This window comes from Lachnoclostridium phytofermentans ISDg, assembly GCF_000018685.1.
Taxonomy (GTDB): Bacteria; Bacillota; Clostridia; order Lachnospirales; family Lachnospiraceae; genus Lachnoclostridium; species Lachnoclostridium phytofermentans.
The window spans coordinates 2,122,473-2,237,815 of the sequence record NC_010001.1; the positions used below are offsets into that span (position 1 = coordinate 2,122,473).

The following is a 115,343-nucleotide window of genomic DNA, read 5'->3' on the forward strand; positions in this document are numbered from 1 at the left end:
CACCTCAAGAGGATGGTGATTTAGTTCTTAAAACAGTCAATGATTATATAAAGGATAAAATTGGGGTCATAATAAAAATTAAGTATATTGGATGGGTGGATTATAATCATAAAACACAGCTAGTTATCAATGCCGGAGAGCCTTTTGATTTAATGTTTACGAGTTCATGGGCGAATGATTTTTCACAGAATGCACAAAAAGGTGCTTTTTTGTCGTTGGATGATTTACTACCTGTATATGGAAAGGAGATGCTTCAGAATATTGACTTAAGGTTTTGGGAAGCCGCAGAGGTACATGGAAAGATTTATGCAGTACCGAGTGAAAAAGAGATTGTAAATATGCCAATGTGGACATTTACCAAAGAGTATGTTGACAAATATCAAATTCCGTATGAAAAGCTTCATACGTTAGAAGATTTAGAACCATGGTTAAAATTAATAAAAGAGAATGAACCAGATGTTATTCCGCTATATTTAACCAAAGATTTCTGCCCTCCGATTTATATGGATGAAATTATATATCCATTAGGCATTGAGTATTCCTATGATACGAATAATCTAATTGTTAGTAATTTGTTTGAAACAGAAACCATGAAATCAACCTTAAGAACACTTCGAGAGTATTATTTAAAAAAATATATTAATTGGAATGCAGCCACAATCTCAGATGATAAAACCGTGAAGCGCTTTGTAACGAAGGGTGATGGGCAGCCATATGCGGATCGAATTTGGTCAAGAAACCTTGGTTATGAAGTAGTGACAAGTACGATCATGGAAACAAAAATTTCTAATTATTCGGCACGTGGTGCCATGACAGCGATCTCAAGAACATCAAAGCACCCAGAAAAAGCAATCCAATTTTTAAATCTATTAAACACCGATGAGTATTTGCGTAATTTGATTAATTATGGAATAGAAGGTGTACATTACGATAAAGTAAATGCTAGTGATGATGAATTAAGAAGTGTCGAAGGTTCGGATCATGTTTATCCATTTAAAATTAGATATAATAATGACAATATGAAACGTTATGATGTTCCTTATTGGGTGCAAGGTGGTCTATTTAATACTTATGTTCCTGAGGGAGAACCTCTTGATAAATGGCAGAAGTTCAGAGAATTAAATAAGAATGCAGAGACAGCACCAACGTTCGGCTTTGATTTTGATTCAGATGCTGTGAGCTCTCAAATAGAGAAAATTAAAAGCGTAATGAATGAATTTGTTCCGCCACTTTATACCGGTAGTGTAGAACCGGATGATATTTTACCTAAATTGCAACAAAAACTAAAAGAAAATGGAATAGATAAAATACAAGAAGAGATTCAAATTCAATTAGATGAATGGAAGATGAACGGACAATAGGCTTTTCATATTTCATGTGGAAATGCCAAGGCTATGGATTCCAAAGTAGCTATCAATAATCAAAAAACAACAAGAATATCGCTTGTTTTCATATTTTGAAATGATTATGATGGTATTATAAAGGAGCGATACCATATGCAATTTAATATGAGACATAAAATGAAGTTATTGAAGTCCGGCTCAAAAGTAGATCTTTTTTTGGAACGACAACTTGGCAGTAAGCTGTTTACATATAAAAAGATTTTTACTATGTTAATTCCACTGATATTGGATTCATTCTTCATAAATGTAATCATTTTACTGACAACTGCTATGATTAGTTCTTCCAGTCAAGAATCTGTTTCAGCAGTTAGTATGATAAACCCATTGTCTCTGATAATGTGGTCTATTTTTAGTGCAATTTCCGTGGGCGGTACAGTAATTGTTGCACAGTATAAGGGGAGTGGTAATGAAGCAAAAATCCGAGAAGCTGCAGGGCAGGTCATGCTGGCAACATTTTTGGTGGCGATTGCTTCTTGCATAATACTGGTAGCATTTTCAGACGTACTGGTGCGGCGGATGTTTGGTGCGGCTGATCCAATTGTTATCAATAAAGCACGTGGTTATCTTATTGGTGTAGCCATATCACAGATATTTCTTTCTGTTTATATGGGGGCATTTGCGATATTTCGTGGCATGGGTGCGACAAAGATATGTTTGTGGTTAACGATTATTATTAATGTGATACATTTGTTAGCAAGCATGTTGTTTTTGAATGTTATGCATCTTGATATCTTTGGAACAACGCTTTCGCTTAATATAGCACGACTCATTGGTAGTGTGGTAGCAGTCTGGTTATTAATGTATCCCAAGAGTATATTACGAATCTATCCTCGTAATATTTTTAGAATCAACAGACCGATTTTAAATTCGGTGTTCAAACTTGGAATTCCATTTGCACTTGAGCAAGTATTTTTTAACGCTGGGAGCATGATAGTACAAACCTACATCGTGAGCCTAGGTACAATATACATAGCAGCAAATGCCATTGCAAATTCAGCATTTTCTATTCTATATTCTGCAGGACTTGGTGTGGGTACATTAGCGACTACCATTGTGGGACAATGCATAGGTGCTGATGACGATTCATTAGCACGACATTACGGTATGATAATGGTTAGGCTTGGAACTGTAATCTCAATAGTTTCAATCATTGTACTATTTCCGTTGATGCCGATAATATTAAATTTGTATCAGGCACCGGAAGAAACGCTTTCTATAATTAATAAACTATTGCTTATCGCTATAATCCCTATGCCGTTTTTTTGGTCATATTCCTATGTAATGCCATGTGTACTTCGATCAACTGGGGATGCAACGTTTAGTTCATTGGTTTCTCTGATTACTATGTGGAGTGTCCGTGTAGGTCTTGGTTATATATTTACAATCAAACTTGGCTTTGGTGTACAAGGCGTTTGGATCTGCATGGGATTTGAATGGGTGGTACGGGCTCTGATTTTTTATTTACGATATCGATCGGGTGTATGGTTGTTAAAAAAAGTGATAAAATGAAAAAAATATCTTACTTAAAGGGATGTTCTGATCCATGCACTACAAAACTGTTTTGCAGATACGCTGGAAGGATATCATTTAGTAGAGATGCGTTTCTATATTATGACAGATTTACAGGAAATATCATGACAGGAGAATAATAATGCAGTATGAAGCAAAAAAGCCAGAGGAATATTTGGATTTACTGGAGAATGATTGGAGAAAAGAGAGGTTATTAGATATCAGACGTATAATTTTGGAATATGCTCCTGAGCTGGTAGAAAGCATTCATTATAAAATGTTAAGCTATGGCAATGAGTTAATAAAAGTCTTTTATTTGAATGCACAAAAATCTTATGTTAGTTTATATGTAGGTACAATAGAAAAAGTAGAGAATTCAGATATATTACTGGAGAAATTTAGTTACGGAAAAGGCTGTATTCGTATAAAAAAATCCATTGATATTTCAAATACCGGACTGGAAACTTTTATCAAACAGACGATTGATATATGGAGAGCAGGCGGTGACACATCATGTTACTAACCTGCACGAAGTTCTCCAATAATGACAGATAATGGGAAATGATGGGCTTACAGCGATCATTTTGGACAGATTAAGTTGATATAAAAAGCAGAAAGTTATACTATTATAGTATAGATAGTATCACTTTCACACAACGAAAAGTGTAAGCTAGTACCTAGGATTGATGATAAGAATAGGAGGGTATAGTGTTGAGGAAACTACAAATCATTTTATTATTATTGCTTCTGATTACATTATCTGCGTGTTCAAGCAAACATAAGTCAGGTAACAACTATTATTTATCAATTACGATTCCTAGGGAGGATGAAAATTCCTCTGTAGAAAGTGGCATCTCTATTAGTAGTTATACTTACGACTTAAGCACAGGGGAAATGGAGGAAACCGATACAACGATTGATTACACCTCTCAATATGCGTTAGGTGTTTATAGCAAAGAACATAATAGCATCTATTATTCGGAAAGAGTCTATAATGAAGCAGGGAATTATGGAGATGAATTATTCTCTTATAATTTAGATTCAAAAGAGACAAAACAGCTAACAACGAGTCTATTTGCCATCAATGATATTATTCCTACTACGGATAAAATTTATTTGATAGCAAAAAAACGACGGACAAGAGAATTGCATATCATGTATTATTCTCTTACAGAAAACAAGTTAATAGAACCGAATTTAGATTCAGATTTCAATTTTGCTTTAATTTCCTATGATGCTGTTAGTGATTCCTTGTTTGGTGTTGCTTTTTTAAAAAGCGAGGATGAGAAAGCAATGGATATAGCGAATACAAATCAGACGACGTTTATTCCTCCAGACTATTATATTTACGATTTTAGTAAGGATTTTTTAAATCCATCCTTGATAGTAAAGACAGATAAAAAGTTAATCCGAAGATTTTGCTACTCTAATGAGTATGGACTATTTTTTACTGAGGCAGATCGATCCATCAATGATGATAATGTTGAATACGCTAGCTATACATGGGATATCAAAGACCAGAAATTAAAACCTGAAAAAAATATTGATGAGTTAATGTATATCGGAGATACCCTTTGTGCCTATCAAGATGCACTTTATTTTCGAGGAGTTGGTTCAGATGATACCTGGGGAATCTATCAATACAATAGAAAGACAGAAGAAGTGAAACGTATTTTTTCTCCAGAAGAAGGGTTTATGAATGGATTCGTAATGCTATCTGAGTAATAATATTTTAGAAGATAATTAAATTGATTGCTGGCTCAAATTATTCTATGTATTTAGTGATAAATGATTTGTTCTAATCAATAATAAAATTTTGACATAATCTAAGAGAAAGACAAAGGTCATTGGGACGATTTTGTTAGGGGAGAACTAAAATGTTGAGAATTATTAAAAAAATATCGATTTTAATCTTTTGTTGTTTAATCATATTTTTTGTGATTGCAGTAATATATCATCATATCATGCTAAAAATTGAAAAGGATAAAATAACGCATGTTGGAACATCGGTTGAAGTTGATGGTTATAACATGAATGTATATGTTGAAGGTAAGAAATCAGATACGGAGGCTACAATCGTATTGTTATCCGGATCAGGTGTGGCTTCTCCTATATTTGATTACAAAATACTTCTATTGTAGAAAAAATAAAGGAATTTATGAAAAACTAGTAATTACTTCGTTCTTCTCTACCGCTACTACATGATATGAATGACTGCATTTGGGGAAAAAAATGATGATAAGGTCTTACCATATTTAAGAGGTATCTTTTTTTGTATCCTTAAGGCATGTGAAACCCACAATTTTTTCTGAAAAAGAAAAACAGATAAAATATAAATAGTTCGCTCTAAGCTAAACAAAAGCTTAAGGCGGACTTATTTTTATATATAAATAAAAATGAGATATCATGAACTACCTTTGACTTTAAAACGTACAAAATCAATACTTATAAATCGCACAATTGGCAAATTGAAAAAGAAATAATGGACGATAAGAGGGTATATTATCTAATGAATTATAGCAGAATACTAATAATTTAGTTGGAAACAATATCCTTGGAGGTGTTTACATTATGATATCACGTAAATCAGTCATAACTTTCGGTATGGTAGCGATCCCGATTGGGATGTACACGACCACAACGGACAATGACATCCGTTTCAATCAGCTTCATAAAGAAGATAATAGCCGTATTCGATATAAGAAGACCTGTGCACACTGTGGTAAGGAGGTTAAAACGGAGGACATTGTAAAGGGCTACGAGTATGATGATGACAAGTATGTTGTCATCACAGATGAGGAGATTGAAAAAATCAAGACAGAAAAAGAAAAATCCATTCAGATTCTACACTTCGCACAATTAAACCAGATTTCCCCCGTTTACTATGAAAAAACCTATCAGGCTGTACCTGAGACAGGGGGTGAAAAAGCCTTCGAGTTGCTCCGCTCCGCACTGATGGCAGAACAGAAAATAGCTATAGGTAAGACTGTTATGGGTACAAAGGACACACTAATGGCGATTATCCCTCGGGAGGATGGTATCCTTATTTCCACGATGTTTTATGCTGATGACATCAAAGCGATTCAAAAACAGTATACGAAGCCTGAGGTAAACGAACAGGAGTTTAATATGGCTAAATTGTTGATCAACTCCATGGATACACCTTTTGATCCATCGAAATATAAAGATGAATATCAGGAGAGACTGCGCTCCCTTATTGAGACAAAAATTTCTGGTAAGGAGATTGTCGCCGCAGAACCAGAAAGTGCCGGTAAAGTAATTGACCTCATGGAAGCTCTCAAAGCCAGTGTGGAGAAAGCACAGAAAGACAAGGAAACGGCGTGATTTTATGACTACAAAACTAAATGAGTACAACCAAAAAAGGAACTTTGAAAGAACCTTAGAGCCGGAAGGAAAAACAGAAGATTCTGAAGAAAGTCTAAGATTTGTCATCCAGCACCATATGGCCCGTAAAGAGCACTATGATTTTCGACTGGAATGGAATGAAGTTCTTTTGAGTTGGGCAGTACCTAAGGGACCATCTTTTGATACACATGATAAGAGGCTCGCCGTACAGGTGGAAGACCATCCTCTGGAATATAGGAACTTTGAGGGAACTATTCCAAAAGGGGAGTACGGCGGTGGAGTAGTCATGCTCTGGGATGAAGGCTTTTGGGAACCTCAAGGAAATGTCGAGGAAGGACTCCGTGAAGGCATGCTGAAATTTGTTCTGAAAGGAAAGCGGCTTAAGGGAAAGTGGGCCTTGGTCCGGCTGAAAGCAAAGGCCAGTGAAGCAAAGGATAACTGGCTTTTACTGAAAGAAAAAGATGAGTATGTTAAAAATACGGATGGGATATCCGAATTTATCACCAGTATCAGAACTGGACGCACCATGAAGGAAATCGAAGAAGGGGAAGAAGAAAAAATCATGAGAAACCCCTTCCATATGGTGGATGCTCAGCTCGCCAAATTAGTTAATACGGTCCCTGAGGGTGAGGACTGGCTCTATGAGTTGAAATATGATGGCTATCGAATTATTGCGTTTGTGGAAGGAAACAGTGTACGTCTAATCACCAGAAATGGTAATGACTATATGAGGCGGTTTCATGATGTTGCCACTTCGCTTATTGACCTTGCTGCTGGAAGGGCGATGGTACTGGATGGAGAAATGGTAGTTACAGACCCATCGGGCAAAACAGATTTCCAGGCTCTGCAAAACTATATGAAGAATCCCAAGGGCCAAAATCTAACGTATATTGTTTTTGATCTTCTTGCACTTAATGGTGCGGATCTTCGAGGACAACCTTTGATTCATAGAAAAGAAATGCTTGAAGCTTTGATGAAGGATGCCCCTAAAAACCTCTACTATAGTCGATATGTTAGAGGGAACGGAAAGGAAAGCTTTGCGGTAGCCTGTGCGTCAGATATGGAAGGAATCGTAGGTAAAAAAGCCGATTCCATCTACAGCGGAACCAGGAATGGTGACTGGATTAAACTCAAATGTGATAAAAGACAGGAATTTGTCATTGGAGGATATACACTTTCCGACAAAAAGGTATGGGGAATAAGTTCTCTTCTCCTTGGCGTCTATGAAGGTGAGGAATTGGTCTTTGCCGGACGTGCCGGTACTGGGCTAAGTGAGTCTGATATGAAAACTCTTGAGGAAAAATTTGAGAACATAAAGAGGATGGCCCCGGTTTTTAAAACTGCACCTAGTCCTAAGTCTAATGAAAAGATTACATGGCTTGAGCCAAAGCTGGTTGCGGAAATCAAATTTGCTGAATGGACGAAAGACAATCTATTAAGACAGGCAAGCTTTAAAGGTATACGAACAGATAAGGATCCTATGGATATAAAAAGGGAAAAGCCGGAGGAGGAAATACAGTCCCAATCCTCTGAAAAAGAAGTGGAGAAACCAATGGGAGTAAATGCAAACAGTATTATTATCGAAGGAATTAAAATTTCCAATCCGGATAAAGTGATGTTTGATGACCCTGTAATCACAAAGTTAGATGTGGTTCAGTATTATGAAAAGGTTTCGGAGCTTATGCTGCCGTATGTGAGTCACAGGGTTCTCAGCATTGTACGCTGTCCCAAAGGAGTTTCACAGACATGCTTTTATAAGAAGCATCCCGGTGCGGGAAGCAAAGGGATTATTACAATTCCCATTACTACCAGCAGTGGGGAGACAGAAGATTACTTCTATATTGAGAATATTTCAGGGCTTATCTCTGAAGTGCAGATGGGTACACTAGAATTTCATACCTGGGGAAGCCGTATCGATGAGCTTGAAAAGCCTGATGTGATGGTATTTGATTTGGATCCGGATGAAGGAATGGATCTAAGCCAGGTCCGCCAGGGAGTACTGGATGTTAGAAGTATTCTTAACGAACTTTGTTTGAACTCGTATCTCAAGACCAGTGGCGGCAAAGGATATCATGTAGTAGTCCCTTTAAAACCGGTTGTTAATTGGAATGTGTTTAACGATTTTGCAAGGCGGGTTGCCGAAGTTATGGAGAAGAAGTGGCCTGACAGATACACAAGTAATGTCAGAAAGGCTAAGCGTACAGATAAGATATTTATTGATTGGATTCGAAATGGTAGAGGCGCTACAAGTGTCGCTCCCTATTCCGTAAGGGCGAGGAAAGGTGCAAGGGTTTCCATGCCTATTGCATGGGAGGAACTTGACACAGTTGCTCCCGACGGCATCACTATGGCGGATGCACTTTTGAGGTTAAACGGCAAAGACCCTTGGAAAGATTTTTTCCAGAATAATCAGATGCTTAAATAACATCTCTTTATAGTAAGTAATATCTTAATCATGATTATACAGGATAATTCAAAGGCATCAAGATAGCAATATTTTGATGTCTTTGTTTTTTGACTTTTCGATAGTTCAAAAGAGAGCATACTGCTTTGTAGCTAAACAGCGTAACTCGCGTTAAATTTCCTAAAAATGTAGGTTTGTCTATTTTATAACGTTCGTTGTCAATGGTTACACCTGGTGCTATAATCATTGAGGCTTTATATCAATGATGCATTGAGTTGTTAATCAAGCTATTACCTTATGCATATTGATTTTTTGCTATTATCATTATAGGTACTCAAATAACTTAAGTAAGGTGACGTAAAATGAATGCAATCACAGTATTAATCGTTTTCCCTCTTTTAGCGGCCCTGTTGATATTCCTTACAAAGAATAACACAGTAAGAGACATGCTTGTACGCATTGGTGCCGTAATTACCGCTGTACTGACATTAGCGGTGGTAGTACTTTATTTTAATGACGGAATATCGTTCAATTATCCTCATGAGGAAATTATGGATTACATAATGGTCTTTGTTGAGATTGCGGTAGCGATTTTTGTTATTACAATCGGTTTCAAGAATAAAAAGTATCTGGTATCTGTTTTTTCTTTGACTCAAACATCAATGATTCTGTGGTTTGAATTTACCCAAAAGAATGGAATTGAAGTTGAGCATGCCTTTATTCTTGATAAGCTTTCAGCTATCATGATTCTGATTATTGGAATCGTAGGAAGTATGATTGCACTGTATGCAGTAGGCTATATGAAAGCATATCATGAGCATCATACGGATATTCCGGTAAGAAAGAACTTTTTCTTATCCATTCTGTTTTTATTCCTGTCCGCCATGTTTGGACTGGTATTAAGTAATAATCTTACATATTTATATTTCTGTTGGGAGGTTACTACATTATGTTCCTTCTTATTAATTGGATACACTAAAACACCTGAAGCAAAGAACAATGCGTTCCGCGCACTTGTTTATAACCTTGGTGGTGGTCTAGCCTTTGCTTTGGCAATTGTATATATAGGAATGAAATTTAGCGTCTTGGAGTTATCAACTCTTGTTGCCATGAAGCCGGAGGTAGCAGTACTTATTCCCGTATTTCTGCTTTCAATAGCCGCACTGACTAAGTCAGCACAGCTACCTTTCTCAAGTTGGCTGTTAGGTGCCATGGTTGCTCCTACACCTTCTTCCGCCTTATTGCATTCTGCAACAATGGTGAAGGCAGGTGTATATCTTGTCATCCGTTTGGCTCCGTTACTTGGTGACTCCGCTGTCGGACGTGTTGTAACTCTTGTCGGAGGTGTTACCTTCCTAGCTTGTTCCCTGATGGCAATCACCCAAAGCGATGCAAAGAAGATTCTAGCATATTCAACGATTGCCAACCTTGGTCTAATCGTAATATGTGCAAGTATTGGTACGCAGGAATCCCTATGGGCTGCTATTTTGCTTATCATCTTCCATGCGGTATCCAAATCCCTGCTGTTTATTACGGTAGGTTCTGTTGAGCACCAGATTGGCAGCCGTAATGTTGAGGATATGGGTTTACTGTTCCGTGTATCTGATAAGCTTGCTGTTTATATGATAATTGGTATTGCCGGAATGTTCTTGGCTCCGTTTGGTATGTTGATTTCCAAATGGGTGGCGATGAAGGCTTTTATGGATTCAAATAATATAGTAATCGTTATCATGCTTGCATACGGTAGTGCTGCTACACTATTTTACTGGACAAAATGGATGGGTAAATTGGTAACCAGAGCAAGAGTGAAAAAACATCATGAGAAGCATGAGTTTAGTTTGGATGAGCACATCCCGATTTTTATTCAGGCTGCCCTTGTTGTGATTTCCTGCTTTACCTTCCCATTAATATCAAAATACGCTTTAGTTCCATATTTAACTCAGCTATTCCATAAGGAAGCCCTAATTCCGATTGGTACTAGCGATGTTAAGATTATGCTATTTATGCTTAGTATGCTGATTATTCTTCCTATCGGCTTTATTCCAATCTATCGCGGAACAAAGCGCAGAAAGGTACTTGTTTATATGGCAGGAGCAAATACCGGAGATAATGAAAGCTTCCGTGATTCCTTAGGGAATACTACAAAGGTTGACCTTCGTAACTGGTACATGGAAGGAATATTTGGTGTAAAGAGATTAACTCTTTGGGGTAATCTGATTTCAATCGGTCTTCTGTGTGCCGGTGTAATTCTACTAATTGGAGGCTTGGCTGCATAATGGTTATTCTATTAGGTATATTGTTTATTATTTTAGCTCCGCTGGTTGGCGGTCTTTTGACAGGGATTGACCGTGTTATCACTGCAAGATTGCAGGGAAGGCAAGGGCCGCCTGTATTACAGCCTTTTTACGATGTATTCAAGCTAATTCAAAAGGAATCTATTCAAGTGAATTCCTTACATCGTTTTTATGTATATTTATCCTTGGTATTTGTAGTATTTACCTCCGGGATATTACTGGTTGGTGGAGATATGCTGTTGGCTGTTTTCGCCCTGACCTTAGGCACCGTATTTTTTGTTCTGGGAGGTTACTCCACCAGATCCCCATACAGTACCATTGGTGCAGAGCGTGAGTTGCTTCAGATTATGTCTTATGAACCCATGGTATTATTAACTTGTGTAAGCCTTTATTATGTGAAAGGTAGCTTTTTTGTAAAAAATATTATTGCCAAAGATGTTCCTGCAATTATTTATCTTCCGGGCGTATTCATTGGATTAATTTATATCATTACCATTAAGCTTAGAAAATCACCCTTTGATCTTAGTACGTCACATCATGGACATCAGGAAATCGTTAAGGGCATTACCACAGAGTATTCCGGCAGAGATCTTGCAGTAATTGAGATTACCCACTGGTATGAGGTTATCATTACATTGACCTTGGTATTTGTATTCTTTGCGACCTCCTCAGTGCTTAGTCGCGTACTTGCAGTAGTTGCTTGCTTAGTCGTATATTTTCTTGAGATTGTCATTGACAATGCTTTTGCACGCTATAAGTGGCAGCAAACCCTAAAATATTCATGGATTGTTACTGGTGTTCTGACAACACTAAACCTGATCGTATTGTCCTTCTTCCACTGATTTGCAGTAGAAAATACGGAATGTAGTATCCATTAACTTGATATGTGCATTGTCTCATAACGAGACATTAGCAATGCAGAAATGAGGAAAACTATGAAGTTTGTAAAAAAATCACCTTGGATTATACATTATGACGGATCCAGCTGTAATGGGTGCGATATCGAGGTTCTTGCCTGTCTGACACCTTTGTATGACGTGGAACGTTTTGGAATTATTAATACAGGTAATCCAAAGCATGCCGACATATTATTAATTACCGGTAGCGTAAATGAGCAGAATATTCCTGTAGTTAAGCAAATATATGAGCAGATGGCAGAACCGAAAATTGTTGTGGCAGTAGGAATTTGTGCAAATTCCGGTGGCATCTTCGCAGAGTGCTATAATGTATCCGGGGGAGTAGATAAGGTGCTGCCTGTTGATGTTTATGTACCTGGTTGCGCAGCAAGACCAGAGGCAATCATTGATGGTGTCGTAAAAGGTCTTGCTATACTGGAAGAGAAACAAAAGTATGCAAGAAAGAAAAATTGAGTCTACGTAATCTGTGACTTAATTTTAACATTGAAATCAGAGAGGAAAAGTTATGGGTCTACATACTATTCAACCAATTGAAACGAAGGAATTGTTATCCGAGACACTGCGTCTTAAGAGTGAAGGATACCGCATCGTTGCTATTTCCGCTACCGGTCTAGCGGGCGGAGCCACGGAGCTTTCCTATTCCTTTGATAAGAACTATGATTTAGTAAGCTTGAGATTTATTGCAAATGCAGAAGACGAGTTATCGAGCATCAGTTTAATTTATTCTCCTGCTTTTCTATATGAAAATGAGATTAAAGAACTTTTTGGCGTAAACATTGTAAATATCTCAGTTGATTATAATAATAATTTTTATACAATACCGGTGGAGACACCGTTTAAGAAGGCAGGTGAGGAATAATGGGAAAGAGAACAGTAGTACCCTTTGGTCCTCAGCATCCGGTACTTCCGGAGCCAATTCATCTGGATTTGGTACTTGAGGATGAAACCGTTGTTGAAGCAATTCCTAGAATTGGATATATCCACAGAGGCCTAGAAAAGCTGGTTGAGAAGAAGGATTTTATGCAGTATACCTATGTAGCTGAGCGTATCTGCGGTATCTGCTCTTTCATGCACGGAATGGGTTATTGTATGACAATCGAAAGCATCATGAATGTGGAAATTCCTGAAAGAGCGAAGTTCTTACGTACGATTTGGGCTGAGCTTTCTCGTATGCACAGCCATACCCTGTGGCTTGGTTTGCTTGCCGATGCTTTTGGCTTTGAAAGCTTGTTTATGCATTCCTGGAAGATTAGAGAACAGATTCTTGATATCTTTGAGGAAACCACAGGCGGAAGAGTTATCTTTTCCGTATGTGATGTGGGTGGTGTAAGAAAGGATATCAATGCAGAGACACTTACCAAGATTGTCACCATTTTAAATAAGGTAGAGAAAGAGTTAAAGGAACTTACAGATGTATTCCTTAATGATTCCTCTGTAAAGAGCCGTACCAAGGGTGTCGGTGTACTAACCAAGGAACAGGCCTATGATTTAGGTGCTGCTGGTCCTATGGCAAGAGCCAGCGGTGTTGAAGCTGATATGAGATGCCAGGGTTATGCGGCATATGACAAGCTAAAGTTTAAACCGATCATTGATACAGCAGGTGACAGCTACGCTAGAACTTCTGTAAGAATCGGGGAGATATTCCAGTCAATTGACTTAATTAGACAATGTGTAGAATTAATACCAGAAGGTGATATCAAGGTAAAGGTTACCGGAAATCCGTCTGGTGAGTATTTTACTCGTATAGAACAACCGCGTGGGGAGGTAGTGTATTATGCAAAGGCAAATGGTTCTAAATTTCTTGATCGCTTAAGAGTTAGAACACCTACCTTTGCAAATGTTCCTTCGTTGTTGGAGACACTCAAAGGCTGTGACCTTGCCGATGTGCCGATTTTAGTTCTGACCATCGATCCTTGTATCAGCTGTACAGAGCGCTAAGAGCGCAGCGTGAAAATGATATTTCACGCATTAAGATTGTGCCTGTGTAATCAAAGCGTGCAAGAACGCTTGGCACAATTTTAAAAGGTATTGAAATATACCATGATAGGAGAAATTATATGTCTGTATTTAGTATGACAAAAACACTTTTTAAGAATTTGTTTCATGGACCCTATACGGTGCTTTATCCCATTAAGGCAAAGGATAAATTTGATCGTACCAGAGGTAAGATTGAAATTTCAATTGATGATTGCATCTTTTGCAGTATGTGTCAGAGAAGATGTCCTACCGGAGCACTTACGGTAGATAAGGCAAAATCATCCTGGAGTATTGAGCGCTTTTCCTGTATCCAGTGCGGTTATTGTACCGAGGTATGCCCGAAGAAATGTCTTCATATGGATAACCAATACACAACACCATCAGAAAATAAGATAAGGGATGAGTTTGTAAAATGCACGAATACCCAATCACTCAGCGAATAATTGAAGTAGCAGATAGCTATGCCAGGGAGAATAACGCGGATGAGGTTAAGATAATTAACCTTGTTGTAGGAGATTATTCCGGTTATGTGGCAAGTTCCATCGAGCTGTATTTTGATATTATCGCGGAAAGCAGCCGGTGTGCCAAGGCAAAGCTTCATATTGAACGTGTCACACCAAAGTTAAAATGTAACAAATGTGGTGAGTACTTCGAGAGAAAACCATTTTCCTTTGAATGTCCAACCTGTCAAGGGGAAGGAAGTCCAACGGAGATCGGACAGGAATTTTATATTCGGTCTATTGAGGTATAGATAGCTTTATGTCGCCAATGGCGATGGAAATGGAGTAATGTATGTCAGAAAACAGAGAAATTGAAATCATGGAATCAGTCTATGACAAAAACGATGAAGTAGCATCAAAAATTAATGCAGAGTTAACCGGAAAGAATATTTATGCCATTAACGTCATGGGAGCTCCTGGCGTAGGCAAGACCACCTCCTTAATCCAGATCATAAAGAGACTGGATGGAATCACCCCTTATGTCATTGAAGGCGATATTGAAGCGGACTTTGATACCAAGACACTTCAGTCCCTTGGTGTAAAAACGGTTCAGATCAATACCGGCGGTGCTTGCCATCTTGATTCTCCTTTAATCGGAAAAGCTGTGGAGGAACTAAAGGTGGATAACGGTGTTCTGTTCATTGAAAATATCGGTAACCTTGTTTGCCCTGCTGAATTTATGATTGGCGAGCATGCAAAGATGCTGATATCCACAGTAACAGAGGGCAGCGATAAACCATATAAATATCCACTTGCCTTTGAAAAAGCAAACATTATTATTTTAAATAAATGTGATTTATTACCCTATGTGGACTTTGACGAAGAATTCTTTATGAAGGGTGTCAGAGCATTGAATAAAACTGCTCCTGTGATTAAAGTGTCCGGTAAGACGGAAGAAGGATATGATGAAGTAGTAGCATGGATAAAGGAAAGAGTAAAATAATAGCATATCGAATCAAGGTATATGGAATGGTGCAAGGGGTTGGTTTCCGACCCCTTGTTTATTATATTGCAAAAAAACATCATATAAAGGGCTATGTCAGAAATGTTGGTGGCTATGTGGAAATCATGGCGGTCTCTTCAGCTGCGGATTTTTTGTATTTTATCACCGAGTTGCAGATGGATCATGGAAATGGTAGTGAAATCGTGAAGCTGGATATAGAAACGTTATCCGCGAATGTAGAATCAGTGAATAATGTTTCGATGGAGAATGAATCGATGGAGAATGTATCCCATACTACTGAAGCTTATGAGGATTTTGTCATAATCCATAGTGAGAGCAGTGAGGAGATTTCCATCCTTCCACCGGATCTTCCTGTGTGTCCTAATTGTCAAAGAGAGCTTAATGATCCAGCAAACAAACGATACCATAATCCTTTTATCAGCTGTGTTGCCTGTGGGCCGCGCTATACCATCATAGAAGAATTACCCTATGACAGGGACAATACAACGATGGTGGATTACAGGCTGTGCGAGGACTGTTACGAGGAATACACCTCCCCAGATAGCAGGAGACATCATGCCCAGACCATATCCTGCAATGATTGCGGACCATACCTGATCTTACAGGATAATACAGACCTAATCTTACAGGATAATACAGACCTAAATAAAAATAATAAGCATATTTTGAAAGACAGTCTGGGTCCAATTGCTGAAGATAACCACAGATTAATCAATCAGCAAGCCCTTCATCAAGCGGCTGAAATAATTAAGAGTGGCGGAATTCTTGCTGTAAAGGGCATTGGCGGGTATCATTTTGTGTGCTCACCCTTTAAAGAAGAAGCTGTGGTTAATCTAAGAAGACTGAAAGGCCGGGAAGAAAAGCCTTTTGCCGTGATGTTTGAAACCATAGACAGTATCAGGGAATATTGCAATGTGTCAGAAGAGGAAGAGAAGCTTCTTATGACAAAGGCAAGGCCGATTGTGTTGTTGTATATGCACAGGGATGTGATGGCACCTTCGACAAATAAGGGTAGCATCTATTGCGGTACATTTTTACCTTATACCCCATTGCAGATCTTATTAACAAGAGATTGCGGACCCTTAATTATGACCAGTGGTAATATCTCAGGATCGCCAATTATCCGTGAGGATGAGAAGATGCTTAGTTTACGGTCCCCTTATCTTCAGGGAGTGCTTTATAATACCAGAAGAATTGTGCGCTCCGTGGATGATTCTGTGGCAAAGATCATTGATCATAAGCCGCAGCTGATTCGCCGAAGCCGTGGCTTTGTACCATATCCCGTGTTTCTTCCATTAGAAGAGAAAAAAGCTTCCCCTGTGATTTTTGCCGCCGGCGGGGATTTGAAGGCAGCTTACTGTCTGTATAAAAAAGGCGCGGCAGTGGTATCACAGTATTTTGGTGATCTGGAAGAAGAGAGTGTTCTTAAAGAGTATATCCATTCCAGGGAGGATGTATCAGGATTATTAAAGATGAAGCCTACGTTAGCCGTATGTGATATGCATCCGAACTATCATTCCGCACATTATGCCGAAGCTCTTGGATTGCCACTTTTTAAAGTACAGCATCACCACGCCCATATTGCATCTGTCATGGCTGAGCATGGTTTAAATGACAAGGTAATCGGTATTGCCTTTGACGGTACCGGATATGGAACGGACGGTAACATCTGGGGTGGCGAGTTCCTGGTCTGTGAGGGTGCACAGTTTACTAGGGCGGCACACCTTTCCTATACCCAGGTTCTTGGTGGTGACCAGTCCATGAAGGATGCGAGGAAAACTGCCACTTGTTATCTGTTGAAATCAGGTCTTGAGGGATACATTACAGATGAGCGGACAGAGGTGATAAGAGCAGCTCTTGAACATAAGGTTAATACGGTTTTGACCTCAAGTATGGGACGTCTTTTTGATGCGGTAGCCTCTCTGCTTGATATCGGACAAGTCAATCGCTATGAAGGAGAATGTGCTGCCAATCTGGAACGAGAAGCTGTATTAGCAATAAGAGAAAATATTAAGGGGACAGAACTTACCTTTGCAATTACTCCAAAAGGTGAGATAATAGAGGTGGATTCGGATCCGCTGTTAAGAGCAATCTGTGAGCAGAAAGCAGTGACAGATGCAAGAGCTCTAGCTTTAGGCTTTCATTATGCAGTCGCAGATATGATACTTAACGTATGTCTACGCCTTCGGGAGCGGTATCATACGGACCGGATCGCCATTAGCGGTGGGGTGTTCCAGAATTCTGTATTAACGGAGCAAACTTGCAGGCTACTTAGAGAGAATGGTTTTACCGTATATTATAATCTTGCAGTTCCGCCAAACGACGGCTGTATCAGTCTCGGTCAGACGTATGTGGGCTTAATGCAATATCAGGATATGAAATAGAATAGTTGTCGTAATCAGGTGATTGACCGTAAAGGTCATAAAAGAAAGGTGAATTTAGCTATGTGTGTTGCAGTACCCGGTAAAGTGGTTGAAATTAACGGTGATATCGCCAAAATCAATATTATGAATAATATAACAGAAGCAAATATTAAACTGGTATCCGTAGAGCTAGGGGATTATGTACTGATCCATGCCGGTTGTGTCCTTGAGGTAATGAAGAAAGAAGCAGCTAAGGAGATACTTGATATTTTTGAGGAATTAGGAGAGACATTAATTGAAAACTCTTGAGCAGATAAAAGATGAATTGAAAAATTATGACGGCAGGCCGGTTAAGATCATGGAAGTATGCGGAACTCATACGGGCAGTATCTTTAAGCACGGGTTACGTTGCTTGCTGTCACCGAAGATACAATTAATATCGGGCCCAGGATGTCCTGTCTGTGTTACCAATGCTGCTTATATTGATAAATTGGTTGACTATTCCTTACAGGAAGGGCATTGTGTGTTGACCTTTGGTGATATGATGAAGGTAAAGGGCAGTCATATGTCCTTAACAGAAGCGAAGGCACTTGGAGGAAAGGTTGACATTCTTTATTCCCCACTGTCGGCAGTTAAATTAGCGATGGATAATCCGGGGACACAGTTTATATTTGCAGCGGTAGGATTTGAGACAACAACTCCTATCTATGCATTAATTATGGATGAATTGATAAAGAATAATATACATAATTTAAGGCTGTTAACTTCAGTAAAGACGATTATCCCTGCCTTGGAATTCATCTGTGAAAATGAAAAGGAAATTGATGCATTTTTATGCCCCGGACATGTTAGTGTAATTATCGGCAGTGATGCTTATGATAGTCTTTCGAAAAAATATCACAAACCCTGTGTCATCGCTGGCTTTGAAGGTGAACACATTCTTGGTGCTGTATATGAGATTATAAGCCAGATTAAGCACCAGAGCTTTAGCGTTAAGAATCTCTACACCAGTGTAGTAAGTGGAGAAGGGAATATAAAGGCACAGGAGTTGGTAAATCAATATTTTGAAGTAGTGGATGATGACTGGAGAGAGATTGGGGTGATACCAGGATCTGCACTTCGGTTAAAGAAGGATTACGAGAAATATGATGCAGGAAGCCTACTGGAAGCCTATGTATCCGTCGGACCAAAGTGCTGCCGTTGCAGTGACGTTATCCTAGGCCGGATTCAACCAGTAGAATGCCCGTTATTCAGTAAGGTATGTTCTCCCCTCAATGCCATTGGGCCTTGTATGGTATCGGTGGAAGGTGCCTGTGGAATCTGGTATAAAAACAGAGGGTAATCTGTTTCTAATTTATGGTGCGGACAGATAGTGGTACAGATGGATTCAGGAAGAAAAGATCAGATAAAAAAGGTGGCAAGAGAATGAAAATAAATATGTCTTATGGTAGTGGCGGGGTTCAAACTAGTAATCTGATCCACGATATCTTTTTAAAGCATTTTAACAATTCCATATTGAACCGATTGGAGGATTCCGCAGTTCTTAATGTATCTGGTAAAATTGCTTATACAACGGATTCCTTTGTGGTAACGCCTATGTTCTTCAAGGGCGGTGACATCGGTAAATTGGCAGTCTGCGGTACGGTCAACGATCTGACCATGATGGGAGCGATTCCGAAGTATCTGACCTGCGGATTCATATTAGAAGAGGGTACGGAAATTGAGACTGTGGAGCGGATTGCAGAGTCTATGGCAAGGGCAGCAAAGGAAGCAAAGGTGAAAATTGTTGCTGGTGATACCAAGGTAATCGAAGGTAAGGGCGGTGTATATATTAATACATCCGGAATTGGTGAGATCGCCGTAAATGGGGTAAGTGTGTCAGCTTGTAAGGAGGGGGACGCAATTCTTCTCTCTGGAAATCTTGGCGAGCACCATGCAGCAATCATGTCAGAGCGCATGGGAATACAAAATGAGATTTCTAGCGACTGTGCACCGTTAACAGGAATTCTAAACAAATTCATCAAAGAAGGGATAAAGGTTCATTTCATGAGAGATGTGACTAGAGGCGGACTTGCCACCATCTTAAATGAGATAACCGACAGCTCGAACTGTGGTGTCGAAATTGAAGAAACAGCACTGCCCATCAGTAATGAGATACGCGGCTTTTGTGATATCCTTGGGCTGGATCCATTATATATGGCTAATGAAGGCAAGATGATCGCCGTAGTTCCTGGAAAACAGGCAGAGAAGGCTCTGGAGGCCATGAGAAGTAGCGTCTATGGTAAGAATGCGGCAATCATCGGCAGAATAACAGAAGGAAAAAGTGTTACCATGAAGACCACTTTACAGGGAACCCGAAGAATTGATGTTCTTTACGGAGAAGGTCTGCCGAGAATATGCTAGATCAAGGGTAGGAACCATTGGCCATCCGATCACGCAGGAATAACTGCAAAATATTATCGACGCATCAATGCAATTATTTGCTAATAAGGGTTATCTTGCTATCACGATGAAAGACATTTGTGATAGCTGCGGCTTGAGCAGAGATGGGCTATATCGTCATTTTTTATCAACCAAAGAGGTCTTTATAGCTGAAAACAATTTCCATAATATGCATGAAGTGATGAAATCGGCGAACCCGATACTGGAAATAGTAGATTACCACGCAAAACTACTCCTTCACGAGTATTTTAAATTGTTAATGCATTATTAGGCTGAAAGGATTTAGCCGAGCTTTTATTTTGCTCATTATACTGGTCAATGAGGAAAGAAAGTCGAAGCAGGAAAAGCGTATTAATGTCTGAAAGGTCAACCTGGCTTAATTCAGTGATACGATTTAAACGGTAGACAAGTGAATTTCGGTGAATAAATAAACTTTCTGAAGTTAATTTAATGTTACATCCCTTATTTATGAAGACACATAAGGTCTTATACAGCTGGGAACTGTTTTCATGGTCATACTGACGGAGAACTGCCAGAGCAGGATGGCAGAACCGTCCTAATTTATCGGGATTCTTTGCTTCCGAAAACAAATCAAAAATCTGATAATTTTGATAGTGGTATACCAAACCTTCCGGGTTTAATTTATGACCCAACTTTAATGCAGCATGGGCTTGTTCATAATGGCTTACAAAGTTTTCAATACAAGCAAAAGAATTACTGATTCCAATTCGTATGTGTTCCTTTTTTGAAAAGCATTTCAATAGTTCTAGTAACATTAAATTCATTTCAGTATCTTCCTTTAACGGAATTACCGCCACAATACCGTTTTTATGATAAGTAACATGGGTACCGGGAATCTGTATTTTCAGATTCTTGCATACAGAGCTTTTTAAGTACTGTAGTCCAAGATATTTTGTAGGACGAATGAATAGAACCAGCATTTTGTCAGGAAAATGTAGTTCTGCCAGTCTTGGCATGATATCCTTTTCAGGCGCACCAATCAGCATATCATATAATAATTCATGATAAAGGCTGTTTTTTTCAAAAAGGTTAGGTGTATAGTACGCTATGGTGTAGCTAATAACATGGCTTATTATGCTTAGCATTTCAAAATGGTAAGGAAGAAAATTGTTCTCTCCTTCAATCATCAATAAGAACCCAATCTGAGTTTGATTATGAAAAACTTTACTGCTTAACTTACGGTAAGGGGATTTGATGCAGGTAACTTCAACAGCGGCTGTAGTCTGAGAAGCGTTACGTATAGATTTCAATTCTTTTACTTCACTAATAAATTCATAGCAGCAGTATCCCTGTTTCGTATTCTCTTTCCAAAGAGGATCGAGGACAGGGACAGAAGTAGAACTGGCAATGATTTTAAAGTTCATATCACAGAATAGTAAAGAATTTCCAAGCCTTACAGAGGCAGCATCAATAACGGCTTCAATGTTATGGGTTTTATCTGCGAGAGCAGTAAGTTCCTCAAAAATTCCAATCCCTTTACGAGTCGTTTCAATCAAAGCTTTTGCATCGTTGAATATAGTAAATAAAGAGTCTTCCGATACTAAAGCAATATTACCCACAGTGGAAAGGGGAGGCGCTGCAAGATCCGTGCGAGCAATTATGCATTGATATGGAACCGACACAGCGTTTGTTAATTGTTTGTCATAACCAAAGTAAAGAGTAGTCCTAATCGCATTATCATGTTTATTATCAATCAAAGCAACATCCTGTATTTCTAAATCTTCCCCTTGGGATAGGATATCAATTGAATATTCTTCTGAAATTCTTTCTATTAACTTCGTAAATGTCATATTTTTCCCCATTTCTGCGATGATCTGTATAAAATATAGTTTTACTATAGTGCACGATAAACAAATTGTCAAATATTTATCATTCATAATACACGTTGTCGAATTACTGATTTTAACGTATTCTTATGGCATTATAAAGGTTATAGCTTAATGCAGATTATTTCTTATATAAGAACATAATAGGAGGAAAAAGATGTATAACAAATTATTTGAAGTGGGAAGCATTGGAAAGGTAACTATTAAGAATCGTTTGGTCATGTCACCAATGGGATGTGGACTTGCCAATCTTGATGGGACACCGTCTGAAGACATGATTGAATTTTATGAAGCGAGAGCAATTGGCGGTGCAGGAATCATTATACCAGAGATTACCCGTATCAATGATGTGCATGGAGCAGGGCTTATGAGGCAGCTGTCCGTCACAAAAGACAGTCATATCGGTCCACTGGCTGAACTTGCGAAAGCAGTACATAAGCATGGTAGCAAGATATTTATACAGTTGCATCATCCTGGACGTGAAACGGTGTCTGCACTTCTTGGCGGACAGCCAGTAGTTGCACCGTCCCCTATTCCTTGTAAATTAGTAAAACAGGAGACACGTGCACTTACCATAGATGAAATAAAAGAATTGATTTCGCAGTTTATCGCAGGTGCAGTAAGAGTTAAAAAAGCAGGTTGTGACGGCGTAGAATTACACGCAGCACATGGATATCTGTTGCATCAGTTTCTGTCTCCTTATACAAATAAAAGAGAAGACGAATACGGCGGAAGTTTTGAAAATCGCCTAAGGATTATTATTGAAATTATCAATGGAATTCGGAAAGAATGTGGTCCTGATTTCCCAATAGGTATTCGATTAAGTGTAGAAGAATTTTTAGATAAGACAGGTGTAACAGAAGAGTATATCCATATTCAGGATGGTGTAAAAATTGCCATGGCTTTAGAGCAGGCAGGTATTGACTTTCTTGATATCAGCTGCGGATTATATGAAACAGGTATGACCTGTATTGAACCTATTTCTTTTCCACAGGGTTGGAGACATGACATGCTTTTAGCAGTAAAAAGTCATTTAAAAATTCCAGTCATCGGTGTATCTGTATTTAGAGACCCTGCAGTAGCGGAAAAATTCCTGGAAGAAGGTGTAGTAGATTTTATTTCCATGGGACGTTCTTGGAATGCCGATGAAGAGTGGGGTAAAAAAGTACTGGAAGGAAGAGAAAAAGAATTACGCAAATGCATCTCTTGCCTACGTTGCTTTGAAAGTCTGAATGAATATAATGCTGCCGGTATACCGCCGGAATGTGCACTAAACCCAAGATATGCAAGAGAACGGAAATATGGGAACCTTGTTCACGATACCAAAGGACACACTGCAGTAGTTGTTGGCGGTGGGCCAGCAGGAATGTGTGCAGCACAAACCCTTGCCCTCCGTGGTGTAAAAGTAACTTTGCTTGACCGTCAAAGTGAACTTGGAGGAACTGTTAATCTGGCTAAGAAACCACCGTTAAAAGAACGTATGCAGTGGATTGCTGATTACTATAACGGTGAATTTAAGCGTATTGGAGTAGAAGTAAAGTTAAATACGGAAGCAACTGCAGATATGATTATGGAATATAAACCAGATGCAGTAATTCTTGCTACAGGCTCTAACTCCATTATTCCTGGGAAAATTCCTGGTATAATGGGCAACAACGTATTTACGGTGGAATCGGTACTGTCAGGTAAATCAGCATTAAAAGGGGAAAAAGTAGCTGTTATCGGTGCAGGACTTACAGGACTAGAGACTGCAGAATATCTTTTTGAAGAGGGAAATCAGGTTACCATTATTGATATGCTTGACAAGCCTGCCCCCAATGCAAACCATACCAATGTAGCTGATGTCTGTGGCCGCTTGGCTAAATCCGGTGTAGAATATTTGCTAGGACATTCTTTAAAAGAGATAAAAACGGATAGTATTTTATTGGAGAGATTGGAAGACCATGCAGAAGTAAATGTATCTGCAGATGCAGTCGTACTTTCTCTTGGATTTAGACCGGATCAATCTTTGGTTTCTGAATTAGAAGCAAAGGGTGTAGAGGTGAAAGTAATAGGAAGTGCCATAAAAGATGGAACTATCGCTCCTGCAGTACGTACAGGTTATGAAGTAGGAAGGGATTTATTTACGGAAAAACAAAAAGCTCCAAGCTTTCTAACGTCCAAAGAGGAAATACAAAACTTCGGTAAGATATCTCTCATGGATAATCAGGAGGGACTCTACATCAGCTATCTTACTGACCCGGCAGCAATTGCAAAGATACTGCCTCCACCATTGAAACCATTTTCTATGCCGGTGGTTACCTTATCCATCTGTCATGTTAATAATCCATCATTTGCAGATGACTACTATGAAGCAATTTTGGGAGTTTATGCAACCTATGGTAAGTCACTTGGATTATATACGATGGGGCTGGTACTTGGCGGACCAGGAGCCGAGATGGCAGTACAATGCGGCCGTGATAATGGCAGTATTCCAAAGAAACTGGGAGGAGAATTTGTCATCCGAAGAAATGGTGATACGGTAACAGCAGGAGTAACCAGAAGAGGAACACAGCTTGTAGAAGCAACCATGAAATTAGGTGAGTATAATAATCCTCTGGCGGCTGCTCTCTATCAATTACCTGCAGCAGGTAAGCAGACATTTGGAGGCGGTTTCTATTTCCATTTTGATCGTATGCCGGATGAAAACGGAGTATCTCATTTCCTAAACGGAGCATTGCTTATGAATCAATGTGAATATAATTATCAATCATGGGAACCAGGAAATGTTGCGCTCAATTTAAAATCAAGCATTGATGACCCATGGGCAGAGCTACCGGTTAACACCATAATAGGTGGTGCTTATTCAAAGAACAGTTTGTTAGTACACAAACTTAATTTAGTAGAAAAGTTAGAAGCCAATGATGTAATTCCATATTTGTTAACCGGACGCTATGACCGTACGGCATTTATGGAAACAGGTCGTATTTAATTCAATAATTGGAGATATTATTTGTAGTCTCTATTAAAAGAAAGGATATATACAAATGGAAAAACTGTTTGATCTAACTGGAAAAGTAGCTGTAGTAACAGGAGCAAGTTCAGGGCTTGGAGCAGATGCGGCACTTGCCTATGCAAAAGCTGGAGCAGATGTTGCATTACTGGCAAGACGTATAGAAAAGCTTAATGAAGTAAAAGCAGAAATTGAGAAAATAGGAAGAAAGGTAGTTGCAGTTGGATGTGATGTTACAAATGAGGAAAGTGTAAAAACAGCGATGCAAACTGTGATTGATACCTTCGGCCACATTGATATTTTGCTAAATAATGCAGGAATTGCTGTTCGTGGTGGAGTAGACAGTATGTCAGTGGAGGATTGGGATAAATCCTATGATACAAATGTGAAGGGAATCTTTTTAGCAAGCAAATATGTAGTTCCACAAATGAAGGAAAGAGGCTATGGTAAAATTATTAATATCGCATCCGTAAATGCAGTAGTTGCGGATAAGTTTGATGCATTTATCAGACATTCCTATAATTCCTCCAAAGCTGCAGTGGTTGGCTTAACAAGAGGAATGGCAGCTTCCTATGCAAGATATGGTATCACAGTGAATGCCATTGGACCAGCACTTTTTGAGAGTGAAATGACGAGTGATACCTTATTTAAGTCAGAAGAATTTTTGAACAAATATAATACAATGAACCCAGCAGGACGTCCGGGAAGAAAAGGGGAATTAAATGGTACGGTTCTCTATCTTTCCAGTGATAGCTCCAGTTATGTTCAAGGCCAGTTCATAATCGTAGATGGTGGCGGAGCCCTTGTATAGAATTAGTATTTTAATTGGTAGTAGAACAGTTTAAGTTAGTTGATAGTCAGAAATTTATAAAATCATGGTTTAATTAATGATTAAAAGTGCCCGGAACCTTTGATTCTGGGTACTTTTTTGCCCGTTTTCATTGGTCGAAAACGGGGAGTTGGAGATAAAACTAAACGGGGATTTTTAAATTAGATGTTAATTTTTCGGATGACAGAATAATGTTATGCCTTTATAATCCAATATTGTAAAGAGTTAAAAAATTTAACCAGAAAACTTATGTTACAATAAATGAAAGAATGAAAAAGAGGTACCTAGCAATGATTAAGGATGAAAATAAAAAGCATCAGTATTATCAGGCGTTATTGAATAAAGATTCAAAGTATGATGGGATATTTTTTGCCGGTATTAGAACAACAGGTGTATTTTGTCATGCTACTTGCCCGGCCAAAAAACCAAGATATGAAAACTGTACTTTCTATGAGACAGCTGAAGAGGCTTTATTAGCAGGATATCGTCCGTGTAAAAGATGTAACCCTTTATTTTATCCTCAAGAGTTATCCCCATTGGTAAAACAAATGGTTTCACTAGTAGAAAAAAATCCAGAGAAGAAATGGAGAGATTCTGATTTTGCTGAACTTGGGATTCATTCTGCAACTGCCAGAAGGCAATTTAAGCAGAAGTATGGGATGACCTTTGTTCAATACGCCAGAGCAAGAAGAATGGGAATTGCTATGAAGACTATACGTACTGGTGAGAAAATTATTAATGCTCAAATAGATGTGGGATATGATTCTTCTAGTGGATTTCATGATGCATTTTCAAAGATTATGGGAAGAACACCGAAAAAATCTAATGAGTTTAAAATACTGTATGCTGATTGGGTTGATACAAAACTTGGGCCTATGATGAGTATTGCAGATGAAAAATATCTTTATTTACTTGAATTTGTTGATCGTCGTGGATTAGAAAGAGAGGTAGAACGCTTGCGAAACCGTCTAAATGCTTCTATAATACCAGGGAAAACCAACATTTCTAATTGTATTAAAGAGGAATTAAATCAGTATTTTGATAATAAACTTCTTAAGTTTGAAACACCGGTCATGCTTTTGGGGTCTGACTTTCAAAAGAAAGTCTGGGGAGAATTGGTGAAGATAAATATGGGTGAGACTAAGAGCTATAAAGATATGGCTATATCGATTGGCAACGCAAAATCTGTACGTGCTGTTGGTAATGCAAATGGTGCGAATCAATTAGCTCTTATTATTCCATGTCATAGAGTGATACAAAGTGATGGTTCACTTGGTGGGTATGGTGGAGGTATAGAACGGAAAAAATGGTTACTTAATCATGAAAATCAGAATAGAAACTTCTAATAACCAATGGAAAGCTCATGAATAAAAAGTTTGATGTTTTTAATTGATACTTTCATAAAATCATTTCATAGACATAATAGTTGCTATAATTTAAAATGAAAGTGTCATAAAAAAGCAAAAGGTCATGCTACTTATGCAACATAGACTTATTGCATATAACAGCTGCTGAAATCTTATTTTTCACATGCAGTTTCTGCAATATAGTCACGCATCACTTGAAAGATATGTCCTTTTGGAACTCTCATCATAAAATAATAAATAAATGGAGATAACTTATGGAACTAATTATATCAGGATACGGAGCAAAAACAGCGGATACCATCAAGGGCTTTATCTTGGAGGAAGATGGGGCATTTCATGAGAACTGGAAGGACAGCCTGGAGAATCCAAGCTTCGTATGCCAAGTAGACGGATATCTGTTTACTGTGACAGAAAATGATGGTGCGGTCATCTATCTTTACGGTCGAGAAGGACAGGGCTATCAACTATTGGATCAGAAGAGGATAGACGGTAGTGCACTTTGTCATATTACTTATTCCCCAAAGAACAAAGCGTTGTTTGGAGCTTGCTATGGCACTGGTACTTTATTTGCCGTTAGGGTGGAGTCAGGTCACTTTGGTGATATTCTTCATCACGAGATTCAGCAGGAAGGTACTGCACGGACCCGTGCTCATTGTGTCCTGTTAAATCATATGGAAGACAGGCTGGTTACGGTAAATATTGCATTGAATCGTATATTTATCTACGCAATAAATCAAGGTTACCTGACCTTGGAGCGAAGTATAAAGGCTCCGGAAGGCAGTGGACCAAGGCATGCCTTATTCTCTGAGGATGAGTCATATCTTTATGTAATCACAGAATATTCCAATGAGATATTTGTGTATGACTTAATGGATGAGGACAGACTGGTTCAGAGAATTTCAACCTTAACTAGCCAATTTAACGGCATAAGTTACTGCTCTACCCTTTGTTTCTCCCAAAATAATGCCTATCTGTATGCGGCTAACCGCGGAGCGGAGACCATTGCGCTGTTTTCAGTTAGTAGTGATGGAAGGTTAAGCTATCTTGAAGAATATGATTGTGGAGGACAGAATCCAAGACATATGATACTCTCAGAGGATGGCAAGAAGTTATTGGTATGTAACCAGAATTCCCATCAGGTAATCTGCTTTCAACTGGATACAGAACAAGGCAGTATAATTGGAAAGCTTGGAAGTCAGGATTTCACTTCTCCTAGCGGTATTCTTGAAGTTAAAAGATAGGAGTTATAAGAGTAGATATAAGATAAAGGAAGTGGCAATATGTGTCACTTCCTTTGTTGTTTATAAGTTGAAATTTAATAAGCATCATCAATGTTCATAATTGATACTTTTATTATATCATTTCCTTGTATTGCATGAAAATTCAGTATTGACGGCTGAAAATTTTAGTTTTATACTAATAGGAAAATAATTACATATTAGTAATATGTATGAAAGCATTGGAAAATCAGCAAAAGCTTTCGTTTATGACATTTTTCGTTAGGAATAGCGATGAAATATTATTCATAACTTCACAAAATACGCATTACAGTAAAGTCTTTTTGTACGGACGACGGAATACAATAGGAAAAGCAGTCTATTAGATGGGGTATTTTCGTAAACTAATTTGTTTATATAGAGGTCGTTCAAGTTAGTTGAAAGTATAATAAGGAGGGTAGATATCATTAGAAGAGGTTATCAAACACAAAGGATATCATCGTTGGCCATCTGGCCAGAAGCATTAGCACTAAAGAAAATCCCCAAAATCGAAAAAGGAGGTATTGATGAATGAAGAATAAGAGTATGAAACGTATGCTGAGCCTGTTAGTCAGCATACTGATGATCTTCGGATCAATCTGGTTGACGCCGGGAGTGGCAAGTGCGGCGGATATTGGTTCTCAGAAGCTGCAGACCTCAGAGGCAAATAGTGCTTATCAGGAAAAGAATCTAAACGGTATGCCCGTTGTGGATAATAAGAACTTTACGAGTGACAAAACACAGATTACAGCTAAACTGAGTACAGAACAATTTAATCTCAGTGATGAAGAAGTCGACTATGTAAACAAGCTGGCAGACTCTTTGCAAACACCGGTCGGTGCGGTTGGATTTACGGACCTTGGTTCCACAAACTCACAAAACGTTATCGTACAGTTTGATGTGCTGCCAAGCAGAATACTGAATATATACAATAAAATACATAACATAAAAGGCATAAACAGCGAAGCAACAGCGGCAGCATCACTGTCAAAGTTCAAAACGTCGCTTAAAAACTCAGGCATTAGCGTTAAATTCGGTTATGAATTCCACGACGTATTTAACGGTGTCGCTGTTACGATGCCAGCAAACATGATTGAAAAAGTCGCTAAGCTACCTGGTGTTTACTCTGTATCTCCGGACTATATGATGTATGCAGCAGACGACTCGAATGGATATGTTAATTTTAACGGCGTCGGTATGCAGGAAAGCCGCGAGGTGCTTCGTTCAGCAGAGCTTAACGATATGGGATTTGACGGCAAGGGCATCAAAGTAGGTGTTCTTGACACCGGTATTGATTACAACCACCCAGATCTGAAAGACAACTATAGGGGCGGACACGATTACGTCGGTGGGGCAGTAGCAAAAGTGGATTCGTCGGGTAATGTCAGCTTTATTGTTCCGGTCAGTGAAGACAACGATCCGATGGAAACAACTTATAAAGACTGGCAAGCTGCAGCTGCGGCTAATGGAACTACACTCTGCCCGGAAGTCAGCGCAAAGGGTAGTGAATATTATACAAGCCACGGTTCGCATGTCAGCGGCACAGTTGCGGCGGATGGTCAGAACACATCGTCTCCGTTTAATACATTAGGTATCGCTCCGAAGGCAGACCTGTATGTATACAGAGTGTTGGGACCTTACGGTTCCGGCCCGTCTTCGGGTATTATAGCCGCTATTAACCAGTCTGTTATTGATGGCATGCAGGTCATTAACCTGTCGCTTGGTGCTAATCAAAATACAGCTTACGGCGCGGACGTAATTGCGCTTAATAACGCATGTATCGCGGGTACAATCGTATGTGTATCAGCGGGTAACAACGCCGAGCCAAACAACACTCCTCCACGTCTTGGCTTATCGCTTGGTACACCAGGCACGGCTTACCTTCCAATTACCGTAGCAGCTTCAAACTACGGCGGTGGTGCAACAACATTTTATATGGATGCAGTTGCAAATTCATCTGCGAACGTGACAGCATCAGTTCCGTTTAATGTAGTTGGTCGAGACGTTACGAATGTATTCGCGGATAACCAGATTACAGCGGCAAACCTAAACTATGTGGATGGCCTAGGATACCAGTATACACTTGTTGTCGGACCGATGACTGGCAAGCTACCTGGTCCTACCCAGCTTGTGCAGCTGCAGGCGCTCGCGGACAACAGCCTAAAGGGGCAGATTCTTGTTGTTAAACGAGGTTCTCTGACCTTTACGGATCTTCCGCCGCAGGCCAAACGCCTTGGCGCGGGAGCAATCTTAATTATTGACAAAGATGCAGAGGAAGGCTTCATCTCTGGCATTACCATCGGTGGAGAAAAGATAAATCACCTACCGGTTCTCTCTACAACACACCAAGCGGGGGACGCGTTAGCTGCTTCCTATAATGCAGCAGTAGTATCATCTGTACCGGCTTATATCCGGATCGGCAATATGTCAAAGGTGCAGCTTGATAAGACACCAGCAAGCTTTAGCTCAATTGGTCCTGTTACCGAAACCGCTGGCATTAAGCCTGATATCATCGCTCCGGGTGTTGACATCATGTCGACCCAGCCAGCTTTTATTACGAATGCTGATCACAACAGTATCGACTATTCCTACGCGTATGCGCGTATGAACGGAACCTCGATGTCCTGTCCACATATGACTGGTATCAGTGTTTTGATGCGTCAGGCTTTCCCGAATGCCAGCGTCGCTGAAATTAAGGCTCGTTTGATGAACACAGCTGATCCGACGCTCATTACTTCTGGTGTTCCGGCTACGCCACAGGCCAGCGTATTTGAAGTTGGAGCAGGCTTTGTGAATCCGTACCGTGCTATTGTAACCGACACCTCGACCTATGTGACGGTGCAGGATGACATCCCTGGACAGAAGTCTGGCGAGATCCTCGTGAATCAGACGCTATCGTCCTTGAGTTTCGGTACTATTAAGCCAAGTTCAACAACAACCGTTAATTCCAGAATACTACCTGTGACCGTCCACAATACTTCTGTGAACGAACAGACTTACTATATCACCGGTGTTTATAACGACCATACCGGATATTCGCGTTCGAGCGTGGATGGCGTAACGATTAGTTGCACATCGACCGATGTTACAGTACCAGCGGGTCAGACCGGAACATTCGAAGTTTATACAACGGTTCCTGTGAACTGCCCGAAAGGTTACTATGAAGGCTATGTACATGTAACCTCGAATAGCGGTAACGATTATGTGCTTCCATTTGCATTTGCTACCGGCGATGCGCCGAAGCCATTTATAATCGATGACGCTTGGATTATTAAGCCTGTCATTACGGCAAACACGAATACAAACATCCGTTGCACAACCTACTCGAACACAACACCGTTCGCTTTGGCTTATGAGGGTGATTATCCGGGCGGTGCAATGGACATTTTGCTACTTGACTTAAATGACACACCGATTGGCTACTTTGGTACCTACTCCGGTATGGGCAAGGGAGACGGTACAGCGAAGCTTTACATGAACGCAATCACATACCAGTGTTATCCAATCGATAAGGATGGCAACATCGGAACGAAACAGAACATTCCAGAAGGAGCGTATCATATAGCTTTCGCGGATTCGGATTACTATTACCCATTCGGTGGGCTAGTTGTAGACAACCAAAGACCAGTTCTAACGTTTAACCCGACTCCAAACTATGAGTATAGCAATGGTGCAACTACAGTTCACATCACAGGTAGAATCTGGAGCCACGCTGGCCAGCTGCTTGTTGACAATAAGATTACTAGCGATAATTTGGCTGGCAGTCCGCTGATTGGACAGGAACTTAACGGTTTAATCATCGGCAGCACAATTTATCAATACTGCGACAAAGACGGTTACTTCGATATTCCGCTGAATCCTTCAACAGCTAGCAAGACCGGTATCCAGACATCTACCGCTTACGCACAGGACTACTATGCGATAACGTACTACTCACTGTTAGGCTCAGTAGTCTCCACAAAGACTGGTAACAACCGCACAAACGGAACGGTTAATTTTAACTACACGCAGTCTCCAGTATTGAGCGCTGTCGCAGCAACAAATAGCACTGCTGAAGTGAAACTCAGCTACAATCCGAGACTAATTGCTCCGGTTGCGGACGACTTTAAGGTACAATATTCCGTTAACGGCGGCGCATTTACCGATCTGATGACGACATCGTTTAACTATACCGCAGCAACCGCGATAGCAAACTTCACATTCGCTCCGTTCCCAGTTATATCGGAGGAGCAGAGAATTGTTGTCAGCGTTAGCTACAAGGGTGGCACAGCTGTGGAAGCAGCGGGGGTTGTTGTGCCAGCTGCTAAACTTGTCGGATTAACAGGTGATAATGGCTCGTTAATTGCTACACTTGATATGGTTCCGACTGATGGAACAGCATATCCGTTCGAGGTATCCTACACGATTAACGGTGGAGATAGACAGCTACTTGGTAACGCAACCTATCAAAATGATGGTACGGCAACATTTAACTTTACGCCGTTCGAGAAATCTTCAATCGCACAGAATATTGTAGTTTATGTCAATTACAAAGACACAGAGCTGAGTTATTCGTTCGGCCTCACAGTGGGTATGGGCACACTTGTACTTAATTACAACCTGTACCAGAATAAGAGCATATCAGCGAATGAATTTACAACTAGCGGCATGAAGTTCTTCCAGACTGGTAACTTTTTTGAATGTACGAAGATCAACGTAGCTGAAGCGAAGACCGAGTACGGTTACCATGGCTTATTGATGGCAGGCCCACATAGTGATCAGGTTGGTACATTCACAGCAAAAATCGATGAGCAAAACAATCTTACGTTTACTTATTACCTATATGATGGCTTAAAGACAACCGATACAGTTACTTTTGTTTATTCGTCAACTTTATTCACCTCGAAGAATCAGGGGCAGTTGTACAAGGATTATGCGAATACAATCCAGATACAAGAGAAAGGTGCTTCGACCGGTACGTTCATAGTCAATAATGTTACCGGTACTGAGTTCTATGTATACCTGAGAAGTGCGAACTCATCTGGAACCACGAAGGTTCTCGCACCGCCAGATCCGAATAAGGTCATTACACTGCAGCTTACGAACGATCTGACACCGCAGACTCTTTCGTTTACCTATGGCTCTACGTTAACACAGGTCATTCCAGCTGGCACCTACATGCTGGAGGGGTATGGTACAGTAGTTGTAACGCTCGATGGGGTTACGTATGTGGAGTATAATGTGAAGTAATGCTTGTAGAGTACTATAAGGCGTGTTTTATACTGACTACTAAAGAATGTATAAACAATCGGAGGCTGTTTGTGAGAATTGGCCTCCGGTTGCGTTTATAATTTTGCGTTTAAAATTCAACCGGATGTAGTTGCTTTTTGAAGACCAGACCCGATTGAGGAGGAATATTATGAAAAAAGTATTCGTATTATTCATGTGCATGTTTTTAGCCAGTTTTTTTTGTTCATGTTCTGTTAAAATTCGGAGCAATAGTAAGGAAGATGAAAGTGCTATGAAAGAAGATAACAGCATTGACTATCAAGAGAATAACTCATCTGATAATTTACAAATAAATCAGAAAAATCATCTATCAGAAGATAAGAAAGCAGAGCCTGTATTGGCTCAAGTTAAAGTGTATGAAGGCTTATATTTTGATGAAAGATATTACTCACAAGTGGGTATACCAGATTATGAATCCACCTTTATTTATCATGCTATTTATACCAGTAATATAACTGATACTTCTTTTGATTTTAAAATAGTAGAAATAGAATATTCAACTAAAAATGAAAAAGAAATTATTCCTATTAACACAGCTTACTTTATTGAAGATGGCAAACGAGCTGTCTATTATGGTGATAATCAAACCTTGTATTTTATATTTGATGATGATCAAATAGATCCTACAATTGGTTGTATGACTATTTCAGGATATGATCTATTAGAAGATACCAAATACATTAACAATCAAATACCAGGACATGAGGCTGGATAGATTTTAATAAATGATAGTTTAATAAGGGAAGTGACAATATATGTCACTTCCCTAGTAATTTATGTTACTGAAATCTGGTCTACAGTAATGTATATTGGAAATAGTTAAATTGAGGTTAGATGCGCTAACCAAGAAAATGGGGAAAGGGGCGGATATTGCTCCTTTCCCCATACCTTAATGGAGTTAATAATGCTTAGTTAAGTCTTACAGCATATATGTCATAAGGGTCAGTTTCATTTCCAAGCTTCACGTCAGGAACGGTTTTAACTGGGAGATATACGTCGAGAAGTTTATTATCTTCTCTGACATCCATAAGTTTATTGTCGACCTTGACATCCTCGAGCTTATTGTCAGTCTTGGCGTCCGCAAGAGTTATGTCGGTCTTTATATTATCGAGATATTTGTTAACTTGTTTACCTATTACGGTAAGTGTCTCGCCTAAGTTCACATCAGTAGTCTTGGATGAAACAACATCTACATACTTTGTTTGCTGGCCAATGTCATTACCACTAAGAATCACGGTGTATTTACCCGGAGTCAGTTGTGGAATGGAAAGCTCGGCATTGTTTTGGATTTTGCTTGTATAAACCAGAGTACCACTTGCATTTTTAACGACTATATCAAATTCAGCATCGTAGGCATCGGTTACGAGTTTCCTTGATACTTCTTTAGTCTCAACAAGTCTGTAGTTGCCGTATACGGTGTTAACCAACTTGTAGTCGCCGTACATAGTATTAACCAACTTGTCCTTTATAAAAAGTGGTTGCCTCTTTTATTGTGGAGTTGGGGTTCTCCGTTTTCAGCCTCGTTGATTACGCACAACGTGGTTAAGCGCATCATCTTCGGTTTTTGGTCTACAACAATATTTCTATCTTTATCTTCCATTCCGTGGCGATATCAGTTAATTATGGGTCGTGCTGAGAAATGGGAAATAATTACATTGTTAATTATGGGGTAATATTATTTATAAGTCAACAATTATAAAAACCTGAATTATTCATAAATTTGATATTTATCTTGCTATATAACCAAATATCCGCTTAGTTCGTGATGCTTGAAGCGAAATTTCTCAGATAGAGTGAATTTTAATTGTCTTTTTAAAATTTTATATGCTAAACTAAATATACAAAATAAGGATAACACCTATGAAATGAATTTGATAACTTTTTCAGAAGGAGTAAATTATGCTTAGATCGGAAAAATTAGAGAAAGTAAAAAAGGCTACACTTGCAATGCAACGCTGGCCTTGGGAGCAGGGGGTAGTAGCACAAGCATTCTTCGAGGCTGGCGATATTGAAATGGCCACTCTTATGGCTAGAGAAGCAGTGACCAATCAATGTAAAGATGGAAGACTCGGAATGAAGTATGAAAGAGGAGCAGCTACCGATCCTGCAGCAAACGGAGAGGTAGTGTTGCGTGCAGCTGAAATTACAGGAGAGGAAATTTTCAAGACTGCAGTTCAAAAAATGCTTAATTATCTGCTTTACAGGGCTCCAAAATCGAAAGACGGTATAATTTATCACAACGAGAATGAGGGCAAAATATGGGTTGATTCTTTCTATATGGCACCACCATTTTTAGCGGTAGCAGGATATCCCAAAGAAGCTGTAAAACAGATAGAAGGTTATAGAAAATATTTATGGAATAACGAAAAGATGCTTTATGCTCACCAGTGGGATGATAACCTTGGTCTATTTTCTCGTGAACTCCACTGGGGAGTAGGAAACGGTTGGGCAGCAGCCGGTATCGTCAGAGTATTAATAGCCTTGCCTGAGAAAATGCAAACTGAGAAAAGTAATCTAATAGAGTATTTAAAGGAAATAATAGATGGTTGCCTGGCTCACCAATGTGAAAATGGTTTGTTTCATGATATTGTAGACGATCCCTCAACATTTATTGATTCAAATCTAGCTCAAATGCTCAGTTATTCAATCTACAGGAGTGTTAAAAATGGCTGGTTAAATACAGAGTATATTGAATATGCTGACAAAATGCGAGAAGCTGCATGTCTAAGGGTGGATCAGAATGGCCTAATTCAAGGCTCCTGCGGAGTACCTGATTTTAACGCCCCAGCAACGGCACCAGAAATTCAGGCGTTTTATATTCTAATGGAGGCTGCTTATGATGACTATTACATGTCTTGAAGTGAAGGAGATTTCATGGATAATATGAACAATATAGAAAATGTAAAAAAAGCAATATTCAAATTCAGATAATCTAAATATAAGAATAACAATACATATAAAATACAGTATAAATATCAAATAAATAGATAAAAGCAATAAAACACGCCCAGCTCGGACGTGTTTTTCTTATACTAAATAATCCTAAAATTCTAATTCATTATCCGTATTTCGCAGCAGGTTGGTATTGGTGAGTCCGTATCAAAGGCCTGGCAGGCATCATGCTAATAATCGAGCTTTCGGTCAATCCTTCGAAGATTTTTATACTTGTTGCAATCAAGAATTTGTCTTTTCATTAACTTTTTATTTTACGATTTTTTTATACATTATTTTTATTTATGATTATATTTTATTTTTATTTTTTATTTTTCCTATTGACCTACAGTTAGGTGTAGGGTCTATACTTGCCGTAACGAAGAAAAAAGGAGAGTGAGTTTATGAAAGTGATAGCTATTAATGGTAGTCCCCGTAAAAATGGTAATACTAGTGAGGCACTGAGGATTATGGCAGATGAGTTGGAGGAGCAGGGCATAGAAGTTGAAACCATTCAAATTGGTCAACTAAATATTCATGGGTGCATTGGCTGTGGATACTGTTGGACTTCCGAAGAAAATCAATGTGTTTTTAAAGATGACATTGTCAATGAGGTTGCAAAAAAGATGAGAGAGGCAGATGGCTTTATTCTTGCATCCCCAACGTATTATGCAGGAATAGCAGGAACAATGAAGTCTTTTCTAGACAGAGCATTTTATACAAGTTCAGATTATTTTAAATATAAAGTTGCAACTTCCATTTCAGTTGTAAGACGTGCTGGTGGTGTAGATGTAGTACATCAGCTTAATAACTATCTTAACTTAGCTCAGACAGTTATGCCGCCGTCTCAATACTGGACAATAGCATATGGCTTGGAAAAAGGAGAAGTTCATCAGGATGACGAAGGTATTCAAACCATTCGTAAAAATGCAAGATTAATGGCTTGGCTTCTTAAGACAATTGACGCAGGAAAAGAAAAGATTCCTGTTCCGGTAGAAGAAGAGCGTGTTATGACACATTTTATACGATAATAAAATGTAGATAAAAACAATGATAAATGATAATAAATCAATAATAAATCATTACTAAAGTGATATTAAAAAATAATAAAATGACAATAAATCAGAAAGGATAATAATATGAAAGAAAATTTTTACACATTAAGCAACAACTATAAGATTCCGAACATAGGATTCGGTACATTTCGGACACCTAGTGGAGAAGAAACAGAGCAGTCTGTATTAAATGCAATCAAGGCAGGATATAGACATATTGATTGCGCTGCTGCTTATGGAAATGAAAAAAGTGTTGGTGATGCTATACGTAAATCCGGAGTGGGACGCGAAGAATTATTTGTAACAAGTAAGTTATGGAATGATGAAAAAGGATATGAAAAGACGATAACAGCTTTTAATAGAACCTTAGAGGATTTACAGCTTGATTATTTGGATTTATACCTTATTCACTGGCCTATTGCAAAAGCATCCAAGAATAACTGGCAGGAAGCTAACAGCGATAGTTGGAGAGCATTCGAGGAACTCTATAACCAGGGTAAAATAAAAGCAATTGGAGTTAGTAATTTTCTTCCACATCATTTTGAACCATTGTTGGCAACTGCCAAGATAAAGCCGATGGTAAATCAAATTGAATTCCATCCTGGAATGTTGCAAGAGGAAACCATAGCGTTTTGTAAGCAACACAATATTTTAGCGGAAGCATGGGCTCCATTTTCAAACGGACAGATTTTGAATCATCCGGTATTAAATGAAATTGCAGATCAATATAAAAAATCTGTAGCTCAGCTTAGTTTACGCTGGATTATTCAAAAGGGAATTGTTCCACTACCAAAGTCTGTTACACCAGAGAGAATTAAAAATAATCTTGAGGTATTTGACTTTGAAATCAGTGCACAAGATGTCCTAAAGATTGATGGACTAACCGATTGTGAAAGTTCGGGGCTTCATCCGGACAAAGTAGATTTCTAAGATTATCTGATATCTATCACTGTTAAGAAAATTTTTGCTTATACTATTGAATCAGTGAATAGGAAGAACATGAATTGAGTGCATTTCTTGAACAAGGGATTGCACTCTATTCTTGTCAATATGATTAAACTTTAAAATTAAACAAAAATTAACATATCATCTTTTGACTGTATGCATGAGTATGGTCAACAATTTGATGTTGTTTTTCCTCAATTGCAAGTAGCACGTGATGATATGCAGAACAATGCATCTACCAGGCGATTGATATCTTCATAGTTGTTAAACAGTCCGATCGAAGCTCTGACAATACCGTAACCTTCACCGCTTCGAAAGAGAGAAAACGCCTGTTCATCCGTAAGACCAAGCAAATCTTGAACATATAGATTAGCCCCACTTGTACCCGATGCTATATCAATGCCGTGCCCATATCCAAGCTTGTATGCAAGCGTTTGGTATGACATATTCTTAAGATTGAATGCAACAAACGGGACTCGTGTATTGTTATAAACGTCGCTATACAGAATGAGATTCGGAATTTGACATAGGCGTCTTATAAGGTGTCGGTATAGACCGCGTTCCCATTCTTCAACATTCTCCATGCCAATTTCATTTAGAAAACGGATTGTCTCGCCCATAGATATGATGCCAAGGAAGTCGGGGTATCCAGCCTCATACCTTTCTGGAGAACCCTTATATATGATCTTTGAACTGCTTACAAATTCAGTAATACCGGATCCGAACATCAATGGTTTATAGTGATCTAAAAATTCCTTGTCACCCACCAGAACGCCACCAGACTGCCCTGTGTAAAACTTATGGCCGTCAAATGATATAAAATCAATATGGGAGGTATCGTCATGAGGCTTCATGGTAAAGCTCTTGTGCTGTACAAGTTGTACTGCGTCAACGAGTATCTTAGCTCCATAACTATGGGCTAATACAGCCATGTCATATTCGGGTCGCGTTCATAATAAACCTGGCTGAGAATGTTTATGGCGGAAGTAGTGTTAGAGGTGTAGATAACAGTGTCCAGAGATGGGTTGGCACCGGAAAAGTCTATTACGATATCTCTGACCTCGTTATATTTTTCTGTGAGTTGAGCTGATAAAGCATTGAGTTCATTACCATATGAATAAATAGGAAGGGTTTCGCATAACTCTTGAATGGCCGGTTTAGCCACCAAAGGAGTCGCGGCATTATTCAAATACACCCTGTTTGTAATGCCACAGTGAGTACTTATTGGTGTATCAGTTCCAAAAAAATAGTCACGTAGATTGGATACCATAAAGTTGATTCTCCTTTGATACATACTCTTTTATAATATGATTCTTCTATAAGAAATGACACCCAATGGTAAGCTATGAGTAATGATGAACGTTTTTCTTGTTTACTTGACAACAATATGTAACCATGCTATTATAATATTGTTTACTAGGAAACAATAGGGAGATATAAAATGGAACGAGAAATACTTCAACAGTTTACGCAGCTTTATAACAATCAAAACATACTTAGCGATCTTATAAATAGTGGTTTAAATTCACGATATAGTAATTCAGAATTGCATTGTATTGAAGCTATCGGAAAGCTTGAACGTCCAAATGGAACGCAACTAGCTACGCTTCTTTCTATGACTCGAGGTGCAGTTACAAAACTGGCTAAACGCTTGTTACAGGATGGCCTTATTGAACGTTATATTCTTCCTGATAATAAAAAAGAAATTTACTATCGATTGACCTCTACAGGAGAAGTTCTGTATAAGGAACATGAGGTTGCTCATACAAAATGGGAAGAACGAGATATTGTCTTTTTATATTCTGTTCCAATAAAGGAACAACAAGTAATATTAGACTTTCTACAAAAATTTAATAACTATCTCCAAGCCAAAATACAGGAGGAATCGCTATGAAATACGACTTAACAATACAAGTGGATATGTGTTTAATGGAGCAATGGCTTTCCACACAAGAAAACCGCCATTTAGCCACAGGACATGTGGGTACACATTTAGATACCTATGAGAAAAGTGTTATACCACTTGATTACATTACATGCCCAGGTATTCTTTGGGATATATCAAATATTGCAGAAAATCGTGAAATTGCCCTTTCTGATATTGAGGATTTAAACATACCAGAAAATGCATTTCTTCTAATACGCACCGGTCGAAGTGAGAGAGAGAAGTATGGTACAGTTGATTATTTTCGAGAACATCCGCAATTATCTAACGAGTTGATACAGTGGCTTTCTAATAAACCACTTCGTTTTTTAGGAATTGATTGTTCAGGAATACGCCGTGGAAAAGAGCATGAGCCTGCTGACAGATTGCTAGAGAAGCATGGCATCTTCGTTATCGAGAACCTTAGTGGTCTTAATCAATTATTAGATGCTGATGTCTTTCAGGTCTATACTCTTTGGTTTGATGATCCTGTTGCTACTGGATTACGATGCAAAGTGGTGGCTGATATTGGTGAAAAATAAATTTTAAATTTTTTGTGGCAACGACTGAAACATGCTCGGCGTGATGCCTGGTAATGAATCGTTTGAAGTGACAATGTATTGTATGCAGCAGAAAAACAATCATATATTCGATATTGAAGGATGATGAAACGTAAACAAACTGAGGCCCTTTGAGAAGTGGCCTCAGTTTGTGTTTGCGTGCATTTGCGTGTAATAAGTTAGAATTTGATGTAAGCACGGAAGAAGGGTAGATACGCTAGATAAGAAAATATGGTATAGCGTAAATATTATTTATGCTCACCAATGAGATGATGGCCTTGGTCGCGTTATTTAGATATCTATAAAATTGATCAATGCATTCATTGCTGGTGTAAGTGCTTTTCCCCTATGACATATTAACTGTCTCCATATAGAAATTGGAAAATCTCGGTTGGAAATTGGTAGAATTGATTTTTGAGCTAGCTCTTTTTCTACGACAAACTCAGGGATAAATCCAATACCAAAAGAGTTTAAGATAAGTTCTTTAATTACTTGGACATTCCCAATTTCATAGGTGGGAATTATAAATTCATCATGCTCTGCTATTAGATCATCTAATTTCTTTCGATAACTGATGTTTTCCTCCGTAAGATAAATAGGATATTGTTTTATATCAGATATGGTAACATTAGCTTTACCAGCAAGAGGGTGCTTGGAAGATATATAAAAATTAGTGTTGATAGCAGATTCTTTTAATATAACAAAATCAGGGCGCTGCATTTTAAAATCCAGAGTAAATAACATATCTACCTCATTATGAGTAAGTAAAGTAAACAATTCTGATGTCACCCCAGTTTTTATAACTATTTTTACTTTAGGGTAGTGTTTTTGGAAATCACTTAGTATTTTCGGAAAAATTGATGTACAAATGGAATCAGCCATTGCAATACGTATGGTACCAGCGATATCATCGGTACATCCATTTAGCTGAGAGTGTAAGTCTTCGGTTAAAAGTTGGATATTTTGAGTGTACTGTAGAAATATTACACCATTAGCAGTAAGTTCAATTTTATGACCAATGCGGTCAAAAAGCAAATGCCCTAACTCTTTTTCTAAATTAGAAATTTGTGTAGAGACAGCTGACTGTGAATAACCTAGCTCGGAAGCAGCTAATGAAAAGCTTTTGAGTTCTGAGACTTTTATAAATGTTTGTATATTCTTAAAATCCATTTTACCCTCCAATCAATATCAAAAATATTGATGATATTATCTATATTATCAATTATATTAATTCACTTTATTATGATATAGTAATGAAAGAAGAAATTCAATATCAAAATATGTAGAGGTGGGACTTATCAAAAAAGAGAGGGAAGCAAAGTCAAATATAAATGGATCGTTTGGCAGCAAATGGGGTTTTATTATAGCGTGTGTTGGATCTGCAGTAGGATTGGGTAATATCTGGCTTTTTCCATATCGATTGGGGCAATATGGAGGAGCAGCATTTTTAATACCATATCTATTGTTTGTTTTTTTATTTGGTTATGTTGGCTTATCAGCAGAGTTTGCAATAGGAAGGAAGGCGCAAACTGGTACTCTTGGAGCATATGATGTTTGCTGGAATAAATCAAAGTATAGCAAAGTAGGAAAAACATTAGGGTGGATTCCTCTAATCGGTTCTCTTGGAATTGCAACAGGATACGCAATTATAATTGGATGGGTGTTGAGATCTTTATTTGGATCTGTAACGGGAACTTTATTTAATACTTCAAGTGCGAATTATTTTTCACAGGCAACTGGAAATTTTGGTAGCGTAATATGGCATATTGCTATTTTAGGAATTACCATTTTTATATTATTTACAGATTCTGTAGCTAGAATTGAGAAAGTAAGTAAAGTATTAATGCCTGTTTTTTACTTACTCTTTGCTTTCTTAGCAATAAGGGTATTATTATTACCAGGTTCTGTAGAAGGATATAAGTTTCTTTTTATCCCAAAATGGGAGTCGCTATTGCATATTGATACATGGATTATGGCTATGGGACAGGCATTTTTCTCGCTGTCAATTACAGGATCTGGTATGATTGTTTATGGCGCTTATCTTGGAAAAAAAGAGGATATCGTGAATGCTTCATTGCAGACATCAATATTTGATACTTTAGCAGCTTTATTATCTGCACTTGTTATTATGCCAGCTGTATTTTCATTTGGAATTGAACCAACTGCAGGACCTTCACTTATGTTTTTGGTAATGCCAGACATTTTTAGACAGATTGCATTTGGAAAGATATTAGCATGTATCTTCTTTATTTCAGTGCTTGTAGCAGGAATTACTTCATTAATCAACATGTTTGAGGCAGTTATTGAAAGTTTTCAGCACAAATATAAGATTTCTAGAAATATAGCGGCCTTCATTAGTATCTTAATTTCATTTGCTATAGGTGTATTTTTAGAAAATGAATTGAGTGTCGGTAATTTTATGGATTTCATTACAATTTTAGTAGTACCATTCGGTGCAGTATTTGGTGCAATATCAATCTATTATATCTTGGGTAAAAATAAGATTGAAGAAGAATTAAATTGTGGAAGAAAGAAAAAATTACCAAAGATGTATTCAGTAGTAGCAAGATATGTGTATGTTCCTATCACTATTTTGATTTTTATATTAGGTATTATTTACAAGGGAATAGGTTAAATAGTAACACTGTTAAGAATGGAATTGTAGTGTTTCATTACTCAAATCATTAAAAGGTAAAGAATTTTTACCAATGCAACTATAGATCTAAAACAAAAAAAATATAATCAGTTTAAGCCCTTGAGTATATGTATAATACCCGAGGGCTTTTGCATCAAGAAATATTATTAATTGTATTACAAACATTTCTTATCCAAATCAACTAGCTATATCCAAGAGTTCAGAAATGTTACGTATGGTGTATTTCGCATAGGTACATGTAACGTTTTTGTCATGTTGATAATAACAAGAATCAATTCCAGCATTAATAGCTCCTTGTACATCAGAGGTAGGACTATCGCCTACCATGATTATTGATGTATTATTGACTTCACCTATGTTTTTGAAGCAGAAGTCAAAGAAATAAGGGGAAGGTTTTTCATGTTCTATCTTTTCAGATATAAAATGTCCATCAAATAAGTCGATGATTCCAGCATTTGTTAAGCGTTTTATTTGTGTTGAATAGACACCGTTAGAAGCTGAATAAATTCTTTTCCCCTTTTTTTTCAGCTCTGTTAATGTGAATTTTGCATTGGGAATGAGAGCGGAAGAATTATCAAGGTGAAACCTATATAATTTTTCCATCTTCCTGCCATCAACATTCATACCATAAAGTTTAAAAAACTCGCTGAAGCGCGTATTGAGAACAATTTCTTTGGATATCTTTCCTTGCTCGAGGCTTTTCCATAAAGATTGGTTTATTTTTTTATACTCCTGTAATAACTCATCCTTATATTCTAGCCCTGTTGCTTCAATGATTTTTCTGAAGCTATCTCTTTCAGCAGCATCAAAATCTAAAATAGTATTGTCTAAATCCATTAAAATGATATTATACATAATTTACAACTCCTTCTATAAACGTTTTTTGAGAAAATAATAGGAAAAACCCATTAATCGGGACAGTAGAAAAAAGCTAATAATAGTCCCTTCCCTTATATAGAGATTATGCTTGGTCACTAAAGTGAGTAATAAAGTGCTAAGCAGAAAGAAAATATCAAATCGCATTCGAACAGTCGTTAGTTTATGTTTAAGCTTTTCACCTAATGCAATACATAAACTTTCAAGTGGAAACTGAATGATTTCCATAGCCAAGATTGCACCTAAACTAAGAGAAGCTAAACTAAGCCCGAACAGAAATGTCAATACTCTTAAAAAATAGGATTGTATTATCAAATGGTCAAAAAGAAAATAAACAAATAAATTAACAAGATAACCATTTGCTATAGTTGCTACGATTTGAACAATATCACGGCGGTTCATATGGGTTCTTCTAATAATAAGATAGAGAATAAAAAATAACATATTTAATAAGTTAAGTATGGTCCCAATCTCTAATTTAAAAATCTCTGCTAAAATCAAAGCGAACGCATTCAGCATACTTTGACCAATACCTGCCTTGATTTGCAGAGAAATGCCTAAGCTAAGCATCAGAAATGCTGATACTGAGTATAAAGTTTTTTTCATATTTTGTGGTTTCATTTTTCACCTCGGATAATTTATTTTCTTCTTGCTACATAAATGTTATAATAAAAAAAGATAATTTGATATGAGAAATATCATATATGGGAGAAAAAAATAATGATTTTTAATAATGAAATACCCTCGATACTATTGGAAAATGGAATGAAAAAGACTTTTAACGAAGGCAGTAATATTTATAAAGTAAACAGTAGTGTAACACATTGCTATTTCATATTATCGGGCACCGTTAAAATTTATATTGATCATAAAAACGGCAGGCGCTCAATCCTTGATTTTTTTGGAAGTAATGACTGGTTGGGTGAGCTTTCTTTGTTCTGTAACGAAGCAGAAATAAAAGAAAATAAAGTTCTTCAAGATGTCGAATGCTTGGAATTTGATAAGGATGAATTACAAAAACTATGCAAAGAAAATGCAAAAGTTTCATTTTATTTTGCTTCCTATATTGCCAATAAATTATTAGCAAGAAGCTATAGAATGAGCGAGAGCTTGAATTATTCTCTGGATATCAGGCTTGCTTCCTTCGTTATTCAACATCAGCAGAAGGGTATATATAGTATTCCCCACACAGATGTCTCTGAATACATGAATGTTAGTTACCGCCATGTGCTGTACGTCATGAAGCAATTTTGTGAGTTGGAAATATTAACAAAAGAAAAGGGGAAAGGATATATCATTTCTGATATAGAAAAATTGAAGCGAATACAGGATAAATAAAAAACTATTAGCCCAATAAGGTGAGTTTTTATCCCATAGGCTCTATAGGGATAACTCAAAAAAGTTGAAATGTTATTTCTTGATCCTGCTTGAAATTTATAGATCAACTCGTTTACTGGTAAAAATAAACTATATATTGAAAATAATGTAAATTATTTATTGACAATTGACCTGTTACTAATTAATATATAACTAATGTTATATAACATATGTAATGAATAGGAGGGTTTGTATGCCACCCCAAAAAAAGATAAGTAAAGAGGATATTGAAGAAGCTGCTTTTCTAATTGCTAAAGAAGAAGGATTTTCGGGAATTACCGCGCGAAATGTGGCGAAACACCTTGGGTGTTCGGTTGCTCCAATTTATGTAAATTTTACAACGATTGATGTTCTGATTGAAGCTGTTATAGTACGTGTTTTTGCCATTTCCGATGAGCTGCTGGCGAAACAAAAGGGACAATATGCATTTGAAAATGTTGGGAAAGCCAGTTTAGCGTTTGCACGAGAATATCCGGTTTTTTTTCGTGAACTGATAATGCAACCAAATCCATATATGGATTCGTATGATGCAGTTGAAAAAAAAATACTTGAACAATTGGCTGAGGCTGAGTCGATGAGTGGTTGGACTCTTGAAGAAAGAAGGAATCTGTTGTTAAGAATGAGGATCTTTCAAACTGGCTTGTCGGTTATGATAGCTAACGGACATATTCCATCTTGGCTGGATGACAAAGCAGTGGAAGCGGTGCTGTTTGAAACAGGAAGGGATCTTTTATGTATTCAAAAAATGAAACGGGAGGGGAATATAAAAAATGAATAAGATCATCATTATTGGTGGAGGTATAGCTGGATTGAGTGCAGGTATTTTTGCCCAGAGGAATGGATTTGAAAGTATAATTTTGGAGAAGAACCAAACTTTAGGCGGGGAATGTACCGGCTGGGATCGTCAAGGCTATCACATTGATGGATGTATTCATTGGCTGGTTGGGACTAAAAAAGGAACTCCGATTCACGATCTTTGGACAGCTGTAGGTGCCCTGGATGGGGTTGAAATCTACAATCCTGAAAGCTTTCTGGCTTTTGAACATGAAAGTGGTGTCACAGTACATTTGTATCGTGACCTTGACCGACTGAAATCTAGTTGGGTAGAAATATCACCTCAGGACGAGGATTCTATTAATCATTTTTGCAAAACCATAAAGCAGCTGCACTCTTATGAAATACCAGTTGAAAAACCAAATGATTTGATGGGATTAGGGGAAAAAATCAAATTCATGATTTCAATGAAGGACGTCGGTATGATAATGCAGAAGTTTGGTAAGATGAACTTAAAGGAGTATGCTAAAACCTTTAAGCACCCGGCGTTGAGGGAGATACTTTCTTCCTTTTTACCAGATGGCCACAGTGCCTTGTCAGTTTTCTTTGCATTGGCATCTTTTACAAAAGGTCAAGCTTCTATTCCTTATGGAGGTTCCAAAAAATTTGCACTTCGTATGGTAGAGCGTTATCTAAGCTTAGGTGGTACCATAGAAACCTCTTGTGAAGCCACTGAGTTGAGCATCGACCGCAATAAGGCTGACCGTGTGATTTGCAGCAATGGTAAGAGCTTTGAAGCTGATTATTTTATTGCTGCCTGCGATGCCCATTTGCTCTATAATGGATTGTTAAAGGGAAAGTATCCTGATCCTGAATTTGAAAAACGATATAATAATCCCATAGACTATCCGTTAGGTTCAGAAATCCATATAGCAATAGGTTATGAAGGCGCAATGGATGATATTCCGAGAACTCTGCGCTTTCCTGTTACTCCAATTAAGATTAATGAATCAACGATAGATTTTTTAACAATGACTCATTATAACTATGAGCCAGACTTTGCTCCCGATGGAGGTACCCTGATTGCCTGTAGTATTAACCAATTCCATACAGATTTTGATAAGTGGCATGCTCTTACTAAAGATTCCAACTCCTATGAATGCGAAAAAGCGAGAATTGGTAATGAGGTCGTCCGAGCAATTGAAATACGCTTTCCTCAGATGAAGGGAAAACTCAAGTTGCTTGATGTGGCTACTCCGAAAACATTTGAACGGTACTGTAACGCTTATCGGGGTGCTTTCATGTCATTCTTACCTACGATTAATGGAAGGATGATGTCCCACACAGGAAAAATCAAAGGGTTGCAAAATATCTTTTTAAGCGGTCAATGGCTCCAACCGCCTGGCGGATTGCCTGTGGCATTGATTACTGGAAAATACACAATTATGCGGCTTTGTAAAATAAAAAAACAGCCGTTCAGAAATATCGCGTGAGCTCTGTTTATTGTTCCGTGTTATATACATGACAATTGCTAGATTGATTTGTGAGGGAATTTGAGAATATGAGAAGTGAGGTTTGATATTAATGGAGCAATATATAGCATTTCTTCGGGGAATTAATGTTGGAGGAAAAAACAAAATATCTATGCCTGAATTAAAAGAAGTATTTGAACAAAACGGATTTAATGATGTGTTAACCTATATTAACAGTGGTAATATCATTTTTTCCAGTTGTAATGATGATGAAAATAAGCTGAAAGAGGAGTGTGAAGCATTAATTACACGCCGGTTTCAACTGGAAATACCTGTTTCAATCATATCGGTAAGAGATTTATCGGCAGCGTATGATCATGCTCCTTCATGGTGGGGGCAGGATAAGGATTCAAAGCATAATGCTATTTTTATAATTCCGCCAGTAACAGTGGAAAAAGTATTTGAGGAAGTAGGAGAAATAAAACCTGAATATGAAACAGTTGCATATTTTGGGAGGGTTGTTTTTTGGTCTGCACCTCTAAATACTTTTTCAAGAACTCGTTGGTCAAAGATTGTTGGCTCGTCTTTGTATAATAGCATAACCATCAGAAATTCAAACACTGTTATAAAGCTGTTACAGCTTGCAAAATTATAGAAGAAAATAAAAAACCAAAGTTATCAAGAAAATCCACCGAAAGTTTCTTTATCTACATTAAACAACGAAAAGAAGTAAGTCTTGCGATGGAATTAATGTTGACATAAAATTACAGTTGGTATTATGATGATATCATCAACAAATCACTATCATATAAAGAATTAAAAATCGAGTGTGATGAAATGCCAGAAAGGTCATAGGATTTTAAAGTTATTCAGATTTAACTCAAACTGGTCTATTATTTCTGAGTGAGAGGAGAAATTTATATGAGATTAATAAATAAAAGTGAGTTTTTAAAAGGAAGTTTTGATACTCTTGGTGAGATATTTGATATGGTGGCAAAGCTACCTACTATCCGATTGGAAGATTTACAGAGGAAGCAAACAACCCTTATAATAGTTGATATGATAAATGGTTTTACCAGGGAAGGAGCGTTAAAGAGCCCGAGAGTGGAAGGTCTAATACCTGAAATTGCAAAATTGTCAAAAGCATGCGACGAATTGCAAATTATAAAGCTTGCATTTGCAGACTGTCATACAGAAGAATCACCGGAATTTGGTGCTTATCCGGTACACTGTATGGTAGGTACCAGTGAAGGGGAAATGGTTGATGAACTCAAGGAAATCGGAGGTTATACCCTTATTTCTAAAAACTCTACGAATGGGTTTATTGAAGAAGAGTTTCAGAAATGGTTTAAGGAAAATGAACATATAAACACCTTTATAATAACTGGTGATTGTACTGATATTTGTGTGCAACAATTTGCAGTAACAGTAAAAACTTGGTTCAATATGCAAAACAAAAAAGCCAGGGTGATTGTTCCTGTAAATGCAGTAGAAACTTATGATCTAGGCTTGCATGACGGTGGCTTGATGAACATAGTGGCACTATACAATATGATGATTAATGGAATTGAAGTGGTTGCAGGGGTAGAATAAATGGATAAAATGAACACTTGTGGAATCCATAATGAAAAACCTATTACGAATACATTTAAGGAGGTAACAATGGCACAATTGTCTAACTTACCTAATATAGGCAAAGAAGTTGAAAGGCAACTAAACGAAGTAGGTATAGAAAACTATGAGCAGTTGAAATCTCTTGGAGCAGAAGCAGCATGGCTTAAGATTCAAGAAATAGATGAATCTGCTTGTATTCATAGACTCTATGCTTTAGAAGGTGCAATCTTAGGTATTAAGAAAAACTTATTGCCAAATGAAAGAAAATCAGAACTCAAGGGTTTTTATAATTGGAATAAGAAATAGATGTTGAGCCAGTTTGGCAAATGACGATAAATAGAAGTGTTATGTATCTAATTATGTAATGGAAAAGTTAAATAAAAGCAGTAGTCTTGGAAGTGAATCCATAGAGTGCTGCTTTTTTATTATAATATGCATATTTAAATAATGGAGGAGCAAAACAAATTATGCTGTAATCCTCCTCTTCTTAATGTTACGCATTCTTTTTTTTACAAAAAAAGTTAATTATCCATTTTGTCTTAAAAAAAATAATAGTCACTACCATTTCTACCAGTAAACATACCGTGAATGTATTAGGAGCAATGATGTCAGGAAAAAATTTAGTAAATACAAAATCTAGTACAATCACAATAATAATAGATAGAATACATAAAATTTGTGACATTTTAACTTTTGAAATATCATAAAGCTCCTTTTCTTCTTCTGTCATTTTTCCATATTCTCTCATAACTGTATTTTTCGTTCCTGTCACAACTCTTATCAAATAAATTAGACAGATTAGTAGTATAGCTATAAGTGGAAAATTCTCACGTAATATTTTTTCCATAACTTTCACCTCAAAATTAATTTTGACAATCAATTTATCATTTATATAATGAGTTATTCTCATTTTAGCTTGTGTTCATTGATAAGTCAACAATACAATTACAAAAAATGTAATTATATAGTTTTTTAGGAGAACTTATAAAAAGAAACGATTAGAATAAAAAATTGAGATGTAAATCTTGATAAATAAATGATTTTATGAAAATATAAAATAGAAAATAACAAATAAAAACTAACCATAAAAGAAAAAAGAGTATTTGACTTGTGATCCTTTTAAACAAGACAGCAGACAGATTTGTACGTATTTGGAATAAATATGTATGAATTTACGTCTACGGTCTTTTTTTGTTCATGAAACCAATACGATTCGAGTAAAATATGAGCTTTAGTAAATAATAAAAAATGAATCAATTTTAAGATATCAAATTTAATGGTGTTGAATTTTATCACTTTATGTTAAAGAATAACAATACTATGGAGGAAAACAATGAAAGACAAAGCATTTGGTGTATTACAAAGAGTCGGGCGTTCCTTTATGCTACCGATTGCAGTTTTGCCAGTTGCCGGGCTTTTGCTTGGTTTAGGTAGTTCCTTTACAAATGAAACTACGCTAGCAACCTATAATCTATTAGGAATAATGGGACCTGGGACGGCTATATACAATATTTTAACCATTATGAGCAAATGTGGTAGCGTTATATTTGACAACTTACCACTGATATTTGCAGTTGGTGTAGCTATAGGTATGGCTAAGAAAGAGAAAGAGGTTGCTGCGTTATCTGCAATGATTGCATTTTTTGTTATGCATTCCGCAATCAGCGGTATGGTTTCTATTTACGGTGGACCAGAAGCCTTTATTAGCGGAGCTACTGGTACTGTTTTGGGGATGACATCATTACAGATGGGAGCTTTCGGAGGTATTATCGTAGGTCTTGGTGTTGCAGCACTGCATAATCGATTCTATAAGATTGAATTGCCAGCAGCATTTGCATTTTTCCAGGGGACTAGATTCATACCAATTATAAGTACTGTTGTTTTTACTTTTGTAGGAATTCTAATGTTTTATATATGGCAGCCAATACAGATAGGTATCAATGGATTAGGAGGAGTGGTACAAAGTACAGGTATCATCGGAACTTTCATCTTTGGTTTGATTAAGAGATTACTAATACCATTCGGTCTTCATCATGTATTTTATTTACCGTTCTGGCAGACAGCAATCGGTGGAACAATGGAGATTGCCGGAAAAACTATTATAGGCGCTCAGAATATATTCTTCGCTCAACTGGCTGATCCATCAACAGTACATTTTTCTACTTTAGCAACCAGATTTTTCAGTGGTGAATTTATTATATATATTTTCGGATTCCCAGGAGCAGCATTGGCTATGTACCGCTGTGCTCGTCAAGAGAAGAAAAAAGAAGTTTATGGATTATTATTATCAGCAGCACTTACTTCCATTATGACAGGTATTACAGAGCCAATCGAATTTTCCTTCCTTTTCGTAGCTCCTGTTTTGTTTGGAATTAGTGCCGTTATGGCAGGTCTTGCATACGCCATTGCACAAGCATTAAATATAGCAGTCGGCTTGACATTTTCAGGCGGTTTTATCGATTTGTTTTTGTTTGGTATTTTGCAAGGTAACAGGAAGACCTCATGGCTTCTTATCATACCTGTAGGAATTGTTTATTTCTTAGTATATTATTACATCTTTAGTTTCTTTATCAAGAAAATGAATTTGAAGACTCCAGGTAGAGAAGCAGACAATGAGGAAAGTAAGTTATATACACGTGCCGACTATGAAAAAAAGAAAAATGTATCGAAAGATGAAAAAGGTTCTGATGTGGATGAACTCTCTGCAGCAATAACAGAAGGACTTGGTGGAAAAGCAAATATCAGTGATGTGGATTGTTGTGCAACCAGATTAAGAGTAACCGTATTTGATGGTAATAAAGTAGAAGATAACATTTTAAAATCTACGGGAGCATCAGGAGTTATCCATAAAGGAACCGGTGTTCAGGTTATTTACGGACCGAGAGTAACCGTTATTAAATCTAATTTGGATGATTATCTGGCGACAACTAGTGATGTAGCAGAGAAAAAAGATTTTGCAAAAGCAGCGAATACAGAAAATAAAAATTATGAGAATAATGTAAGTAAAGTAAATAGTGCAGATAAACAAAATAGTGCAGATAAACAAAGTAGTGAAGACAAACAAGATACTGTAGACAAACAAAGTACTGTAGACAAACAAAGTAGTGCAAATAAACAAAGTAATGCAGACAAACAGGGAAAGGAAACTATTATTTTCGCTCCATTAAGTGGCAAGGTAATAGAATTAACAGATGTAAATGACGGCGTTTTTTCTGAAGGTATGTTAGGAAAAGGGTTTGCAATCGAGCCATCGGAAGGAAAAGTTGTAGCACCATGTGATTGTAAGGTGGAAACAGTTTTTGATACAAAACATGCCATAGGGTTAAGCTGTGGTAATGTAGAATTACTGATTCATATTGGAATTGATACTGTTGAGTTAAATGGAAAAGGTTATGATATCAAAATTCATGATGGAGATGTTTTAAAGAAAGGCGATGTTATCGGCTACTTTGACATAAACTTAATTACTGAAGCAGGATATCGCGTGGTAACCCCGGTTATCGTTACCAATACGGATGACTTTGAATCAATAGAGATTTTGAAAAAGGATTCTATTAAGGCAGAAGAAAGAGTTATGAGTGTAAAATAAAAATAGTAAAAAAGTAAAACCAAAATTGAAGTTTTGAAATAGAAAATTCGATTAATTAAAAAGTAATAATAATAGAAAGTTGTAACAAAATTACCATATGAAAGTATGTAAAAAAAATATAAAATGAGGTATAAAAAATGAAAGAATTTAGCTATGTAATCAATGACCCTCTAGGGATACATGCAAGACCAGCGGGACTTTTAGTTAAGAAGGCAAGTACATTTAATTCAGATATAACCATAGTGAAAGGCGAAAAAACTGCCGACTCAAAAAAAATATTTGGAATAATGGGCCTTGGAATTAAGCAGGGAGATGAGATAACCATAAAAATTACAGGTGAAGATGAAGAAGAGGCATCTGCTGCAATCGAGGAATTTGTCAAAGAAAACTTGTAATAGGAAGATTAGGTGAAAGAGGAAAGAATAGATTGATTGAAAGAATAGGTGGAATATGATGCAAAAGTATACTGGAAAAAGTGTATATGGTGGTATTGCCATAGGGAAAGCATTAATTTTCCATAAAAAAGAAGGTCAGGTACGTAGAAAACGTATAGAGGATGTGGAAACGGAGATCTTACGTGTTGATAAAGCAAGAGAAAAGGCAAAGGAAGAACTGCAAAAATTATATGATAAAGCAGTCACTCAAGTTGGTGAGCAGAATGCCATGATTTTTGAGGTTCATCAGATCATGTTAGAAGATCAAGATTACGTGGATTCCATAACTTATAAGATTAAAAATGAGCAAATAAATGCAGAATATGCCGTAGCTTCCACCGGAGATAATTTTGCGGAATTGTTTTCGTCTATGGACGATGATTATATGAAAGAACGGGCTGCTGATGTAAAGGATATTTCTAATCGCCTGATTAAGATTTTACAAGGTAAGACCGATAGTTCGTTAATGACGGACGAACCGTATATTTTGGTGGCAGATGATTTGGCTCCGAGTGAAACATTGCAGCTTGATAAGACGAAAGTACTGGCATTTGTCACTAGAAAGGGCTCTACGAATTCCCATACGGCAATTCTAGCCAGAATGATGAATATTCCAGCTTTAATTGGGGTAGATTTTGATGAGAATTGTGATGGAAAAGATGCAATTGTTGATGGTTATGAAGGTATTTTTATTACGGAGCCTACAGAACAAATTACAAATTCTATGAATGAAAAGCAGCAGGAGAATCTATATAAGAAGAAACTGCAGCAGGAGTTAAAAGGAAAAGAGAGTATTACGAAAGATGGTAAGAAAATCGATATATTTGCTAATATCGGGGGTGTTTCTGATGTAGCCAGTGTACTTCAAAATGATTCTGGAGGAATCGGACTTTTCCGAAGTGAGTTTTTGTATCTAGGTCGAGATACATTTCCGTCAGAGGATGAACAGTTTCAAGCCTATAAAACTGTATTGGAAAATATGGCGGGCAAAAAAGTAATTATTCGTACCTTGGATATAGGGGCAGATAAACAGGCAGATTATTTTGAACTAGATAAGGAAGAAAACCCAGCTATGGGTTACCGGGCGATTCGTATTTGCTTAAATCAGCCTGATATTTTCAGAACACAGCTTCGTGCCATTTATCGTGCAAGCATTTATGGTAATGTCGCTATAATGTATCCTATGATTATATCTGTTGATGAAGTAAAAAAGATTAAAGAAATAGTACAATCGGTAAAAGATGAACTAACGAAGCAGGGAATACCTTTTAATAATGTGGAACAGGGTATTATGATTGAAACACCAGCTGCTGTTATGATAAGTGATTTACTGGCAAAAGAAGTTGATTTCTTTAGTATTGGAACCAATGATTTAACACAATATACTTTAGCAATTGACAGGCAGAATCCTAAACTGGATTTCATTTATGATCCTCATCATCCGGCTATTCTTAGAATGATTCAAATGGTAATTGAGAATGGTCATAAAGGCGGATGTTGGGTAGGAATATGCGGAGAACTTGGTGCGGATCTCACACTCATAGAGGAATTTTTAAGAATGGGCTTAGATGAAGTATCCGTTTCTCCAAACTTAGTTCTTTCTGTGAGAGAAAAAGTTAGAAATACGGACCTAAGGGTAACGAATAATTAAAACAAATTAAGAAATCTTCTCTATCAGGAGGAGATGAAAAAAATGGTTCAGACTTCTTTTTTAGATGCTGAACCATTTTTTTCATGAGTCAATTCATTATATTTTTATAAGATACCTTATAAATTTCCTAAGACCAATACTCCAGATGCTCGCGTAAACAAGTGAGAATGATAAAAATATTATAATAATTAATGGAGTAGATAACGAATTGCTTAATTCTGCAAACGCCGGAATACCCACGATATAAGTTAAAAATACCATCCCAAGAGATAATGCTATGCTTGAAAATAATATAGATATTGCTATTCCCTTCCTATAAAGGAATGATCCGATAACGATACCTAGTAGCCCGGTGGTAAAAAGCAGGATTATTGCCTCCTTAGTACTAACTATAACAAGAATTAATGCAGAAGAAAAGAATACAGCAAAACCAAGAGAAATATTAGAAACAGCAGCTATCGCAATAGGTAGAGTACTGAATGGACTTAAGGCCAACCCAATTGCGGGTAAAAATACAGGCGCTGATTGGAACAGTATAGCTATTGTTGTCAAGATTCCTCCAAAACAAATAAACATGCCTATATTCATTTTTTTCAATATGAATGCCTCCTATCAGGATGGGACAATTTCAAAAACAGTGCCTTGGTTAAAATCAGTTACATTCATAGAGCCATAAACCCCTAAATATAATTTGGTTTGATTCAGATTTGTTCCCAAACTTGAATAATAGGCTGCACTGGACCCAAAATCATAATCAGTATCAATAACACTAAAATCATTCAGCTTACAATCTGTTCTTGGCGTGGTATAAGCTAAAACCCCTCTAACAGGAGGCCTGGATCCTTCATTTCGAGCAAAATCGGTAAATACAACACTCCCAGTTAAATCAGGAATCCCATTCCCCATATATGGCTGTACTCCTGTAAGTGCAGTTGCTCCAAACTTATCCGGTCGAGGATCTTTATGAAAATAACTAATAAGTGGCAGGATGCGCTGCGTTGAAGTAATTACTGCATCATTGTAGTAAGCAATTGTTTCTTCGTCCAAAGCTTGATTTGTAGAGCAGCTCCTTATAAATGTGGTAGGAAAAGCACCTTCCCATCCACGCCAACCAAAATTAATAAATCCTTCTTGGTCAGGTTCAGTCTTCTTTAAAGAAGCTTGAATAAGCTGAGGAACCGGTATTGGTTTATAATTAATGAATGAAAAGATGGACTCTACCAAATCCTGTCCCACAATTCCTACATATTTGATGTACTGATCATGAGACCTTTGAAATGAAATCCCAGGTAAATTGCGAGTTCCTTTCGCTATTACTGTAAGCGTATCCTGAATAGGTACTGGAAGTTCATCAAAACGTGTAACTACTGGCGAATTACTGATAAATATATTCTCAGACACATCAATTTCAATTATTTTACCGGCAATTTCCATATTATTCTGGCTTAGATTAAAAGGATCATATCCTAATCAACCATCTCCCGTTGTTAAAACGAGTTTTTCAGTTTCAGGTGAAAAGTTTAAGCTATTAACACCATTATGATTAAAAAATGGTCTTCTTATATTAAGTAATGTTCGGCGTTTCAGAGGTTGACCATTGGATTGTAAAATCCATTCTTCGACTGTATCAATATGATCATAGTTAACTTCTCTATTTATCCATTTTTGGTCTAAGGTTTCAGGTTCACATGGGTTAGGATTAAAAAGCTCAGAAGTATCTGAGCGAGGAATAGCACCTGGACCTTGTGTTCCAGCTACTGAATAATGAAGATAAAACAGACCGTTAACAGAAAATTGGGGATGAAATGCTAGTCCTATCAACCCACGTTCGTCATATTTACCACCCAAAGCACCTAGTGTAATGATTCGGGAGCGAATATCTAAAAAGGTTTTTATAACTCCGTCTCCTATGTAATAGATTTCTCCTACCTGGGTTGCAATAAATAATCTTTCCATTGAGTCACCTGGGAGAATAGCGGTTTTCAAAACAGTAGGCATATTTAACTTAGCTGCAACGGGTCGTAAACTAACTTTAATTTTTTTTAACAACTATTTTTCACCCCTCTATATTCTTTCTTTTATAAGAATATGATAAGAAATGTTCTATTAGTACTATAATGATACCCTGGAAACTGTTCGCCTTATACTGGAAGAGCGGTTTTAAATGCGGAAGCAACGTTTAGATAATGTAGTAAAAGATTAAGGGTGGATTATGCTAAGTTTGCATAGTCCACCCTTTGGAGCTGACATTTCAGCCAATTCTTTTATGCCTACAGCTAGGCTCACAACAAAATTTTTACACTACCTGCACTACCAAAAAGTCATTGAAACATATTACTCAAATGAATCCTGCCAAACCCTATTTCAGCATTCCTGCTTCCAACACCTATTTTCCCTTTGGAAAGACTGTTATTAAAGGAGCTGTAGTTAAGGATGGTTCTGCCGTTTAATTCTATTTCATATTTTCCCTGAATATTGTGAATTCCTAATAAATATTTCTTCCCTTGTTCAAAAGTATTAGTATGTCCCGTAGAAATCAATGTATCCCTACCATATAACCTTCTTACTATAGAAACAGTACCATCTTTAGATAACTCCACACGGTAAAAATCATCCTCATCAATATAGTTAAAATAGACGAAAGCAGCCGCATCAAGAGATGAAAATTCCTTAAAGTAAATATTCATATTAAACCAGTAATCCTTCCAGTACGTCTTCCCAGCAATGGAAAGACTCTCTTGAGATAAGGATTTCTCAGATATATAATAGGAATCTGAGTTAATTTGTTCTATACCAAAGCTGCCAGAGACCGGAGTCCAGTTCGTTAAATCACCTGTTTTAAAATCATCGGTGAGCAGAGGATCTACACGGATTCCATCAAAGAAGACAACTCCGTTAGAAGCTGTAAGCCCAACCTTTCCATGAGTGATTGGATCGGGGTCATATACGCTAAAGGTATAAGAATTTGGGGTTACTGTGGTTCCAAGGCTGACGGTTATGCGGTTTTTCTCGATTTCTGCAAGAAGAAACTGACTTTGAACATTTAAACGAATGGTTTTAACCCCGTCAATATTTCTAACAGCATAACTGTCATCGATATCAATGGGAGAGGTTATTGTTTTTAGTATGGTCTCGATACCGTTACTTTTTTTGTATAAGGTTACCGTACCCTTTCCCTTTTCTACTGTACCGGCTTTATCATATTCTAATTTGTAATAGTTATTCGGATCCTGATATCTTAAATAGACACCTGCTTTTGTGCCGGTGGCAAGACCAGTATGGTCAATCGGCTTACTTGGATCGGTAGGTATTACTGCCGGCTTATTCTCCAGATGGAATCTGACAGCCATGGAATAGTCAGTCCACTGTGTACTTCCCGTAAATACAGAGTGAGAAGATGTATCGGCAGGGGAAATCAGTCCCATATCATCAATAGATTGAATTAGAGAAAAACCATCAAGCTGAGTGCTTATCGCCCCCGTACTGCTATCTTCGAAGTCCAGACAGTATGGCAGAGAAAATAAATCAGTTTCTTTAGTCAACGGACCGATAGCCTGTGTAGACCTTCCGTAGAGAAGCCCGTTACGGGAAAGAAGAGCAGGGGTTATACGATATTGGTACTTATCACCCGGAAGAGCAGTCTTATCAGTATAATAGGAATTACTTACATTGGTATCTAGAGCTTCCCAGTAACCTAAGCTCTGATTATATCGTTCCACCTTGTAACCGGATACGATAGCTTGATTTTTCCACCAAAGGTCTATTCCATCCTTATGGCCGAATGCATTGTATACCTCTGGGACCTTTAGATTAGCAGCGCTTATGGTAGGAATGGAGAATAGATATATGCGCTGTGAATAGATGGTAGCAGTAAAAGTTCCGTTGATTGCCTGAATACTACCGGTAACTTCATCGTTGCTTGTGTCAGATACCTCCCTGATAATTACAGTTTCATCTTTCACTCCCAGCTTGGATAAATCAACAGTGAAGGTCTGGGAGTCTGTTTTATTGGTAGATTCTCTGTCAACAATAAGGAGCTGATAAGCATCCGAAGTCCTTACTATCATGATTTCGGTATCGCTATTTAACGCTTTTTGAGAAGAAACGGAATAATCTGCTTCTTGAAACTGTTTTCCGTCTTTAAGTCCAACGGTATCTACCAAGCGGTTTATGATGCGGGAAGAATAGTACATCTTTGTACCTCTGGTGGCGTTAACGGTGACATCGTCTATGGATACAATACCACTGCTGGGCTGCCCGTCAGCTGTGTCCTTATTTGATTTGGTAAACATAAAGCGGAGCGGAGCATATACGCCCGACCGTAACAGACTGACGGTCATTTTTGCAAAATTCGTTGCATCTCCCATATCGGGCTCTACTTTTGGCGCCAGTATCCAATTATACTCGGTCATGCTAACAGGCTTATCATCGATTGCTTTAAACATTTGAAGTGTATCTCTTGCAGCTGACCTGGTGCTTCCGTACTGGTGAAAATCATATATATCAAATAAGTCATGGTTTATATTATTTAATAAGGTATTCAGATAAGGAGCAGTAGTAGTATTATGTGAGGCAAAGGTCGGTCCCCAGTTTTTTACGGGGTTTCCCAGTGCTGCCATTGCTCCGGTTTTCAGTCCATCAATTTGGGCTGTAACTAAGACGGCGTAACCTTCATAATTAGTGACACCGATTAAGTCCGGCTCATTTCCTGCGTTAAAGTTGGTTACACCTGCAAGTCCATAGAGGTATCCCTGGGCAAAGGCATTGCGCCATACATTAAATAAGGCTTCCCCATAGGTATTCGGAGTACTTCCCCAGGGACCGGTTACCCTTAAGGTAGTAATCCCAAGCTCAGCTGACCTACGGATAGAAGCGAAGGTTCTGATGAAATCAGGCTGTGCGCCAAGATAATCCACAATATCTTTTTCAATCTGTAGGGTAGTGATATAGGGATTGGAGGATACGTCTGCCTTGACAGCAGTAACTGCATTATCATAGTCTGCTTTATTGTTTATGACCACAGCCGAAAGGCTGGGAGAATAACTAATACCGTTAAACTGCCGGTACATATTAAACATAATATCGCTATAGTATTTTGCAATATTTCCTTGCAATACGGTATTGCTACTATTATCACCAAGATATCTTAAGTCAAGGTTTTTATAGGTCCCATCTGCGCTAACGGTAATGGTATTCGTTAATGCAGCCTGCGTTCCTACAGGATAAAGCTCTGTCAGCAAGAGGAAAGAAAGCAGTAAGGATAGAATTCTGTACTTATGTTTTTTTAACATCGTAATCTCCTGTCTGCGTGCTGTTAATTTTGAACACGCGGGAATTATGAATTGTAAAATATACGCTTTGACTAAAATGATGGACTGCTGCAATGATTCAGGTGACATAGTGTATATATCAGATTTCCTGTTATGCAGCAGTCCGGAAAAGGGTATTTCTAAAAGGAAGATATAAAATGCTTAATTAATTTACTTTGGTTCCATATACTTCAACTTCCCAGATAGAGAATCCGGAAGTGGTTGTATAATCTCCACGGACACAACCGTACATACGAATATAACGTCCTGTACCGAATTTTGGACCTCTGATAGAACCTAATACACCCTGTGTGTTGGAAGGACCATAAGTAGGAGTCGCACTTGCGGTTGCTACACAGTTATATTCTCCACCCACAGAATTAGAGGAAAGAATATTAAGAAGGGAAGCAGAGGTGATACTGCTGCTACCATTCCAACCGTTAGGAGAAACTGTCCATGCATTCATCCAGCTGCCGGAATTCATGAGATCTTCTCCCTCAAGGTTCCAATCAAGGTCATTACATACATCAATTGTATAAAAACGACCTCTGGAAGCCATGCTGTTCCAATAAATTGCAAGGTCGGATATATTATATTCGTCTCCCAAATCAATAACAATCCATTGCGGTGCGGAGGCATCGGAAGTATTAACAGACTCCCAGCGGTTTCCAAGCGTTGAAGCTTTTACTCCATCTACGGCTTTATCAGCTGTATTGGCTGTATTAGTAGCACTGATGCTGGAAGCCTTTGCAGGTGCTTTTAATGCAATATTCGTTGCAGGTGAAAATGTATGTGTCAGAGTTAGGTCACCTGCTGCTATACCAGTGGAAGGCATATCAAATTCATAAAGGAACTTAATGTTTCCATTTGGATTGGTACCTGCTGGCAAGAAATTAGAGGTATCAAAGGATGTAGAAGATACCGGTCCGTTCGTTGTCGTAGAATAGGTACCAAGGGGTGTAACAGAGAAGAAAGTGCCGGTTATTTCAACGGTATGCTTACCGGAAAGAGTTGCCGGTCCGTTTAATGCTACGGTTGCAATTACCGGTTCTCCCACATAATATATTCCTGCGTTAAGACCTTGCGCTAAGGTAACTGTCGCCACGACACCGTTTGTAGTTATACTATTCGGAACGGTAACGCTATAGGATGCAGGAGTTCCAAGCTTATATACTGCTTCAAATACAAGGTTGCCGCCAAACTGACTAGGGAGATCAATAATATATATTTTTGGTGAGCCGGCAGTAAAGGTAGCAGCAATGTTGCTGGCAGTTAGGTTGGAGAAGGTATATCCGGCAGCTGCGGAAAGTGTAATTCGTGCCACAGCTATGGAATTATCCTGGTACTTACCTTCACTGTCTAACCCGCGCCACTCAATAGAGTCTACTGAAAACTTAATTGATGATCCGGAGCAGGCAGTTGGTGCTGTGTTACCGGCTGTCGGTGCCGCAAGACCGTAACCTGTTAAATCAGCTTGAGCAATTTTCATTGCCTGTATTTGACCTCCAGGAACCGAAGCTGCCATGCCTTTCGCAGTTATTCCATCTGCAAAGGTGACCCTTCTTGTAAAATAACCTGCAAGATCATTTGTTGCAGTAAAACCAGAATCTGCTGTTGCTCCCGGAATGTCTTCCCAGTTTGAGAATCCATCCAGGCTCTTTTGCCATTGATAGGTTAAACCGGAGATACCGCCATTAGGGGTATCAGATAATTTAATAATGGCCCCTACGGTTTGTGATGTTCCGCTTCCAATTCCACCTTTTACGAGTGGGTGATAGCCACTTGCTAATACACGGGGAGACTGTTCACTTCCGTTATGATAATAAGTAGCATAGATATTACCGGAAGGCTCAACAGGTAAGTTTACTATCTGGATATTTCCATTCCCCGGTATCAGAGTGAAGGAAGCAATCGGCGTTCCGCCGGTAGCGGTCGTATATATATTAATAGCATCTCCGGTAATAATTTCTTTGGTACCAGTTAATTGAATGGTCAACTCCGTATTAGTTGCATAAGAGGAATGTACTACAGAGGATACGGATTGAGGTGTATCTTCTGTCAACATCAGATAGGATACCGTTATGGTTAACATAGTGCCATCCGGGTTACGTACAAAAGAAATTTCTTTTGCTTCTGCTACGGTAATTAAAATGGTATTAAGAGAATCCATCCAATTGACTGCATCAAAGGTATTTCCGGCTTTTGCAGTAGCAATTACTGTGGCAACCGGTGAATCACCTGTTGCAAAGGTAGCACCTGCTACGCCACTCCAGGATATCTCACCAAAGGTCATCTGAGAGTTTTCTACCGGAGAGAGGGTAGCGGGAGACTGGCCGATCCTAGGTGCAGCAATCTCAATTGTGAACGGATCAATTTTACCTTCAACATATGGTTTTCCGTATACTTTAAAGGCTCCCATGGAGTATCCGTACATACCATTTTTTTGCGTCCCATACACCCTGATATAACGTCCGGATGGTTGAGCAGTGCCATAAGTAAAGTTATTATTAGTTGCTGTATTACCGGTTATTGTTTGAATATCTGTCCAGTTTATTCTGTCATCGGATATCTGAATTTTATAGTCAAATCCGCAGGAGGAAGCACTGTACCAGCTTAGTTCCACCTTCGATATGGAGTAGATTTCCTCAAGATCTATTTCAATCCACTGATCATCATATCTTGTAGAGGTATTTTGTTTGGATTCCCATCTGTGGTTTGATGCCATCGTAAGACCGTCATTAACGTTGTAAGCATAATTGCTTCCATTAACGGAAGAAGCTCTGGTTGGCTTAAATAGTGCTATATCATCGCTTACTGCAATGATAACGGAAGCGGACAGTGAAATCTTGTCTTGTTTAAAACCAACAGCAGTTAATTTCAAGGACTTCGTTGAATCACCAATGAGGAATGGACCTGTATACAGGGTACCATTCGTTGCGGAAGGCATGCTTCCATCAAGAGTATATTTTATTATATCAGCACCGGAGCAGACAATTGATACGGTCTGCATGGTATCGTATCTACCGGTTGGAACAGAAATAATCGGGGTCGGCAGAGGATTACAGTATTCTGCAACATTCTGGCGGAAACCTTCTGCATATTGTCCGCCTCCTGTGGTTGCACCCTGATGTCCTACTCCGCCGCCTGCTTCATTTACCACATGGGAAATGCCGCCACCAGCAGATTTTTCGATATCATTCGTACCTAAGGATACAATACATGCATTGTGTATTTTAACTCCATCCTTATCCGGTACTTCGATAGCACTATGAAGGTCTACATATCCGAGTGTATGAATAAATACATCGTATACGCCAAGTCCCCAGGCTTCATGATGCTCTACCTGATCAGCGACCTTGTATGCTGCATATCCATTTACTGTACCATCCTTACTCATCCAATCAGATTGATAAGGGACATCATAAGGGAGCTCGTTCTGATAGAAGAACATTTTACCATAGTCACCGTTCCATAAGGTTTCATATTCCTGAAAATGTTCACAGAACAACCCGTAGACAGTAACATTATCACCATTTACGACAAGTCCGTTCTTAGCTACATTCTTATCCCATGCTACTTCCTTACCATGGTCAGCTCGCCATATCCAGAAATGGTCACCGATTACGTTATTACTATTGATTTCAATACATTTGTTTACTTTTCCGATGAGATCTCCGCCAACACGGAAGAATAAATCACTTAATACAATCGGATTAGCGGAATTATCATTCGTATTCTTTGAAGCACCAATTCTTAGCATACTGTCAGAGCATCCGGATCCTGCATCAAAGATAATCCCTGATATTTTAACCCCCGGAACATCGGAGACATCAATGGCGATATTGGCGTTGGTAGGAACCAGAGTCGCTAGTCCCAGACCAAGTACAACAAAGTTTTCTTGAGTAATATTTATGGATTTATTAAGATAATAAATACCGGGTGTAAAAATAAGCCCCTTCTTACCTGTTAGTCCGGCATTTATCATGTCTGCAGTATCAGAAGGCTTAGCGATGAAGCAGTCACTTACAGAAATGGATGTTCCGGAACCTATATTTCCATCGGACCAGGAGGTACCGCTAGCATCTTTTCTGATAGAAGGAACAAAAATCTTATATTCGTCACTGTCCAGATATAGGAACGGTTTTTCACTTACAATAGGAGCCTCCGCTACAACAGTAACATTACCTGCGGTACTTCCTATCTGGCCGCTAGGAATGGTTCCTGTATCACCTACAAACACCATATTCCATTGACCACCGCTCCAATTACCCATATAAGTGTTTCTGGAGATCCACTGCTGTTGTCCACCGGCAGAGATGGTTCCGGATATTTTGCTGTCAGCAATGTATCCGCCGCTTGCCCATCCTCCATCGTCCAATCGCAGATTGCCTTCAATGTTGATACGGCGCATCGGTGCTGCCTGAGCAACAGCCCACTGGGAATTGCCTGCAAAATTGATGTTTTCTACGGAACGCCAGAAATTACAGGTTGCATTATTGTTACCATTGCTATCCTTTAACCATTTTGCATCAACTAAAAGAGAGGACAAATTGGTATCGAGAGGAGTTTTTCCCAAACCGGAAACCTGAGTATAAAATCCGATATGAGGAATGATGTCTTGATAGGTTCCTGGTTTAAATAGAATTGCGTAACGGCCCTCGCCGAATTGAGCAGCTGGTCCTTCTTGAAGAGCGAAAATACGATCCATTTCTGCTTGGATTTTAGCGCTGTCATCATCAGGGCTGTAAATATATACATTAGGACCAAACAAATATTTTTCAGCGCTCATTGGATCCGATGGGTTGCTTTCATATTTTTTATTAATTGCAATAACAATATAGTAATCACTAGACTTACCATTATCGGTATAACTTAGTTTAGTAACAGGAGTTGCCCCGTTTATACAAGTTCCGGAGCTTATATCAGAAAAACGACTGTTAACCTTATAGATATTGTATCCGGTTGCACCTTGTACAGAATTCCATGTAATCAGATTACCTTTGGATTCGCTTCGAACTACTACATTCTGAGGAACAGTAAGGGGAGCATCGTTATCTTGATTACCGTTATCGGGAGGGTTCCCATTCCCGGAAGAGTTTCCGTTATCGGAAGGGTTCTCATTACCGGAAGAAGATCCAGAATCAGAGGAGTGATCTTTATCAGTTGAGTCTGTCTGAGTATCCGAAAAAACAGGTGGAATTGTAACTTTCTTATTTATGGTTACATTATTCGGTTTGGAACCCTTGACGGTTACATTGTTAACGTTTACGAGTAGATTATTAATAGAACCTTCATTATTAATTGTAGCTTTTTTATTGAGAGTAATCTGGTTGATTCTGGCACCGTTCTTAATGGTGATAACTGGATTACTTTTATCAGATGTGTTACCGGATACGACGATACGATCTACTTCGCCGCTAATATTAATTTTCCGGTCATTGGCTTTCACTTGGAGAGCTTTGATTGAAGATGAGGCATCTATTGTAATAGGGCTCCCATTTTCAGTGACTATTAGGTTGGTCATACAGGTATTGAATAGATGAATAGCTTTGCTCGTTTTCACATCCAGACTTTTCATATTACCGTAGAGGTAGAGTTCTCCATTTATTACAGTTACGGAACTACTTTCATACGAAGAAGAGAATTTTAAAGAAACTGGAGCTTTTTCTTTTTTATCTACGATGATATTTGCAACTTTCGTGCTTCCAATGATATGTATTGAATTTTTTCCACCTCCACGAACAATTAATTGTCCGCTTATTTCTACATTATCAAGAGTTACATCACCGGAACCAACGCCTTCCGCGATGATCAGGTTACCATTAATCTGCATCTTCTTAAGTGTGATGTTACCAGTATTAATGACAGCAGTTCCGGTTACTGATTTAGAATAAGTTCCGTCCTCGTTAAAATATTTTATTACAATTGAATCTATCATAGTGATAAATTCAGCACGAGTTACTGCTTTTTTAGGATGAAACGTATTGTCAGCATACGGCTTCATGATACCGTTTTTGATGGCTGATTTTACATAAGGTAAGGCTTCTTTCGAAATTGTTGAAGTGTCCTTAAAGGTTAGCTTCTCAGTAGACGCTGGGAGTGCAAAGGCCTTTCCAAGGAGGATTGCAAGATCTTGGCGGCTAAGCTTGCCTTTGGGATTAATATATCCATCCTTTGGTGTTATGATCCCGGCATACACGGCTTTCAGAACTGCGGTCTTTTGACTGCTTTTGCTGATATCCTTGATGGAAGAGGATGCTACTTTGGACTGATATCCCATAAGTCGCGCCAAGAACAATGCTGCATCTTCTAATGTAATTTCGGTATCTGGGTAGAATTTACTTTTCTGGTCAGGAATAACACCATAATCACTCCATTTACTAATCACTGACTTTGCAGGATGTTTTTTCGTATCCGTGAAATCTTTAGCATGTACTGGAGCTGGGACCATAGAGAATATCATGCCAATAATAATGAGAATTGAAATGATAGACTTTTCTTTTTTTCTGTTTCGTAACATAATTCCCTCCTATTAGTTTTTGATTATATCCTGATCATTAGGATATCGTGTTTGCTATACTTCCATACAAAAATTCCTTCTCACCCCCTTGATGCATTATATTGCCAATTTAAATGCTACCATAAATTACTTTTATTAAAAATGTCTTTATCTTACTTTGTAATGCCTATATCTTACTTGCTTAAAATTGTATGTAATCAGGTTTATGGAGGACATATGAATTTTCAATACAATATAAATAGGTAATTGCGAAACAGCCTCTAATTTTTAATTAATATAAGAAAAGTAAGAAAGTCATTTAATTTTTTATAACGCGAGATAATGCAATAATTTTAATTTTTAAGGTGGACTTCGTTCATCGCTTCTTTCGCTTATACTACGAAAAAACAAGGCACTCTACGTTTAACTTCGTAAAGTGCCTTGCTACGATTTATGGATTTCAATATTAAACTGATCCTGTTAGATTCCATATTTCCCAGTCACCGAATCTTTGAACAAGGGAAAAAGAGGTGGAGCAAAGGTGAAGACAGTGAATGTGACAGCCAACAGAATTAGTATTGCAACAGAAATATATAAGCAATATTGACTGAATCTCGCATATTTGTACACATGAAGTGCCAAGCCTTGAGCTACAGCAATACCAAGAAACAGTGAAAAAATATCAAGTATAAGTGATTCAATTCCCAATGCCCCTGTGTAGGTGTAATAAAAGCACAGAACTACCAATGGACATATCAATTCCGCTACTGTACACGAAGTAAACCATTGACTAGCAGAGATGTTATTTTTTTTGCCAAGGATAATATACCCTGCAATCCACCAGATGAGCATAGGCCAGAAAGTTAATTTTAAATGCTCCCACACGCTTTCATTGATTGGTGCAAAAATTCCTACAATTAACGAGTTGCCTGACCATTCATAAATATAGTGCATGAAGAAACCAATGATGAAGAGTATAGGAATGCCTAAAAGAATCCAGTTCTGAGGGGAATTTTTTGAAGTTGTGACTGAAGATTTGGACACGTCCAACCACATCCTTTATAAGTTTACTAAAGTATATGTTAAAATGGCTTGACACTATGATTTTAAAATATAAGAATAGAAAGGCGGAATAATATGAATCTATCATGATGGAGAAGCATTGCGGCATGGGTATCGGTGTAAAACCGTTTCTTTGGGCGATATGCAGGTGATTTTTTGATTGGCAAGCACTACACAACGCTTTGTGTTTTCTAATAAAACGTTCTGCGGTGAATGTGGCTGCAAGCTAAGCTATTAATCTTTAACCGACTGAGTTGTATGAATGTTAGAAGATATTTTTATAGCTGTCTGTGTAAAATACCAATGACTAATTTAGACAACGTACATGATTTTGTTCTTTGGGAAATGTTTTGTAATTTCAAATCTTAATAGTTCTTCTCCTTTATCTCTTGTAATAGAATTGTAGCAATATTTTCCACGCCCTCTGCCTGTCATTATATCTTTATTGTATAAGTCAATAGCATTTGGGAAAGCTTCAGCATTAATCATTCTATGAACATAACTGTATGTCATAAAAATCACTTCAAAAAACACCTCATTCTTAACCTTTTGAGACAGAGTATCAGCCAGGATATTAAATAATTCTTTATATAAAGCTTCCCAATTTTCCAATAAAATCACAGGAGCTACTAATATACCAATTTTGTACCCGGCTTCTTTTAAGCTATTTAATGCTTTTACTCTGTTTATCAGAGAAGACGTACCGAATTCAACTTTCTTAATAATTTCCTGTGGATTGACGCTCATTCTGATGATTGTCCTGCCTTTGTGTTCGAGATTTAATAATGAATCTACCATATCAAATTTAGTAGGAAGAGTTATATATCCTCGTTCATTTTTCCCAAAATTCTCTATTGTCCATTCAAGGTTACCGGTAATAGTATTTTCAAGAACCAAGTCACTATTACTGCCTATTTCAAACGTCAGTTCTGTGCTACTGTGATTTGAAGATTTAATTAGTTTGCCTAGCATTTGTTCTCTATTTACGAAAAGTCGCAGATATGAACATTTATTGTAATTACACACTAAATAGCAGTAAAGACACATAGCACTACATCCTGAAGATGTATATGGTACTAAAAAATCAGAGGTTTTTGAATTTGGTACATATTTGTGAGTTTTTCTAATTCCAATCACAAGATTCTGCTTCATTCTGGCAAACTCACAGTTCGGATTACTTCTTAGCTCGGGAATATTGTTGTGATTTTCAATTTTTACCCATTCAGCTGATTTGTATTTTTCATAAAGACTTTTGCCAAGCGTATAATTTAATGATTCTTCTTCGTAGTAAATAATATTTGGAATCAATAATTCACCTCCTATTTTTAGTTAGTGTGTCATTTTTATCTATAAATATGCTTGACTTAAATTATAATAAAAAATGTATTTTAGAGCAAACTAATATCGGAGGTGTTTATTATAAATGGAAATGTTGAATTTTTAAATTATATTCATCAAAATGCAGAAATGGGCAAAGATACAATAAATCAATTAATTGGAATTTCGCAAGATGAAGAGTATAAAAAAATGCTCCGGTCTCAGTTGCAAGAGTATAATATGATTTATGATAGTACAGATAAAAAATTGAAGGAACTTAATAAAGAAGCCAAGGATATCAATGCTTTCTCAAAGGTTTCCACTTATGTTATGGTTAATTTTAAAACACTGACGAATAAATCTCCTTCTCATATTTCTGAGATGTTAATTCAAGGGAGTACTATGGGCATTATAGATATAACAAAGAAGTTAAAAGAATACGCTGATGCAGACGAAGAAATACTTGCCCTGGCAAATAAACTATTGCAACTTGAACAAAATAATGTGGAAGAATGCAAAAAGTATCTTCAATGAAATGATTTTATGAAGAGTGATTTAATTAAGAAAGTATATGGAATCTGCGATAAGTATAACGTTATATTAAAGGGAAATATTAAAAATTGCGGCAATTTACTTGTATATTATTTGCCCACTATTGCAAAAGTACATTGTTCTATTATGATTTGCAGCTGTTCTATAAATAGTTGTTGAATTAAAGGCTCATTTCCAAGACCTGATAGAACACAGTCTACTTTGAAACCAGCTATAGTTAAAACAGAATATAAAGATTCTTGATGCTTGCCGGCCATGTCGTGAAAGACATGATAACCTGCAAGCATTAATAATGGAACTAAACGTATATATTTTATATCTCTTTTATGTAATGTGGCAATAAAGTCTTCTATATCTGAAAGAAAGTCAAGAGTTAAAACAAAATAATTTATGTGATGATTTTTATGAAAATATGTCTCAAGTTCATTGTAATAAGTACTTGATGAGTGGGAACTACCATGCCCTAAGAATACAATAACCTCATCATTATGGTGAATTGGATATAGGGTTGCAAGTGACGAGGTAATGGATTCATAGCATTCCTTCGTAGCCAGTAATGGTGTACAAATGTTAATCTCATGAAATAAATGTTGATAATCAGCTAGAGTTTGTTGCATTTTAAGAAAGCTATGACCAGGTAGGAGAAATGTTGGTAGGATATAAAGTGTAGTTATTTTATTATAATGTAGCTGCTCTAATACGTGAAAGAGAAAAGGAAAAACCGTAGAATCCTTATCCTGAGCATGGCTAATGATTGCCGGATATACAGCGTAATCCTGAAAGGCTGATTCTAATTGTTTTTGCAGTCTCATGACAAAGTTATTATCAGTTCTTAAAGAACTTGCGCCATAACTTACAATTAAAATTGCTTTCTTTTGTTGATTTAGGTTATTCATAGTGATTAGGCTCCTTTACTACTAAAATAAATTGAAAGTTGACTATAAGCTACAACTTAAATAATTTTGATTATTAAGTTAAAAAAGAATTATTTACAAGTTAAAAAAAATTGTTTCTAGTCTAAAAAAGTAATATTTCTAAGCTGAATAAAGACATATTTCTAAGCTAAAAAAAGACATTTTAATGCAAGCTGCATGATATTATAATTTTATATGATAATAGGGTATCAGACAAAGAACATTAAAATGTCTTTCTTAGTATTAATTATGTTAGCCAATAAATCCTTTAAATAAATGAATAAATATCATAGAGGAAGTAGCAACAGCTAACCAAGTACATCCACCAAGAATAATTGGCCTAATTCCTTTTGTTAATAATTCTTTAAATTTAATCTTAAATCCCACCCCTGCTAATGCTATGGTAATAAATAATTTATAACCGGTTTTTAAGTACTTGTCTAGTCCTTTAACTAAGTCGAATAAACCGACTGTGTTTAAAACTGCCATGATTAAAAAGCCAAGGATAAACCAAGGGAATACTTTTAGTACAGTTTTTGAAATACTTGTTTGTTCTGCATTTGCAGCATTATTCTTAGATTGCTGACGAATTGTGATTACAGTGAAGATAACTGCTAATGCAATGAGCATAGTAGTACGAGTAAGTTTAACTGTAATTGCAAGGTTTAAGTCTAAACCGTTTATTGCATTATATGTAGCTTCCGATGCTGCAACACTTGAGGTATCATTGATTGCAGTGCCTGCAAGGAAGCCAAATTGATTCGGAGTTAAATTAAGTGCACCTGCTAAGTATGGGTATAATAGGGCCGCCAAAATATCAAAAAGAAAGATCGCTGTCATCGCGTAAGCAATCTCAGTTTCCTTTGCTTTAATAATAGAGGCGAGAGTGGCAATAGCAGTTCCGCCACAGATACAAGTTCCTCCACCAACTAAAGTACAAGTATTCCAAGATTGTTTTAATTGTTTACCTACTAAATATGCTACGGTAAAGGATAAGCAAATATTAATAATGATTAATGGAAGAGCTTTCGCACCAAATCCTAAGATTTGAGTGAAGTTAAGTGTTCCACCTGCAAGGATGATACCTAAGTTAAGGCACTTTTTACCCGCAAAGGTTGTACCTTTTTTAAAGTCCTTGTCTATGTTTGGTAAAATATTAACAAGAAGCATACCGATAAATAGACCAATCATTGGAGCACCTATAATATTTTGAAGTTTACCAAGGTAAGTTGCTATGATTGCAATAACAATGCAAGTTCCAACTGCTAAGTATGATTTTTTGTTCATAATGTGTATTTTCCCTTCTATACTGTGAATTATTTAACAATACAACCCGAAATAATAACCGAGTAGAGTGAAACTCTATCGGTTATTAAAAGCCTATATTAGCAAGTTGCTCCACCTACTAAGTGAAGTTTAGCGTCTAATATTTCTTGTTTACGGTCTAATAAATCGTTAGTGTATAACTGAGCTTGAATATTTTCAAAGCCGATTCGAGCAATCGTATCAGATAAACGCTCTCCGGTCTTACCTTGTTCTCTATAAAGAAGAATTGTTTTTTCAATCATATTTAAAGCTTCCTCTTTGCTGGTGAATACACGATCAAGAGAAACTCCGTGTGCTACTTTTTTACCCCATCTGCCACCAATGTAAATCTTATATCCGTTTACACCATCTTCGATACAATCAAAGTGGCATTTGCCGACACAGCGGCCACAGTTGTTACATGCATCTTTATCAAGAGAAAGAACATCATCTTCTAAAGTTGCAGCAGACATAGGGCAAGATTCTACAACGGAACATTTTTTACAGCTATTACAGCTATCTTCATCATAGTTAGGAATTAATTGACCGATAATGCCTAAGTCGTTTAAATCTGGCTTTACACAGTTATTAGGGCAGCCACCTACAGCAATTTTAAATTTGTGAGGTAATTTTACACTAGCATAACCATTGTAGAAACGCTCGTGAATTTCTTCTGAAAGTGCAAATGTATCAATAAGACCATATTGGCAAGTAGTTCCTTTACAGGATACAACCGGACGTACTTTAGAACCGGTACCACCGGTAACAAGTCCTTCTTTTGCAATATATTCACGGAACTTCTCAATGTTATCGTAATGAACACCTTGGCATTCAATTGTTAATCTTGTTGTTAAAGTAACGATACCGTTTCCATAAAGTTCAGTTGCTTCAGATAAGCATTTGTTTTGGGCTGTAGTAATTTTACCATTAACAGTAATAATTCTTGCTGAAAAGTTATCAGTTCCTTTGTTTCTAAGAAACCCAAGGGCCTTTACTCTTTTTTCATCTTCTGCAGTTACTTTTAATTGTGTCATGTTTTCCCTCCGTAAAATTATTAATTTTAGCCTCTATGCTGCGACAATCTTTTAGGAGCAGCTAATGGCTCAAGTTTGGCGTAGCACAAACTTTGCGAGTGAAAGATTAAAAATCTTTTCACACTTAAAATCATGCCTGCTTAGTAGGCACTTATCTAAACTTAAATTGAATTAAATATAGATCCACCCTCAAGAACCAGAGTATTTGTATATCCGAAATGTTTCAGACGATTTTGTAATAAATAAGCTCTTTTACCTTTGGAGCAGACTAGTAAGAGTTTATCATCCAATGCATAGTCTGCGACTTTACCTGTTACCTTCGTTAAATCCAGATGAGGAGCACCTGTAATGGATGGGTTAAGAGAGGCATCTATTAATTGGTAGCCTTCCGCCTTGTCCGCCATATAGTCTGCTGGAGTCATACTATTGAATGCACCACTAATTTTATTTAAAAGAATATTTACCGTATGAGATAATGGATGAATAGCTGTAGAGAATGGAGGTGCGTATGCTAAATCCATGTCCACAATATCTTCTAAAGTTGCCTTCATTGTAAGAGCAGTAACTGCGATATCAATCATTTTATCGACATTACCTTTACCAAGTACTTGAAGGCCTAATAATTTCTTTGTTGCTCTATCAGCAACCATTTTTACTATAAAGTAAGATGCCTGTGGATAGTAGTGTGCTTTATCATCTACAACAGTGACAACACTGACAGCGTCATAGCCAGATTCCATAGCCGCTTTTTCTGTTAAACCAGTTCTTCCTACATTTAATTCAGGTAATTTACAAACACCGGTTCCAAGTACACCGCGATAGGAGATGCTACCTCCGGCTATATTTCTAGCGACAATACGTCCCTCAATATTAGCGGAAGAACCCATAGGGGACCAGGCGCTTTCTTTCGTTAATGCATTGGATACGCAAGCACAGTCTCCAACTGCATAGATATCAGGATCGTTTGTCATAAGATATTCATTTACCTTAATCGTCTGATTTTTCATTAATTCTAAACCGGTGTCTACGGCAAAGGATGTGTTAGCACGAATACCCATTGCAAGAATTACTGCATCACATTTGATCGCACGTTTTTCGGTTTGAACTTTCTCTACTTTCCCATCACCAAGAATAGCTTCTAATCTGGTATTCGTCATTGCCATAATAACATGATCGGCCAAATGATTTTCAACATAATCTGCAAATTCAGGGTCAAAACCAGGTAAGATATGGTCTGCCATATCGAGTACAGATACGCGTACACCTTGGATGCTTAAGTTTTCAGCAACTTCAAGGCCAATAAAACCACCACCTACAACCACTGCGCGTTTCATCTTTCCTGCTTCCACCGCTTCGCGAAGACCAATGGCATCTTCAGGAGTTCTCATGTAATATACACCATCTAAATTAACGCCTTCAATCGCTGGTTTGATTGGGCTAGCACCCGAAGCAATTACTAACTTGTCATAAGAATATGTAGATAATTCGTTTGTTGTTAGACTCTTTGCTTCCACAGTTTTTTGATCTCTGTTAATTTTGATAACTTCCGTCTCAGTCAATACGGTAGCACCAGTTAATGCTGAAAAACTAGCTGGTGTGTTGACTATTAATTGCTCACGTTGTTCAATAACGTTACCAACATAGTAAGGTAAACCACAACCAGCGTAAGAAATATCTTTGCTTTTGGTCAAAATGGTCACGTCATAATCGCGGTTCTCACGTTTTAACTTTGCTGCAACTTTAGTACCTGCGGCAACGCCGCCAATGATTAAAATCTTCACAGTTACACCATCCTTTGTTTATTATTTAACATTCTTATAATATAGCACTTGTTTTAACATAAGGAAAGTGATAAAATCTAATCTAAGTCATAGGTAAAACCTATGGTAAGATAAAATTAAAATTAATATTTTTAATAAAATTTAGGTTTTTAAGAGAACTAAATATAACGAATGTAAAGAGGTAATTCCATGACAATACGCCATTTAAGAATATTTAACGAAGTAGCACAAAGCGGGAAGATGAGCATTGCTGCGGCTAAATTTTATGTATCTCAGCCAACCGTAAGCCAAGCAATTAAGGAATTAGAAGAACATTATGGGGTACTATTATTTGAACGGTTATCAAAAAAACTACATATAACAGAAAAGGGAAGACAGTTGCTTTCCTATTCTAAGCAAGTAGTAGAACAATTTGATTTTTTAGAAAGTAAAATGTTTGAAACAACAGGGTACGAGAAGCTTAAAGTTGGTTCTACAATTACGGTTGGAAGCTGTCTCATAAATGATATATTAAATTCATATCAAGAGTTAAACAATGAAGTTGATGTATATTCCTATGTAAACAACACGCATAATATTGAAGAGAAGCTATTGAATTCTGAGTTAGATATTGGTCTTGTAGAGGGTAGAGTAAAAAGCTCGGATTTAGTGTCAATCCCTGCTGTTGACGATTACCTAGTTTTAGTATGTAGTGCGAATCACTCTTTTGCTAAGAAAAAAAGCTTTACATCAAAGGATTTAGCTGGTGAAAAATTTGTGATGCGAGAAGAAGGTAGCGGAACTAGGGAGTTATTTGAAAACTATTTAGATGAGCAGGGCGTATCCATAAATGTTAGTATGGTTGCAAATTGTCCCACAGCAATGGTACGATCTGTGATTGATAATCAATGTTTGGCTGTATTATCGATTCGACTTGTAGATGAGTATGTTAAAAGTGGTAGTATTGTTGTAATTAAAAATAGAGATACAACCTGGAATCGTTCCTTTAGTATTGTATATCATAAAAATAAGTTTATTTCTAAGCATATGGATGAATTCATTAATCTTGTTAAAAAGTATAAAAATTCTGATATCTTTAATCTTATCTTAGAGCAGTAAGAATGGTTCGGGTGTCATAATTCTATATAAGTTGTAGAATAGGGCTGTTGCAAAAACATGAAAACTACATTGCGAAAAGAATTCTCATATTTCATAACGTGGAAATGAGAATTCTTTTTGCATCTTAGTAATAAATATATTGAAACAGGCTTTATTAATTTACTTGGAGGTTTATGAAACTCGAACCTACCTAAAATTTACTTGGTGGTTTATGAGACTGTATACAATTTACCTGGTGGTTTATGACACCCGACCTGCCTAAAAATTTTCTTGGTGACTTAAGATACCTAATCCTGTTAATAAAATAACATAGGTAAATCTTATGAATGTCTTAGGAGATTCTTATTTGTAACAATTTAAGTGCTGTGTTATGTTAACTGTAATAAAAATTATAAAGAATTATGAAGTTTTTTTCTTAAAAGAATCCGATAATTAGGAGTTTCGTAATTCATAAGTGGAATGAAAAAGTGAGGATATAAAAATGAATATCAGCATGGTGGGGATTGATTATAATACCGCAAGTATCGAAGATAGAGAGCATTTTACTCTAACATCGGACAAACAATTAGAAATTGCAAAAATAATAAAAGAGACGTATCATGCGAGCGGTTGTATCATATTATCTACCTGCAATCGAACAGAAATTTGGTTTAGCGAATTGGGTACCTCGGAAGCAGAGTGCTTTCATCAGTTAGTACTTGGAGAAAATGCGAAAGAGACTATGCGTAGTATTTGTGTCTGCAGGCAGGGGGATGAGGCAGTAACATACTTAATGGAATTAGGTTGCGGTATTCACTCTCAGATATTTGGTGAGGATCAGATTTTGACTCAATTAAAGCAAGCTCTGCAGCAAGCAAGAGATTATCAATATGTAGACTCCGTCTTAGAATGTTTATTTCGAACGGCGATTACCGCCGCAAAAAAAGTAAAAACAAGTATTCAAATCGCAAAGGGCAATACTTCCCTGCCTCAAACCATTGTAGAACAACTTGAAAAAGAACAGGGAGATTTATTGGGAAAATCTTGTTTGGTAATTGGTAATGGAGAAATGGGCCGTCTAATGACTGAAAAATTATTAGAGAAGAAGTGTAAAGTATGGATGACCCTTCGCCAATATAAAAAAAGCAAAGCAATCATTCCAGAAGGTAGTGGAGTGGTATTATATGATGAGAGATATGAACATATTGCGGTCATGGATTATATTTTTAGTGCTACAAAAAGCCATCATTTTACTATAAATAAAAGTATGTTTGAAAATATTAGGCTAAAAGGAAAGACCTATTGTCTTATTGATTTGGCAATTCCAAGAGATATTGAGCCAAGTGTTGAAGAGCTTAGCGATGTAACTGTATACAATATGGATTACTTTTGTCAGGAAGTAAATGATAGAGAAAAAGAGTTAGAAGAAACAAGGGAACTGTTATCTGAGTATGTAAATGAATTTAAACAGTGGTATCAATTCCGCAATCTTGTATCAACGGTGGATGACATTAGTAATATTGTGAGTGACATTACGGATGCTAAGTTAACAAAAGTCTATAAATCAATTGATTTATCTAGGGAACAACAAGAACTATTGCAATCTAATGTTCAAATGGCTGCTAAAAAGGCAGTATCTAAGATTATTTTCGGACTTCGTGATGTCTTACAGATTGACCAATGTGAAGAAGTGCTACAAGCTTTGGAACAATCAGCTATGAACTGTACGGATTCTGTTAAGTAATCATACTTCGTAATTACCTAAGGATGTAAATAAGATAGGAGGATCGGTTTGAGATTTCCAGTATTTATAGATTTACAGAATAGAAAGATCGTTGTAATTGGCGGTGGAAACATAGCCTTAAGAAGAATACAAGCACTGCTTTTGTTTGATGGGGAGATAACGGTTATTGCACCGCATTTGCATGAAGAGTTACTGGATTTATTTCATAACCAAAAGATCGTTTGGTCACAAAAGGAATATGAAACGGGTGATTGTGAACAAGGATATATGGTTTTAGCATGCACCAATGATAGAAGAGTTAATTACTCTGTTTATTTAGAAACAAAAGGAATGAATTGCTACCGAAATATTTGTGATTGTAAGGAAGAGAGTAATTTCTATTTTCCAGGCATCGCAGTAAAGGGAGAGGTTGTAGTTGGAATCACTGCCAGCGGTACGAATCATCATTTGGCAAAAAATGTGACAAGAAAAATACAACAGGATCTAGAGACAATAATGAGGTAAAGTGACAAAACAAAGCTGACCAAAGTTACAGGCTTAGAAAGGCGTGGTAATTAATATGAAAAAGCAAAAAATCGTGGTGGGTAGTCGAGATAGTAAATTAGCTGTAATGCAGACGGAATTAATTATGCACGAGATTAATCGCAATAACCCGGAAATAGAGTTAGAGTTAGTTACGCTAAAGACTACCGGTGACTTAATACTAGATCAAAGTTTAGATAAGATTGGGGGAAAAGGTCTCTTTGTTAAGGAATTAGACCTAGCATTACTAGATGGCAGAATTGATATAGCAGTTCATAGTTTAAAGGATATGCCAATGGAAGAGAACAAAGAACTACCGATTGTGGCATTACCAAAGCGCGGGGATGCGAGAGATGTATTAGTGTTGCCAAAAGGATGTGAATTCATTGAATATGAAGATATGAACTTATACTATCAAAATATCGGATCTTCTAGTGCAAGGAGAAAGTTACAAATACAAAAATTATTGCCAAGTGCTGGTACTAGCGGTGTTCGCGGCAATGTTATTACAAGACTGGACAAATTAGACAGAGGAGAGTATACTTCTTTGATTTTAGCAGCAGCAGGGTTACAAAGAGTTGGCTTACCACATCGTATCAGTCATTATTTTTCAGTGGAAGAGATGATTCCGGCAGCAGGTCAAGGTATACTGTCCATTCAAGCTAGGAGAGATTTAAATGTTGATTTCCTAGAAAATATCAAGGATGCTAATACAACATACGCTTCCTTAGCAGAGAGAAGCTTTGTCCGCACCTTAGATGGGGGTTGTTCTTCACCAATCGCAGCATATGCAGCAGTAGAAGGGGAAGAATTGAAGTTAGTCGGCTTATATTATAATGAGAAAACAACAGAACATAGAGTTGCCACAGTTGTAGACCACAAGGAAAGAGCAGAAAGAGTCGGAGAACAATTGGCATTACGCTTAAGAGGTGAGATTGGATGATGGCAGGAAAAGTGTGGTTAGTTGGTGCAGGGCCGTCAGACCCTGGATTGCTCACGATAAAAGGAAAAGCTGTTTTAGAGCAAGCGGAAGTAGTGGTATATGATCAGTTGGTAGGAGATGGAATTCTTTGTATGATACCAAAGTCTGCAAAGAAGATAAATGTTGGTAAATATGCAGGAAATCATACGGTAGTACAAGAGCGTATTAATGAGATTCTATTAGAAGAGGCTTTGGAAGGTAAAAGGGTAGTAAGGTTAAAAGGCGGTGATCCTTTCTTATTTGGTAGAGGAGGAGAGGAGCTTGAGTTACTTTGTGAACATGGTATTCCTTATGAGATTGTACCAGGCATAACATCTGCAATCTCTGTACCTGCCTATGCGGGGATACCAGTGACTCATCGTGATTTTACCTCATCCTTACATATTATTACCGGACATAGAAAGAAAGGATGTAAAGAATCCATAGATTATAAAAGTTTAGTAGCTCTTGGAGATACAACGCTTGTGTTTTTAATGGGTGTTGCTGCATTATTCGATATTTGCAGAGGATTAATTGATGCAGGAATGGATCAAGCTACACCGGCTGCAATATTAGAACGTGGCACTACTGCAAAGCAAAGAAAGATTATTGCAAACCTGGCTACGTTACCTGAGGAAGCAAACAATCAGAACATAGGCACACCTGGTATTATTGTAGTAGGTAAAGTGTGTTCGCTTTCTCAAACCTTTGCCTGGGCAGAAAAGAGATTACTTGGCGGGGTAAGAGTAGTTGTAACAAGACCAAAAGATAAAGTATCTTCACTAGCAACGAAACTTTATGATCTTGGAGCAGAGGTAGTAATGTTATCTGGAACTTATACAAAACCAATTGAGGATAATACCCAGTTGATCGAGGTGCTTGATACAATCCAGGATAATAAATGGATTCTATTTGCAAGCGAAGTGGCGGTAGATATTTTCTTTGATTGTTTATGGCAGCAGCAGATTGACATTCGAAGCTTATGGAATTGTCATTTTGCAGCTGTAGGACCTACGACCCGAAAGGCAATAGAGAAAAGAGGTATTCGTGTAGACTATATGCCAGAGAAATATTATGGAATGGAACTGGCAAAAGGAATTGAAGCGATGGCTAAACCACAGGATAAAGTGCTTGTACTAATACCGAAAGAAACAGATAGCGAACTTGCTAATTATTTATCCACTACAAAGGTAAATATGAAGGCTGTTCCGGTGTATGAAATTGTCTATGAGGATAATGAGCAAGTAAATATAGAGGAATCAGATATTGTAACATTTACAAGTGCTTCTACAGTTCGAAGTTTTGTTAATACAATGAAAGATATAGATTTTCATAAGGTTCAAGCAGTATGTATTGGAGAGCTAACAGCAAAAGAAGCAGCTTTCTATGGAATGAAAATTAATGTTGCAAAAGAAGCTACTATTGATAGTTTAATTGAGAGTGTTATAGAAATAAACAAGAGAGAATTGTGAGAAGAAATTCTAGGGCACCTTAATACGGTGCCGAAGAACTTCTAAATCTCACACAGAAGTTTGTGGCTGCGTAATCCTCGGCACAAACTTCCAGCCTACTACTAAGCAGACTTGTTTTCAAAAATTTACGCAGAGGGAACTGTAAAATAGTTCCCTTAGCATTGGAAATATGGAGGATTAATGTAATATGGAATTATTAAAACGTCCAAGAAGATTAAGAACAAATCCATTGATTCGAACAATGACAAGGGAAACTAGGATGGATGCCTCATCCTTGATTTATCCTATGTTTGTGAAAGATGGAAATGGTATTAAGGAAGAAATACCATCAATGGAAAATCAATATCGCTATAGCGTAGATATGCTTCCGAAAGCTCTTTATGAAGCAGCAGATGCTGGAGTTAAGAGTGTAATGCTCTTTGGAATACCTGACAGTAAGGATGAATGTGGAAGTGGAGCCTATGCGGAGGATGGAATTGTTCAAAGAGCATTAAGAATTGCAAAAAGAGAATGTCCAGATATGTACCTTATAACAGATGTATGTATGTGTGAATATACATCTCATGGTCATTGCGGCATATTAAAGGGTGACACGGTTGATAATGACGCCACTCTGCCATATTTAGCAAATATTGCGTTATCACATGTTGCCGCCGGTGCTGATATGGTAGCACCTTCAGATATGATGGATGGAAGAATCAATGAGATTCGTACCTTACTTGATAAAAACGGTTATATAGATACACCAATTATGTCTTATGCTGTAAAATACAGCTCTGCTTTTTATGGTCCATTTCGTGAAGCTGCTGGTTCGGCACCCGCATTTGGAGACCGAAAAAGCTATCAAATGGATTATCACAACAGAAAAGAAGCTTTAAAAGAAGCTTTACTGGATGTAGAAGAAGGTGCAGATATTATCATGGTGAAACCTGCGCTATCCTATCTTGATATTATTCGTGAGGTTGCTAATGAGATCACGTTACCGGTGGCCGCTTATAGTGTAAGTGGAGAATATGCCATGATTAAAGCTGCTGCAAATTGCGGATATATAGATGAAGATAGTATCGTTTGCGAATCCGCTACAAGTATATATCGTGCTGGATCGAATATTTTAATAACTTATTATGCAAAAGAATTGGCTAAATTTATTAAGGATGGGAGAATTGGATAATGACAAAATCAGAACAACTATTTGAACGAGCAGTAAAACATCTTCCAGGTGGAGTAAACAGTCCGGTACGAGCATTTTTATCAGTAGGCGGTAGTCCGCGTTTTATTGAGTCAGCAGATGGGGCTTATATCTATGATGTAGATGGAAATAAATATATTGATTATATAAATTCATGGGGGCCGATGATTTTAGGTCATAATCATGAAGTGATTCGTACAGCAGTAATAGAAGCTGCACAAAAAGGGTTAAGTTATGGCGCGGCTACAGAGGCTGAAGTTGAAATGGCAGAACTATTATGTGAAATTGTTCCATGCTTTGAAATGGTACGAATGGTAAACTCTGGAACGGAAGCCGTAATGAGTGCCATTCGAGCTGCAAGAGGATATACAAAAAGAAATAAAATTATTAAATTCGAAGGTTGCTATCATGGTCATAGTGATGGATTATTAGTAAAAGCAGGATCCGGGGTTATGGTCGCGGGTATTCCAGATAGTATGGGAGTTCCAAGTAATTGTGTAAAAGACACATTACAAGCAAAATATAATAATTTAGATAGTGTTATAGAATTATTTAAACAGAATAAGGATGAAATTGCTGCTATTATTGTAGAACCAGTGGCTGCTAATATGGGAGTTGTATTACCCGAAGAGGGATTTTTGGAAGGCCTTAGAGAGTTGTGTACGAAACATGGAGCACTTCTAATTTTTGACGAAGTAATTACAGGTTTTCGTCTTTCTTTAAGTGGAGCACAAGGTTATTATAATATAATACCAGACTTAGCTACCTTTGGGAAAATTATAGGCGGTGGTATGCCAGTGGGTTGCTATGGTGGACGACGTGAAATTATGGAAATGGTTGCTCCAGTTGGTCCGGTATATCAAGCAGGAACCTTAAGTGGAAATCCAGTAGCTATGGCAGCAGGCATGGCTCAGCTTAAGTACTTAAAGGAACATCCAGAGGTATATACGAAGATTAATGAACTAGGGGAGTATTTTAGAAATAAAGTAAATGAATTATTTGATAAGTATAATATAAAGTATCAAGTGTCTGGGGTAGGTTCATTAGCATGTATTTTCTTTGCTGATTCAAGGGTTACGGATTACGAAACAGCAAAGCTTGCTGATACAAAGGAATTTGCTAGATATTTTAGATTTATGTTAGAACATGGAATCTATATAGCACCTGCTCAATTTGAGGCAATGTTCTTTTCTAATGCTCACACTTATCAGGATATTGAGGATACTCTTCTTGTTATTGAGCAGTATTTAAAGATTCAATAAATCAATGAGTAATCAACAAATCAATGAGTAATCAACAAATAATTAAGATAAACTTAAGTATGCCATGAAGTCTATTGTAAATGGTAACTATGTTCATGGGACATATGGATACCAACTCCTTTTGCTTAGAGAAGTTTCAGAGAAGTTGTTAAAAGAAGTTGCTAATAGAAAACAGTAATTATTCAAAAAGAGAATAATAGAAATCCACTAGAATTGAGGACATGAGAGTGACAACTTTCATGTCCTTTTTTTAGGTAGAGGCTAATATTGTTGACAAATAAAATTACTTAAAGTATAATAAAGTTAAATAAAGTGTAACAAAAAACAATAATATATATCAAAATACAATATTCTAATTGATCCATGAAGGGGTAATTTTATATGGAAGATAAATTTTATACTATTAATCAAGTTGCAGAAATTCTAGATATGCACCACAAAACAATAAGAAATTTCATATCAAATGGTAAACTTAGAGCAAGTAAAGTCGGAAAGCAGTGGAGAGTATCCGATGATGATTTAAACTCCTTTATGAAAAATAGTAAAGACCAGAGAGAGGGAGAACAAGTTATTGAATTTTCCTCCAATGAGACATTCTCCAAGACTGTAAAGAGAAAAATCAATGTATCAACGGTTTTAGATATTGAGGAAATAGATAAAGGACAATATATGAGGATATCGAATACTCTTCTTGCCGTTATGAATAGCAAAGACCCCGAGATGCAGAATTCAACGTTAAATGTGAAGTATTACGAAAAGGATAATAAATTGAAGGTGTTGCTTTGGGGTGAAGTAAAATTCATGGAAGAGATGCTTAGTGTAATATCTCTACTTGTAGATAGAAAATAAACCAATAATCATTACGGCGTTTGAAAGGGGATTTAAAATTATGGATATTAAAACAATAATAAGAAATAACATAGCAATAGCATTGGTTAACAGTGAGGATCAACTAATAACTGATGTTCAGTCTGCTCTTGATTTGATAATGACTGTAAATTATGAAACAGGTAGTAATCGGATAATTCTAAATAAATCAACCATAACAGAAGATTTTTTTAAACTAAGCACTTGTCTTGCAGGAGAAATACTTCAAAAGTTTATTAATTATGATGTGAAAGTGGCTATTACCGGAGACTTCTCCATCTATACAAGCAAGCCATTAAAAGATCTCATGTATGAAAGTAATCATGGAAAGGATTTATTTTTTGTTTCCACAGAGGATGAGGCAATTGAGAGATTAACATCTGTTTAATGTAACTAAAAAATTGATTAATATAACAGATTCGTTTTCCAATGAAGGTTTTTTACATGAAACGTATCGTAAGCATAATTTTCTGTAATTGTAAGTAGCAATATCGATAGTCCTTTACACCTGAGAAGAGTTATTGAGAGAAGAAAAATTAATAATTTGCGACCTTGTAGAAAAAGATATAATTTCTTTATACAGGGTCCTTTTTTGTTTGACATTTTTAATTATTCATTTTGTAATTGCCTCTTATATGTGAATTCACGTTTCCAAATCGTTATTTGCCCTAAGTTTGTAACGGAAGTTGCTCATAATATCCTTTAAATATAAGCTTTTTCCACTCTCTGTTTTTATAAGACCTAATATGGGCATGAAAAAATTAATGTTGGGTATATTATCCTTATTAACAGTGCTTAGTTTTTTCTTCATAAATTTAAATACAACAGTAAACTCATTAAGTGCTAGCAAATATACATATATAGCCTAAAGGAGGAAACATATATGAAAAAAACAAGTCGTATCTTATTAGTACTTGCATTGGTGATTAGTTTATTCGCTGGTTGTGGTAAAAAAAATACAACAGGTGAAGGTACAACACCAGCTCCTACCGCAGGACCTACGAATGAGGCTTCCAAAGAGACCCCTACAGAAAGCCCAAAGCAAAATGTTACAATAAAAGTAGCAGCAATCGAGACAGCTTATGGTGCTGACATGTGGACAAAAGTTTGTGCAGCATTTGAAGCAAAAACTGGCATTAAAGTTGAACTTACAACCGACAAGTTACTAGAGGATGTGATTGGTGCAGGAATGAAGGCTGGTGATTATCCAGATGTTGTGCATTTAGCAACGGGACGTCCAGCAGCGTTAACAGAGACTTTAATAAAAGAGAATGGCTTAGAAGAACTTACTGATGTTTTAAATATGACAGTTCCAGGAGAAGACAAGAAGGTTAAAGATAAGATTGCTGGTGGATTTACAGAATCATCTTTAACAAATCCTTATAACAATGGAAAGACATACATGGCACCGATGTTCTACAGCCCATGTGGTTTATTCTATAACAAAGGCTTATTCGCAGAAAAAGGCTGGACAGTTCCAACTACTTGGGATGAAATGTGGGCATTAGGAGATAAAGCAAAAGCAGAAGGTATCGCATTATTTGCTTATCCAACTGCAGGTTATTTTGATGCATTCTTCTATGCACTTCTTTATGAAGTAGGCGGTGCAGATTTCTTTACAAAAGCGACCACATATACAGAAGGGATCTGGGATACTCCAGAAGCAAACAAGGCATTTGACATTGTTGCTAAATTAGCATCTTATACTGAAAAATCAGTTCCATCTAACGCTAATAACGATAATTACCTTAAGAATCAGCAGTTAATCTTAAATAACAAGGCTTTATTTATGCCAAATGGTACTTGGGTTGTTGGTGAAATGAAGGATGCTCCTCGTGCAAAAGGTTTTGAATGGGGATTTACAGCCCTTCCAGCAATCGCTAAGGGTGAAGATTCCTATTCCTTTACATGGTTCGAGCAGATATGGATTCCAGTAGCTGCAGCGCATAAAGATGCAGCAAAACAATTTGTAGCATTTATGTATTCTGATGAAGCTGCTAAGATTTTCGCAGAGTCCGGTGCTATTCAACCAATCGTTGGTTTTGCTAAAAAATTAGAAGGTGACAACAAGTTATTCTACAGTATCTACGATAACGGTGCAAAAGCTGCTTTAGGTGGTTTTGCAGCGACAGAACCAGTAGAAGGTGTAAATTTTGCTGATACCGTATTTGGAACAGTAAACTCCTTAGTAAGTGGAGATAAAACAAAAGCCCAGTGGATTGACTTAATTAAAAAAGATAGTGACTTGCTACGTGCTGCATTAAAAAAATAAATACAGTAAGTGAGTAAAGAGATTGGCTATAGTTATAGTCAATCTCTTCTTTACTTAATAAAGGAGTAAAATTATGAGTAAAAAGAAAATTGCAATTATAACTGGTGCTAATAGTGGATTGGGTAAGGAGTTTCTAAAGTTATTGAATAATGAAAAGGATATAGCGGAAGTTTGGGCAATCGCAAGAAACAAAGAGCGATTAGATCAATTAGTTACTGAATTTGGGAGCAAGATAAAAGTTTTTTCAAAAGATTTATCAAAATTAGAGGAGATAAAGGAACTTAAAGATTTTTTGAAGAAAGAAGACGTATGTATAAAATACCTTATAAATAATGCAGGATTTGCTAAGTTTTGTTCCTATAATGACCTCAGTATCGATGTATCTCTTAATATGATTGACTTAAATATTAGTGCTGTTGTGGCAATGGGACTAATATGTATTCCATACATGAAAAAAGGTAGTCACATCATAAATATTGCTTCTCAGGCGTCATTCCAACCATTACCATATCAGAACATTTATAGCTCAACCAAAGCATTTGTAAGAAATTATACCAGAGCATTAAATATTGAACTTAAAGAGAAAGAAATTAATGCAATTGCCGTATGTCCAGGTTGGATGATAACGGGGTTGTTTGACAGAGGGGTGATTGGAGCAGAAAAAGGTACCAATAATTTCGCTGGTATGGTATCACCAGATCTTGTTGCTAAAAAAGCATTAAAAGATGCTAAGAAAAATAAAGATATTTCTGTCTATGGTATTTATACAAAATTCAGTCACTTATTGGCAAAGTTATTACCACAAAAGATGATGATGCAGGTTTGGCTAAAACAGCAGCATATTAAAAATTAAGAACAAAAAAAAGACTTCCGGAGCGATGATCGTGCTGTCGGAACGAAGATGCGATTGGTTTGAGCCTAATTCAATTGGGTGAACTACGCGGATCAGCAAAATAGCCTTTGCGAAGTTCACCACGGTTATAAAACACTTCATTTCGTTACGATAGATTGAACGTAATTAAGCATTTCATTTTTTGACTGTATTGTTTGAGTATGGTCTACAATCTGCTGTTGTGCTTCCGCAGATAAAGAGAAAAAATGATCCATTGCATTATATTGTTCGAGTGCTAAACCAAGACCTACCGGTAAATCCGCGCCACTAGTATACTTTACCATTTTAATAACCAGCCTTTCCAAAGCTTGCAGACCCAGTTTTTAGCGTTTTTATACTTAAACTGATTGTGAGCTGCCTACGCTTCTAAAATTATAATTATTTATAGACAGGTAGACTATAAATAATTATAAGGGATAAGATACAATATATTATTTTGCTTTTTCTCTAAAATATTCGTGGCCTATATAAAACCACAAACATATGAAAAGTGGAAAAAGAAGAATTTTAAGAATAATATCAGCAAACGAGAAAATATGATCTATGATAAGGAAAAGGATGCGTATACCTTTCATAATGAAAAGCGGCTAAAACCAACTGGAATGATAAATAGAACGGCTTTAATCTATTAATACAAAGCAGAACTTTTATTAATTTAATCAACTACTTTTTTTAGCTCAAAACATGTTGCTTCTAATAGTAGGATAAGTCTATCATGATTAACAACAAAAAAAGATACAGGTATACTAAGACCATGTTCAGTAGAAGACAGGTAAACTTCTAACCATTTTACTTCATCATTTACATTTAAACCTGGCAGATCTATTTTAAATAGTCTATAAAAAGAATCTGAGTTATAGCATATTGTGCTTATATCATAGAGAGGATCTCTTGTTATGTATTGATAAACATCATAGTTTTTAAGCTCCATTGATGAAAATAAGTCTTCTTTGATTATAATCTTATCATCAATAACTTTTTGCCCAGTTGGATATTCAGAAGCATCATTATATGAATTTGCAAATCCTAAAAGTTTCTCAACTTGCCAAGTTCCATAGAGGAAAATTTCCGTTTCATTGTGCAAATTCATTTGTCCTTTAAATGGTTTAGATGTATTAATTGGAATAATAGAATTATCCGTTTCCGTTTCAGGCTCACTAGAAATATTTGTTTGATTGTTTTCTGCATTTTCCACGTTATCATTTGAAGTAGTTGTATCCATAATATCTTGAGTTGGTGTCATAGTGTCTGCATTTGATTCACTTGACTGAGATTTTTTTTTACAACTAATATTAATAAAACAACATGAAATTATGATCATGTAAAAAAGTGATTTTTTAAACATAAAAATTCCTCTTTTCATTTAAGAAATAGACTTATTAAGATAGACCACTCTCTTTTACTTTATAGTCTATATAATAAATTGTCAATAGAAGTTTACAGTAACCAGTTTTTATGATTGGTGGCTGATTCAGTTATCAGGAGTGCCCTAAAGGAATTGTTACTCTATACAGTTTTGTTGGATCTATAGTATTTCATTAATGTAGAGTAAAATTATTGAGAAGAGATTGCAGTTCTAATAATTATGTGATATTGATGTCAAGGAATTTAAAATATTCTTTGAGTTTACGGCCAATATTTAGTATTATATAGAAGAATCATTGAAAAATCAGCTATGTAACATGCAATGCAATTGTAATGCGACATTAAGAAACTGAAACTTGATGGAGGGTTTTCGATAGTAACCAGACAATCGATTTCAAGATGGAAATCAAAGGACTGTATCCTTAAGGATGTGGATGAAGACTGGGTATTCTTAGATGTTGAAAAATCCGGTATTCAAAAGTTGATAAGAATTAAACCATTAAGGGAATACAATTAAATAACGAGAGATATTAACAAAAGAGATGAAAGGCTGAAGAGATGAAAGGCTGAAGAGATTATGTATTACATAACCTTTTCCAATTCTGTGTCGATTAACAGTTTAAAAATAAGTTATAAAAGAACAAAGTGAGGAATTTATATATGAATAAAGTAATAGTTTTAGATCTGAAATTCAAATTTGGTGAAATGGAGGATGTTATATATCCAACTGTTTTAATTGATGATACGAATATGATCTTAATTGACTGCGGATATACCGGTTTTCTTCCTATTATTGAACAGGAAATGGAGAAAAACAAGCTTAATTGTGCAGATTTGACCCATGTTTTGATTACGCATCAAGATCATGATCATATGGGGGCATTATATGATTTAAAGCAGAAATATCCGCATATAAAGGTTATTGCAAGTAAAAAGGAATCACCATATATTTCTGGTAGAATTAAGAATTTGCGATTGAAGCAAGCAGAAGAAATGCAGCCTTATTTACCTGAAGAACAAAAGGCTTTTGGTTTGGCGTTTTGTAACATTCTAAAAAGTGTTCAACCTGTTGAAGTGGATTTTGAAGTCCAAGATGGAGATTATTTTGATTGGTGTGGGGGTTGTACGATCCTTGAGACACCAGGACATACACCAGGACATATTTCTGTTTATGTTAATCAGAAGAAAATTATCATTACAGGGGATGCAGCAGTAATTGAAAATGGAGAGATTGTGATTGCAAACCCCCAATATACATTAGATCCAAAAGAAGCCGAAGTATCACTAAAAAAAATAATGAAATATGATGCAAAAAAAATTATCTGCTACCATGGTGGTATCTTTATTTTTTAAACTAACTGATTATATATGTCCTTAAATATTACCAGGTATATGGGCATCTTAATGTATAATCAAGACATCGTCGAAAGAAAAAAAATTACGAACTTATTGACCAGTTTCTTCCGCTTGCCTAGAATATAATTACTGGTTGAAATACATCTTTTTTATATTTTTATACTTCCTCCATTGAGTGCGAACATAGTTGATTATTGAAGAATAGTATATTATGTACACCAATTTAGAAGCTATATATAGGAGGAATATATGAGTTACACTAATCCATATGGTCAGCCGCAAGGAATTGCGTCTCTTGATACGAATAAATTAAGGGAGATATTAATAGGTGAAATTGATGCGATAAACGGTTATGAAAATCACATTGCAAATTCAAATATGGAAGACATCAATGCTGCTTGGAGAAGCATCGTGGGAGATGAAAAAAAACACTATGGTATGATTCTTACTTTGATTCGCAAATATGACCCTGCACAATTTCAAGCATACACAGATCATATTGGTGATAAATTAGGCCCTAAATCACCGATTCAAACATATACGCCAAACTACGATAAGCAGATTATCTTAAATAATGTAAGAGAAGACGTAAAAGGCGAACTTGAAGCGGTTATCCTATATGAACAGCATTTAGATGAAATCCCCTATAGTGATGTCAAGTATGCATTATATTCAATAATTAATGAAGAAAAGGGGCATGCCGAGCACTTAACACAGCTGTTATTAAAATATGATATACAAAAATATAACGGACTGGAATAAAAATATTTATCTAGTGAAATCTGAATGCTGTATATCAAGTAGTAAGTATAGAAAGAAGATTAAATGAGAGGAAGGGGAGGCTTGTAATAGCAATTCCTTTCCTTTTATAGTTATATATGATAAACTTTTTAATATGGTTTTTCATCGGACAAGTTGTGCATCGATTACCAAGAAATAACTAATAAAAAAGAATGGAAGTAATATTTTCACTTGTTAAGCTATAGAGATGAGAAAATAAATGAAAAGAGGACAAAATAGTGGAAAAAGAAACTGCTAATAAATGTTGTTGTGGAAGTTCAATGCAATCTTCTTGCCAGACACAAAATAATAATTTGTGTTCTGTATGTGGAAAGCAGGGCACACTTGTAAAAAATTTTACAGTAAAGCATATGGTACTTGACGAGTTAATGGAGCAAGTCGGTGATAATGATTATTTTTTATGCATGGACGAAGAATGTAGTATTACTTATTATGATACACAAGCTAATATCAATTTTAATAAACAACAAGTAAAAGTACCAATATGGTTTAAAGCAGACGCTAATCCTAAGTATGTTTGTTACTGCAGTAAAGTAACAGAGGAACAAGTAATAGATGCTGTTTTAAAAGACGGCGCCGAAAATATGGAAGATGTCTTAAAAATCACCGGAGCAATGAAAAATTCACAATGTCAGAAAAACAATCCATTGGGAAAGTGTTGCCATCAGATTATACAGGATGCTATAGATAAAGGACTAGCTATGAAAAATGATTAATTCTAATGTTAAATAGTTTATGTTATTACAGGATATCGAGAAGTAATACAATACATACTTCTTATCTGTTTTAGGAAAATTAGCACCATCCGTTAGACGGATGGTGCTAATTTTATGGCGCCATGTATGGTGCATAGCTTACTGATTACGGAAGAGTCTTTAATTTTGCACCAACTGTATTGGAAAAATCATAATTATTGCTGGCATCCCAATTGATGGACCAGGTCATTGCACCACGTAGTGTAGGGTATGTCTTAGGTGGTTTATAAGAACCACCGTTGGTACCTTTTGTAAGGCAATCAAGAGCTGCATTTACAACACTTGGTGCAACATAGCCGCTACCAGCTCCCTTTGTGGAAGCAGGCAATCCAAGACCAACCTGATCGGGACGTAGTCCATTTTCTAGTTGAATAGCTGCCAAAGCAGTTATGAAATCCACAGAGCCTTGGGAGTATACCTTGCCATCCTGACCTAACATACTACCGGAGTTATAGTACTGAGTATTCACAACAGTTAAAATATCCTTGATATTCAATGCTACCTGGAAATAACCTGAGTTTACAGACTGCATGTCAAGAGTCTGAGGGGCCATTGTAATAATTAGTCCAGAACCAGCTTTTGTGGATAGTTGGCGTAATGCAGAAGTCATGTAGGTTGCATTGATTCCGTTTTCTAAGTCAATATCTACACCGTCAAATCCGTATTTTACCATGAGTGCATATACACTGTTAGCAAAATTAGTAGCTGAGGTCGTATTATTTACACTTACAGTACCGGTTTCACCACCTACAGAAATGATTACCTTCTGGCCCTTTGCCTTAGCTGCTGCTATGTCATTGATAAATTGCTGTTCGGTATAGCCGCCTAACTTAGAAGCAAGATTAGAATCCAGTTTAAAAGTAACTTCACCGGCAGTGGTTGTTGCTTCAGCAAAAGCTATTGCAATTATATTGTAGCTTTGTGGAACATCACTGATTTTTAAACACTTAGCGCCGTTATCAAAATTCTGCCAGTAACCAGTCAGGATGTGAGTAGGAAGACCTGTTTGGTTCTTTGATATTGTATATGTTGCACTTGCGACAGCGGAATCTTTCAGATTGGAAGCTGTTGCATAGGTTTTAATTGTAGTAGTTGCTGTAACTGCTATCGCACCGGTATATACCTTTGAAGTTGATACAGGAGTGGTGCCATCTGTAGTATATCGAATTGTTGCATTACTTGTTGCACAGGTAAGGACAACATCAATGTTTCCATAATAGGTTCCTTCCGCTACAGAAAATACAGGAGTTGCTACAGTATCGTTTTTATTTATGGTATAAGTGGAAGTAGCTGTTTGAGAATCATTCATGCCAGAGAGGAAAGCCTTTGCTTTTACTGTGGTTGTGGATGCAACCAAGATAGCTCCGCTATAGACAGTAGAAGAAGAGGTAGGCTCACTGCCATTCAAGGTATAGCGGATAGTACTACCGGAAGTCGAACAGGTAATTGTTACGCTTTGCGAGGCAGTATAGGTTCCACCCGCCGGGTTAAATGCAGGTGTAGCTACGGTTTGCGTAGTCCCACCGCTATATAATGACCATAGTGCAGGAACTACTGGAGGTTCCCAACCTGTAAGTGCTGTGTGTGATTGGATACATTGGTAGTTGTTGTTTCCATAGGATACAATATCACCAGCTTTATATGCAGTACCTGCTTGCCAGGTTGGATAAGCTGCCTTAACGACTGCATTGGATGATAGGGTAAATACCATAACAAACACTAATATGATGGCGATTGCTTTTAATGATTTTATTCTATTCATATAAATCCTCCATTCTGTTGCAATACTGCGAATTTGGGCGATAGCACAAATTCATGTTACACTACTATCTCTTTCTAAGGAAGCTGCCTTAATTAGGCAGCTCCGCCTTGATTATACTTACTTTAATAACAATGCCTTTTCATATCTTACAACTTTGGGTGCAAGTATCATATGTGCACATTGAATTGGAAGGTAATTCAATATGTCAACAGGATTTGTTTCTCGCAACTCGCTATTGTACTAAACCCCACAATGCTGGTACCACATCAGGGGTCCAGCCAGCCAAAGCTGTATGTGGCTGGATACATTTATAGGTCTTTCCGCTATAGGTTACCAGATCACCTGCTTTATAAGCTGTTCCAATTGTCCAAGCAGTTATTTGTGTAGAGCTGATTGTATAGGTTTGTGTGACCGTAGAGGAGCTAGTCATACCGGTCATAAATGCCTTAGCCTTTATGGTTGTAGTGGAACTTACCGTAATAGGAGAAGAGTATAAAGCAGAGGTAGCTGTAGGTTCCGTACCATCTGTAGTATAACGAATTTCCGCTCCTTGGGTTGCACAGGTAATGGTTACCGTCTGAGCACTTGAATAAGTTCCTCCCGCTGGGCTAAATACCGGTGTTGCTACTGTCTGGGTATTACCTATTGTATAAACAACCGTTGTTGTTAACGAGCTGTTCATACCACTCTTAAATGCTTTTGCTTTTAAGGTTGTTGTAGTATTTACTGTAAGAGCAGAAGAGTAAAGAGCAGAAGAAGCCGTAGGTTCGGTACCGTCTTTAGTATAACGAATTTCAGCTCCGGAAGTTGCACAGGTAATAGTCACTGTCTGAGCATTAGTGTAAGTACCACCTGCCGGACTAAATACTGGTGTTGCTACTGTCTGTGTTGTACTACCAATTAATTTCTGGAAAGCAAGTGTTGTTAATTCAAAATTACTGGTATCCCCTGAGATTTCCCATACAATTAAACCGCCATATCCGTTACTGTTAATATAATCACATCTTGCACTTAAGGAAGTGGTATCTTCATAGCTAAGTACAATTCCCTGAGATGCGTTATATAACCAAGGCGTCTTTGCATAGGTGTCGTCGCGATATTTCACAAATCCATTTTGGTTCTCCATGGTCTTTAAGGTGAAATAAGGATATTGCCCACCTGGTGATTGTGGATTATCCCAGGTACCGGTTGCTGCTCCAGTTGCATTTGCATACATCCCGTTGACTCCACCAGTAACACCTTTCCATCCTCTGGAATAATAAGGGGAACCTACCAACAGTTTCTCGGCAGGAATCTTATATACCTGCTGTAAGGTCTTCATAGCGGAGTCCGTATTATACCTGTTCTTAATGTCAACAGGTGAAGTAGGACAAGGGTCATTAGGATTTGCATAGAGTGGAGACTGATGATTTGTTGTATTTTCCCATGCCCCGTGCATATCGTAGGTCATAACATTTATGAAGTCCAGATACTGGGCATAGATATCTGGTTCCTGCAGGGCAAGCTTGTCATAACCGGAAGGAGCAGCTATCGTTAACAACTTACCGTTTAAGCCATTGTTATTATATGCCTGACGTATTTCACGTAGTAAAGAGGTGAAATTCTGCTTATCCTCCGGTCCTCCTGGGCAGCCTCTGTCATAGGAATCGTTAGGATCTGGTGCCCTATTAATGCCAGGATATTCCCAATCAAGATCAACGCCATCGATAAACGGATATTTTCTCAGAAGATCAATAACACTCTGGATAAAAACCGCTCTGGTGGAAGTAGTAGCAGCCATTGCATGGAAATTTTGACCTCTTGTCCAACCACCAACGGATACGATTACTTTTACATTCGGATAGAGATTCTTATAATATTTATACTCTCCGAAATGTCCTCTTAATTGATTAGTATCCCACCCTTCGGAATGATCCATCATCTTATCAAAGTCAGCGAAGGAATCTGTTGATGCCAGTTTAAAGGAAGAATCTACCTCAAAAAAGGCATGGTTTATTACTGTAACCTTGTCCCATGGAATCATACCAACGGTCATAGTGCGATGGGCACTATTATAGATTCCCCAGTTCGGGAAGTAAGCAACGATGTTCTTTCCTGTAGCAGCCTTTACAATACCTGTACCGGCAGGTATCATTGTTATTAGCAATGCTAATGACAATATTACCCCTATAATCTTTTTAAAACGTTTCATAATAATTCCCCTTTCTTCTTATTTATACTCATCATGGCAGTTAAGCTTCCCGATAATTCCTGATAAAAAAACTCAGGTCCATCCACCCCTCCTTTCCTAATCGAATATTGGACGCTATAAACTGCCAGGTAAGCCGATATAAATGCTGTCCGCCTTAATTGTCATTTCTCAGAATAAAATGAAAGCCGTCTCATTATAACAACGGTTCAAGCAGAAAAATCTAGTCAGAAATCAGCATATTAATATCCTAATAACGCACTTTTTTCAATAAGAGTCTTTTGGGAAAATAATATTCATTATGAAATTATATAGTTATTTTGTCTTGAATTTAAATTGAATGCAAATAGAGTATTTACGAGCAGTAATTAAGAAAACCTGCAGCTAAGTAATCTATAATAATTAACCATCTATCCTTTTCATTAGAGTCTTTCGATACACATATTCTCTCTTTAGGATTTGTCTTTTACAAGGCTAAGAAATATAAAAGTCGCTGCCGATCATAGAAGTATCACATCTACAAAAATATTTTTGATTTGAGTATATTATAGTACGCATCTATTAAAAAGTAATTGTTTAAAATTGTTATTTATGGACAATACTTGGTAAAAATTTACAGATGTGAATTTTAGGTGATTAATTCGTACTAATTTTGAAAAATCCACAAGAGCAAATGAGATATAAGTAATAAATCAATAGGAACTAATTTATCTCGGTATTTAGATGATAATAATAGTCGAAAAATGAAAATATAAGAAACTTCATTAAAAATATATATTGAAGATTTTTCTGAAGCTATATCCACGAATTGTATTGACTTATGAAGCATAGTTGTATATTTTAGATTTACAGTTAATTTACATATTGAGTTAATATATTGTCAATGCATATAAAACACCTACATAGGTATAACGTATATGAAACATTGATATATAAGGGAAGATAAGAGTTTAATTTTAATTATATGGGAGATTATTATGGAGAAAGAATGTTATTACTAATTCGGTTATAAGATTTTGAAATATATTAAATTTGGTTATTCATTTTGAAGTATTTTAATTCAATTATTAAATTTTAGAAAAGTATAAGGAGACCCAATATGGAACATGAATATATTGAGATAGTAGGTGCACGAGCAAATAACTTAAAGAATGTTAGTTTAAAAATTCCAAAAAAGAAGATCACAATTTTTACTGGAGTCTCAGGTTCAGGAAAATCATCGATAGTATTTGAAACAATAGCTCAGGAAGCTGGTCGGCAATTGAATGAAACCTTTAGCAAATTCGTTCAAGGTTTTTTACCTAAGTATGGTCATCCGGATGTTGATGCAATTGAAAATCTATCGTTAGCGATTATTGTTGATCAAAAGAGGATAGGTGGAAACTCACGTTCCACACTCGGTACAATTACGGATATTAATCCATTACTTAGGTTACTGTTTTCAAGAATTGGACAGCCGCATATAGGCCCATCCTCTTATTTTTCTTTTAATGATCCAAATGGAATGTGTAAGACTTGTGAAGGTATTGGAAAGATTGTTACGCTAGATCTTGATAAAGCGCTAGATAAAGAAAAATCGTTAAATGAAGGAGCGATTTTGTTACCGGGTTATAAACCTGGATCATGGCAGTGGAAGATGTATGCTTCAACTGGATTTTTTGATTGTGATAAAAAAATAAAGGATTATTCAGAAGAGGAATATGAGAAACTTGTTTATTGTAAACCTGTAAAAATCAATTCGTCCATCATGGAAGGAATAAATACCACCTATGCAGGACTTGTAGAGAAATTTATAATGCAGAACATCAAAACAGAGTTTGAAAAATCGGAGGCATCACAGAAGAAAATTGCTCCATATACAATGGAAGAGCAGTGCCATGATTGCGGTGGTAAACGATACAATGAACGTACTTTATCTTCGAAAATTATGGGATATACCATTTCAGATTTTACAGCTATGCAGGTGGATGAACTTCTGGAAGTAATTCAAAAAATTGATGACAATAAAATAATACCTATTATTAGGAATTTGACGGAGCGATTGAATGATTTAATTCAAATAGGGCTAGATTATGTAAGCCTCGATAGAGAAACCTCTACCTTATCCGGAGGCGAATCACAACGTGTAAAAATGGTCAAGCACCTTACAAGTAGCTTGACGGATGCAATTTATATTTTTGATGAACCAAGCATTGGATTACACCCAAGAGATGTTCACAGGCTTAATGAACTGCTGGTAAAACTTAGGGATAAAGGCAATACAGTGATTGTGGTTGAACATGACCCTGATGTGATAAAAGTCGCCGATTATATCGTTGATGTTGGTCCGAAAGCTGGTGTAAACGGCGGTAGAATCATGTTTGAGGGTAGCTATAGTGACCTTTTGAATGCTAAAACACTTACAGCAGAATATATCGGAAGGAGTCTACCGATTAAGAGTAAGCCAAGGACAAGCAAGGAATTCTTCGAAACGAAAAAGAGTAGTTTACACAATTTAAAAAATGTTAGTTTAAGAATACCGAAAGGTATCTTCACTGTGGTTACAGGGGTTGCTGGTTCTGGTAAGTCTACGCTTGTTAATGGTGTATTTGCGAAGGAATATAAAGATGCCATTATTATCGACCAGTCCGCAGTTAGCGCAAATTTACGTTCCAATCCAGCAACCTTTACCGGAGTAATGGATCATATACGTAAATTATTTGCCGATGAAAATAAGGTAAGCGCTGGATTATTCAGTTATAATTCGGAGGGCGCATGTGAGGCTTGTAAAGGCCGAGGTTTTATAGAAACAGATCTTTCTTTTATGGATTCCGTGGAAACTATCTGTGAAGAGTGCGGTGGCAAACGATTTAAGCAAGATGTTTTGGAGTACAAGTATAATGCCAAGTCTATTGTTGAAGTTCTTGATATGACAGTAGCAGAAGCGGTTGACTTTTTTACACAAAAGGAAATAATAAATAAGTTAAAGTATATAGTCGATGTTGGCTTGCATTATATGACGCTGGGGCAGCCGTTAGACACCCTTTCCGGTGGTGAGTGCCAACGTTTAAAGCTTGCCAAGGAATTAAGTAAAAAGGGTAATATTTATATCATGGATGAACCTACAACTGGTTTGCATATGTCCGATATTACCAGCATTTTGAACCTAATTGATCATCTTGTTGACAAAGGTAATACCGTTATTGTTATAGAACACAACCTCGATGTAATTCGTAATGCTGACTGGATTATAGATGTAGGCGTTGAAGGTGGCAGTAAAGGTGGGCAAATCCTTTATGAAGGAATACCTGGTAACCTTATAAACTGCAAGGACTCTATCACTGCAAAATACTTGTAAATGAGTGTAGAAAATTCAATAAAATAAGTTCCATCGTCTAACTAGTAGCTAAAAACTTATTATACGAGGAATATACTCTGTGGTAGAAAAACGAAACCAAACATTAAATGGAGTGGAGCAATGAACGTATATTCATTGCTCCACTCCATTTAATATAAGCACTTAATAATCTACGATAGTTTATATTTATGAAGCAGTCTCCATATTAGCTTCCCAAGTTCAGATATCAAAATAACGCTAAATGAAACTCCAAACAATTTCATCCACATCATTAAGTCAAGCGGGATGGTACCGAAAAATGCACCAGCAAACTGTATAATTAAGACTTGCAGCACAAAGGTAATAGAAATAACCAACAACATAATCTTATTTTTCAATAAATGCTTAAAGATACTGACTGAGTGAAGTTCACGGCAATTAAAGGCGTTAAATAGTTGGAACAATGCAAACAATGTAAAAAGTACGGTGGACATTTGCGCTGTAGTCGCTCCTAAAAAGTTGAAGTTATACTGGCATAAAAAGATAATAGAAATATATGTTCCCATTAGCCCAATTCTTGTTAGCATAGCTTTCGATATAATATTGTCACTCCGCTTTGTTGGAGGGCGGCTCATCAGATCGTCATAAATAGGCTCCAGACCTAAAGTAAGCGCAGGTGGGCCATCCATAATAATGTTGATCCATAAGAGTTGTAAGGCTGTAAAGGGTTCTTTGAGTCCCAAAATGATCGATATAAAGACAACGATAACAGAGGATACATTTACTGTCAGCGGGAACTGAATAAACCGCTTAAAGTTTTCGTAAATCCCACGTCCCCAGGCAATTGCCTTAACAATAGTTGAAAAGGAGTCATCAAGAAGAACGATGTCACTAGCTTCTTTGGACACTTCTGTACCAGAGATGCCCATGGCTATACCCACATCGGCATTTTTAAGTGCAGGCGCGTCATTGATACCGTCCCCTGTGACAGCAACTACATTTCCCTGTGCCTTAAGCAGTTTGACAACACGCATTTTTATGGTTGGAGTACTTCGAGCGATAACACTAATTTTAGGAATCATATTTAATAACTCATCATCGTTTAAATCAATAATGTCTTTTGCTTCAACAGCAATGTGTTCTCCACTTAAAATATGAAGTTCATTGGCAATAGCAGTAGCAGTGACGATATTATCTCCTGTCAGTATTTTTAAATCAATACCAGCAAGACGGCAATTTTTAACTGCTTCGTATACATCAGCACGCAGTGGATCGGATATTGTGATAAAGCCATCAAAAACCATATCAGTCTCCATTGCAGTATGGTGACGCTCATCATTATAGTCCCTCATATCATCAAGTTCTTTGTGTGCAAAGGCTATTACACGCATGGCTTTTTTCTGGGCCTTTGTAATGTATTGTTCAATCTCAGTTTTTCTGGTATCAGAAATGTCACACATCGTAAATACACATTCTGGGCTGCCCTTTACATATGAAATGATTTTACCATCCACCTTGCTGATGGTTGTCATGTGCTTTAGCTCGGAGGAAAATGGAAAAGCATGTAGCACTTCATGATCTGAACGTTCGTCTTTATAGGATTTCTCGCTATTTTTTCTGATATCAGAACGCTCATAAAAGTTTAACATCGCACATTCTGTAGGATTCCCGATAAAAGTACCATCCTTAGAAATGTCTGCGGTTGTGTTAAGACAGATATTATGAACAATCCAATTTGATGACAGCTCCGATGGTTTTTCGTGCCACTTGTTGTCATAGAACGCTGAGACCGTCATTTTATTCTCAGTCAGTGTGCCGGTTTTATCCGAGCATATTACATTAATGCAACCAACGGTTTCGGAGGCAATCGTTTTTACTTTCCATAAATTCCTTCACTACAATTCCTCCACATATAAATATTTGGTATCTGATAATTTTTTTACAAAATAAAAGACTCGTGTATAGCACTAGAGCTATACACGAGTCTAAAAAATCATGTATGGCAAATAGAAGCTATACATGAGTCTCGTTTATTAAGACAAGCCAGACTTTTTACAGTCAGTATGTTGACTTGGCACGTAGAAATCTACGCAAACTACTCCCTCACGAGTATTTTAAGTTGTTGGAGTATTATACCATGCAGAAAGGACGTAGTCAAGGATTCGATTACTACAAAATACTTATTTGTTGATTGAAAAACTAGATTCCATTTTTAAATATTAAATATGGAATTTACTCTTTCTTAAACTCCAGTACTCCTTTACTATAAGATTGTATTCCCAATCCGCAGTGAAAGGAGTTTATTTATGTGTAAATTAATACCCGGGAATCAAAAACATCTTACATTAGATAACAGAGTTTACATTGAAAAATCCTTGGATAACAACATGCCCTTTAGTGAAATCGCTAAGTATATTTGCAAGGATCCATCTACCATTTCCAAAGAGGTTAGGAAGCACCGCATATTAAATCCCAGAAATGATTTCATTAACTTCAACCACTGTACTGATCGTCGTGATTGCAAGCTCAGAAATGTCTGCAATCGCTCAATCCCATGCAAGAAGCAGTGTAGTTCCTGTATCGAATGTAATGCTCATTGCATTAAATTTGTCGTAGAGGTATGTTCGACGATTTTGAAATACCCCTATGTCTGTAATGGTTGCCCGAAAAAGGTTCAATGTAGGCTTGATAAATACTTCTACAAAGCTGTTACCTCAAATAAGGAATATAAGACTATTTTGGTTGAATCCAGAAACGGAATCAATATATCGGAGGTAGACCTTAAGCTTATGGATAGTATAGTTTCACCTTTAATCCTACAGGGACAGAGCCCTTATCAGATTGTTCAAAGCCATCCTGAAATTAAATGCACTGAAAAAACAATCTATAATTACATAGCCTCTGGTGCTCTTTCCGTAAAAAATCTCGATCTCCCCCGGAAAGTAAAGTACAAACTCCGTAAACTTCATCCATCAGAAATCAATGATAAAGGTATTTTTGAAGGTCGCTCCTACAAAGATTTTCTTAGCTATATACAAGCCTATCCTGATTCAAATGTTGTGGAAATGGATACCGTAGTTGGTTGCGAAGGTAGTCACAAGGTATTTCTTACCCTGTTTTTCCGAAACTGTAAACTGATGTTGATCTACCTTCTTCCGGATAAAACAACTACATCTGTTAAAAAAGTATTTGACCGTCTTGAAGAAAAAATTTCAACACTTGGGTTTTGCAAAACCTTTCCTGTTATCTTAACTGACAGGGGGGGCGAATTTTTAAAGCCTGATGAACTTGAAACTGGAATCGATAATGTCATTCGAACATCTATTTATTATTGTGACCCCATGGCATCATGGCAGAAACCTGGTATCGAAAAGAACCATGAATTTATACGTTATGTCCTTCCGAAAGGTTCTACATTTGACACCCTCACCCAATGGGATGTTACAAAACTTGCAAGTCATATCAATAGTACAGCAAGAGCCAGCTTAAATGGTCTAGCCCCCATTAAACTGGCCCAAATGCTGCTTGATAATAATGCAGTATATGCATTCGGACTAAGGGAGATACCACCCAATGATATCATACTGACCCCCGAACTGCTGAAAAAGTAACCCATAACTTTTAGCCAATCTGCGGATGAAGAATCGTCAATATCCTATCCCTGACGGGTGGAATTTAGTCTTGCACAAAACTCTCCAGTCGTCTGTTTGCCATGCAGTTTTTTTATTCCGATCATTCCTGTTAGCCTATTATACTATATTTTTTTTATTTATAATATAGCTCAAACCTAGATAAAATGGAATTTAGCCTGCATACTGGAATTTAACTTTACACTGGAATTTAACTTTTCATTCAACCCAAAATACTTATTCGATTACTGCAAAATGCTTATTCAAATACAGTAAAATGCTAATTTATTACTGCAAAATACTAATAATACGGAATCTAATATGTAACAAAACGAGAAGCCTGAAAATTATTAAGGATTTTTAAATTTAAGTTATATTAATTGCTGCCTTGGTATATTATATATCAAGGCAGCAATTAATGCGCTATTAAAAGTAAAGCCAATTTTCAATTTATATTTTCGTACTTCTGACTAAATTATTAGCTTTTCTAGCTAGAATATTTGTTTGAAATGAGTTAAGTGCTACTTTAGCTAGGTCAAGAAGGAAAATGAAAACTCCAGTAACTATTGATAAAGTTGCAAAATCAGTTAATGGCAGAGGAGTAAACCCCATAAAGTCTGCGGTAAAAGGAATATAAGTTAAAGCCACTGATAAAGCCATGAAAAACACAACGGAGCCTAATAGTAAGCGGGAAGGTTTTGTTCCTTTCCAAAAGAAGTTTTTACTCCGGACAGAGATAATAACCAAAAGTTGTGTAAAATTATAAAACAAAAATAGGTTAGTTTGAGTTAAAGCATTTGCTTCTGTACCGACAAGCATAAAGTAAGCTAAATAGTAGACTGCGGTAAAAATGCCTAAGCCCAAAGAAGTTTTCATTAAGGACTTAACTTGACTGACAACTTGAGGTTTGCTAACTTCCTCATCATCGACGCTATCGGAAAATACGCTCATAAGTGGCATATCTTGAATTAAATTACCAATCAAAAGTTGAATTGGTAACATTGGTACGTCTGCGGAGAAGGCTACATAGAAAAACGCTAATGAAAAGAAATTTCCTATATTTCCGATCATGGCATGCTTGATATATTTATTAATGTTAACAAAAATACTTCTGCCATAACGAATTCCATCCACAATTACTTTTAGTTCATCTTCAAGTAAAACAATGTCAGCACTGTCCTTTGCAACATCAGTCGCATTATGAACTGCAACAGCGACATCCGCTAACTTTAGCGAAGGAGCATCATTAATACCGTCACCTTGATACCCTACAACATTATTAAGTTTAAGTCGCTTTATTATGTTGTATTTTTGTTCCGGTGTGACTCTGGCGAAAACAGAACATTCCTTGATTGCTTTATCCAGTTGTAAATCAGTCATCTTTTCAACTTCGTTACCAGAATAAATTTTTTCACCATCCTGTACTAAACCAATTTCTTTTCCAATATAAGCTGCTACTTCTAAACTATCGCCTGTTAAAATCTTGACCGTTATACCTAACTCTTTTGCTTGGTTGATTGTTGCTTTTGCTGTCTTACGAAGAGGGTCAAGTAACTTAGCAAAACCAAGGAAAATCAAATCTTTTTCATTAGATAAGATGTCAAATTCAGAACAGTAGTCAATTTGTTTATAGGCAATTGCTAATTGACGCATGCCTTGTTTACCGGACTGTACAATTAACTGATTGAAGTTTTGACTATCGTTTGTTTGAGAAAGCGAAAGCAAAGTTTCAGGTGAACCAATAACCACTAGATATGATGTGTTTTCATAAGGATTTTTTACAATTACCCTTCTTCTTCTTGCTGCAGGATCAAAAGGCAGAGAATTCACTTGTACCCAATCTTCAACCTGTGCTTTAATTGATTTCGGTATATATTGCAAAAATGCGCGATCAAATGAAGTAACATACTTTTTATTCTTTACATTCAAATCTTCAATTGAAGCATAGGCTAATTTTTGGAAGAATTCTTTATCTTCAGATATAATCTCCTTAATGGTTAAACAATCCTGGGTAAGAGTACCAGTCTTGTCGGTACAAAGAATATTGACTCTTCCTAAGTCTTCTATTGCAGAGAGTCTTTTTACGATAACTTTCTGTTTTGCTAACTGCAGTGCACCGTATGAAAGGTTAATGGTAGTAATCATTGGTAATGCTTCCGGAACGACTGTCATTGCTAGAGCGATTGTAAACAACATTACCTCAGCCAAATCATTAGCGCTGTGTATACTGATAATTTTAGCAGATAACATGAGCACGATTGTGGCACCAATCATGCGCAATATTGAAAAGCTAAATTCAGTTAAAGACTTTTGATATTGAGTAACTTTTTTTGTATCTTTAGACAGTAAGGCAATTTTACCAAGCTCTGTTTGATTACCGGTTGCATATACCACACATTGACATTGACCTCTTTCAATGACGCTTCCTGAAAAAAGAAGAGTGGTATTCAAGTCCTTGTGAGCACATCCTTTACTTACAGGGACTGATTCACCGGTTAATTGTGATTCATTCACAGAAAGATTACTAGATTCCATTATTTTTAGGTCGGCAGGGACGATATCTCCGGCTCGTAAGATAATCGTATCTCCTGGTACAAGCTGATGAACATCAATTAAAACCTGTTCACTATCTCTAATCACTAAAACTTTGCGTTCAATTAATTCAGAGAGCTTTTCGACTGCCTTACCTGAACGATATTCTTGCACAAAACTTAGTACAGAGTTTAAAATAACAATGGTCATGATAATAATAGTTCCGGAATAGTCTTCCATAAAAGCAGATAGAACAGCGGCAAAGATAAGAATAAAGTTTAGTGGATTAATAAATTGCTTACAAAAAGTCTTCCAACTAGTTAATTTTTCTTTAACAAAGGAATTTTCTCCGAATAGTTCCAGTTTTGTTTTAACTTGATCAGAAGTCAAACCGTTTGGTGAGTAATTTTTAACAGCAGATTCAACAAAAGATTTTTTAAATTGAGACATATGCAACACTCCTTAACATTTATACTACAATATATTGTTTTTTTTTTATTTTGTTACACGTAGAACAATGATATCTATTTTTATTGCAACATCTGTTACAATAATGGAACATTATATATGAATGAAAGGGAATGCGAACTTTCCTAGACATGAATAAAAGAGTCGGTATAGAACACCGGCTCTCAGACTATAGACAAGTTATTGTACCTTTAATTATGTTACATAAAATAAACGCCATAATTTATGTGATAACGCTACTAATTAGCTATAGTTATGTTTGTTATAAAGAAATATGAAATTCTTGTGAAAGACGGTTTACAGTTAAAGTGACTGCGATAGCGTCATCTAAATATCCTATAGGGAAAGCATAATCTGGAATGGCGTCTGGCATATGAATAAAATAAAGTAAAGTGCTTCCGATTACAGCTTTTGCACCTGGTTCGATATCTTTTGAACGAAACAATTCAAATAGTGCATTCAATTGATTAATGATGGCTCCTGCTCCATTTAACTCGTTTAGCTTGGATACAAAATTGTTAAGAATAAGATCTTTTCCTGCCGATGTTTTCGCGTACAACTCGTATTTTTTTAATTCTTTTTGTATATCGTTTATAATTTCATCCAACTCTAGATCAAATGATTTCAGTACATCGCAAATCATATTCATTATGATATTAGAATCAGTATTCATTTTTTCACTGACACCGATGCCAACTGAATTTAATAATTGTTCAATCGGTATATTTAATTGTTTGGAAAATACTTGTAGGTGGTGTATATTAGCAGGTTGCTTGTTAGACAATATTCTGGATATACTAGCAGAACTAATTCCAGATAGTTCGCTTAATTTCCGTAAAGACAAAGACTGCTCTGTCATTGCCGTCTTTATGATAGCTCCTAATTCTGTCATATCATTGCACGGTATAGAATCTGAATATCCTTTATCTAAGCACACGCCATCACATCCATCTAAAAATTTATATTATACTAATTATATTAAGACAATTCAGAACTTATGAGAGAATTATTAAGAATGCTAAGGTAATGCAATGCTTGACCTTATATCCAATTTAAGTTCTTTGTATTTCTAGTATATGCTCATCATAGTCTGTGATGTGAAACGAGTAATATTTATTCTAACTATAATTTTCAGTTAAAAATCTATGTTTTACATTCTTATACAAAAAGAAAAGTAACACATAAAGAGATTTTGAAGAATATCATAATATGAGTAAATTTATATAAAGGTGATAATATGGCAACAGTATCAGGTCTACTCGATTTTGACAGAAATAGAAGTGCTACTATTGATGCTGGAGATTCAGGTATAGCTAATGTACCAGTTGTACTACAGAATATAGCTACAGATGTAAGTCTTGTTGTTCTTACAGATGCCGCAGGAAATTATGTATTTATTAATGTTCCAAATGGTAGCTATAGAATAGTAGAGGCCTTTGGAACTACTGGAGGAGTGGCATCGCCAGGCGATTTTACGAATGCAGTAGTAGGATCAGTTCCTACAGCTGTTACACCACCTATCAGTTTTGTAACGAATCCTCCTTCAGGGTCAACAAATCTGGACTGTTTAACTCCTAATACCATATTTATAACGGTAACAGGAGCTGATATAACAAATCAAAATATCTTAAATGGTCCAGTAATTTATACACCTATACAAACTATACTGGATCCATGTACAACTTTGTCCACTACAAATCTTATTACAGATGCAGATAACGGAACATTTGGATTCTTTCTACCAGGTACACCAGCGAATACAGGACCTGCTACCGCACCATATCCAGGTGCTACGCCAGACTTTACGTATGTAGTACCAGATCCAACCACGTTTACACCAACGGATGGAGAATATACTGTACAAAATATTATGACTGATGCTATGAGTAATGTGATAGGGGCTTGGTGGCGCATTGCTGACCATACTACAGGAAATGAAACAGGAAGAATGATGGTAGTGAATGGTTTTAACCCAGGTGCTGTATTTTTTAGATCAACAGTATCGGTTACACCGAATACAAACTTTTTATTTAGCACATGGATTCTAAATCTCTTTAAGGTAACGGGATTTCCACCAGCTCAGTTAGGCGTTAGAATACTGGATCAAAACGGTAACACATTGTTTCAACAAACATTAGGAGTTCTAATCCCAGAAAATACAAATGCACCAGAGTGGAAACAAATAGGAACTGTCATTAATTCACTAAATAATACTCAACTCACAGTAGAATTTTTCAGTGAAGGTGAAGCTGTTATTGGGAATGATTATGCGATTGATGACGTTGCTTTAAATCCAATCACAGTTCCAATATTTACTCCAGTAAAATCAAGTAATGCGCAAACTGCACTTGTTGGAGATATCGTAACGTATACAGTTCAATTAACAAATACTTGTACTAGTTCTTTAACAGATGTATTTTTTGAAGATATAATTCCACTTGGTTTAACATTTATACCTGGAAGTGTAACGGTTAATGGAGTATCTCAGCCAGGAGTAGATCCTAATGTAGGTTTTACATTACCAGATATTGTAGGTGGTACAACTACTGTAGTAACTTTTCAAGTAAGAGTTGAAGGTATACCTAATCCAAATCCTGCTATTAATGTAGCAACTATCGATTACTCTTATACACCTGTAGAGGGTGGTATACCAATGACCTTTTCAGAAGATTCTAATCAAGTTCCACTTCTAGTTGAAGAAGTCGCAACAGAAGCAGACCTTGCTGTAGTAAAATCAAGTGTTCAACAAACTGCAGTACCAGGAGAGACGTTCAGCTATACGATTGTAGTTTCAAATCTCGGCCCAGCCGATGCAGAGAGTGTCCTTCTAACGGATATTATACCATCTTCTATTCTTAGTCCACAGTACTCGCTGGACGATGGAGTAACTTTCCAGCCATGGACAGGTAGTCTTAATTTAGGAACTGTAGAGGCAGAAGGGGTAAGAGTTATCATAATAGGAGGAACCGTAAGCCTGACAGCAACAGGAGATATTACAAATACAGCGGTAGTTAGTTCACCTACACCGGATCCTAATCTGGAGAATAACACGTCTACGCTAAAGACACCAGTAGCAGCCATAGTAAGAGGAGTACCATTTTAATCTTTGACCAGGGGCCCTTAATTTAGGAACATTACCAGCAGGAGCGGTAGTAACTATTTCTGCGATCGAAATAACTTTTAGTGATTTCAATCTTAATTAAAGTTGTGTAATTTCAAGAAGGCATCAGGAAAGTATCCTGGTGCCTTTATCTTAATAAAATTTATGAAGAAATATTAAAAATTCTATACCAAACGATGAGAAGATTGTGATAGCCAAGTAATTACTATCACCGTGGTAACAAACTAGGAATCAAAAATTTGGAAGATTTTAATATTTGTTGTTGAAATAAATCTACTAAAGATATACAATTATGAAAAATAATATTTAACAGTGAAATTATTGTTTTTTAGTGGACATGAATTATTGTAATATCAATGAGATATTAATATTAATCCGAAACCTTAACAATATTTTTAGAAGGAGGATTTACCATGGAAATGCAGTCGACAGAAGACTCGAAATCACCATCCCAACAGATTGACGAAAAAATTGAGGAACTGGGTGATTGGCGGGGGCAGATGCTTTCAAAGGTACGTAACTTGATAAAACAGGTTGACCCAGACGTAGTAGAAGAGTGGAAATGGAGAGGAACCCCTGTGTGGTCTCATGATGGGATGATTTGTACAGGAGAGACTTATAAGAACGCTGTGAAGATGACTTTTGCTAAGGGAGCATCACTTGATGATCCAACGCATATTTTTAACTCAAGTTTGGATGGAAATACAAGAAGAGCTATCGATTTTCACGAAGGAGATGAGGTGAACGAGGAGGCGTTAAAGAAACTAATCAGCGCTGCCATTGCTCTAAATAAATCGAGTCATAAGAAATCTCGCTAAAGGGTGAACTTACATGACATAACTTACTTTACTAATGACAAATTTAAGGTGTGATACAAAGAACGAAAGATAACTCTAGAGATATTGAATAATAGAAAAGTATAAAAAATGTTATAACATAAAAATTACAGGGGGAAAAATGATATGGAGAAACTAAAATCGGTTGGTTCAGTTTTATTAACATTAGGAATTCTTTCTATTTTATTATCATTAGTACATTTGCAGATAAAAGGTATGGACATTTTTGGGCAATATAAGAGATATGTAGAGATTGGTAGTATTGTTATAGGAGTGGTAATTCTCATAATTACAAAAGTTTTTGATAAAGGCAAGAATGATACAGAAGATCATAATAAATAAATGTATTAAAAATCTTTGCAATACTGCTTTTTAAGCATTAATGCAAAGATTTTTTTATAAAAAATATTGTTTCTAGAGTAATATATTCATTAAAAATAAGGCGGAATCCTGTTGACATAGAACAAGGAAAGAATTATAGTATTTGAAATAAGTTTATAATCCATGATGTCGATATAAATAATGGAACATACATCAATTTGGTTAAAGGATAAATCAATAATAGTGAAGGAGATGAGACACCGTGTCTGAGGAAAATCAAGATATATTAGACAAATACACGAAAGTTTGTATATGTAAAGCAATAAGTAAAAGTACTATGAAAAAGGTAATAAAAGATGGTGCTGATACGCTACAGAAAGTTCAAAAGGCAACATCGGCAGGAAGCGGAAGTTGCGGAGGAAGACGATGCACACCTAAAATCTTGCAATTGTTGGAAGAGAACAAACAAGAACAATAGAATGTAATGTATGGATCTAAAATATAAGGGTTATTAGAATGTAATATAATATATGGATCTATAAAATGTTAGGATTAATAAATTGTAAGTATAACTAGAAAAAATAAACCAAGCAACTGTAATTTGCTTTGGTTTATTTTTTTTACTCTTACTGTTGGTGATTAAAAGTGAATGTTCCTGATTTTAAAGATTTTTATAAATTTTATGCTCAAAAAGAAGTGACTGTAGTAGATATAACCACTCAGGAAAAAATAAAATACCCAAGGAAGAGAGTACTTTTTTAGAAAAAGTCTACTTAATGATACTTAAATTATCTGAAAATAAAAAATGAGCTTGACTATTCACAGAAATATAATATAATAGATAAGACGTAATGTTTACGATTCATTGTGATGATTAAAATTAATAAATAATAAATTTTAGTATTTTAAAATACATAATTAAAAACGGATAAAATTATTATATGTTAGAAAATAACTAATTAGATATCTACATTTCTTTAAATTATGTTGAGAAATATAAAATTGCGTATTAAATAAATCACACTGAATTTAATATTTTGGAATATTCATTTTAGAGTCTAGAAGGCTTTTGAATGATTACTACACTATATAATATTTTTAAGGAGGCTTTTTAGCATGCAAGAAACCGCTTTATTAAACATGGTACCAAGGACTAGCACTAGTAAGGGTGCAAATAAGTTATTAAGGAACAATGGGTATTTACCAGGTAATATTTTTGGTAAAGGAATGGAATCCATATCGATAGCAGTTAAGAAGGATGAATTTAAAAAATCGATAAAAGAATACGGTAGAAATGCTGTATTTAAGCTTGTAGATACTAATAATAAAGAATACACAGTTATGACAAAAGAAATTACTGTGGCACCTCTTATTAATGAAATCTCTCATTTGAATTTTCAATTAGTATCACTTTCAGAGGCGATTAAACAAGAGGTAGCTTTTAAGATTATTGGTACAGAATTCCTTGAATCAAAAAGATTACTTCTGAACAGTCACGTGGATTCAGTTCCAGTATCTGGATTACCACATGATATTCCTCATGAATTAGAGATTGATGTTTCATCCATGAACTCTGGTGATAGTTTATTATTTAAAGATATAAAACTCCCAGAAGGAATTACTTCCGATGTTGATCCAGAGCTAAAAATAATAACAGTAAAAGGATTAAAAAGACAGGAAGTAGCTGCGAGTGAATAAGAAGATATAACTTAATAATATTAAATCCATAATTTAATTATAAATTGTATTAATGTATATGGTGATTTTGAAGCTTTTTCGGTAACGAAGAAGCTTCTTTTTTCACTTAATATGACGATATCTTCTGGCAAGTAAGTGAAAACTTTTAGTTAGTAGAAGGGGTAACACACGAAATAATTTTGATTGACATTATATGGAATTAAAGATAAGATAGTATTAATGGTTATCCAAAATATAACAAATGAGGAGGTGAGATAAATGGGAGATAAGAATCCAAAAAAGGCTCCGAAAAAGAAGGGTTCCGCACAATCATCAGCGGCATCAGCTTCAACAAAGAAAAAATAAGACACAAAGATTCCCTCTAGTTGTGAAAGAGGGAATCTTTGTGTTTATAGGATTATTAATGAAATAAGAATATAACGAAATATGATTATAACGAGATAAGATTATTATCGGTATAGGTCATCAAAAGTTACTAGACGTAAATTGATATCTTATAAATATAATACCAATGATGTCTGCCAAGGCCCACCCAATTGGGATAGACCACCATATTCCAACTAATCCAATGAAAGATACTGAGGAAAGTATATAAGCTAATATAACTCTAGTGCCTAAACTTACCATTGTAAGGACGATTGATATACCAGGTTTACCAAGTCCTCGAAATAAACCATAGAACATAAATAAATATCCAATTAAGCAATAAAAGCCAGCTACAATCCATAGGTATTGAATGCCAATCTTTAATATTTCTGTTTCTTCTTTATTAACAAATATGTACATTAAAGGTTTTGCAAATAATAATATGAAAACTGAAATAATGATACAGTAAATAGTAATTATTTTAACCGCTGAGCGTATTCCAGTACGAATACGTTCTAATTTTTTTGCTCCCATATTTTGAGCAATAAAGGTTGAAAATGCGTTACCAAAATCCTGTACCGGCATGTAAGCAAAACTTTCTATTTTAACTACTGCAGTAAAGGCAGCCATTGTTGAAACACCGAAGCTATTTACCAATCCTTGAATCATTAATATTCCAAAATTCATAATTGAATATTGTATGCTTGAGAGGATGGAGTAATTCGAAACCATTGTTACAACACTCTTATTTAAATATAGATGTTCCCGTTTCAGACGAATCTGAGGAACATGAAACATACAAAAAATTGCAATACCAATTGCTGAAAATCCTTGTGCAATAATCGTAGCATAAGCTGCACCAGCAATACCCATATGTAATGGCACGACAAAAATGATATCCAGTACGATATTTATGATAGCAGACATAATTAAAAATACTAGCGGAACGATTGAATTCCCTAAACTACGCATAACAGCACTAAAATAGTTATAGATATAGGTAAAACCAATTCCTAAAAAGATAATTTGCAGGTAGGTCTTCGAATCACTGAGAACTTCTGGAGGGATATTGATAAAGGTTAAAATTTCGTCAATAAATATAATTGAGAGTAAGTTAATAACAATGGTGACAATTCCAATAAAAATAAAGGATGTAAAAAAGCTGTTTTTTAATTTATCAATTTCGTTAGCACCATAATTTAAAGAGAAAACTGCTCCACTACCCATGCAAAATCCGATGATAATAGAGGTTAATAAGACCATAACTGTAAACGAACTACCCACTGCAGCCAGAGCATTAGGGCCTATAAATTTACCTACGATAATAGTATCAGCAACATTATATAATTGTTGAAAGATATTACCTATTATCATTGGAATGGCAAAATGAATCATTGTTTTTGTTTCGTTACCATTAAGAAGATCTCTTGTACTTTTCATTTTTATAAATAAAATTCCTTTCCGTTATTATTTTTTAGTAAAGTAATGAATAAGACTAGTTTTATTTTTGGTTTCATTATGTTAAATACAACTTACATTATGTAATATATTTAGACTACCATTAGATTCCAGGTATGTCAATATGAGTTAATGAAAAGAAGGTTTTCTTGTTTTTGCAACCATAAAATGTTATCATGAATGGAAGCATACTTAAAAATAGGAGTGAGAGTTTATGTATTTAAATGGATTGGATGAGGTAGACAGAACAATTATTTCATTACTTACTAAAAATGCTAGAATGAGTTATGTAGATATTGGTGAGGCTGTCGGATTATCCCGAGTTGCTGTTAAAACAAGGATTTGCGCTTTAGAGGAAAGAGGAATCATAGAAGAGTATACTACCATTATTAATCCACAAAAAATAAGTAGTGCTGTATCGTCCTATTATGAGATAGAAATAGAGCCTAGATATTATCAAGAAGTGATAGATATTTTAGAAAAAAATGATAGGGTTACTCAAATCTATCAAGTATCTGGAAAAAACAAATTGCATGTTCATGCAGTAGCAGAAGATAATGACGGAATGGAAGAATTTTTAAATAGTGTGATGTATAAATTACCGGGAGTTTTAACATTAGATTGTAATATAATTCTCTCAAGAATTAAGGATATAAAGGGACTGAGATTATAGATCTCTATATTTAATGAAATTATTTTTTAAAACTATGGATGGTGTACATATGTGCATAATATGTTCAAACTTTGAAGATCTTTTAGAATTTATAAAAGTAAATGAATTAAATATGACCAATTATTCTCCAATAACAGGATCATATGTTATTGGACAGTAGTCACAGCACAGCAATGGCCTTTACCGTTTTGCAACTGTGTAACGTGTAAAGAAACCAAGCTAATTAAAGAGAAGATGAGAAAAAGCAATAATCTCCGAACGTCTTAACAAAAGATGTTCGGAGATTATAAATTTTTATAGCTTTATTAAACTAACTTTGATTTTTATATTATTGATAAAACCAGATTTTGCTTTGGTCGAACCTATTAGAATTACATTTGCCACATGCTTTCGTTAATTATAGTAAATAGCTAGCAACAATAAGTGATGCAAAAACTATGGAAACCATAGAAGTAAGCTTAATTAAAATGTTAATTGATGGGCCGGAGGTATCTTTAAAAGGATCACCAACGGTGTCTCCGACAACAGCTGCTTTATGTTGGTCACTTCCTTTTCCATTATGTGCACCCTGCTCAATAAACTTTTTGGCATTATCCCATGCTCCGCCGGAATTGGCCATCATAACAGCTAGTACAAAACCTGTAACTGTATTGCCTGCAAGGAGACCAGCAACACCTTCTGGACCCATAATAAATCCAACGACAATTGGAATAATAACAGCAATCAAAGCTGGTGCAATCATGAGTTTTTGAGCTGACTTTGTACACATATCAACACAGGAAGCATAATCTGGCTCTGCTTTTCCTTCCATAATCCCAATGATAGTCTTAAACTGACGTCTTACTTCTAATACAATTGACTGAGCCGCTTTACCTACCGCACTCATGGTTAACGCAGCGAAGAGAAATGGTAACATACCTCCTATAAATAGTCCTACCAATACTTTAGGATTAGTGATTGTTAGGTCAAGTTTTAATTCAGGACTAATCTGATGGATCTTATCAATGTAAGAAGCTATCAATGCGAGAGCAGTTAAAGCAGCGGAACCTATCGCAAATCCTTTTCCAGTAGCAGCAGTTGTGTTTCCTAAAGCATCCAAAGCATCTGTTCT

General features: G+C 36.7%; 92 protein-coding genes (2 of these 92 cut by a window edge). 64 read left to right on the forward strand and 28 right to left on the reverse strand.

Annotated features, from left to right (window positions below):
* From CPHY_RS08935 to CPHY_RS22645, 20 genes are all read left to right on the forward strand, one after another.
* Positions 1-1,361: the 3' portion of an ABC transporter substrate-binding protein gene (locus CPHY_RS08935; protein WP_012199749.1), read on the forward strand. Its footprint begins 160 nt before the window's first position; only the last 1,361 of its 1,521 coding nucleotides appear in the window; its start codon lies off the left edge, out of view; the stop codon is at positions 1,359-1,361.
* Between the two features lie 159 nt (positions 1,362-1,520).
* Complete coding sequence (locus CPHY_RS08940; protein ID WP_157668688.1) at positions 1,521-2,912, forward strand: MATE family efflux transporter; 1,392 nt, start codon at positions 1,521-1,523, stop codon at positions 2,910-2,912.
* Positions 2,913-3,054: 142 nt separating this feature from the next.
* Complete coding sequence (locus CPHY_RS08945; RefSeq protein WP_012199751.1) at positions 3,055-3,435, forward strand: iron chaperone; 381 nt, start codon at positions 3,055-3,057, stop codon at positions 3,433-3,435.
* Between the two features lie 188 nt (positions 3,436-3,623).
* Positions 3,624-4,637: a hypothetical protein gene (locus tag CPHY_RS08950; RefSeq protein ID WP_157668690.1), complete on the forward strand. Its 1,014-nt coding sequence runs from the start codon at positions 3,624-3,626 to the stop codon at positions 4,635-4,637.
* A 152-nt stretch (positions 4,638-4,789) separates the two neighbouring features.
* Positions 4,790-5,053: a hypothetical protein gene (locus CPHY_RS08955; protein WP_012199753.1), complete on the forward strand. Its 264-nt coding sequence runs from the start codon at positions 4,790-4,792 to the stop codon at positions 5,051-5,053.
* 430 nt (positions 5,054-5,483) lie between these two features.
* Positions 5,484-6,257 carry a non-homologous end joining protein Ku gene (gene ku / locus CPHY_RS08960; RefSeq protein WP_012199754.1) on the forward strand — a complete coding sequence of 258 codons (774 nt, stop codon included), beginning with the start codon at positions 5,484-5,486 and terminating at the stop codon, positions 6,255-6,257.
* A 4-nt stretch (positions 6,258-6,261) separates the two neighbouring features.
* On the forward strand, positions 6,262-8,703 hold the full coding sequence (gene ligD / locus CPHY_RS08965) for a DNA ligase D (RefSeq protein ID WP_012199755.1): 2,442 nt from the start codon (positions 6,262-6,264) through the stop codon (positions 8,701-8,703).
* Positions 8,704-9,044: 341 nt separating this feature from the next.
* On the forward strand, positions 9,045-10,958 hold the full coding sequence (locus CPHY_RS08970; RefSeq protein WP_012199756.1) for an NADH-quinone oxidoreductase subunit 5 family protein: 1,914 nt from the start codon (positions 9,045-9,047) through the stop codon (positions 10,956-10,958).
* Complete coding sequence (locus CPHY_RS08975) at positions 10,958-11,818, forward strand: respiratory chain complex I subunit 1 family protein (RefSeq protein WP_012199757.1); 861 nt, start codon at positions 10,958-10,960, stop codon at positions 11,816-11,818. The genes CPHY_RS08970 and CPHY_RS08975 overlap by 1 nt, the downstream gene beginning before the upstream one ends.
* Before the next feature lie 93 nt (positions 11,819-11,911).
* A complete protein-coding gene (locus CPHY_RS08980; protein WP_012199758.1) occupies positions 11,912-12,346 on the forward strand; it encodes an NADH-quinone oxidoreductase subunit B family protein in 435 nt (144 codons plus the stop codon).
* A gap of 52 nt (positions 12,347-12,398) precedes the next feature.
* Entirely contained in the window at positions 12,399-12,752 is a 354-nt protein-coding gene (locus CPHY_RS08985; RefSeq protein WP_012199759.1) for an NADH-quinone oxidoreductase subunit C, read from the forward strand.
* Positions 12,752-13,831, forward strand: coding sequence for a hydrogenase large subunit (locus CPHY_RS08990; RefSeq protein ID WP_012199760.1), 1,080 nt, complete (start codon positions 12,752-12,754; stop codon positions 13,829-13,831). Before CPHY_RS08985 ends, CPHY_RS08990 begins: the two co-directional genes overlap by 1 nt.
* 119 nt (positions 13,832-13,950) lie before the next feature.
* Positions 13,951-14,313 carry a 4Fe-4S dicluster domain-containing protein gene (locus CPHY_RS08995; RefSeq protein ID WP_012199761.1) on the forward strand — a complete coding sequence of 121 codons (363 nt, stop codon included), beginning with the start codon at positions 13,951-13,953 and terminating at the stop codon, positions 14,311-14,313.
* Entirely contained in the window at positions 14,283-14,621 is a 339-nt protein-coding gene (locus tag CPHY_RS09000) for a hydrogenase maturation nickel metallochaperone HypA/HybF (protein ID WP_012199762.1), read from the forward strand. Before CPHY_RS08995 ends, CPHY_RS09000 begins: the two co-directional genes overlap by 31 nt.
* A gap of 41 nt (positions 14,622-14,662) precedes the next feature.
* The gene (hypB, locus tag CPHY_RS09005; protein ID WP_012199763.1) at positions 14,663-15,313 is read left to right on the forward strand and encodes a hydrogenase nickel incorporation protein HypB; all 651 of its coding nucleotides are present in this window, start codon (positions 14,663-14,665) and stop codon (positions 15,311-15,313) included.
* On the forward strand, positions 15,289-17,718 hold the full coding sequence (gene hypF, locus CPHY_RS09010; RefSeq protein WP_041703410.1) for a carbamoyltransferase HypF: 2,430 nt from the start codon (positions 15,289-15,291) through the stop codon (positions 17,716-17,718). The genes hypB and hypF overlap by 25 nt, the downstream gene beginning before the upstream one ends.
* Positions 17,719-17,778: 60 nt before the next feature.
* A complete protein-coding gene (locus CPHY_RS09015; RefSeq protein ID WP_012199765.1) occupies positions 17,779-18,006 on the forward strand; it encodes a HypC/HybG/HupF family hydrogenase formation chaperone in 228 nt (75 codons plus the stop codon).
* Positions 17,993-19,039 (forward strand): hydrogenase formation protein HypD, encoded by a 1,047-nt coding sequence (gene hypD / locus CPHY_RS09020; protein ID WP_012199766.1) that lies wholly within the window; start codon positions 17,993-17,995, stop codon positions 19,037-19,039. The genes CPHY_RS09015 and hypD overlap by 14 nt, the downstream gene beginning before the upstream one ends.
* 83 nt (positions 19,040-19,122) lie before the next feature.
* A complete protein-coding gene (gene hypE, locus CPHY_RS09025) occupies positions 19,123-20,100 on the forward strand; it encodes a hydrogenase expression/formation protein HypE (protein WP_012199767.1) in 978 nt (325 codons plus the stop codon).
* 106 nt (positions 20,101-20,206) lie between these two features.
* Positions 20,207-20,410, forward strand: coding sequence for a hypothetical protein (locus CPHY_RS22645; protein WP_242657998.1), 204 nt, complete (start codon positions 20,207-20,209; stop codon positions 20,408-20,410).
* Here the strand turns inward: CPHY_RS22645 and CPHY_RS09035 are convergent.
* Positions 20,388-21,950 carry a PucR family transcriptional regulator gene (locus CPHY_RS09035; protein ID WP_012199768.1) on the reverse strand — a complete coding sequence of 521 codons (1,563 nt, stop codon included), beginning with the start codon at positions 21,948-21,950 and terminating at the stop codon, positions 20,388-20,390. The genes CPHY_RS22645 and CPHY_RS09035 overlap by 23 nt on opposite strands.
* A gap of 193 nt (positions 21,951-22,143) precedes the next feature.
* Here CPHY_RS09035 and CPHY_RS09040 point away from each other — a divergent pair, with 193 nt between their 5' ends.
* The 6 genes from CPHY_RS09040 to CPHY_RS09065 all read left to right on the forward strand — a co-directional run bounded on the left by CPHY_RS09040 (position 22,144) and on the right by CPHY_RS09065 (position 34,413).
* Positions 22,144-24,957 (forward strand): oxidoreductase, encoded by a 2,814-nt coding sequence (locus tag CPHY_RS09040; RefSeq protein WP_012199769.1) that lies wholly within the window; start codon positions 22,144-22,146, stop codon positions 24,955-24,957.
* A gap of 55 nt (positions 24,958-25,012) precedes the next feature.
* The gene (locus CPHY_RS09045) at positions 25,013-25,789 is read left to right on the forward strand and encodes an SDR family NAD(P)-dependent oxidoreductase (protein WP_012199770.1); all 777 of its coding nucleotides are present in this window, start codon (positions 25,013-25,015) and stop codon (positions 25,787-25,789) included.
* A gap of 308 nt (positions 25,790-26,097) precedes the next feature.
* The gene (locus CPHY_RS09050) at positions 26,098-27,153 is read left to right on the forward strand and encodes a bifunctional transcriptional activator/DNA repair enzyme AdaA (RefSeq protein ID WP_012199771.1); all 1,056 of its coding nucleotides are present in this window, start codon (positions 26,098-26,100) and stop codon (positions 27,151-27,153) included.
* A 275-nt stretch (positions 27,154-27,428) separates the two neighbouring features.
* Positions 27,429-28,415, forward strand: a complete 987-nt coding sequence (locus CPHY_RS09055) for a lactonase family protein (RefSeq protein ID WP_012199772.1) — start codon at positions 27,429-27,431, stop codon at positions 28,413-28,415.
* A 546-nt stretch (positions 28,416-28,961) separates the two neighbouring features.
* Complete coding sequence (locus tag CPHY_RS09060) at positions 28,962-33,659, forward strand: S8 family serine peptidase (protein ID WP_012199773.1); 4,698 nt, start codon at positions 28,962-28,964, stop codon at positions 33,657-33,659.
* Positions 33,660-33,828: 169 nt separating this feature from the next.
* On the forward strand, positions 33,829-34,413 hold the full coding sequence (locus tag CPHY_RS09065; RefSeq protein ID WP_012199774.1) for a hypothetical protein: 585 nt from the start codon (positions 33,829-33,831) through the stop codon (positions 34,411-34,413).
* Between the two features lie 193 nt (positions 34,414-34,606).
* Here the strand turns inward: CPHY_RS09065 and CPHY_RS09070 are convergent, their stop codons facing one another.
* Complete coding sequence (locus CPHY_RS09070; RefSeq protein ID WP_012199775.1) at positions 34,607-35,143, reverse strand: hypothetical protein; 537 nt, start codon at positions 35,141-35,143, stop codon at positions 34,607-34,609.
* A gap of 454 nt (positions 35,144-35,597) precedes the next feature.
* Here CPHY_RS09070 and CPHY_RS09075 point away from each other — a divergent pair, with 454 nt between their 5' ends.
* From CPHY_RS09075 to CPHY_RS09090, 3 genes are all read left to right on the forward strand, one after another.
* On the forward strand, positions 35,598-36,557 hold the full coding sequence (locus tag CPHY_RS09075; protein WP_012199776.1) for a glycoside hydrolase family 88 protein: 960 nt from the start codon (positions 35,598-35,600) through the stop codon (positions 36,555-36,557).
* A 476-nt stretch (positions 36,558-37,033) separates the two neighbouring features.
* Positions 37,034-37,660, forward strand: coding sequence for a flavodoxin family protein (locus tag CPHY_RS09085; protein ID WP_012199777.1), 627 nt, complete (start codon positions 37,034-37,036; stop codon positions 37,658-37,660).
* Positions 37,661-37,768: 108 nt separating this feature from the next.
* Positions 37,769-38,614: an aldo/keto reductase gene (locus tag CPHY_RS09090; RefSeq protein ID WP_012199778.1), complete on the forward strand. Its 846-nt coding sequence runs from the start codon at positions 37,769-37,771 to the stop codon at positions 38,612-38,614.
* A gap of 209 nt (positions 38,615-38,823) precedes the next feature.
* On the opposite strand, the gene CPHY_RS09095 is transcribed toward CPHY_RS09090, so the two are convergent.
* Positions 38,824-39,561, reverse strand: a complete 738-nt coding sequence (locus CPHY_RS09095) for an aminotransferase class V-fold PLP-dependent enzyme (protein ID WP_012199779.1) — start codon at positions 39,559-39,561, stop codon at positions 38,824-38,826.
* Positions 39,549-39,899 carry an aminotransferase class V-fold PLP-dependent enzyme gene (locus CPHY_RS09100; RefSeq protein WP_012199780.1) on the reverse strand — a complete coding sequence of 117 codons (351 nt, stop codon included), beginning with the start codon at positions 39,897-39,899 and terminating at the stop codon, positions 39,549-39,551. The genes CPHY_RS09095 and CPHY_RS09100 overlap by 13 nt, the downstream gene beginning before the upstream one ends.
* A 171-nt stretch (positions 39,900-40,070) precedes the next feature.
* Between CPHY_RS09100 and CPHY_RS09105 the strand changes: the two genes are divergently transcribed.
* Both CPHY_RS09105 and CPHY_RS09110 read left to right on the forward strand, forming a co-directional pair.
* Positions 40,071-40,523, forward strand: coding sequence for a MarR family transcriptional regulator (locus CPHY_RS09105; RefSeq protein WP_012199781.1), 453 nt, complete (start codon positions 40,071-40,073; stop codon positions 40,521-40,523).
* Complete coding sequence (locus CPHY_RS09110; protein ID WP_012199782.1) at positions 40,520-41,095, forward strand: cyclase family protein; 576 nt, start codon at positions 40,520-40,522, stop codon at positions 41,093-41,095. Before CPHY_RS09105 ends, CPHY_RS09110 begins: the two co-directional genes overlap by 4 nt.
* A gap of 309 nt (positions 41,096-41,404) precedes the next feature.
* Here the strand turns inward: CPHY_RS09110 and CPHY_RS09115 are convergent, their stop codons facing one another.
* Positions 41,405-42,283, reverse strand: a complete 879-nt coding sequence (locus CPHY_RS09115) for a LysR family transcriptional regulator (RefSeq protein ID WP_012199783.1) — start codon at positions 42,281-42,283, stop codon at positions 41,405-41,407.
* 118 nt (positions 42,284-42,401) lie between these two features.
* Between CPHY_RS09115 and CPHY_RS09120 the strand changes: the two genes are divergently transcribed.
* Positions 42,402-43,748, forward strand: coding sequence for a sodium-dependent transporter (locus CPHY_RS09120; RefSeq protein WP_012199784.1), 1,347 nt, complete (start codon positions 42,402-42,404; stop codon positions 43,746-43,748).
* Positions 43,749-43,946: 198 nt separating this feature from the next.
* On the opposite strand, the gene CPHY_RS09125 is transcribed toward CPHY_RS09120, so the two are convergent.
* Positions 43,947-44,624 carry a YjjG family noncanonical pyrimidine nucleotidase gene (locus CPHY_RS09125; protein WP_012199785.1) on the reverse strand — a complete coding sequence of 226 codons (678 nt, stop codon included), beginning with the start codon at positions 44,622-44,624 and terminating at the stop codon, positions 43,947-43,949.
* Positions 44,625-44,639: 15 nt separating this feature from the next.
* Positions 44,640-45,266 carry a YczE/YyaS/YitT family protein gene (locus CPHY_RS09130; RefSeq protein WP_012199786.1) on the reverse strand — a complete coding sequence of 209 codons (627 nt, stop codon included), beginning with the start codon at positions 45,264-45,266 and terminating at the stop codon, positions 44,640-44,642.
* 144 nt (positions 45,267-45,410) lie between these two features.
* On the opposite strand from CPHY_RS09130, the gene CPHY_RS09135 reads away from it, so the two are divergent.
* The 6 genes from CPHY_RS09135 to CPHY_RS09160 all read left to right on the forward strand — a co-directional run bounded on the left by CPHY_RS09135 (position 45,411) and on the right by CPHY_RS09160 (position 50,188).
* The gene (locus tag CPHY_RS09135; protein ID WP_242657977.1) at positions 45,411-45,983 is read left to right on the forward strand and encodes a cyclic nucleotide-binding domain-containing protein; all 573 of its coding nucleotides are present in this window, start codon (positions 45,411-45,413) and stop codon (positions 45,981-45,983) included.
* Between the two features lie 232 nt (positions 45,984-46,215).
* The gene (locus tag CPHY_RS09140) at positions 46,216-46,800 is read left to right on the forward strand and encodes a TetR/AcrR family transcriptional regulator (protein ID WP_012199788.1); all 585 of its coding nucleotides are present in this window, start codon (positions 46,216-46,218) and stop codon (positions 46,798-46,800) included.
* Positions 46,793-48,289, forward strand: coding sequence for a phytoene desaturase family protein (locus tag CPHY_RS09145; RefSeq protein ID WP_012199789.1), 1,497 nt, complete (start codon positions 46,793-46,795; stop codon positions 48,287-48,289). Before CPHY_RS09140 ends, CPHY_RS09145 begins: the two co-directional genes overlap by 8 nt.
* Before the next feature lie 91 nt (positions 48,290-48,380).
* Positions 48,381-48,923 (forward strand): DUF1697 domain-containing protein, encoded by a 543-nt coding sequence (locus CPHY_RS09150; protein ID WP_012199790.1) that lies wholly within the window; start codon positions 48,381-48,383, stop codon positions 48,921-48,923.
* A gap of 266 nt (positions 48,924-49,189) precedes the next feature.
* Positions 49,190-49,861 carry a cysteine hydrolase family protein gene (locus CPHY_RS09155; protein ID WP_012199791.1) on the forward strand — a complete coding sequence of 224 codons (672 nt, stop codon included), beginning with the start codon at positions 49,190-49,192 and terminating at the stop codon, positions 49,859-49,861.
* Positions 49,862-50,188 carry a TfoX/Sxy family protein gene (locus tag CPHY_RS09160; RefSeq protein WP_012199792.1) on the forward strand — a complete coding sequence of 109 codons (327 nt, stop codon included), beginning with the start codon at positions 49,862-49,864 and terminating at the stop codon, positions 50,186-50,188. It abuts the gene before it with no gap.
* Between the two features lie 187 nt (positions 50,189-50,375).
* On the opposite strand, the gene CPHY_RS09165 is transcribed toward CPHY_RS09160, so the two are convergent.
* Positions 50,376-50,729, reverse strand: coding sequence for a hypothetical protein (locus CPHY_RS09165; RefSeq protein ID WP_012199793.1), 354 nt, complete (start codon positions 50,727-50,729; stop codon positions 50,376-50,378).
* Positions 50,730-51,215: 486 nt separating this feature from the next.
* Here CPHY_RS09165 and CPHY_RS09170 point away from each other — a divergent pair, with 486 nt between their 5' ends.
* From CPHY_RS09170 to ptsP, 3 genes are all read left to right on the forward strand, one after another.
* Positions 51,216-53,471 carry a PTS transporter subunit IIABC gene (locus tag CPHY_RS09170; RefSeq protein ID WP_012199794.1) on the forward strand — a complete coding sequence of 752 codons (2,256 nt, stop codon included), beginning with the start codon at positions 51,216-51,218 and terminating at the stop codon, positions 53,469-53,471.
* Between the two features lie 137 nt (positions 53,472-53,608).
* The gene (locus CPHY_RS09175) at positions 53,609-53,866 is read left to right on the forward strand and encodes an HPr family phosphocarrier protein (RefSeq protein WP_012199795.1); all 258 of its coding nucleotides are present in this window, start codon (positions 53,609-53,611) and stop codon (positions 53,864-53,866) included.
* A gap of 58 nt (positions 53,867-53,924) precedes the next feature.
* The gene (gene ptsP / locus CPHY_RS09180) at positions 53,925-55,556 is read left to right on the forward strand and encodes a phosphoenolpyruvate--protein phosphotransferase (RefSeq protein ID WP_041703425.1); all 1,632 of its coding nucleotides are present in this window, start codon (positions 53,925-53,927) and stop codon (positions 55,554-55,556) included.
* Between the two features lie 96 nt (positions 55,557-55,652).
* Here ptsP and CPHY_RS09185 read toward each other — a convergent pair whose 3' ends face one another.
* From CPHY_RS09185 to CPHY_RS09210, 7 genes are all read right to left on the reverse strand, one after another.
* Positions 55,653-56,153 carry a hypothetical protein gene (locus CPHY_RS09185; RefSeq protein ID WP_041703426.1) on the reverse strand — a complete coding sequence of 167 codons (501 nt, stop codon included), beginning with the start codon at positions 56,151-56,153 and terminating at the stop codon, positions 55,653-55,655.
* Positions 56,154-56,168: 15 nt separating this feature from the next.
* Positions 56,169-56,990 (reverse strand): hypothetical protein, encoded by an 822-nt coding sequence (locus tag CPHY_RS22435; RefSeq protein WP_242657978.1) that lies wholly within the window; start codon positions 56,988-56,990, stop codon positions 56,169-56,171.
* Between the two features lie 36 nt (positions 56,991-57,026).
* The gene (locus CPHY_RS22440) at positions 57,027-57,605 is read right to left on the reverse strand and encodes a hypothetical protein (RefSeq protein ID WP_242657979.1); all 579 of its coding nucleotides are present in this window, start codon (positions 57,603-57,605) and stop codon (positions 57,027-57,029) included.
* A gap of 272 nt (positions 57,606-57,877) precedes the next feature.
* Complete coding sequence (locus CPHY_RS09195; protein WP_012199798.1) at positions 57,878-60,847, reverse strand: hypothetical protein; 2,970 nt, start codon at positions 60,845-60,847, stop codon at positions 57,878-57,880.
* A gap of 184 nt (positions 60,848-61,031) precedes the next feature.
* Complete coding sequence (locus tag CPHY_RS20770) at positions 61,032-67,385, reverse strand: S-layer homology domain-containing protein (protein WP_012199799.1); 6,354 nt, start codon at positions 67,383-67,385, stop codon at positions 61,032-61,034.
* A gap of 459 nt (positions 67,386-67,844) precedes the next feature.
* Positions 67,845-68,408 carry a DUF6512 family protein gene (locus tag CPHY_RS09205; protein WP_242657980.1) on the reverse strand — a complete coding sequence of 188 codons (564 nt, stop codon included), beginning with the start codon at positions 68,406-68,408 and terminating at the stop codon, positions 67,845-67,847.
* Between the two features lie 330 nt (positions 68,409-68,738).
* A complete protein-coding gene (locus CPHY_RS09210) occupies positions 68,739-69,734 on the reverse strand; it encodes an SPL family radical SAM protein (protein ID WP_012199801.1) in 996 nt (331 codons plus the stop codon).
* A gap of 102 nt (positions 69,735-69,836) precedes the next feature.
* Between CPHY_RS09210 and CPHY_RS09215 the strand changes: the two genes are divergently transcribed.
* Positions 69,837-70,277, forward strand: coding sequence for a hypothetical protein (locus CPHY_RS09215; protein WP_012199802.1), 441 nt, complete (start codon positions 69,837-69,839; stop codon positions 70,275-70,277).
* Positions 70,278-70,384: 107 nt separating this feature from the next.
* Here CPHY_RS09215 and CPHY_RS09220 read toward each other — a convergent pair whose 3' ends face one another.
* The 4 genes from CPHY_RS09220 to CPHY_RS09235 form a co-directional block, all read right to left on the reverse strand.
* Positions 70,385-71,191 carry a sirohydrochlorin cobaltochelatase gene (locus tag CPHY_RS09220; RefSeq protein WP_012199803.1) on the reverse strand — a complete coding sequence of 269 codons (807 nt, stop codon included), beginning with the start codon at positions 71,189-71,191 and terminating at the stop codon, positions 70,385-70,387.
* A gap of 270 nt (positions 71,192-71,461) precedes the next feature.
* A complete protein-coding gene (locus CPHY_RS09225) occupies positions 71,462-72,496 on the reverse strand; it encodes a YeiH family protein (RefSeq protein WP_012199804.1) in 1,035 nt (344 codons plus the stop codon).
* 98 nt (positions 72,497-72,594) lie between these two features.
* Complete coding sequence (locus tag CPHY_RS09230) at positions 72,595-73,548, reverse strand: nitrate/sulfite reductase (RefSeq protein ID WP_012199805.1); 954 nt, start codon at positions 73,546-73,548, stop codon at positions 72,595-72,597.
* Between the two features lie 161 nt (positions 73,549-73,709).
* Complete coding sequence (locus CPHY_RS09235) at positions 73,710-75,329, reverse strand: FAD-dependent oxidoreductase (RefSeq protein WP_012199806.1); 1,620 nt, start codon at positions 75,327-75,329, stop codon at positions 73,710-73,712.
* A gap of 189 nt (positions 75,330-75,518) precedes the next feature.
* Between CPHY_RS09235 and CPHY_RS09240 the strand changes: the two genes are divergently transcribed.
* The 11 genes from CPHY_RS09240 to CPHY_RS09290 all read left to right on the forward strand — a co-directional run bounded on the left by CPHY_RS09240 (position 75,519) and on the right by CPHY_RS09290 (position 87,548).
* Positions 75,519-76,427 (forward strand): LysR family transcriptional regulator, encoded by a 909-nt coding sequence (locus CPHY_RS09240; RefSeq protein WP_012199807.1) that lies wholly within the window; start codon positions 75,519-75,521, stop codon positions 76,425-76,427.
* A 481-nt stretch (positions 76,428-76,908) separates the two neighbouring features.
* Complete coding sequence (gene hemA, locus CPHY_RS09245) at positions 76,909-78,150, forward strand: glutamyl-tRNA reductase (protein ID WP_012199808.1); 1,242 nt, start codon at positions 76,909-76,911, stop codon at positions 78,148-78,150.
* A gap of 48 nt (positions 78,151-78,198) precedes the next feature.
* Positions 78,199-78,654: a precorrin-2 dehydrogenase/sirohydrochlorin ferrochelatase family protein gene (locus tag CPHY_RS09250; RefSeq protein ID WP_012199809.1), complete on the forward strand. Its 456-nt coding sequence runs from the start codon at positions 78,199-78,201 to the stop codon at positions 78,652-78,654.
* Between the two features lie 55 nt (positions 78,655-78,709).
* A complete protein-coding gene (gene hemC / locus CPHY_RS09255; RefSeq protein ID WP_012199810.1) occupies positions 78,710-79,615 on the forward strand; it encodes a hydroxymethylbilane synthase in 906 nt (301 codons plus the stop codon).
* Positions 79,612-81,105: a uroporphyrinogen-III C-methyltransferase gene (gene cobA / locus CPHY_RS09260; RefSeq protein ID WP_012199811.1), complete on the forward strand. Its 1,494-nt coding sequence runs from the start codon at positions 79,612-79,614 to the stop codon at positions 81,103-81,105. Before hemC ends, cobA begins: the two co-directional genes overlap by 4 nt.
* Positions 81,106-81,292: 187 nt before the next feature.
* Entirely contained in the window at positions 81,293-82,276 is a 984-nt protein-coding gene (hemB, locus tag CPHY_RS09265) for a porphobilinogen synthase (RefSeq protein WP_012199812.1), read from the forward strand.
* Positions 82,276-83,556, forward strand: coding sequence for a glutamate-1-semialdehyde 2,1-aminomutase (gene hemL, locus CPHY_RS09270; protein WP_012199813.1), 1,281 nt, complete (start codon positions 82,276-82,278; stop codon positions 83,554-83,556). Before hemB ends, hemL begins: the two co-directional genes overlap by 1 nt.
* A gap of 381 nt (positions 83,557-83,937) precedes the next feature.
* Positions 83,938-84,405 carry a helix-turn-helix domain-containing protein gene (locus tag CPHY_RS09275; protein ID WP_012199814.1) on the forward strand — a complete coding sequence of 156 codons (468 nt, stop codon included), beginning with the start codon at positions 83,938-83,940 and terminating at the stop codon, positions 84,403-84,405.
* A 40-nt stretch (positions 84,406-84,445) separates the two neighbouring features.
* A complete protein-coding gene (locus CPHY_RS09280) occupies positions 84,446-84,811 on the forward strand; it encodes a DUF4180 domain-containing protein (protein ID WP_012199815.1) in 366 nt (121 codons plus the stop codon).
* A 495-nt stretch (positions 84,812-85,306) separates the two neighbouring features.
* Positions 85,307-86,695 carry a carbohydrate ABC transporter substrate-binding protein gene (locus tag CPHY_RS09285; protein ID WP_012199816.1) on the forward strand — a complete coding sequence of 463 codons (1,389 nt, stop codon included), beginning with the start codon at positions 85,307-85,309 and terminating at the stop codon, positions 86,693-86,695.
* Positions 86,696-86,768: 73 nt separating this feature from the next.
* Positions 86,769-87,548 (forward strand): SDR family NAD(P)-dependent oxidoreductase, encoded by a 780-nt coding sequence (locus CPHY_RS09290; RefSeq protein ID WP_012199817.1) that lies wholly within the window; start codon positions 86,769-86,771, stop codon positions 87,546-87,548.
* A 137-nt stretch (positions 87,549-87,685) separates the two neighbouring features.
* Here CPHY_RS09290 and CPHY_RS09295 read toward each other — a convergent pair whose 3' ends face one another.
* Both CPHY_RS09295 and CPHY_RS21945 read right to left on the reverse strand, forming a co-directional pair.
* Positions 87,686-87,871: a hypothetical protein gene (locus CPHY_RS09295; protein ID WP_041703432.1), complete on the reverse strand. Its 186-nt coding sequence runs from the start codon at positions 87,869-87,871 to the stop codon at positions 87,686-87,688.
* 371 nt (positions 87,872-88,242) lie between these two features.
* Positions 88,243-88,932: a hypothetical protein gene (locus tag CPHY_RS21945; protein WP_012199818.1), complete on the reverse strand. Its 690-nt coding sequence runs from the start codon at positions 88,930-88,932 to the stop codon at positions 88,243-88,245.
* Between the two features lie 680 nt (positions 88,933-89,612).
* Here CPHY_RS21945 and CPHY_RS09305 point away from each other — a divergent pair.
* The 3 genes from CPHY_RS09305 (at position 89,613) to CPHY_RS09315 (ending at position 91,825) form a co-directional block, all read left to right on the forward strand.
* Positions 89,613-90,305: an MBL fold metallo-hydrolase gene (locus CPHY_RS09305; protein ID WP_012199819.1), complete on the forward strand. Its 693-nt coding sequence runs from the start codon at positions 89,613-89,615 to the stop codon at positions 90,303-90,305.
* A 252-nt stretch (positions 90,306-90,557) separates the two neighbouring features.
* Positions 90,558-91,070: a ferritin family protein gene (locus tag CPHY_RS09310; protein WP_012199820.1), complete on the forward strand. Its 513-nt coding sequence runs from the start codon at positions 90,558-90,560 to the stop codon at positions 91,068-91,070.
* 257 nt (positions 91,071-91,327) lie between these two features.
* Complete coding sequence (locus CPHY_RS09315; protein WP_012199821.1) at positions 91,328-91,825, forward strand: Csac_0668 family 2Fe-2S cluster-binding (seleno)protein; 498 nt, start codon at positions 91,328-91,330, stop codon at positions 91,823-91,825.
* 145 nt (positions 91,826-91,970) lie between these two features.
* On the opposite strand, the gene CPHY_RS21230 is transcribed toward CPHY_RS09315, so the two are convergent.
* Together CPHY_RS21230 and CPHY_RS20775 are read right to left on the reverse strand one after the other, a co-directional pair.
* The gene (locus CPHY_RS21230; protein WP_012199822.1) at positions 91,971-93,626 is read right to left on the reverse strand and encodes a chitobiase/beta-hexosaminidase C-terminal domain-containing protein; all 1,656 of its coding nucleotides are present in this window, start codon (positions 93,624-93,626) and stop codon (positions 91,971-91,973) included.
* A gap of 232 nt (positions 93,627-93,858) precedes the next feature.
* A complete protein-coding gene (locus CPHY_RS20775) occupies positions 93,859-95,817 on the reverse strand; it encodes a glycosyl hydrolase family 18 protein (protein WP_012199823.1) in 1,959 nt (652 codons plus the stop codon).
* Positions 95,818-96,913: 1,096 nt separating this feature from the next.
* Here CPHY_RS20775 and CPHY_RS09330 point away from each other — a divergent pair.
* Positions 96,914-99,151 (forward strand): ATP-binding cassette domain-containing protein, encoded by a 2,238-nt coding sequence (locus tag CPHY_RS09330; RefSeq protein WP_012199824.1) that lies wholly within the window; start codon positions 96,914-96,916, stop codon positions 99,149-99,151.
* A gap of 170 nt (positions 99,152-99,321) precedes the next feature.
* On the opposite strand, the gene CPHY_RS09335 is transcribed toward CPHY_RS09330, so the two are convergent.
* Positions 99,322-100,998, reverse strand: coding sequence for a cation-translocating P-type ATPase (locus CPHY_RS09335; RefSeq protein ID WP_330370913.1), 1,677 nt, complete (start codon positions 100,996-100,998; stop codon positions 99,322-99,324).
* A 438-nt stretch (positions 100,999-101,436) separates the two neighbouring features.
* Between CPHY_RS09335 and CPHY_RS09340 the strand changes: the two genes are divergently transcribed.
* Positions 101,437-102,741, forward strand: coding sequence for an IS30 family transposase (locus CPHY_RS09340; protein ID WP_012199826.1), 1,305 nt, complete (start codon positions 101,437-101,439; stop codon positions 102,739-102,741).
* 468 nt (positions 102,742-103,209) lie between these two features.
* Here CPHY_RS09340 and CPHY_RS09345 read toward each other — a convergent pair whose 3' ends face one another.
* Together CPHY_RS09345 and CPHY_RS09350 are read right to left on the reverse strand one after the other, a co-directional pair.
* Positions 103,210-105,741: a cation-translocating P-type ATPase gene (locus CPHY_RS09345; protein ID WP_012199827.1), complete on the reverse strand. Its 2,532-nt coding sequence runs from the start codon at positions 105,739-105,741 to the stop codon at positions 103,210-103,212.
* Between the two features lie 280 nt (positions 105,742-106,021).
* Positions 106,022-106,696: a DUF1232 domain-containing protein gene (locus CPHY_RS09350; protein WP_012199828.1), complete on the reverse strand. Its 675-nt coding sequence runs from the start codon at positions 106,694-106,696 to the stop codon at positions 106,022-106,024.
* 300 nt (positions 106,697-106,996) lie between these two features.
* On the opposite strand from CPHY_RS09350, the gene CPHY_RS09355 reads away from it, so the two are divergent.
* From CPHY_RS09355 to CPHY_RS09375, 5 genes are all read left to right on the forward strand, one after another.
* On the forward strand, positions 106,997-108,862 hold the full coding sequence (locus CPHY_RS09355; RefSeq protein WP_012199829.1) for a DUF11 domain-containing protein: 1,866 nt from the start codon (positions 106,997-106,999) through the stop codon (positions 108,860-108,862).
* A gap of 431 nt (positions 108,863-109,293) precedes the next feature.
* Entirely contained in the window at positions 109,294-109,698 is a 405-nt protein-coding gene (locus CPHY_RS09360) for a DUF1801 domain-containing protein (protein ID WP_012199830.1), read from the forward strand.
* Between the two features lie 144 nt (positions 109,699-109,842).
* Positions 109,843-110,058 (forward strand): hypothetical protein, encoded by a 216-nt coding sequence (locus tag CPHY_RS09365; protein ID WP_041703435.1) that lies wholly within the window; start codon positions 109,843-109,845, stop codon positions 110,056-110,058.
* Positions 110,059-110,299: 241 nt separating this feature from the next.
* Positions 110,300-110,515, forward strand: a complete 216-nt coding sequence (locus CPHY_RS09370) for a (2Fe-2S)-binding protein (protein ID WP_012199831.1) — start codon at positions 110,300-110,302, stop codon at positions 110,513-110,515.
* Between the two features lie 638 nt (positions 110,516-111,153).
* Entirely contained in the window at positions 111,154-111,735 is a 582-nt protein-coding gene (locus tag CPHY_RS09375) for a 50S ribosomal protein L25 (protein WP_012199832.1), read from the forward strand.
* Between the two features lie 465 nt (positions 111,736-112,200).
* Here the strand turns inward: CPHY_RS09375 and CPHY_RS09380 are convergent, their stop codons facing one another.
* On the reverse strand, positions 112,201-113,541 hold the full coding sequence (locus tag CPHY_RS09380) for an MATE family efflux transporter (RefSeq protein ID WP_012199833.1): 1,341 nt from the start codon (positions 113,539-113,541) through the stop codon (positions 112,201-112,203).
* Positions 113,542-113,773: 232 nt separating this feature from the next.
* On the opposite strand from CPHY_RS09380, the gene CPHY_RS09385 reads away from it, so the two are divergent.
* On the forward strand, positions 113,774-114,232 hold the full coding sequence (locus CPHY_RS09385) for an Lrp/AsnC family transcriptional regulator (protein WP_012199834.1): 459 nt from the start codon (positions 113,774-113,776) through the stop codon (positions 114,230-114,232).
* A gap of 397 nt (positions 114,233-114,629) precedes the next feature.
* Here CPHY_RS09385 and CPHY_RS09390 read toward each other — a convergent pair whose 3' ends face one another.
* Positions 114,630-115,343: the 3' end of a sodium-translocating pyrophosphatase gene (locus CPHY_RS09390; protein WP_012199835.1), read on the reverse strand. The gene runs 1,371 nt beyond the window's last position; the window shows 714 of its 2,085 coding nt (coding positions 1,372-2,085); the start codon falls outside the window, past its right edge; its stop codon occupies positions 114,630-114,632.

What these genes read in the sequence shown, in the direction of transcription:
- CPHY_RS09285 (WP_012199816.1), top strand. Translation starts at nt 85,307, where the DNA reads ATGAAAAAAACAAGTCGTATCTTATTAGTACTTGCATTGGTGATTAGT.
- CPHY_RS09170 (WP_012199794.1), top strand. Translation starts at nt 51,216, where the DNA reads ATGAAAGACAAAGCATTTGGTGTATTACAAAGAGTCGGGCGTTCCTTT.
- CPHY_RS09050 (WP_012199771.1), top strand. Translation starts at nt 26,098, where the DNA reads ATGATTAAGGATGAAAATAAAAAGCATCAGTATTATCAGGCGTTATTG.
- CPHY_RS09195 (WP_012199798.1), bottom strand. Translation starts at nt 60,847, where the DNA reads ATGTTAAAAAAACATAAGTACAGAATTCTATCCTTACTGCTTTCTTTC.
- CPHY_RS09345 (WP_012199827.1), bottom strand. Translation starts at nt 105,741, where the DNA reads ATGTCTCAATTTAAAAAATCTTTTGTTGAATCTGCTGTTAAAAATTAC.
- ptsP (WP_041703425.1), top strand. Translation starts at nt 53,925, where the DNA reads ATGCAAAAGTATACTGGAAAAAGTGTATATGGTGGTATTGCCATAGGG.
- CPHY_RS09230 (WP_012199805.1), bottom strand. Translation starts at nt 73,548, where the DNA reads ATGACACAATTAAAAGTAACTGCAGAAGATGAAAAAAGAGTAAAGGCC.
- CPHY_RS09375 (WP_012199832.1), top strand. Translation starts at nt 111,154, where the DNA reads ATGCAAGAAACCGCTTTATTAAACATGGTACCAAGGACTAGCACTAGT.
- CPHY_RS08985 (WP_012199759.1), top strand. Translation starts at nt 12,399, where the DNA reads ATGGGTCTACATACTATTCAACCAATTGAAACGAAGGAATTGTTATCC.
- CPHY_RS09135 (WP_242657977.1), top strand. Translation starts at nt 45,411, where the DNA reads ATGAAAAAGACTTTTAACGAAGGCAGTAATATTTATAAAGTAAACAGT.
- CPHY_RS22645 (WP_242657998.1), top strand. Translation starts at nt 20,207, where the DNA reads ATGAAAGACATTTGTGATAGCTGCGGCTTGAGCAGAGATGGGCTATAT.
- CPHY_RS21945 (WP_012199818.1), bottom strand. Translation starts at nt 88,932, where the DNA reads ATGTTTAAAAAATCACTTTTTTACATGATCATAATTTCATGTTGTTTT.
- CPHY_RS09090 (WP_012199778.1), top strand. Translation starts at nt 37,769, where the DNA reads ATGAAAGAAAATTTTTACACATTAAGCAACAACTATAAGATTCCGAAC.
- CPHY_RS09290 (WP_012199817.1), top strand. Translation starts at nt 86,769, where the DNA reads ATGAGTAAAAAGAAAATTGCAATTATAACTGGTGCTAATAGTGGATTG.
- cobA (WP_012199811.1), top strand. Translation starts at nt 79,612, where the DNA reads ATGATGGCAGGAAAAGTGTGGTTAGTTGGTGCAGGGCCGTCAGACCCT.
- CPHY_RS09240 (WP_012199807.1), top strand. Translation starts at nt 75,519, where the DNA reads ATGACAATACGCCATTTAAGAATATTTAACGAAGTAGCACAAAGCGGG.
- CPHY_RS09110 (WP_012199782.1), top strand. Translation starts at nt 40,520, where the DNA reads ATGAAATACGACTTAACAATACAAGTGGATATGTGTTTAATGGAGCAA.
- CPHY_RS09305 (WP_012199819.1), top strand. Translation starts at nt 89,613, where the DNA reads ATGAATAAAGTAATAGTTTTAGATCTGAAATTCAAATTTGGTGAAATG.
- CPHY_RS08970 (WP_012199756.1), top strand. Translation starts at nt 9,045, where the DNA reads ATGAATGCAATCACAGTATTAATCGTTTTCCCTCTTTTAGCGGCCCTG.
- CPHY_RS21230 (WP_012199822.1), bottom strand. Translation starts at nt 93,626, where the DNA reads ATGAATAGAATAAAATCATTAAAAGCAATCGCCATCATATTAGTGTTT.
- CPHY_RS09355 (WP_012199829.1), top strand. Translation starts at nt 106,997, where the DNA reads ATGGCAACAGTATCAGGTCTACTCGATTTTGACAGAAATAGAAGTGCT.
- CPHY_RS08945 (WP_012199751.1), top strand. Translation starts at nt 3,055, where the DNA reads ATGCAGTATGAAGCAAAAAAGCCAGAGGAATATTTGGATTTACTGGAG.
- hypE (WP_012199767.1), top strand. Translation starts at nt 19,123, where the DNA reads ATGAAAATAAATATGTCTTATGGTAGTGGCGGGGTTCAAACTAGTAAT.
- CPHY_RS08980 (WP_012199758.1), top strand. Translation starts at nt 11,912, where the DNA reads ATGAAGTTTGTAAAAAAATCACCTTGGATTATACATTATGACGGATCC.
- CPHY_RS09085 (WP_012199777.1), top strand. Translation starts at nt 37,034, where the DNA reads ATGAAAGTGATAGCTATTAATGGTAGTCCCCGTAAAAATGGTAATACT.
- ku (WP_012199754.1), top strand. Translation starts at nt 5,484, where the DNA reads ATGATATCACGTAAATCAGTCATAACTTTCGGTATGGTAGCGATCCCG.
- CPHY_RS09365 (WP_041703435.1), top strand. Translation starts at nt 109,843, where the DNA reads ATGGAGAAACTAAAATCGGTTGGTTCAGTTTTATTAACATTAGGAATT.
- CPHY_RS08940 (WP_157668688.1), top strand. Translation starts at nt 1,521, where the DNA reads ATGAAGTTATTGAAGTCCGGCTCAAAAGTAGATCTTTTTTTGGAACGA.
- CPHY_RS09310 (WP_012199820.1), top strand. Translation starts at nt 90,558, where the DNA reads ATGAGTTACACTAATCCATATGGTCAGCCGCAAGGAATTGCGTCTCTT.
- CPHY_RS09220 (WP_012199803.1), bottom strand. Translation starts at nt 71,191, where the DNA reads ATGAATAACCTAAATCAACAAAAGAAAGCAATTTTAATTGTAAGTTAT.
- CPHY_RS09295 (WP_041703432.1), bottom strand. Translation starts at nt 87,871, where the DNA reads ATGGTAAAGTATACTAGTGGCGCGGATTTACCGGTAGGTCTTGGTTTA.
- CPHY_RS09360 (WP_012199830.1), top strand. Translation starts at nt 109,294, where the DNA reads ATGGAAATGCAGTCGACAGAAGACTCGAAATCACCATCCCAACAGATT.
- hemA (WP_012199808.1), top strand. Translation starts at nt 76,909, where the DNA reads ATGAATATCAGCATGGTGGGGATTGATTATAATACCGCAAGTATCGAA.
- CPHY_RS09160 (WP_012199792.1), top strand. Translation starts at nt 49,862, where the DNA reads ATGGATAAAATGAACACTTGTGGAATCCATAATGAAAAACCTATTACG.
- CPHY_RS09035 (WP_012199768.1), bottom strand. Translation starts at nt 21,950, where the DNA reads ATGACATTTACGAAGTTAATAGAAAGAATTTCAGAAGAATATTCAATT.
- CPHY_RS09275 (WP_012199814.1), top strand. Translation starts at nt 83,938, where the DNA reads ATGGAAGATAAATTTTATACTATTAATCAAGTTGCAGAAATTCTAGAT.
- hemL (WP_012199813.1), top strand. Translation starts at nt 82,276, where the DNA reads ATGACAAAATCAGAACAACTATTTGAACGAGCAGTAAAACATCTTCCA.
- CPHY_RS09385 (WP_012199834.1), top strand. Translation starts at nt 113,774, where the DNA reads ATGTATTTAAATGGATTGGATGAGGTAGACAGAACAATTATTTCATTA.
- CPHY_RS22435 (WP_242657978.1), bottom strand. Translation starts at nt 56,990, where the DNA reads ATGGAAATTGCCGGTAAAATAATTGAAATTGATGTGTCTGAGAATATA.
- CPHY_RS09140 (WP_012199788.1), top strand. Translation starts at nt 46,216, where the DNA reads ATGCCACCCCAAAAAAAGATAAGTAAAGAGGATATTGAAGAAGCTGCT.
- CPHY_RS09145 (WP_012199789.1), top strand. Translation starts at nt 46,793, where the DNA reads ATGAATAAGATCATCATTATTGGTGGAGGTATAGCTGGATTGAGTGCA.
- hemB (WP_012199812.1), top strand. Translation starts at nt 81,293, where the DNA reads ATGGAATTATTAAAACGTCCAAGAAGATTAAGAACAAATCCATTGATT.
- CPHY_RS09115 (WP_012199783.1), bottom strand. Translation starts at nt 42,283, where the DNA reads ATGGATTTTAAGAATATACAAACATTTATAAAAGTCTCAGAACTCAAA.
- CPHY_RS09330 (WP_012199824.1), top strand. Translation starts at nt 96,914, where the DNA reads ATGGAACATGAATATATTGAGATAGTAGGTGCACGAGCAAATAACTTA.
- CPHY_RS09155 (WP_012199791.1), top strand. Translation starts at nt 49,190, where the DNA reads ATGAGATTAATAAATAAAAGTGAGTTTTTAAAAGGAAGTTTTGATACT.
- CPHY_RS09040 (WP_012199769.1), top strand. Translation starts at nt 22,144, where the DNA reads ATGTATAACAAATTATTTGAAGTGGGAAGCATTGGAAAGGTAACTATT.
- CPHY_RS09165 (WP_012199793.1), bottom strand. Translation starts at nt 50,729, where the DNA reads ATGGAAAAAATATTACGTGAGAATTTTCCACTTATAGCTATACTACTA.
- CPHY_RS20770 (WP_012199799.1), bottom strand. Translation starts at nt 67,385, where the DNA reads ATGTTACGAAACAGAAAAAAAGAAAAGTCTATCATTTCAATTCTCATT.
- CPHY_RS09340 (WP_012199826.1), top strand. Translation starts at nt 101,437, where the DNA reads ATGTGTAAATTAATACCCGGGAATCAAAAACATCTTACATTAGATAAC.
- CPHY_RS08955 (WP_012199753.1), top strand. Translation starts at nt 4,790, where the DNA reads ATGTTGAGAATTATTAAAAAAATATCGATTTTAATCTTTTGTTGTTTA.
- CPHY_RS09055 (WP_012199772.1), top strand. Translation starts at nt 27,429, where the DNA reads ATGGAACTAATTATATCAGGATACGGAGCAAAAACAGCGGATACCATC.
- CPHY_RS09380 (WP_012199833.1), bottom strand. Translation starts at nt 113,541, where the DNA reads ATGAAAAGTACAAGAGATCTTCTTAATGGTAACGAAACAAAAACAATG.
- ligD (WP_012199755.1), top strand. Translation starts at nt 6,262, where the DNA reads ATGACTACAAAACTAAATGAGTACAACCAAAAAAGGAACTTTGAAAGA.
- CPHY_RS09175 (WP_012199795.1), top strand. Translation starts at nt 53,609, where the DNA reads ATGAAAGAATTTAGCTATGTAATCAATGACCCTCTAGGGATACATGCA.
- CPHY_RS09045 (WP_012199770.1), top strand. Translation starts at nt 25,013, where the DNA reads ATGGAAAAACTGTTTGATCTAACTGGAAAAGTAGCTGTAGTAACAGGA.
- CPHY_RS08995 (WP_012199761.1), top strand. Translation starts at nt 13,951, where the DNA reads ATGTCTGTATTTAGTATGACAAAAACACTTTTTAAGAATTTGTTTCAT.
- CPHY_RS08990 (WP_012199760.1), top strand. Translation starts at nt 12,752, where the DNA reads ATGGGAAAGAGAACAGTAGTACCCTTTGGTCCTCAGCATCCGGTACTT.
- CPHY_RS09105 (WP_012199781.1), top strand. Translation starts at nt 40,071, where the DNA reads ATGGAACGAGAAATACTTCAACAGTTTACGCAGCTTTATAACAATCAA.
- CPHY_RS09070 (WP_012199775.1), bottom strand. Translation starts at nt 35,143, where the DNA reads ATGTACGGCGACTACAAGTTGGTTAACACCGTATACGGCAACTACAGA.
- CPHY_RS09130 (WP_012199786.1), bottom strand. Translation starts at nt 45,266, where the DNA reads ATGAAACCACAAAATATGAAAAAAACTTTATACTCAGTATCAGCATTT.
- CPHY_RS09150 (WP_012199790.1), top strand. Translation starts at nt 48,381, where the DNA reads ATGGAGCAATATATAGCATTTCTTCGGGGAATTAATGTTGGAGGAAAA.
- hypF (WP_041703410.1), top strand. Translation starts at nt 15,289, where the DNA reads ATGGATAAAGGAAAGAGTAAAATAATAGCATATCGAATCAAGGTATAT.
- CPHY_RS09075 (WP_012199776.1), top strand. Translation starts at nt 35,598, where the DNA reads ATGCTTAGATCGGAAAAATTAGAGAAAGTAAAAAAGGCTACACTTGCA.
- CPHY_RS09065 (WP_012199774.1), top strand. Translation starts at nt 33,829, where the DNA reads ATGAAAAAAGTATTCGTATTATTCATGTGCATGTTTTTAGCCAGTTTT.
- hypB (WP_012199763.1), top strand. Translation starts at nt 14,663, where the DNA reads ATGTCAGAAAACAGAGAAATTGAAATCATGGAATCAGTCTATGACAAA.
- CPHY_RS09100 (WP_012199780.1), bottom strand. Translation starts at nt 39,899, where the DNA reads ATGGTATCCAATCTACGTGACTATTTTTTTGGAACTGATACACCAATA.
- CPHY_RS09225 (WP_012199804.1), bottom strand. Translation starts at nt 72,496, where the DNA reads ATGAACAAAAAATCATACTTAGCAGTTGGAACTTGCATTGTTATTGCA.
- hemC (WP_012199810.1), top strand. Translation starts at nt 78,710, where the DNA reads ATGAAAAAGCAAAAAATCGTGGTGGGTAGTCGAGATAGTAAATTAGCT.
- CPHY_RS09060 (WP_012199773.1), top strand. Translation starts at nt 28,962, where the DNA reads ATGAAGAATAAGAGTATGAAACGTATGCTGAGCCTGTTAGTCAGCATA.
- CPHY_RS09000 (WP_012199762.1), top strand. Translation starts at nt 14,283, where the DNA reads ATGCACGAATACCCAATCACTCAGCGAATAATTGAAGTAGCAGATAGC.
- CPHY_RS09015 (WP_012199765.1), top strand. Translation starts at nt 17,779, where the DNA reads ATGTGTGTTGCAGTACCCGGTAAAGTGGTTGAAATTAACGGTGATATC.
- CPHY_RS09280 (WP_012199815.1), top strand. Translation starts at nt 84,446, where the DNA reads ATGGATATTAAAACAATAATAAGAAATAACATAGCAATAGCATTGGTT.
- CPHY_RS20775 (WP_012199823.1), bottom strand. Translation starts at nt 95,817, where the DNA reads ATGAAACGTTTTAAAAAGATTATAGGGGTAATATTGTCATTAGCATTG.
- CPHY_RS09125 (WP_012199785.1), bottom strand. Translation starts at nt 44,624, where the DNA reads ATGTATAATATCATTTTAATGGATTTAGACAATACTATTTTAGATTTT.
- CPHY_RS08975 (WP_012199757.1), top strand. Translation starts at nt 10,958, where the DNA reads ATGGTTATTCTATTAGGTATATTGTTTATTATTTTAGCTCCGCTGGTT.
- CPHY_RS09095 (WP_012199779.1), bottom strand. Translation starts at nt 39,561, where the DNA reads ATGGCTGTATTAGCCCATAGTTATGGAGCTAAGATACTCGTTGACGCA.